The following is a 115,343-nucleotide window of genomic DNA, read 5'->3' as shown; positions in this document are numbered from 1 at the left end:
CCCTTATTCAAACGTAACTTATTAAATTTACTACGGCATATTTTATTAGGAATAAGGTTAAAATCCTAATAACTTTCTGAAATAACTAGAATACGATTGACTTACCGATACTTTTTCATCATTGTCCATTGCTAGTACAAATGTGGAATGTGTGTCGGGAAAAATTTCATTTATATGATGTACGTTGACAATAAAGGATCTATGACAGCGAATGAAAGATTCTCTTGGAAGTCGATACTCAAAGTCCTGCAAAGAAGTTGTGTGTGTTCCTGAAAAAGTAGTCGTAACAATATGTGTTTTACGATCCTTTGCTTCTAAATACAATATATCTGAAAAAGGAATTGGTTTCCAACCATCCTGTGTCTTAATCGTAATGACCGATTTACCATCCGTAAAAGCTGGGTATATTGCTAACACGCTACCTTCAAGTTCACCATTACGTTGAAAAGGAACAGCCATTCCGTGATAAGGAACTCCAAATATTTCTCGGTCAATAAATTCGGAAACTTTTTGCTTACTATGCAAAGCTTTATAAGCAATTGTTCCTTCCTTTACTGAATCACCGGGCGAAATTTTTAAATCAATTCGTTTACTCGGCCGATAATAAATGTATTTTTCGGTATCAGATATCGCAATAGATATTTCATCAGAAAACAATTCACCGATTACTTCCAATAACCCATCAATGGATAAATCCTTCATATTAATTATTCCTTTCTTTCAGCTTTATTCACAAACAAGTATCTCTCGTGTAAACTGCTGTTTTGTTGTAACACAACGATCTTTAATTTGAAGTCCTGCCTTCACGATTCTCTCATCCATCGATTCGATTGTAACAACTACTACTTTTTTTGCGATTCGACGGGCATGATTTATGATTATAAACTGTTCTTCCCATGATGCATGTGTATATAAATTATAAGGTAAGTCAATGATTGCCACATCATACGTTTCTGTAATTTCCTCAATTGGACCCATCTTCACTTCTCCAGTTAAGCCAAAATATGCAATATTTTCTCTTGAACCAGCGCAAACTAGTGGATTGATATCTCTTCCTACGATATTTATCCCCATGGAAAGAGCCTCTACTAGGACTGTTCCAATTCCACAACAAGGATCGATTGCTCTAACTCCTTCCGGATGTGGCACTGCTATGTTTGCTACTGCTCGGGCAACACGTGTACTTAATGCTGTCGAATACTCTCTAGGCTTCTTTATATGCTTAAACCATATCGGTTCACTTTTTGTACATTTACCGAAATACCAACGACCACCATATGGGACGACTGCATATATTTGATCTGGATTTCGTAAATCGAAATCTCCTATCAACTCATTGCCAATTGTCCTTTCTATACGAAGGCGATCATCGTTTTTAATTCGATTCTCTTCTGGGAGGTCATTAATTTTCAAAAACCTTACTTTATTTGTTTCATTTTCTGAGCCAACAGTAGATGCTTGTGCAACAATATCATCCACTGTTTCTCCATCTACTATAATTTCTACTCTCTCTTTTATAAATGGACTTCTGCTTGGGTCAATTTCCACTTCACTTTTTATGATTTTTAAAGCAGTATCTGTTCCAAAAAAAGAGCGCATCTCTAAATGGCATAGAGAGCGTTCATCCTCATTGTATGCAAATGTATAAATGAATGCCGGTTTTCGGCTAACGTTAGTCAATGTATTCCCTCCAATATATCCTGTACAATACTAGGCTATCTGTTCTAACGTAGAATTGCAAACTGAATAGATATTCAGTTCAAAAAGAAATATAATGAAATAAAATTGCTAATTTTCTTACTAATTAGGGGGTTGGAAAATGAATTTTGACGTAATAGTTGTAGGAGCTGGATTAGCTGGATTAGTTGCTACAGCAGAACTTGCAGATGCCGGAAAGAAAGTTTTATTGTTAGATCAAGAACCTGAAAACTCACTTGGAGGTCAGGCTTGGTGGTCGTTTGGTGGATTATTTCTTGTAGATTCGCCAGAACAGAGAAGGCTTGGTATCAAAGATTCGTACGAATTAGCATGGCAAGACTGGCTAGGAACTGCTGGCTTTGACAGAGAAGACGATGAAGATTACTGGGCGAAGAAATGGGCAGAAGCTTATGTGCGCTTTGCTGCAGAAGAAAAAAGACAATGGCTTCATGCACAAGGGATACGTTTTTTTCCTGTAGTTGGTTGGGCAGAAAGAGGTGGATATCTAGCAGAAGGCCACGGTAACTCTGTTCCAAGATTTCATATTGTTTGGGGAACCGGCCCCGGAATAGTAAGACCATTTGAAGAAAGTGTTCGTTCGGCAATAGCTAATGGACTTGTGGAATTCAAACCCCGCCATCAAGTAGATGAATTGTTATTAGAAAACGGGTGTGTCACTGGTGTTCACGGATCAATACTAGTTGCAAGCTCTGTAAATCGCGGAAAATCGACCTCACGGGAGGTTATAGGAACATTCGAATATACTGCTTCAGCAGTGCTCATTACAAGTGGTGGAATCGGTGGAAATCATGATTTAGTAAGAGAAAATTGGCCAAAGAGACTAGGATCCCCTCCCCAAAAGATGATCTCTGGTGTACCAGAGCATGTCGATGGCCGCATGCTTGCCATTACAGAAAAAGCTGGAGGTCGCCTTGTTAATAAAGACCGGATGTGGCATTACACAGAAGGCATTAAAAATTGGAGTCCTATCTGGCCAAAGCATGGAATTCGAATTCTTCCTGGTCCTTCATCTATTTGGCTTGATGCAACAGGACAACGATTTCCAACACCAAACTTCCCAGGTTTTGACACACTTGGAACACTCGAAGCCATTCGAAAAACAGGCTTTGACTACTCATGGTTCATATTAACAGAGAAAATTATTGAAAAAGAGTTTGCACTTTCCGGCTCCGAACAAAACCCTGATCTAACAGGGAAAAGTATAAAAGAAGTATTGAAACGAATACTTCCTGGCCCTACCGCTCCCGTAAAAGCATTTATGGAAAAAGGAGAGGATTTTGTCGTTGCCGATAATTTGACCGACTTAGTTATAGGGATGAATAAAATAACAGGTGATAATCTATTAAACTTAGAAAATATTGAAAGACAATTGAAAGCACGTGATCGTGAAATAGACAATAAATTTACAAAAGATCTACAAGTAACTGCATTAAGGGGTGCTCGAAGCTATATTGGAGATAAACTTATACGAGTTGCATCTCCGCACAAAATACTAGATTCAAAGAACGGTCCGCTTATTGCGGTTCGGTTGAATATAGTAACTCGCAAAACGCTCGGTGGATTACAAACAGATTTATATGGACGTGTACTAAATGCTTCTAGTAATCCTGTGCCTGGCTTGTATGCTGCCGGAGAAGTAACTGGCTTTGGTGGTGGCGGAGTTCATGGTTACCGTTCTCTCGAAGGAACATTTTTAGGTGGCTGTATTTTCACAGGAAGAGAAGTCGGACGCGCTATTGCTAAGGAACTGAAATAAAAGAAGGTGATTCGTATTTCGTTTTAAACGATTGCGAATCACCTTTTCTTTTCACCGCAGTTATTTTCAAACGAAAGCAAAATAATTGAAAAGGATTTACTCAAATCACACAATAACTTTAACGTTAAAATATTTAACATTAAAATATATTTAAGGAGGAAGAAAGATGGATAGATTAGAAGGTAAAGTTGCAATAATTACTGGTGCTGGTTCTGGTATGGGACGTGAAGAAGCACTTTTATTCGCTAAAGAAGGAGCTAAGGTTGTCGCTACTGATATTAACGAAGCAGCAGTAAAAGCCGTTGCTGAATAAGTTAAAGCAAATGGTGGAGAAGCCATCGCTGTAGCACAGAATGTTACTTCAGAAGAAGATTGGAAGAAAGTTTACGATGAAACAATTAATGCTTTTGGTAAGTTAGATGTTCTTGTAAACAACGCTGGTATTAGTCAACGTGGTTCAATGGAAGATCTTACAATGGAGCAATGGGAACTGATTATGGATATAAACGTAAAAAGCGTGTTTTTAGGAACAAAATTACCCTTACCATACTTCCGTTCTAACGGCGGAGGGTCTATCGTGAACATTTCATCTATTGCTGGTTTAAAAGGTAGCTCAGGTGCAGGTGCTTACACTTCTTCAAAAGGTGCAGTACGTTTACTTACAAAAGCCTCTGCTGTTGACTACGGAAAAGATAATATTCGTGTAAATTCAGTTCACCCAGGATTTATCATCACTCCAATGAGTAAAGCTTATATGGAAGACGAGAAAATGAGTCAATGGTTTTTAGCTCAAACTGCACTTCCTCGTGTAGGCCAAGCTGTGGAGGTTGCTGAAGCTGTATTATTTTTAGCATCAGATGCCTCTTCATACATTACTGGGATTGAGCTTCCAGTTGATGGCGGCGTAACAGCGAAATAAGAAAAAGTAAGAACCCCCGATTTCTAACAGTCAGAAATCAGGGGTTTTTTAGTGTTCTTATTTACAAAACAACTTCTTTATGAGATATATCGCCTTCTAATAGAATTTTATACTTTTTTCCGTGTGCTTCTACTATAGTAAGACTCGTATCGTGAATATAAGGAGGGTCCCATATTTTTTCAATAGATTGATTTTTTATAATGGATATAAAGCATTTTATAATTACTGAGTGAGTAACGATTAAAATATTGCCGGAATGATAATCTTCTTTTATTCGATTTAAAGCTTTTAAAGCTCTATCTCGTGTTTCTAGAAATGTTTCTCCTCCGACAGGGGTAAAATGCTGTGGAGCATTCCAGAAATGATGAAATTCTACTGGATGATTTTCTTTTATAGAAGATTGTGTTTCTCCTTCCCATACCCCCATGTTCATTTCTTTTAAATTTTCATCGATTATTATTGGAATATTCCTATCGGCACAAATTAGACTAGCCGTTTTTAGTGTCCTATTACTTGGACTTGAAAAAACAATATCAATTGGTGTGTCTTTAAGACTTTTTCCTAGATATACTGCATTGTTTATTCCACTTTCAGTCAACTCCGAATCTTGCCAGCCTTGCATCCTCTTCTGTGTATTCCACTCTGTTTCGCCATGTCTTGTTATGTATAGAGTTAACATGATTCACCCCTCTATTGTAAATAGTTATATATTTCTTCGCCTATTTCGGAAAGAATTCGCTTAGACATTAAATCATCTACTTCCTTTGATAGGACAGTTGCAATTAGCCTCCGTTGCCCAACATAAAAAATACCAACATCATGCCGAGTTCCGGGAATCCAACCTGTTTTATGTGCTAATTCCCAAGCAATCATTCCATTATTAAAATTAGAGTAAGGAGACGGTAGCTTCTCTGGTAAACAATCTTTTATTTGTTGTTTTTTCATAATACTAATCATCTGCTCACTCGCTTCTGAAGACACCAATTCTCCTGAAGCAATCAGCTTTAATAGTCTTGCAATATCAGATGCTGTCACTTGATTGAACCCTTTTGGATTAGGATTGTTCATCATTAACTTATTGTAAAAAGTACTCTTCTCCATACCAGCTTCGTTCATCGTCCTTACGATATTTTCCACCCCAACGAGGTCAATTAGTATATTCGTTGCAGTGTTATCACTTTGAATAATCATAAGCATAATTATGTCCTGAATAGGAAGGGACGTTCCGGGGGTAAAATGTTGAAGAACGCCAGAACCGCCAACAAAATCTTTTTCCTTTAGGAGGATTTGATCTGTTAACGTCAATTCTCCACGTTCAACTGCGGAAAAAATAGTGGCCATTACTGGTACTTTAATTACACTTGCTGCATAAAAAAGCTCTTCCCCATTCAATTCCCACTTCTCCCCTAAATCCAAATCCTCTAATACAATCCCCCATATGCCTTCTGACTGACCGATCAAGTCTTGAATTTTACTTATAAGTTTCTTCACCTTTTATCCCCCTTCACCTAATTTAATTATAATCTATTATAATCAAACAATAAGATATATTATGAATAATAGATTAATAAAAAAGGTGGCAATTTCTATTCAACAGTTATTTTTATTACAACAAGTAATTGATTATATAGACGAGCATATTAAAGAGGAGATTAACTCTGAAGAATTAGCTCGCATGGTCGGTTACTCTCCCTATCACTTTTATCGCATTTTTGATAAACATATAGGTTATACCGTTATGGATTACGTTCAGAAAAGAAAGCTTCAATTCGCTTTGTATGAATTAGTCCAAGGCAAAAAAATTATCCAAATAGCACTAGATTATGGATTTGAAACCCATTCTGGTTTTACAAAGGCTTTTAAAAAGTGTTTCGGAAGCCCTCCAAGCTTGTATAAACTTCATTGTCCAATCTCTTTACCACAAAAACCGGATTTATGGAGCCTTAGACAAAAACAGACTGGTGGCATTGTTATGCAACCAAAAATTGTGCAGAAAAAGGCTTTTGACATTGCAGGCAAAACATTCGAAAGCCATTTGGAGAAGATTATATATACAAGAGATGCACCCGCTTTTTGGGAGCAAAGAATTTCAGCTGATGAAGCAATCGAAAGAACTTTGTACAATCTATTGTCTCCTAAAAAGCATGGGGAATATTGTATTAATCTAAGTGGAACCGAATTGAAAGACAGCTTTACCTATTTATTTGCCGTAAACTATGACCAAGACACCCGGATTCCTGAAGGACTAACAAAGTTAGAAATTACAGAAGCAACATATGCAGTTTTTAGAACCCCACTTGTGGAAGTTGAACAATTTGTCCCTTCTATCAAAGGAACATGGCAATATATTTTGGAGGATTGGTTACCAAAATCTCTATATGAAGTCGATGAAAACGGCTACGATTTTGAATATTATGATGAACACTGTCATGATTGGGAGTATGAAAAAATCTATATGGAAATTTACTTACCTATTAAGGAAAAAGAAATAGATTGAAATCATTCAGGTAAATATTTCTAGTTTTATCTATTCTCTTCGTGGTAAATATATATAGAGAAACAGATTAATAATCTGAAAAGATCTCCCTTCGTTTTTCTCATATATATTTGAGCCTCACCCTTTGTCAGGTGAGGTTTTTTTATTTATTTGGCACTTTTAATCTATACTGTTGATTTCCGTTGCAGGCGGACGCTTTCCGCGGGCGGTCCGTGAACCTCCTTGTCGCAAGGCTAAGGGCACTGAAAAAGTGTTATTCTAATAAATTTTCTATCAAATAGTCTTTAAGAGAATTTATCGCTTTGGCATTCGCTTTCCGCGGGCGAGCGACGAGCCTCCTCCTTCGCTCTGCTTCGTGCGGGGTCTCGTCTGTCTCGCTTTCCCGCTGGAGTCGCCGCCTTTTACTACAATCAATTAAAATCAACAATAAAATTTAACATAGCCATGTTTGTTAAAGACGGTGAAAATTATACAATTTTTATAAAGGGAAAGTTATATAAATGGAGAATATAATTATTTATATAAATAAAAGGAGGCAATTGGATGAACGACAAATTATTAAGGATAGGTACTACTTACATCCCTGTAACTAATGTAGAAGATTCTTCAGAATGGTATGTAAACAAATTAGGTGCTGAGTTAAGCTACAAAGATAACGACAAAGCAATTCTAAACTTTGCAAACCAAAGTATTTTTCTTGTTAAATCTAAAGAAGATCAAAGCTCTAACTTCTATGATATACACGGTCAAAAGCGTTTCTCTATAACATTTGAAGTGGATGGATTAAATTCGCTAGAGGCTATTCATAAGGATTTTATTGATAAACAGATAAAAGTTGGAGAAATTGAAGACAGAGGACATACTGGAAAGAACTTTGTTTTTTATGACTTAGATGGCAATATATTTGATGTATGGAGTGAATTAAGTCCAAAATTCAAAGAAAAGTATCTTATCTCACAATAGAATAGGTTAATTTAGGAGTGTTTATGTATGAGTTCATTCAATACAACAGAACCCATTTTAGAAAAATTTGATAAAAATGATATTTCCAGATTAATCGATTTATCCAATTCAGTTGGATGGGACTATGACGAAAATGAAGTTACAACAGTAATGTCCTCTGGAAGAATTTATGGCCATAAAAATGAAGAAGGATTGATAGTCTCCAGTGCAGCTATCATTGATTACAGTTCAAAATTAGCATCCATTGGTATGGTTATTGTTAGAGAAGATTACAGGGGGATGGGTTTGGGAAGAAAAGCTACCGAGAAGTGCTTGGAATCTGTTCCAATAAATACACCTGTTATGTTAATTGCAACGGAAGAAGGAAAACCTATGTATGAGAAAATGGGTTTTACTTCTATAGATTCTGTTCATAAGTTCCTTTGTGATAACTATGAACAATCTATTACAAGCAGTACCAATAATTATAATATTGAGCCTTTAAGTGAGGAAGATTTGTACGGATTAATAAATTTAGATACAGAAGCATTCGGTGTTAATAGAGAAACCTTTCTTATGAATAGGATAAACCAGTCAAAAGATTCCTTAGTTGTTAAAAGTCCAGATGGAGCAGTTATTGGTTATGGTTTGTCAGTTAAAGGACCTGTGAATCTTATTTTAGGTCCCATTGTGGCTACAGATTCCCAAACAGCACTTTTAATAATCGATGAACTAGCGAAGAATCACATTGGGAAGTTAAGAATTGATGTTCCTTCAGGGAATGAGATTTTTATGTCTAAGCTTGAGAAATACGGTTTCATCAAAGTAAGCCAACCACCGATTATGATAAAAAATTCAAATGAATTACCATTACGGAATAATACGTTGTATGGCATTGCAGCACAGATTTTCGGATAATATGGCTACTCTATATAAAATAGATTGAAAAATGAAAGCATCAGTATCAAGACTGATGCTTCAGCTTGTTGACAAATGCATTAATCAAAATGTATTAAGAACATAGTGATTATTGTACTTTTCCTGTAGCAATCGCTCCAGGCGGACGCTTTCCGCACATTTTTTTCTTCAATAAACAGAAAGTGGACAATAAAAGCCTATTTACTTGATGAGATGGGATAATCAATTTGTTATTTTTATTAGATATTACTTTCAACTTATGAAAAATAGGTAGGGCCCGCCACGGAGACTCCTGTGGGAATAGCTTGAACTGAAGATCCCGCAGGAAAGACACTGGCCGAACTTTAATTGGCCAGTGTCTTTGCAGTGACGAGGAGGCTGAAGCCAAGCCCACGGAAAGCGAAGTGGCGGGCCCCGCTAATTCTCTTATACATCATCTCTATTCATTGTAAAACGAATTTGTCTACAGTCTGATTGATCAGTTCCAAGACTGATGCTCTTTTAAATAATTTCTACTTTTTATTAGTTTTTTTCAAAATAATATTATATAAAAATAAAACTGGAGTTAACAAAATGGCGCTAACAATAATTGCTGTTTTTATCGTAAAATTTGTTGCAATATAACCAATTACAGGACCTCCACCAATTTGACCGATTGCATCCACTTGGCCTTTTACGGAAAAAAATGTTGCACGAGTAGAAGATTCTGGAATAATTTTATTCAGCCAAATATCCTCTAGTGGGTACATAACTTTCCTTGTTACTTGGATAATTATATAAAATACTAACAAACCTATTGCATACGTCGACAATGCAAAGCCGATTAATGAAGTAATAATAAATAAGCTACATATAAAAAGGGCGACATAAATATGTTTAAGGTTCTGATGTATAGAGCTTCTATTCATTAAATGGAGTGCTACAAAAGAAATTAGCACAACAATAAATTGAATACCCCCAGTTAATAAAACCAATTTTTCATCAGTTAGAGCTACTAAATTAGATATATCAAAAAAATGTGACATCCATAAACGATCGAATCCTTCACTATAAAATCCAACGAATAAAGCAATAAGGAAAAGCATTCTGATGATAAAGCTAGTTCTAGAATGAAAAATAATTTTCCCCATATTTCCCTTCATATTTTCCCACGTAGACATTCTCTCCGTTTTATCCAACGGTTTAAAGTTTTCTTCTTTCATAAATATGATTAAATATACCGCCAACCCAATCATACAAAGTCCGCCAATAATGATTGGTAGATTAATCATATAAAGGCCCGTTAATATACTTAAAGGTATCGCTATGACTTGCCCAAGATTACCAGCCTTTGCTCCTCTTATAAATGCTAATGAAGCACGCTCTTCCCCTACTTCATCTGCAATCCATGCTTGCTGAGAACCGCTAGTAAATGTGTAACCAATACCCCATGCAACTTGTGCTAAAAGTACAGTCATAAAATAAGGGAATAACCCCTCGATTAAAAAACCAATACCTATTAAAAAGTACCCAATTATTATAGAGAGCTTCCGGCTTTTTACATCTGAAATTACTCCAGTTGGAATTTCAAATAGAAAAACGGATAGTTCCAAAACAGTTCCTACTAAAACAAGTTGGAGTGGATCAAGCATTACAATTTTCACATGATATAACAAATTTACGGTGAAAATAAATGTAAAAAATAATTGTGATAAAAAACAAGTATAAATATAAACTTGATACGGATTTTTTGTCTTCAATATAGTCATCTTTCTTCCCCCTCATATTGATTATAGAAAGGGACATTGCCATTTTCTTGTCCAAATTTGCGATTATCTATAAAATATATGCATATTTTTTATAGTGAAAGAATATTTAAGTCTTTTATTGTTGCATTCATAGAACTGTTTGTCGGACTTGACAGTCATTATGCTGGTTAAGGTGTATTGTATCTTTTATATAAAGTTTGAATATAATACTTTGACTTCTTCAACTAACCTGCCCCACTAGTTCAATAAGAAAATTCATTCCTATGTAAACAAGAGCAATATGTTTCAGAAAAATTTGTTTGTGGAAAAATAAAGCTACAGGGAATGTAATACTAGTTTTAACGCATACTTATTATATCGTTTCAACTAGGCCTGAAATTTTAGTGAAAGAGAGGAGTTCAAAAATGAGTTTAACTCCTAAGCAAAGAATTGAGTTACATGGGTTTAATAATCTTACAAAGACCTTAAGTTTTAACATGTACGATATTTGCTACACAAGAACGAAAGAAGAACGAGAGGCTTATATTGACTATATCGACGAACAATATAATGCGGAACGTTTGACAAAAATATTAACCAAAGTGTCGGATATTATTGAGGCAAATATTTTAAATATTGCTCAACAAGATTATGAACCACAGGGAGCAAGTGTAACCATTTTGGTTTCGGAAGGACCTGTTGATGATTCTCCAGTGGATTCATTTAAAGAATCACCAGGCCCACTACCCGAAACAGTAGTTGGCCATCTAGATAAAAGTCATATAACCGTTCATACTTATCCTGAGTATCACCCGGATGAAGGGATTAGTACATTCCGTGCGGATATTGATATTTCCACCTGTGGAGAAATTTCTCCTTTGAAAGCGTTGAATTATTTGATTCATTCATTTGAGACAGATGTTATGGTGATGGATTATCGTGTACGTGGCTTTACTAGAGACGTAACTGGCCATAAATTATTTATCGATCATGACATTAATTCCATTCAAAACTATATTCCTGTTGGCTTACAAGAGTATTATCAAATGATTGATGTAAATGTGTACCAGGAGAATATTTTTCATACAAAATGTAAACTCAAGAAATTTGATTTAAATAACTACCTATTCAGCTACACAGAAAACGAGTTAACCGATGAAGAAAAAATATCCATTACAAAGAAGTTAAAAACAGAAATGGATGAGATTTTCTACGCTAAAAACATGGCAAGAGAAGAAGAAAAGTATTAGGACCAAATTTTTGGTCCTTTTTTATATCTCTATTATTAACCATTGCTTAACTAATAGAATTCGTCATTTCCGATATTAATAAAAAAAGTACAGCAAATTCTTAGATATAGGTTATCAACATTTTTGGGATTCTCTTCTATTTCCATAAGTTGTTGCATTTGTTCCTTTTAAAGATATCCGTTTAATTCGATATAGGGTTTGTAAGCAGTTAGTCCTCGTAATGTCCTGTAATTCTTTAGTAGCTCCAATTTCATTGCCCCTTAACTTGAAGAAGAAAAAGCGTTCCTTCGTTATCAAAGTATCGATATCCGTTTTTTTAGTAGGAAGCTTTGCAATCTTCTTTGGTCTATAAAACAATCAATCCCTTAAAAAAAGCCTCTAGTAGTCTTCGTTAAGTGTATAAAAAGCTATTAGACGTACTCCAGAAAAATTTACGAGAATTTTTCAAATAGATAATTAGGATGTTATAAATAAACTGACCGCAATTAGAAAAGAGTTAAAAGACTATCTTATAAAGGATAAAATAGCTCAATACAAACAATACTAACTTTATATAGATGTTTGGGAGGTGAAATAAAATGACCGTCCTAACGATGAAGGAATTGGCATTTATTGAGGATGAAATCCGTGCAGAGGAGATAATCGCAAAAACAATGAACTGGTGTGCAACACAATGTAAAGACCAGGAGCTAAGAAAAATACTTGAGGAGATGGCAGAAAAACATCAGTTAAAAATTGCAAAACTCTCTCAATACTTCAACCGAACAAATAACAACATTCAATAACTGCAAAAGGATGGTTCATATGCCAAACAATATCGCAGGTCGCGGCTTAACAGATCGTGAAATGCTCCAGCTTTGTCTTGAGCTGGAGAAGGGACGCTGCCGAAGTATCAACAACACCATGTTAGAGACCACACATCAGCAGCTACGGGAAATTTATGGGCAATGTTTTGAAAATGCGAGCTCAAACCATTATAAACTTTTTGAGATAATGAGCAATAAAGGCTGGTATAAGACTGAGCTTGCATCTAAGGAGCAGATTGGCAAAGTACAGAAACTTATGCAAAATAACCTGCATCCAGATGACAAATTTTAAAAAATATCTAAAAGCGTACAATTTAACGTACGCTATACTTTTGACTAAAGAGGGGCTAGTTGCTGGCCTCCATTTAATATCCCTCATTTATATTGTATTTTATTTCCATAAAAACATTTTATGAATTCTAACACCTTCTACAAGTTTGATAAGACGCGGTAATATAATGACAGATTATGAAAAGATATGCTTCAACTGACCGGAAAGGTTAGCCAACTTGTATTTATCCAATTTGATCAATTAATTATTAGAAAATAATGGGTTATTTTAAAAAGCGTGTTCAGTCAATTAACGACTTACACGCTTTTCGTTCTACGAATTATAGGTCTTGATAATCCCTTTGATATTTCCCACCATCTTTTACTTCTGAATGATAAAGCGCTTTTAAAGCGAAACTTTTTTCTAAATCATGCTCTTTCATTACCTCTTTCAAACGTTTGGAAAGATCAGCACTATGTTTCACTAACTGCTCCATCTTTGGTTTAGAATATTGCATTTACGGTTACCTCCTCAATTTCAAATTCACATTTGCTACTAACACATTAAATTTGTCTATTCAGTATAACACTATAGTAAAAGAACTTGTAAAATCTCTTCTTTCATATTGTAAGTAAATCATTTTACTCATAATCACCTTTTTAAAAAAACTTACATAAAATATTTTGACAAATCACTTATTAAATGTTAACCTAACGAAAGAATGTTTCCTAAAGGAAAATCAATCGATCGGCTAAATAGGGTAAAATTTTTTACCCCAAAAGTTTCCTAAAGGAAAGAAAATAGAGTTAGGGAAAGAGGAGTTGTTTACATTGAAAAAGATTTTATTTTTATTCGTTACTGCTGTCTTATTAGTTGGATGTAGCAGCAATAATGCTAGTGAAAACTTAGGGGAAGATGAAAAGCCATTAGTCATAACGACAACAGGGCAAATTGCAGACGCGGTCAAAGAAATTGCAGGAGACCATGTGGAAGTAAAATCGTTAATGGGACCTGGAGTAGATCCTCATCTTTATAAAGCTACGCAAGGTGACTTACAAACATTAGAAAAGGGAGACATCATTTTTTATAACGGCCTAGAACTGGAAGGAAAAATGAGCGATATTTTTGAGAAAATGAAAAAAGAGAAGACTGTTATTGCAATTGGGGAAGCAATTCCAAAAGATCAAATATTAAGTAATGAATTACATCCTAACCTGTCGGATCCGCATATTTGGTTTGATATAAACGTATGGAAATTAGCAACTAAAGAAATAACCAAAACTCTTTCTAAAGAGATGCCGGACTATAAAGAGGAATTTACAAAAAACGAAGAAGCATATTTTACAAAATTATCCGAGTTATCGGATTGGGCAGATAAACGAATTAGTGAGATCCCAGAAAAACAACGAGTTCTTGTAACAGCTCATGACGCATTTAACTACTTTGGGAATAGTCATGGCATGGAAGTACGTGGTTTACAAGGCTTGAGTACAGATTCTGAGTATGGTTTAAAAGATATTCAAAATATCGTCGATTTTCTAGTAAAGAAAAATATTAAAGCTGTATTTGTCGAATCCAGTGTTTCAGATAAAGCGATGAAGGCTGTTATAGAAGGTGCAAAAGAAAAAGGCCACACAATCCAAATTGGTGGGCAGCTTTACTCAGATGCTATGGGTGCTGAAGGTACAGAAGAAGGCACTTATATTGGAATGTACAAACATAACATCAACACAATTGTCGATTCACTTAAATAGGAGGTGAGCAACATGAACGCGTTACAAGTAAAAAATTTATCGGTTGCTTATGAAGAAAAAGTCGTATTAAAAAATGTGAATTTAGCCATTCCGGTAGGTCGTTTAACAGGAATTATCGGTCCAAATGGAGCAGGGAAATCTACATTAATCAAAGCGATACTTAACCAATTACCAAACAAATCAGGGGCTGTTCATATTTTAGAACGCCCGCTTAACTCAAAGGATCATACAGTTGGCTACGTGCCACAGCGAAATGCAGTCGATTGGGACTTTCCTACAAATGCTTTAGATGTTGTCCTTATGGGACGTTACGGACATATAGGTATGATCAAAAAACCTTCGACAAAAGATAAACAAATTGCAATGGATTGCTTAAAAAACGTTGGAATGGAAACTTTTGCTGATCGATCAATTGGTCAATTATCAGGGGGACAGCAACAGCGAGTATTTTTGGCACGTGCACTAGCACAAGAAGCTGAAGTATATTTTATGGATGAACCATTTGTTGGTGTTGATGCTGCAACAGAGCGTACAATTATTGCTATTTTAAAAGATTTGAAAGCGAAAGGTAAATCAGTTTTTGTTGTCCATCACGATTTACAAACTGCATCTGACTACTTTGATTGGATGATTTTGTTGAATCAAACGATTACCGCATCTGGCCCAACAGAACTAACATTCACAGAAGATAATCTACAAGAAGCATATGGTGGAAAACTATTTTTTATGGATCAAGCGAAATCGAACAAAACGTTCAATTGAGAGAGGTGAGAAAATAATGCTAACTGGAAACTTGCTTTGGGTCCTTGTTGGGGCTATTTTGCTAGGGATAGCTGCAGGTTTAAATGGAACCTTTGCCTTTCTTCAAAAGCAAAGCCTAGTAGGAGATGCGGCAGCGCATGCTGCACTCCCTGGAATTGCAATCGCGTATTTAATTTTTCAGCAAAAGGATTTACCGATCCTTATGTTAGGCGCTGCGATTACTTCTGCGCTAGCTGTATATATGATTCAATGGATTGTCGGTCATTCTAAGCTAAAAGCAGACGCAGCAATTGGGTTTGTTTTATCTGTATTTTTTGGTATCGGAATAGTTCTCCTCACTATTGTCAATCAAACCGGAGCAGGAAATCAAAGTGGATTGAATGATTTTATATTCGGGAAAGCTGCTACAATGGCGAAAAGCGACCTAGTTTGGCTATCAAGTAGTGCCTTGTTAATCATATTAATGTGTTTATTATTTTTTAAAGAATGGAAACTAATGATTTTTGATCCTGTATTTGCAAAAGGTATCGGATTACCGGTCGAACGATTACGTGTTTTGTTGACAGCTCTTACTGTCCTAACGATTGTAACAGGAATACAAGCTGTTGGTATTATATTAATGTCAGCTATGCTCATTATACCTGCTGCAGCTGCTAGATTTTGGTCCAATCACCTTGGAATTATTCTTGTTACGAGTGCTTTCTTTGGGGCTCTTTCGGGAGCGTTAGGTACCATTGTAAGCTCTTTTCGTACAGGACTATCAACAGGACCAATTATAGTATTATGTGCTGCTAGTCTCTTTTTAATATCGTATTTTTTCGCACCAACAAGGGGGCTCATCTCCAAATCACTAAAGAAAAAAGCATTTAAGCAAAGAAACGTAGCAAAGGAAGCGACGAACCATGAATGAATTCTGGGTACTCTTAACTGGATCCTTAGTTGGTATAACTTGCGGATTAACCGGTGTATTTTTAATCTTACGCAAAACAGCTATGATAGCAGATGCTATTAGTCACACGGTGTTATTTGGAATTGTTGTAGCATTTATGATTACTCAATCATTAAGTGGATATTGGATGCTAATTGGAGCTGCAATCGCTGGATTACTTACTACTTTTCTTGTGCAAGTGCTCCAATCAGGTGGCTTACAAGAAGATGCTGCCATTGGGGTTGTTTTCACTTCCTTATTTGCATTAGGTGTTTTATTTATTACTTTATTTGCGGGAAATGTCCACTTAGATGTAGAACATGTGCTGATGGGTGAAATTGCGTTTGTTCCATGGGATACATGGGATGTTTTCGGTTTTTCCATGCCAAAGGCAGTTTGGATGCTATTGTTTGTTCTATTGCTAAATGTATTGTTCTTAGTGTTCTTTTACAAAGAGATAAAGCTCTCTACTTTCGATCCAGTTTTCGCGCTATCTATTGGATTGCCTATTTTAGCTATGCACTATTCTTATATGACGCTCGTTTCTTTAACAACAGTTGCAGCTTTTGATAGCGTAGGTGCAGTTCTTGTTGTTGCAATGCTTATTGGACCCGCTGCTACTGCTTACCTTATGAGTAAGAGCGTCTCAGGAATGATTGTATGGAGCATGACATTCGGCGTTACCGCAGCAATTACAGGGTACTACTTAGCAAAACTATGGAACACTTCCATTGCAGGAATGATGGCAGCAATGATAGGCGTAATATTTATGCTTGTGTTTTTATTCAAGCCACATGACGGGTGGATATGGAAAACGTTCAAACGTATGAAACTGCAAAAGACAAACATCCAAGCGAACTCCTAATAGTATAAAACACTCTTTCCCATTCGTTAGGGATGGGGTTGTCCAACAATCCAATAAATAAGAAAATCGTTGAAACGGCTCCCTTTCCGCGGGCATTGCGGCAGGAGTGTCGCCTTCTTCAACGATTTTCTAGAAATAAAAAGTAAAGTGATGAATAGTTGTGAAGTTCCTACTCTACTTTTTAATTTTAGACAATACCATCGGGAACTGAAAACTCGAATTAGTATTTTTGTATAGGAACTATTTGCTTTATTTCATTTAAGAGAATTGAACGCGACGCATGAGACTCCCGCGGAAAGCGAATGGCAAAGTGATAAATTCTCTGAGCGACTATCTGATAGAAAATTTATTAAAATGAAAAAGAACAAGTACAGGAATAAGGCACTTTAAATGCACTTTGGCATTCAAAGTGTCCTATTTTTTTATAAAAAGGATATTAACTTCGAAAAATTGACAGTTTTTCAGTACCTTCCTTACTCCCCTAAATCATTTCTGGCTTTTTGCTATAATATAAGCATCAGCTAGAAATGAACAGGGGTGACGAATTGTATAAAACCATTGGTATACTAGCACATGTTGATGCTGGAAAAACTACTTTTTCAGAACAGCTACTTTATCATACAAAGACTATTCGACAAAGAGGTCGTGTCGATCATCAAGACTCTTTCCTCGACAGTCATTCGATAGAAAAAAATAGAGGAATTACGATTTTTGCAGACCAAGGAATCTTCACGTATAACGATTCCACTTATTATGTCATCGATACTCCTGGTCACGTCGATTTTTCTCCAGAAATGGAACGGGCTATCCAAGTGATGGATTACGCAATTATCATTATTAGTGCGGTAGATGGTGTAGAAGGACATACAGAAACGGTATGGCAGCTACTACGAAAACATCAGGTGCCCACTTTTTTCTTTATTAATAAAACGGATTATGAAGGAACCGATGCGGCCAAAGTATTAGATGAGATTCGCACTAACTTATCTGAAGACGTATGCGATATAACCAACTCTTTCAACGAAGATCTAATCGAATTTATAGCAGAACGCGATGAAGACCTTCTCGAAAAGTACATGGATACTGGTTATGACGAGGATTTGTGGATACAAACATGCACGCGCATGATTCAAGAAAATAAAATCTTTGCATGTGCGAGCGGCTCTGCTCTAAAGGACATCGGTATTATCGAATTTTTAGATAAACTTGATTTATTAACAGAGTCCTCTTATAAACAAGAAGAAAAATTCTCTGCACAGGTGTACAAAATTCGTCATGATGAAAGTGGAAATAGAGTGACATTCCTCAAATTATTAAGCGGCAAGCTAAAAGTACGAGACGAAGTACATTACGGAGAGTTAGCAGAAAAGATTACACAACTCCGAGTATATAGCGGAAATAAGTTTAAAACTAGTGAACAAGCAGTCGCGGGTGAGCTAGTTGCAGTAACTGGGCTAACAAATGCCTCTATTGGCGATGGAATTGGTGCCATCAATGACAAGACAACCTTCGATATGATTCCTACTTTAAAATCAAAAGTTATTTTTGACGCTTCTATTCACGCCAAAGAAGTGTTGCGTTGTTTCAAGTTGCTAGATGCAGAAGACCCTTCTTTACGAGTTTATTGGGATGAGCATTTTCAAGAAATACATGTGCATGTGATGGGTGTTATTCAGCTTGAAGTTCTTGAACAAATTGTCTTGGAACGTTTCCAATTCAACGTATCTTTTGGTAAACCTAAAATTTTATATAAAGAAACAGTCGACACAACAGTAAAAGGGTACGGTCACTTTGAGCCTTTAAAACATTATGCAGAAGTGCACTTATTAATAGAACCCGCTGAAAGAAATAGTGGGATTTCGTTTGACAATGTATGTCATGCAAATGATTTATCGATTGGGAATCAAAACTTAGTACGGCATCATTTATTCGAACGTGAGCATCACGGATTACTTACAGGTTCTGCTCTTACCGATGTCAAAGTAACACTACTCACAGGTCGAGGTCATAACGAGCATACCCATGGAGGAGATTTTCGAGAGGCAACATACAGAGCTTTAAGACAAGGTTTAGAGAAAGCTGAAAATGTGCTCCTTGAACCTTTCTACTTCTTTAAAATTAAAGTAGATATGGACCTCATAGGCAGAGTTTTATCTGATATTCAACAAGCTCACGGAAGCTTTGATTCCCCTGAAAATGTTGGTGATAAAGTAATTGTAAAAGGACGAGTACCCGTCGCAACCTTTATGAACTACAGTACAACGTTTGCATCTTTCACACATGGAAAAGGTACACTTAGCCTACTATTTGGTGGGTACGATCGTTGTCACAATAAAGATGAAGTTATTGAACAAATTGGCTACAATAAAGATGCAGATTCCGAGTACACATCCACTTCTATTTTCTGCGCAAGAGGGAAAGGCTATAAAGTTCCTTGGGATGAAGCGGAAGAAGTAATGCACTGCCTATAATTCATACTTAAGGAGGAATTCTTATGATCGCAACTATACAAAAAGTGAATGATGATTTTACGGCACGTTACGAACGACATCTTCATCATCCAGTTGAAGCTGTTTGGTCTATGCTTACTGATAATGAGAAATTACAGCAATGGTTCTCAGAACTTAAAGTTGTTGATTTACGTAAAGGTGGCTTAATCAAGTTTGATATGCAAGATGGAACTTTCATTGACATGCAAATTTTAGATTATGAACCTTTGAAGATTTTAGCTTTTGAATGGGATAAGGACATCGCTAAATTTGAATTATCTCCTGTTTCTGATGGATGTCAATTAACCTTCATCGAAACTATCTCTTCCTTCACAGAGCAAACAATAAAAGATCTTGCAGGATGGCATGTATGCCTAGATGTGATCGGAGCCATTTTAGATGGTCGAACAATATCTAGAAAAGATGAGTGGCAAGCTTGGTATGTGGAATACGAGGAACTACTTAAAGAAGTAAAAAAATAATAACTATAAAAGCACTCTACAATCATCATTACAAGGGTACTGAAAAATGTTATTCTAATAAGTTTTCTATCAAATAGTCGTTAAGAGAATTTATCGCTTTGGCATTCGCTTTCCGCGGGCGAGCGACGAGCCTCCTCGGGCCAACACGATGTTGGTCATGAAGGCGATGCCTCAGGAAGAGGCGCCCTTAGCCTTCCTTCCTCTCTTCTGCTTCGTGCGGGGTCTCGTCTGTCTCGCTTTCCCGCAGGAGTCTCATGCGTCGCGGTAAATTCTCTTAATTCAATACAGCAAATAGTTCCTAAAAAAATACTAATTCGAGTTTTTCGTGCCCTCCATCTTTACGTTGCATGGTGCTTTCATTTATTCATACCTAAAAATCAAAAATCGCTCATTGCTATTTTGATCGTATAGCACTGGTACTTTTACTTCTCTTAGTAGCTCAAATGCAGTATTTTGTTCAAGAAATTGAATGTACTCAGAAGTAGGGTAGTATAAAATAACATCAACCGAACGTGGATGATTTTCAACAGATAGAAGAATATTTCGAATAACCTTTTGAAATATTTGAATAGAAAATGGATTAAAGAAGTAAAAGCGATTTTCGATAGGTTCTACTTCATATTCCTCTGCAAGAGCATTTTCAAAACTAATAGACGCTCTCGTACGTTTTGACCTCTCTGTATATCTCGCTAAATTTTCCATTGCTTCCTGATAAAGCTGACCATTCATCTCTACTCCTGTCACGGAAATATGAAGATGATGGTGAATGTAAAATGGGAATCGGCCTTTACCACAACCGAAATCTACGAACTTATCAAAAGTCGTACACGTATATTCATCAAAAAGTGCCTCGAGTGCCATATAAGGAGTCGCTTCGTATCGATTATAATGAGACGTCTGATGTTGCCATTCACGAATACCCTCGGTTTTTATTCTTAGCAATCGATCATGATCCTGTTCCTTCATGGAGTCCTCCTTTTTTTCATAACCAATTCTTTAGACATTTAAATGAAACATTAATACAAGTAAATAGCCTAAACCTGATAACAGAATAGAGCCTATGAGTCCCGCAGCAAAAGTCTTTAAACCTAACTTTTTAAAAGACTGAATATCAATATTAAGCCCAAGTCCAGCCATTGCCATTGCTAGTAGAAGATAAGCGATACTAACAATAAAATTTGCTATCGTTTCAGAAAAAATACCAAGTGTATTTAAGCCACTCATTGCTAGGAACCCTAAAATAAACCAAGGAATAGTAGATAAGGAGAATTTGCTTTTCTCCTCTGATTTGTTGCCTTTTTGTACAATAAATCCAATTACTAAAGCAATGGGAACTAATAATGCCACACGTGTTAACTTTACAATTACAGCTAGATCTACTGCTGAATCCCCTCCTGGTGATGCCCCCGCAATAACGTGCGCAATTTCATGTAAGGTACCCCCAGCAAATACACCATAGCCCTTCGCTGTTAAATCCAAAATAGGATATAGTAGAGTATAAACTAAAGTGAACAATGTTCCTAATATGGCAATTGTAGCAACAGCAACTCCTGTTTCTTCATCTTTTGCTTTTACTTGAGGAGCAATCGCTACAATTGCAGCAGCACCACATATAGCTGTACCACAAGCAGTTAGAATACCCAACTTTTTATCAATACCAAATAAAAGTGTAAGTCCATAAACGACTGCTAACGCAAATGCTACATTAATAATTGAAATCAAAAATACGTTTAAGCCAGCGTGATATATATCGACTAAATTCAAACGCATTCCTAACAAAATAATGCCAATACGTAACAGTTTTTTACTTGAAAAAGTGACTCCTTTTTGAAGTTTTGTCGGTACACCAATTGTAGTACTCCAAATCATTCCCAATAATATCGCTATTACTAATTGTCCTATAATCGATAAATATGGAATTCCAACTAATACTTTTGCAATAATGGCAATGATAAATGTGATTCCTATCCCTGCACTAAATGACTGAAGGTTTTTTCGTTCTAGAAAATTTCCTATTGTTTGGCTCATTTCTCACGCCCTCCTCTTACCCCAAACTTTACCGAAGAGTGAGTTATTAGTAAAATACATATAACTCATAGAAACTATTAAATTTTTTAATAATAAGGAGAGATGTATTTGTACTATGATGCATTAAAAACCTTTACAACTCTAGCGGAGGTCAAAAATTTTACAAAAACAGCTGAGATCCTGCACATTTCCCAACCTAGTGTCAGTTTGCATATAAAAAATTTAGAGAAGGAATTTAACACAGAGTTATTTATCCGATCACCAAAATTTTTAAAGATCACAGAAACTGGTGAAATTTTGTATGAACGCGCGAAGCAAATACTTTCGATGTACGAGCAAGCTCAAATAGATATTTCTGAGCATCATGATGAAATGAAAGGAAAACTTATTATTGGTGCAAGCTTTACAATTGGAGAATATATCTTACCTTCTTTAGTTGTAGAGCTTCACACCAAATATCCGGACCTTGAACTTGAAGTTTTTATCGGGAATACGGAGGAAATTGTACAATCTGTTCGATTACTCGAAGTTGATATCGGATTAGTAGAAGGTCCAACATACGACAAAAATTTATTAGTAGAGCCTTTCATGGAAGATGAATTATTCATTGTTGGATCCAAACAACATAAATTAGCTAAAAAGCAATCGGTAGCTTTAAATGACCTCCAAAATCAACTATGGTTTATGAGAGAAGAAGGCTCTGGAACAAGAGAATATTTAAAACATGTTATTCGCTCCAATGGATTAAAAATAAAATCTATTATTACTATTAGTAGTAACCAAGGGATTAAAGAAATGATTATGAGCAGCAACATCGGTTTATCCCTATTATCCACTCATGTTATCGAAAGGGATATTCAAGAAGAGAATCTTTTCATCCTTCCACTTAATCATGTATCTTTTAAGCGACTTTTCTTCTGCGTACGTTCGAATATTATAGAAGATAAAAAATCAGTGAGTGCATTTAAAAAGATACTGCAACAAAAAAGAAATATAGTCGATTAATGGTTCACCTATAATACAAAAGCCGCTATCCTTTACTCAAAGGAACTTAAAAAGAGTTGAAATTAAGAGCATTAATCGCGTTTTTTCATTTCTAGAAAATCGTTGAAAAGGCGACACTCCTGCGGGAATAGTGTTAGTGAAGACCCCACAGCGAAGCGAGGAGGCTGAGGTAACGCCCGCGGAAAGGGAGGTCACTGAAAAAGTCACTTTTTTTCAAAAAATAAAAACGAAATCCCATAATTCCTTCACTTTTTAGGGTGTTTATGGGGACGTCATGCCAATTTTGATACAAATATACTTCTCAAGTGGTGACTTTATTTTCTGAATTTTGGTTTTTCAGTGGCCTCCGGAAAGGGAGCCGTTTCAACGATTTTCATATTAATTAAACTTTTGGACACCCTATCTGGCAAAGTGGAATTATAGAGACCTTTTCAGTGCCCTGCTTTCCCTCACCTTTACTGGCGGGGAGCTAGAAAACACCACTTGTAGTTGTTCATTCACCAAATACATGTTGCTGTACCCACTTATCCGTCTTGCCGATTTGTTTTTCCACATTTACAAGCAGATTAACTGTAAATGGCTCTCCTTTCACAACAGCTGTCGAAACGAAAGAAGGATTCTCTATGCTCAACACTTCTTTACCATTAATGCTTTTCTTTAAGATCTCTAATTTTCCTATTCCACCGACATCCGTATTCTCCATTTTTTGTGCGGAAAAGAAATTCCCTAACGAATAAAAAACGTGTGCTTGATGACCACTACTCGTTGTAATCACCTCATAAGGCTGAATAACATGTGGATGATGGCCAAAGATAATATCTGCACCTGCATCTGCAATCATCTTCGCTAGTTGTTTCTGATTGTCGTTTGGTTTAATCTCGTATTCCGTCCCCCAATGCATACTCACAACAACAATATCTACTTTTTGTTTCAACGCACGAATATCTTCTGCGATTTGTTTGGAATTTATTAGGTTTACTAAATAATCTTTCCCTTCCGGTGTTTCGTGGCTATTTGTCCCGTACGTATAGCTAAGAAATCCAAAATCAATATTATCTACTTGAATAATTCGATCTGTTTTTCGATCTTCTAACGATTCGTATGCTCCAACATAGGGCATATTGTATGATTTCATATGATTAATAGCTGACAAAACGCCAGCTTCTTTTTGATCGAGTGTATGATTATTCGCCATCGATATCAAATCTACACCAACTTCCTTCAAATCCCCAACAATATGAGAAGGGCTGGCGAAGTTCGGATATCCTGACAATCCAAATTCGGCACCAGCAGGGATCGACTCCTGATTGGCTATTAAAATATCTAATGACTCCAGTTCTTCTCTTACTGGTCCAAAAGAGTCTAGAAAACTTGTGTAATTGTACAATGGAAGATGCAATAATATATCTCCTATCATGCCAATCTCTATTCTCTCTTCTTCATAATCGATATGAAATGTCGAAAATTGTTTCCCGTGGAACTTTTCATTAAACGGTGTTGTAATTTGAGAATTAAAATAGAATAAGACCGAAATAAGTGATATTAAAAATGAAAATAGAACTTTTACAGTAAATCCCCCTTCATAATGATAATAAAATTTAAATGCATACGTAGAATATTTTAAAGGCTACATTTTTGTTCTAATACTTCTTTTAAAACAACTGCTTGGTTATATTTTTCATCTTTTGCTCCATAAACAAGTGTCACATCTTGTGTATTTTCTGTAATGAGTATTACTAATTCTTTCAATTGTTCTTCCCCTAGTTCTGCTTTGTATTGACTTGCAAATTCATCAAATTTAGCAGGTTCATTATTAAACCATTTACATAATTCCTTAGAAGGTGTTACTTCCTTCATCCAAAAATGGAGGTTTAATTTTTCTTTCGATACACCTCTTGGCCACATTCGATCAACTAGCACTCGAATCCCATCTTCACTAGAAGGTTCTTCATATGCTCGCTTTAATTTTATTACCATAAAACTATCTCCCTTACATATTATTCCCTACCAATATAAGTTTACCCATTCTCAAAAATTAATAGTATGAATATTTTTTCTAATTACTATTGTACTTTAAGGAAATATACATATAATAAAAGTGAGTGATTACTCACTTTTATTTTCAAAAGGAGGTTTATAAATGACTTCAACTATTGTATTAGATCAAATAAGTAAAAGTTTTGGAAAAAAAACGGTCTTAAATAACATAAGTATTACAGTAAATTCTGGGCAAATATTTGGCCTAATCGGTCCTTCTGGTTCGGGTAAAACAACTCTAGTAAAAATCATTGTTGGTATGGACCAACCTTCCAATGGCCAAGTACAAGTATTAAATACAAAAGTTCCGAATTTAAATTTGCTACAGGAAATTGGCTATATGGCGCAGGCAGATGCATTATACAATGACTTAACTGGCCAAGAAAATCTCGCTTTTTTTGCTAAGCTATATAAATTAAACAAACATGTGCAAAATGAGCGAATTGCATACGCAGCGGATTTAGTTAATCTAACTCCTCATCTAACAAAAAAAGTTCAAAATTATTCAGGTGGTATGAAACGAAGACTATCGCTAGCAGTTGCATTAATACACGATCCGCAAATTTTAATATTAGACGAGCCGACTGTTGGGATTGATCCAGAACTTCGAAAATCTATTTGGGCGGAGATTACTCGTCTAAAAAATGATGGAAAAACAATATTAATCACAACCCATGTAATGGACGAAGCTGAAAAATGCGATCAACTTGCTATGGTGAGAGACGGCGAAATTATATCGAGTGGATCTCCTTTAGATTTGAAAAATCATTATGAAATCAATAGCTTGGAAGAAGTATTTTTAAAAGCTGGAGGTGAAAAAGATGAGAACAATCGCATTAGTTAAACGAATTTGTATCCAAATGATACGAGATAAACGTACGCTCGCTTTAATGATGATTGCACCACTCGTCATTCTTACTCTTTTGCACTATTTACTTTCAGATGAAACAACCTCTCCTAGACTAGGTGTAAGTGGTGTAGAAGAAGGTCTTATAGAGCAATTAAAAGAAAAAGAAATTGTAGTTATCCAATATGAACAATTAAAAAATACAAATCAAATTATAATGGATGATAGTTTAGACGGTATGCTTCAAATGGAAGGAGAAAAGGTTGCTTTAACACTCACGAATGATCAACCTTCTTCATCGAAAGTTCTACAAACAAAAATAATGCAGGCTATTTCCATTGAATCTGCAAAAGAACAAGCAAATAATGTATCCAAATTTGTTCAAGATATTCAATACAAACTTCCAAATGTACCAGTTAATCTGAACAAAGCAAAAACGCCAGAGATAAATACTTCTTATATATACGGCAGTAATGATACTACTTTTTTTGATCAATTAAGTCCTATTTTAGTCGGTTTCTTTGTATTCTTTTTCGTTTTTCTCATTTCTGGAATTGGATTATTGCGAGAACGAACAACTGGCACGCTAGACCGACTAATGGCAACACCCATCCAAAGAAGGGATATTGTTTTTGGGTATTTAGTCGGCTATGGACTATTTGCTATTATCCAAACGCTTTTCGTTGTTTTTTATGCTGTCAAAGTATTAGATATTATGCTTGTAGGTTCTCTTTGGAACGTTATTCTGATAAATTTTTCTCTCGCCCTTGTTGCACTACTGTTAGGTATACTATTATCAGCTTTTGCAAATTCCGAGTTCCAAATGATGCAGTTTATACCAATAGCTATTGTTCCACAAGTATTCTTCGCAGGTATTCTCCCGATTGAGGGAATGCCAGAATGGATGCAAATTATTGCTAAATTCATGCCAATGTACTATGGTGGAAATGCGTTAGTAGACGTTATGTATAAAGGCTTAGGAATCGATAGTATTAAATACGACCTTCTTGTATTAGTAGGATTTGCATTCGTGTTTATTGTTTTAAATATTTTTGCTTTAAAGAAGTATCGAAAAATATAAAGATAAGATGTGGCGTTAGAAAGGAGCAGGCGATGTCCGAAGAAGAAATATTATTACAACAACTATTTGAAGAAGAAAAATTAACCGAAAAGCAAAAAAAAATTATCGTTGCTGCCATTGAATCCTTTTCTGAAAAGGGCTATGCTGCTACTTCTACTAATGAAATCGCCAAAAAAGCTGGGGTAGCAGAAGGTACCATTTTTCGGCATTATAAAACAAAAAAAGAATTGCTCGTTTCCATCGTTGCTCCGCTTATGACAAAACTAATAGGCCCTGTCATTGTGAATGATTTTCATAAAGTACTAGATCGTCCGTATGAACATGCCGAAGATTTTTTAAGAGCAGCGATTGAAAAACGAAGAGAAATTATAAAAAAAATGCTTCCTGTTATAAAAATTATGATTCAGGAAATTCCTTTTCAACCGGAACTAAGGGAGCAATTTCTTGAACAAATAGCTAGAAAAACATTTGATCGTATTTTGATAGTGATTAAAAGTTATCAAGATAAAGGTCAGCTAATAGAAATGCCAACTTTAAGTGCTGCAAGATTAGTTATTTCAACTATATTTGGTTACTTAATTTCTCGTTATATCTTTTTCCCAGAAAGTGAATGGGATGATGAGCTTGAAACTGAACGTACTATTCAATTTATCATGCATGGATTAGGTAAAAAATAATAGATCTATTCAAATACATTGCAAAAAAAGAAAAGCGCACAAATGGACGCTTTAGACTGTAGACAAATTCGTTTTACAATGAATAGAGATGCATGTATAAAGAGAATTAGCAGGGCCCACCCTTCGCTTTCAGCGGGCTTGGCTTCAGCCTCCTCGTCACAGCCAAAAACATGTGCTCCTGCGGGGTCTGAAGATAAAAATGTGCGGAAGGCGGCGACTCCTGCGGGACAGCGAGACAGTTCAAGACCCCGCAGGCAAAGCCGAGGAGGCTTGGCGCGAGCCCGCGGAAAGCGACCGCCTGGAGCGATTGCTACAGGAAAAGCACAGTAATCATTATGTTCTTAATACATTTGATTCATAAAAATGTATTTGTCGACAAGCAGAAGCGCACAAATGGATTCTTTTCTTTTTTTGTCAAATTCTCAGCGTTTTCTATTACGCATATAGACATATAAAAAGCCTCCAGCACCTAAAAAACGCAAGGAAGAGCTAATATACATCGCTGTTTCCATACCTAATTGATCTAAAAGCCAAATACCAACTTGTGGTGCAACAAATGCAACAAAAGCAAGCAGTACATTATACGTTGTAATGCAATACGTACGAGACTTTTCAGGCGATTGCTCTAATAGTAAATTAAATAAAATCAAAACTGTCCCTGACAAGAAGAATCCTGAAGTCGTTTGAATAAGTGTCAGGTAATACAAATTCGTAGATAATACCGTTAAAAATGGAGTTGTCGCCATTCCGATTGCAGCCCATATAAATACACGCATATTAGAATATTTGTCGGCCCACTTTTTCCATAAAGGAAACGTTAAAATTTGCATAAGCATACTACCAACAGAGAACATACTAATCCAAAAAATCGTTGCACCAGCTACTCGTACATTATATATATTGAATAAACCCCAAGCCATTTGCCAAGCAAAGTTAAAAAAGAGAGCGGCAGCTAAAAACCAAACATAATTGGAATGTTTAAAAATACCCCAATCCATAGACTTCTTTTTTACTTGATCATTCTCAACTCGCACGACTTCTTCTTCGTGTCTTAATAAGAAAAACACTTCTAATAAACCAAAACCGAAAGCGATTGAAAATAGGATTTGATAAGCAACAATACTTTCCGAAGCATCTTTCATTAAAATACCGATAAGCAACGTAGACACAAGTCCTACCATTGTCAGTAGACGATTTCGATCACTGAAAAATTGTCCTCTTCTAGATTCATTAATCATTCCACTAATGAGAGTTTGCCAACCTACATTGGCTACAGTATTCGGCACACTGATGAAAGCAATAACCCCTAAAAATGCCCATGCTTGTATCGAAGTAGACGGCAAGTAAACAACTAAAACGATAAATAAAAACATCAATCGAGCGAGTAATACAGACATTGCCACTAGCTTCTTTTGAGCGTTAGCTCGATTCAATAAAATAGCTGCTGGAATAGTCATTAATAACGCAATTAATGGAGGCAAAGAACTAATTAGACCAACCTGATAATTCGTTGCTCCTAATATTGTAATCGCGAATATTGGAAAAAAGTTATTCGAAAAGTTAAGTGCAATAGTTGAAGCCATTCCATGATAAATACTAATCTTTTCATTATGCGGTCGTTTCATACTGTCAGCCCATTCTATAATTAATATAGGATATGCTAGAATTATATACTTGCCGTATAAGAAAACAAGTACTTCGAGACACAAAATTTATTAAGTTTGAGTAAACCGTTTTTTGGCATACACATATGTAACAGCAAGTGCTGAAACTAATACCCCACCTTTAATAATATCGAATGCGTAATAGGGCAAGTTCAGGATCGTTAATCCATTTAGCAAAATACCAATTACCGCCGCCCCGAAGAATGTTCCAATAGCATTTGGTTTCCCAGCCCCGAGAACAGAGTATCCAACAAAGACTGCTGCTACTGCTTCCATTAACAATGGTGCACCAGCATCAATTTGCCCCGAACCAACCCGTGCAGTAAATAATATACCTGCCATGGAAGCAAAAACTCCAGAAATTACATAGGAAGCACATTTTACTTTTCGGATATTTACACCTGATAATGTTGCAGCTTCTGCATTTCCACCTGTCATATATAAAACGCGTCCCCAACGGGTATGGTGGAGTACTACATAAGCCAGCAACACCATCACAAGCATGATCCATACGGGGACAGGTAAACCTAACATTCTTCCTTGACCAATCCAAAGAAATGCTTCGGATAATTGTCCAGGAGCATTTCCACCGGAAGTTAATGGCATATTGTTATAAATGGAGTAACCTTCCGTATATGTACGATGAAAGCCAGCAACAATGTACATCATGCTTAACGTAGCAAGTAAGTCAGGAATACCAATTACAACAATAAGAAAGCTATTAAGTAAACCTACTAGTACGCCAATTAGAATCGGTAGTATTAGAACAAGCCAAAGTGGCATTTCATACCATACCATTAGTGAAGCCGTTACTACGGTTGATAATGACATCGTGGAACCAACGGATAGATCAAAGCCGCCTACGACTAGCGTAAATGTCACTCCTATAGCTAAAAGCGTAACAATGGAAATGGAACGCAATATATCCGTAAAGTTACCGTATGTAAAAAAAGCTTCGCTAATTGAACTAAAATATAAAATAATGACAAGTAATAAGGCAATAGCTCCGTATTTATATAAAAATTGTATTCCACTCTCTTTCACCTTATTCTTCTTTTCCACCGCTTGCATACAACAAAATCCTTTCCTGGGTCGCATCTTCACGTGAAAATTCCTTCACGATTTGACCGTTATATATGACTAAAATACGATCGGAAATACCAATCGCTTCGTGAATTTCACTCGAAAAATAAAGGCAGCCTTTTCCGCTTTCTGCTAACTCACGAATCAGCTTAAAAATGTCTGCTTTAGCGCCAATATCAACACCTTTTGTCGGTTCATCAAATAAATAGAGTTTCGAATCAAGGGACATCCATTTTCCAATGACTACTTTTTGCTGATTTCCTCCACTTAAATGGACAAGTGGTGTATCTGTGTCATTCGTTTTAATTTGCAACCGATGAATGATATCCTTTGCGAAACTTTTTTCCGCTCTTTTATTCATGAATAGTAAACGCGAAAACTTTTTTAAGTTGGGAAAAGAAGCATTTGTTTGTAACGATTCATGCACAAAAAGGCCTTCTTTTCTACGTTCCTCTGGTATAAGTGCTATACCAGCATTTATTGCTTCTACTGGATGCCTCACATTTATAGATCTACCAGAAAGCTCAACCATCCCCTTTCTCAAAGGTTCTATACCAAACAACGCTTTTGCTAACTCCGTTTTTCCCGCACCTACGAGTCCAACAATGCCAACAATTTCACCTTCTGAGACGGTAAAAGAAAGGTTTTTCAATTTATGGTTATCTGATAAGCCCTCCACTTGGAATAATATTTCTCCTAAAGTATTATTTCGTTTCTTCTGTTCCTCACTAAAAGATGCGCCCAGCATAGATTCTATAATCGTTTCTTGTTCAGCATCAGCAGTGTTATATGTTTGAACAAGTTTTCCATCCCGCATAACGGTGATTCGATCACTAATTTCAAACACTTCTGGAAGACGGTGTGAAATGAATACACAACCAACTCCTCTATCCTTCAGTTTATGTATTACTGAAAATAGCTTATTAGACTCATGGATTGATAGTGGTGCAGTTGGTTCATCAAATATAATTATTTTTGCAGAGCTTACAAGTGCTCGTGCAATTAGCACTAATTGCTTTTCAGCTAGCGAAAGCTTAAAAGCCGCCTGCTGTAAAGAGATGGTTTCCACCTGCAATTCCTTCAGTGCATTTCGTGCTTCCTCGTAAAGTTTTGGCATAGAGACAAACAAATTTTTACCAGTAGCAATTGTATCGAGCATAATATTTTCCGCGACAGATAATTCTGGAATAATTGCCGTATCTACTTCTTGATATACACAATAAATACCGTGTTCTTTTGCTATTTTCGGCGATCGTAACCGAATTCTCTTTCCCTCCAGCACGATATCGCCTTTGTCCTGTTCATACACACCCGATAAAATTTTCATAAGCGTACTTTTCCCGGCGCCGTTCACCCCTAGCAATGCATGCACTTCACCTTTTGCTAAATGGAACTCTGCATCTTCCAATGCGTTCACGTTGCCAAATTTTTTGTGTATTGCATTCATCGAGAGAAAAGGTTTCATTGTAAATATGCTCCTCTCTTAGAAAAGCACAAGCGCCTATTTCAGCTCCGACAAGGTAAATGCTAGTTTCTGAAGAGGCAGTTTCACACCTAATAGAAGAAACTGTATTTAACCTTGAGGGGCTGAGCGCTAGAGCTTCATCCTTTATGTTATAGTTACTGACGTTCCAATTCTCTCAATGCATCTGTATAACCTTGTTCACTTGCTCCCCAACCTTCAATAAACTCGTGCAAACTATTTGTTGTCACTGTTTCCTTTGGAAGTTTAGATGCATCCACAAACACAGGCTCTAAAACGATTTTTTCCTCTGGATTTTCTCCATTAATTTTTTGGTACAAATAGCGCACTTGGATACGACCAATATCCATTGGATCTACAGCTGCTGACGCTGCCCATGGGCTATTTTCTTTTTGAATCATTTGCAAATCTTCATCACTCATATCAATGCTGTAAACTTTAATATCAGTTCTTCCTGCCTGCTCAATAGCACGTACTGCGCCTTTTGCAAATTCATCCCATGCTGCCCATACAGCCGTAATTTCCCCTTCATTTGGATATTGCTTTAATACTGCCTCCATTTGAGATTGTGTATCTAAAGCAGTATTAGCCGTCGCTGCTCCGAATGTAGCAATTTCTTTTATTCCTGGATTTTCTGTTAGAAATTTCTCGTAAGCGACTTGACGTCTTTCCATCGGTGCAAAACCTGCAACCCAAATTTTCACGATATTCGCTTCACCGTTTGCGTCCTCTGCTAACTTATTCAAAGTCATTTCTGCCATTTGCTGGTCGCCTTGCTCTAATACAGTTATCCCTTCTACTTCAACTCCTGCATCAAATGCTACAACTGAAATTCCTTTGTCTACAGCTTTTTGTACACCTTGGTTAAGCGCCTCTTTTGTACCGTGGTCAATTAATATTCCATCTACCCCTTGGTTTACAGCAGCATCCAGATTAGATGCCATTTTTGCTAAATCACCTTCCGAGTTAAATACAGTTACTGTTCCACCGAACTTTTTCACCTGTTCTTTGACGCCTTCAATGTATTGCGCAGAGAAAGTGCCGAGATTTTGTTGAAGAATTAATGCAATTTTCTTTCCTGCTAGTGGATTTTCGGAAGATTCCGCTGAAGTTGAAGAAAGAGATTCTTCCTTTGCATCTCCCTTTGGCTGACATCCCGTTAGTATTAATCCAATTATTAATAATGCTGTTAGTACCCAACTTGTTTTAATTTTCATGATTATCTCCTTTTTCTAATGACAATATTGCAGAAATATTTTCGTTGTATTCTGGATAAATGATTCCCTTTTCTGTAATAATCGCTGATATTAAGCTAGATGGCGTCACGTCAAATGCTGGATTGTATACCTTCGTGTCGTTTGGAGCCACCTGCTTACCAGCAATATGTGTTATTTCCTCTGAAGGACGTTCTTCTATTGGTATTTTTTCACCACTTTCAATTGTTAAATCAAAAGTAGAGGAAGGAGCTGCCACATAAAATGGAATTTGAAAAGCTGCAGCTAGTAATGCCAAGTTAAACGTTCCAATTTTATTGGCAGTATCGCCGTTTGCAACGATTCGGTCTGCTCCAACGATAATTGCTTCAATTCCTTTTGCTCCAATTGTATGTGCGGCCATACTATCTGTAATTAATGTGACATCTACTCCAGATTGTTGAAGCTCCCAAACAGTAAGTCTTGAACCCTGAAACACTGGTCTAGTTTCACAAGCAAATACTTGAAACTGTTTTCCTCGTTCACTACCGAGATGGAAGGGTGCTAGTGCTGTGCCGTATTTTGCTGTAGCAATTGTGCCTGCGTTACAAATAGTCATAACCTTTGTAACATCTCCTAGTAAGGATAAAGCAAATTCACCAATTGTTCGGCACGATGCTTCATCTTCCTTGTGTATAATCTCTGCTTCTTCTAATAGCCGTTCCTTCGCTTCTTGAACAGTCGCAGCATTTTGAACAGCGTTACGTAGACGTTCTAAAGCCCAAACTAAATTGACTGCTGTTGGCCTTGATTCAGCTAAATACGTAGCATCTTTACATAAAAGTTGATGAAATTGTTCCAATGAATTTGTTTCGTAACGTTGTGCCGTAGCAGCTAATCCATGCGAAGCCGTAATACCAATAGCAGGAGCACCTCGTACTTTTAACGTTATGATTGCATCGTACACATCTTCAAGTGTTTCGAGTGTTAGATAGTCCACTTCGAGCGGAAGTTTTTGCTGATCTAAAATCTTAAGTCTCTTATTGTTCCATTCGATCGATAACGGAATACTCATTTATACAACTCCTCAAGCAACCAAACCACTGCTTTAATAGACTTAATTTCTTTGCGCTTCAAGATAAGTGCTTCACCTATTTGTAAAGCTTGCTTCTTGGTCAGAATTCTTTTTTCATCGTCTGCAATTCCATCCAGGTCATTTACATGTGCTAAACCGATAGTACGTCGAATTAATTCACATCCAGCAAAACCAAGTGCATCTGTGAAAATTTTGTCTAAAACGTATTCTTCAAAACCCTTTGTATCTTTATAGGATTCGATAGCTTTATTTTTCCAAAGTTCCGAAAACTCAGAAGAAAATACTTCCCATGTTTGTTCAATGTGATGCAGTATAACGAGTTGCTGTTCCCCATCTCTAGAAATCGTTTGAACGATCAAATTAGCTAGAAATAATCCTATATCGAAACCAATTGGTCCATAAAAAGCAAACTCTGGGTCGATTACTTTCGTTTCTGTTTCACTCGCAAAAATACTACCTGTATGTAAATCTCCATGAAGTAACGCTTCTGCTTCTGTTAAAAAACTCTTCTTCAATTTTGCAACTTCTAGTTTTAAAGATTCGTTGCTCCAAATAGCTTCTACATTAGCTCGGATGGAAGGCTCGAAATCATTTGTTTCATGATCAAAAAATGGATCTGTAAAAATAAGATCTTCGGTAATTTTACATAACTCAGGATTGGAAAACTCTGAAACTAGTCTCTTCTTTTCAAATGGATGTAATGCAAAATCAGATGTATGAAATAGAGTTTTTGCAAGATATACCCCTATGTCCGACGCTAACTTCGGATATGATTCTAGTTGAATTAATCCTTTTCGAACAATTGTCAAATGTGACAGATCTTCCATTACGGTAATCGCTAGTTCCTCATCTGTTGCATATACTTTAGGTACTAATCCTGCCGCAAATTCCCCATGTTTTTTAAGCGCGTTTGCTTCAATTGCTGCGCGCTTTAAAGTTAGCGGCCAGCTTTCACCAACTACTTTTGCATACGGTAATGCTTGTTTTATGATGATCCCCTTTCCACTTTTGGAATCCGTAATGTGAAAAACATAATTTAAATTACCGTCACCAATTTCGCGACATGCCAACTTCGCATCCTCTGAAAAGAAGTTCAATCCTTCTGCGTATAAAATTGCACGCTGTTCTGTTAATGATTCATATTGTTTTTTTGTAGCTATGGTCATTCTTCTCTACCTTTCTTTTACAAAATAAAAAGCCTCTTTCAAAGAAAGAGGCGTAGAATAAGAGACTTCTCGCCTCTTATCTTTCAGAAAGTTTACCTTTCTGATGGAATTAGCACCGTGCCTTACGAGATGTTCATCTCGGCGCGTAAAGCGCCCCGTCTCACAACGGTATTACGGTCGGTTGCTGGGCTTCATCGGGCCATTACCCTCTGCCTGCTCTTGATAAGAGTGCTATTAGTTACAACTTTATGCTGTTTGAAATGAATCCTAGCATATCCAAAAATGAATTGTCAATGTTTTTTTAATTTGATAAACATTCGAAAAACTATGTTGACAATTTTTATTTTGCATGAAATAATCATTATGAATTTGACAATACATAATAATCCCAATTGAATAACTTTTTCTTATTTAGAGCAGGTGGAGGGACAAGCCCTATGATACCCGGCAACCGATTCAATGATGAACACGGTGCTAATTCTTGCAGTCATTTGACTGAGAAATAAGAAGTCGTTAAACCTTTAACCTCTTCTTATTTGAAGAGGTTTTTTATTTTTAATAAAAGCACAGCAACTTAGATTTAAATGTAAAAATAAAGGAATGTGATAAATAATGAGTAGTGTAACCTCTCTCTATCAACTATATGGAAAGCTTGGTTCTTTTGAAAAAAAGGCGGAAGATATCGCACTTGGTTTAACTATTGGATCCTGGACCGATTTACCATTGCTTGAACAGGAGCAATTAAAAAAGCATAAAGGAAATGTAGTTTCTATAACCGAATACGAAAACACTCGACATCCACTGAAACCAGAGCAAATCAGAGCAGAAATTAAAATTACTTATCCTAGTTTAAACTTCTCTTCTGATTTGCCTGCGATTTTAACAACTGTTTTTGGAAAACTTTCACTCGATGGTGAAGTGAAACTTTTAGACTTAGAATTTTCTCCAGAATTATTAGCTAAGTTTCCTGGTCCAAGGTTTGGTATAGATAATATTCGAAACTCGCTAAATGTGTACGACCGCCCACTCCTCATGAGTATATTCAAAGGGGTAATTGGTAGAGATATCGATTATTTAGCTGAACAGCTTCGACAACAAGCCCTTGGAGGAGTGGATCTTGTAAAAGATGATGAAATCCTTTTTGAAAATCCGCTTACTCCTTTTGAAAAAAGAATTACAACTGCACAAGAAGTATTACGTCAAGTGTATGAAGAAACTGGACATCGAACCCTTTATGCCGTGAATTTATCTGGGCGAACGTCCGAATTGAGGGATAAGGCGAAGAAAGCAAAAGAACTAGGTGCTGATGCACTATTATTCAATGTCCATACTTACGGTCTAGATGTCCTTCAAGAGCTTGTAGAAGACAATGATATACAGTTGCCATTTATGGCCCATCCAGCATATAGTGGTTCGTTTACGTCTTCCCCATCTTATGGGGTTGCATCACCACTTTTACTTGGCAAGTTAACTCGCTATGCAGGGGCAGATTTTTCATTGTTTCCTTCCCCTTACGGTAGTGTTGCACTTGAAAAAAAAGTTGCTCTTTCCCTTGGCGAAGAATTAACGAAAGTAAGTGCAGTAAAAAGAGCTTTTCCAGTCCCTTCTGCAGGTATTCATCCTAGTCTAGTTCCTCTATTAATCGAGGATTATGGGATTGATAGCATCATTAATGCTGGTGGAGGAGTACATGGTCACCCTGCTGGCGCTATCGGAGGAGGACTCGCTTTCAGACAAGCTGTAACAGCTGTCCTAAATGGAATACCTCTTGTAGAAGCGGCAGATCAGCACCATGAATTAAAAACAGCAATAGAACTATGGGGGTAAGCAAAATGAGTAAACTAGTCATCTATTGTGATTTTGATGGCACTATTACAAATCAAGATAATATTATCTCTATCATGAAAAAATTCGCTCCTCCGGAATACTTACCGATTAAAGAGAATATTTTAGGACAAAAGCAGTCCATCCGGGAAGGTGTAGCGGCGATGTTTGCTCTACTACCTGTCTCATTAAAGGACCAAATCATTTCTTATTTGCTAGAACAAGCACAAATTCGAGAAGGATTTGCAGAATTTGTTTCTTATACGCGAAAAAACAATATACCACTATATATCGTTAGTGGTGGGATCGATTTCTTCGTAACTCCAATTCTTGAACAGTTCGGTCCATTTTCCGGACTTTATTGTAATGAATCCGATTTTTCGGGAGATACAATACAAATTAAGTTCCCACATGGTTGTGATGCGCTATGTTCAAGTCAAGGTTGTGGATGCTGTAAGCCGTCTATTATCCGTCAACTTCAAGGTACAGATGCGTTAAGCGTTGTAATTGGAGACTCCATTACTGATTTAGAAGCCGCTAAGTTAGCAGACATCGTCATAGCTAGGGATTTTCTAATCGAAAAATGTGAGCAATTGAATATTCCTTATGAGCCATTCGAGAATTTTCAAGATGTTATTAGCATTATTGAAACCAAGCTAGGTGTAGAAATATGACGACACTCCAAAGTAAATGGGAAGAGTTAGCGGACATAAAAGATGAACTTGCTGCCCGTGACTGGTTTATGGGGACTAGTGGAAATTTAGCTATAAAAGTGAGCAATGAACCACTACAATTTTTAGTCACAGCTAGCGGAAAAGATAAGAAAAAGAGAACTCCAGAAGACTTTTTACTTGTAAATGCTAGTGGAGACCTCGTGGAAGAGTCCAATTTAAAACCTTCTGCTGAAACATTACTACATTGTGCTATATATGAAAAAACATCTTCCGGCTGTAGCCTCCATGTTCATACAGTCGCAAATAATGTTATTTCCGAATTATATGGGGACAAAGGGAAAATAGATTTTCAAGGTCAAGAACTTATAAAAGCTTTTGGCTTGTGGGAGGAAGACGATATACTCTCGATTCCTATCATCCCTAACTACGCTCATATTCCGCATCTTGCAGAAGCATTTAAGTCCCATATACTTGCAGATAAAGGTGCTGTATTAATTCGAAACCATGGCATTACTGTTTGGGGCAAAGATGGTTTTGAAGCAAAAAAACTACTAGAAGCTTGCGAGTTTTTATTTCAGTATCAATTAGCATTACATCAAATAAAATAAGAGAGGAAGTTTGGAATGGCTATCATTAAAATTCAAGAAACGAACGAAATAATTGAAGTACAAAACGAGGTTGCAGCATTTTTAGAGAAACAAGAAGTTATTTATGAGCATTGGGATATAGAAAAGTTACCAGTACATCTTCGTGAAAAATTCGATCTAAGCGATGAAGAAAAAGACGAAATTTTACAAGCATTCAAAGAGGAAATTGATAATATTTCAAACCGTCGTGGATATAAGGCATCCGATGTAATTTCTTTATCGGACTCTAATCCGAACTTAGATGAACTACTGAAAAACTTTGAGCGTAAACATCTTCACACGGACGATGAAGTCCGCTATATCGTTAGTGGTCATGGAGTATTTATTATCCAAGGTAAAGACGAGCGTTTTTTCGAAGTTCATCTTACACCTGGAGACTTGATTTCCGTTCCTGAAAATATTACGCATTACTTTACACTTGCAGAAGACCGTAAAGTAGTAGCAGTTCGAATATTTGTAACAGCTGAAGGATGGGTACCTGTTTACCAAGATGAAGTTGTTCAAAAATAATTAACAAAACTCCTGATTGCCGATAAAAGCAAATCAGGAGTTTTGTTATTATAATACATTTTCTTAATTTGTACATATTTTTTTTAATAAGTGAGTGCTTTTATTTACAAATTCTATTGGAAGAGTATAATGTTTAGATGATACAAAACAACATTCCTTCTTAAAAAGTACTTAATACTAAAGATTAGGACTTACTTTGTTTGCTATACGAAGATCATTATTTTTAGCAAAGCATTTCACTGTATTTGGGAAAATGGGGTGGTAAAAACACATGACACAAGAACCTGAATTGACGCTTGTCGAACATCTAACTGAACTGCGGAAAAGGCTAATTATTGTAGCTGTAACGTTTGTTCTCTCTCTTGCCTTCGGATTTTGGATGGCGCCAAAAACATTAACTTTTCTTAAACAACAACCTACAGCCGCACATGTTGAATGGAACGTATTTGGCTATACAGATGGTTTAATGATTTATGTTAAATGCGCTTTAATCTTAGCTATCTTAATTACTTTGCCTGTTGCAATGTACCAAATCTGGTTATTTGTTAAACCAGGGTTGCTTGATAAAGAAGCAAAAGGAACTATTTATTTTATTCCTATTTCTTTCTTTTTATTTTTAGCAGGGATTAGTTTTAGTTATTTTATTTTATTTCCTCTAATGTTGAATTTTATGTCTAACATTAATGATTCGATTGGTGCTTTAGAGACGTATGGTATGCAACAATATTTTACGTTTATGTTTAATTTAATCATTCCAGTAGGTATCGTTTTTGAATTACCTGTTATCATACTATTTTTAACGAAATTAGGAATAATAACTCCGGATCGATTACGAAAAATGAGAAAAGTCTCCTACTTCATACTTGTAATAGTTGGAGTTTCTATAACACCACCTGACTTTATTTCTGACTTCATTATTGTTGTTCCGCTATTACTTCTGTTTGAAATTAGCATTCTCGTATCGAGCTGGTCCTATAAAAAACAGCTCGCTAAAAAAGCACTTTTAGATGAAAGTTTAGAGGAATAGAAGAATATATCTTCTTAAACGTGTTATACTAACTAGAGCAAGTTAACTAATTATGCACATTCGCCACTTGACCAATATATTAAACAACTAAGAGGAGGTACGCACCATGCCAAACATCGGTGTACCAGGTTTAATTATCATTCTAGTTATTGCTTTAATCGTCTTTGGACCATCTAAACTACCTCAGTTAGGTAAAGCTGTTGGACAAACGTTAAGAGAATTTAAAAACTCCACAAAAGATATCGTGGATGAGGTAGCAGAAGAATTCAAATTAGATGATAAAGAAGCAAAAAAGAAAAATTAATACATTCATCGCCAGCTATTCTGTAGAGTAGCTGGCTTTTTTTATTTTATAAGCATCTAAATTGACTCTACATGGAGCTCTGGATTATAATTACCTTGAATTCGAGATTCTTTATCTAAAAGTAAGCGAGAATTTAACTATAAATATTGGAGGAATATTCATGTTAAAAATCGGTATTATTCAAGGTAGTGTTCGTCAAGGTCGTAATGGTGATGCTGTTGCTAAATGGATGTATGACTTCGCAGCAAAGCGCAATGACGCAGAGTATGAGTTAGTGGATCTTGCAAACTACAAATTACCTTTCTTAGGTGCAGAACTTCCTGCATCAGAACAAGATGCAGCTAATGCAGCAATCAAAGCGTGGTCAGAAAAAATGGCTTCTTTTGATGCTTACATTTTCATAACACCTGAATATAACCACGCAGTTGGCGGAGCACTTAAAAATGCTACTGACTTCTTGAAGCCAGAAGTAGCTAACAAAGCTGCCGGTTTTGTTGGTTATGGTAGTTTAGGTGGCACACGTGCACATGAAAATATGCGTTTAATTTTAGGTGAATTATCAGTAGCTGACGTACGTACAGCTGTTACATTCTCACTTATGACGGACTTTGAAAACATGAGCGTGTTCAAACCTGCTGAATATCATTCAGCAAATGCAAATGCAATGCTTGATGAACTTATTGCATGGGGCGGCGCATTAAAAACAATCCGTTAATAGATTCTTAATAAGAAAAGCGCAAGCGCCTTGATTAGAGGAATACAGTCTAAGTTCGCGACATCGTGTCGCACCGACTGTATGACCTGCATCGTGCAGGCCTGCGACGAGCAAATGTTCTTCCCAAAAGAAGTCGTTCTTTGACTTCATTGGGGAAGGTTATTTGACCTCGAGGGGCTAGGCGCTGGAGATCGATCGATACTGATCAAAAAAATTTATACTTTCTTATTTATATAAAAATACGGCTCAAAAGTATGCTACAACAATACTTTTGAGCCGTTTCTATTAATATTCCTTCCCAAATTAAAATCCCCCTCTTCACTGCTACTACATGTAAAGAAGGGATTTTTTTATTTATTCCTGCATCCATAAAGGTACTATAAGTTTTTAAAGAAAACCCTAATAACATCTGCTCCGCCTATAAATGTTCCAATAGATCCCACTAAGTTAGTTAGTACGACAACAAGTAAAATTCGGGTAACTTTATTACGCCAAAAGCCTTTTACAGTAAAAACATCTTCTGAGAGTGTTTCAAAATCACCTACATTTGGTCGACGGAAAAATGCTTGTACAATTCCTGAAACCCATCCAGAAGCTATTAAAGGGTGCAGGGTAGTGATCGGAGCAGCAATAAAAGCAGATAATATAGCTAGTGGATGACCGAAAGCGATAGCAGCACCAATAGCAGCGAAACTTCCTGTCCATAGTATCCAACTTAACGCTTGATCGAACCCTGCAGTCGGATTGGATATAAAGGTATAGGATACAATAGCAATAAGAAGTGCTGGTATTGCCCATCCAAGAATTTTAGGCACTATGGATTTAGGAGGAATTTGAGCCAATGCTTCTAAATCATGTTCTTTTTGAATTTCTTTTGTAATACCTGGAACATGTGCAGCACCTAATACAGCTACTACTTTATCTCCTGGTGCATCTTTAATTTTCTGCGCTAAATATTGGTCTCGTTCATCGATTAAAGGAGTCTTTAGTTTCGGAAAGGATTCCGTAAATTCCGCAAGGACAGCGTTCAGCGTATCCTGTGATTTCATTTTTTCGAGTTCCTCTTCTGTAATTGTTTCTTTACTGAAAATACTAAAGAAAACAGAAGTAAGAAGTTGTGCCTTACCAGACCATCCAAGATTATGCCAAATACGTGAAAATGTTATTTGGATATTCCTATCAGCTAATACGAGATCTGCTCCAATTTCATTTGCCGACTCAATCCCCTGAATCATTTCCTGTCCTGGCTTTATATCAAATTGCTTTGCTAAACGATTTTGAAAAGAAGATATTGCCAAATTCATTAAAAGCAATGTAGCTTTCTTTTCTTTAATTACTTTAAAAATATCCATCTCTTTCCACTTATTACTATCCATAACAGATTGATATCTTTGTTCATCTAACTCAATACAAACAGAGTCTGGTCTTTCTGCTTCAATAACTTCTTTCACTTGTTCTGCACTTTGTCTCGATACATGTGCCGTTCCGATTAATATCAATTCTTTACCATCTAAATTTATACGAGTGATATTTTCTTCTCTCACAGGTTTCTTCCTTCGTAGAACATATTTCTTTTACGTAAGTTCTATTTATAGCTCACGAAAAGACTGTCTATTATTAATAATGAATTAGATTAGGGTAAATTTCAATTATGTTTTACACTTTTACCGAAGAAAATCTCTAGGAAATCCATGTATCTAGAAGAGAATCGATAATTTTTTCTAGACAAATTTCTAAAAAAAGTATATATTAATATAGTTACCTAGGATAACCATTACCTTGAGTAACTATTTATGAGGGGGGTTTTTCGAATCAAATCATATAGTGAATTTTTTCATCAGTTTTTGCTTTTATACCGTCCATTCGAGAACCATTTGAATATCCAGCTTGCGAAACATGATTTATATAGAGCCCAATGGTCAATTTTGTTTTATTTATACCGTAATGATTCCGCCACACTTGTCGAACTGTCTAATTATCAAAGTGTAGAAAAGCCGACTGTTACAAGAACTATTACTCGTTTAGAGGAACTGGGATATGTAGAGCAAATGCCGAGCAAAGATAGACGCGAAAAGAAAATGCAGCTTACTTTACTTGGAAAAAAGGTCTATGAAGATGTACGAGTGACGATAGATGCGTTTGAACAAAGTATTTTACAGGGAATTTCCGAAGAGGATCAGCTAAAAGCAATTCGAATGATGGGAGAAATCCGGAGTAATATTCTAGAACAAGGAGACAAATAAATTGGATATAACAAAACCTAAACTATGGACAAAGGATTTTATCGTTGTATCCTCTGTCAATTTTTTATTAACGTTAATTTTTTATTTATTAATGGTAACAATTGCTGTTTATACAGTGGACGAATTCAATGCTTCCACAAGTGAAGCTGGTTTAGTCACCGGCATTTTTATCATCGGAACTTTAATTGGTCGTCTTTTTATAGGCCGTGTCATCGATTTAATCGGTCGTAAAAAAACTTTGTTTATAGGGTTAGCCCTATTTACGTTAACGACAGCTCTATATTTTGTAAACCTCGGCTTGCCTTTTCTACTAGTTAACCGATTTCTTCACGGTTTAACGTTAGGTATAGCAAGTACAGCTTCCGGTACGATTGTCGCACAAATTATCCCTCTGACAAGAAAAGGAGAAGGAATTGGTTACTATAGCATGAGCGCAACGCTTGCTACTGCAATCGGTCCATTTATTGGTCTGTATATGAGTCATCATACAAGTTTCCATATGATTTTTACATTCTGCCTTGCTTTAGGAATTGTCAGTTTTATCACTGCAATCTTTCTTCATGTTCCGCCAAGCATAATACCAACAAAAACAACCGAAACAAAAGGATTCAAGCTTTCCAACTTTGTAGAACCGAGAGCATTACCCATTGCTTTCATAACATTAGTTGTTGCTTTTTGTTACGCAAGTGCCCTCTCTTTTATCAACTTCTATGCTATTGAAATTAATCTAGTAGAGACAGCTAGCTTCTTCTTTATCGTATATGCAGTTGCAGTATTAGTATCACGACCGTTTACTGGCCGTATAATGGATACAAAAGGTGCAAACTATATTATGTACCCTGCCTTTTTAATCTTTGGTGCAGGAATGCTGCTACTAAGCACAGCTAGCAATAGCTTCATGTTATTACTAGCTGGTATTCTAATTGGTCTTGGGTTCGGTAATATGCAGTCGACAACTCAAGCTATTGCGGTAAAATTAACACCACCGCATCGGATGGGGCTTGCAACATCTACTTTCTTTATCTTCCTAGATGCGGGACTAGGCTTCGGCCCATATGTACTTGGATTTATTATTCCATTAACAGGTTATAGCATTCTATATGTAATTTTAGGAGTATTAGCTATCATTACAATCATCCCTTATTTCTTCTTACATGGAAGAAAAGAAAAAGCTGGTTTAATAACAGAATAACAAACTAAAAACCTATCCCAGATGGATAGACTCTGACTGTAGACACACTCGATACTATGAGGTTTCCTACAGTCTTTTTACTTATAAAATAGAATAAAGATTAATGGAGTCCGGAAAAATGCACTCGCTTTCCGCGGACAAATCGTCATGCCTCCTCCTCTCTACGGCTGAAGGCACTAAAAAAACTCCCTACAATTTGACGTTGCCGGATGAGGTTGTCCAATATTCCAATAAATAAGAAAATCGTTGACGGCCCCCTTTCCGTGGGCGTTGCCTCAGCCTCTTCGCTTCAAGGGCACTGAAAAAGTGTTATTCTAATAAATTTTCTATCAAATAGTCCTAGGAGAATTTTGCGCTTTGGCATTCGCTTTCCGCGGGCGAGCGACGAGCCTCCTCCTTCTTCGCTCTGCTTCGTGCGGGGTCTCGTCTGTCTCGCTTTCCCGCAGGAGTCTCATGCGTCGCGCTAAATTCTCTTAATTAAATACAGCAAATTGTTCCTACAAAAATACTAATTCGATTTTTTCAGTGCCCTCCTCGCTTCGCTGTGGGGTCTTCGACTAACGCTATTCCCGCAGGAGTGTCGCCTTTTTCAACGATTTTCTAGAAATGAAAAAGTAGTATCTATTCATAACGAAGCAAAAGTGCGCCCGAAATTGTATCTTCGGGCGCTGCTTTAGCTAGTGGGAAGTATTTTTCTTTCATTAGCCAAACCAAAGGCAGTCTGTCTCCGAACATTCCTACCCTCCCAAAAAATAACCTCCGGTAATGACCTAGCAAACGTTTAATACTAAGCCCTCAGGGAATATTAAAGACAAGGTGCATTTAAAGGTTGCTTGCACTTTTCTTATTTCTAACATTTCATACTGCATGAGCTTTCAAACTTCAAAGTCTTATTTCATACTTTTCTCACAAAGGCTAGGTATAATAGGTTAAGTATTTTTATTTAGGAGGAATAGTTATGAAAAAAATAATTTTAATTGCATTTGTTTTTATGCTTTCATTTGCAAATAGTGCTTTTGCACATACAGGATTAGAGAGTTCTTCACCTGCAAATGGAGAAGTAATTAAGGAAGAATTAAGCGAAATTACTTTAACTTTTGAAGGAAAAATAGAACAAAGTAGCACGTTTGAATTAAAAAATTCGAATGGTGAATCAATTCCTGTAGAAAATATTTCTATTAATGAAGGTCAAATGGTAGGTGCATTATCAAATCCTTTGGAAAATGGAAATTACGAAGTAGTTTGGAGCATTATTGGAGCAGATGGGCATCCAATCGAAGGTAATATTCCTTTTACAGTAGAGGTTGCTGCAGCTGAAACACCGGTAGAAGATAAAGTAGTAGAGGAAGAAAACACTGTAGAAACTCCTGTAACTGAACAAGCTAAGCAGGCAGAAGAAGTACAATCATCTACTAATATAGTTCCTATCATTGTTATTGCATTAATTGCCATCATTGTTGGTGTTTTCTTCTGGTTACGTAGAAAGAAATAATAAATGACGATGCTTATTATTAGTGAGATACTTTTATATCTTTGTTTTTCCATTTTAATTGGTAGTTTTTTTATAGCACTAGTGCCGAGTTCTTTAAAACCAGAGATAAGTATACAAAGATGGATACAAGTTACTGCTACTTTAGGGATTGCTATCTTTTCATTTGTTCCTATTTTGCTGCTAATATTGCAATTGGATAAAGGAAATGATCTTGTAGGAACATCTCAAATGGTACTTCGTACATTTGAAGTAGGGAAAGCATGGATTTCCACTTTTCTAGTAGCGAATGTACTGTTTATTTTTCTTCTCTGGTTTGAGAACCAATCGAATAGAACATATTCGATTGGAGGACTTGTATTAACGTTTCTATTAATTTTAGGATTAGGTTGGGCAAGTCACGCTACCTCCATTAGTCATGTAAAAGGTTTCGTAACACATACAAGTCATTTTGCAGCAGTTACGATTTGGATAGGTGTTTTACTAGTAGTTAGCTGGTTTTCTAAAGGGATTTCAAACTGGTTGAACTTTTTAAAGTGGTTTACACCAGTTGCAATTATTTGCTTTAGTGTAACGGCTATTTCTGGAATTGTTTTAATGACATATGTGGTTGATTTTAACAAGTATACAGATGCTTGGATGCTCCCTTATGGACAACTTTTGTTAATAAAGCATTTATTAATCATACCGTTGCTTGTATACGCAGCTATTAATAGCCTATTTGTGAAAAAGAAACTACAAAATGATTTGTCCTTTAATCCGAAGCCTTGGGCTAAGGTAGAAAGCTTAGTAGTATTACTCATTTTTTCAGTAACGGCAGCACTAAGTCATCAATCACCACCTACTGAAAGTACATTTAAGAATGAAGGCCCTTCTAAGCTTTACAGCTATTTTTATCAAGGGCAAAATCTTCAAGTGATGAACGTAGAGCTTGCAGCTAATGTTAAGGGAATATCACTATTGATCTTATCAATTCTTTTAATTGGTTTAACAATTTATGCTTTTCTTAAAAAAGCTCCTGCATTCCTCACATTTCTGTTAAGTATTCTAATCGTGTTTTCTAGCTATTTAGCACTAATTCTAAGTATAAAGTAAGAGATAAGAAACTATCCATTTAGTAGCCTATATTTAAGACAAAAAAGGTTTCGGGAATGCCCAACATTCCCGAAACCTTTTGATCTTTTATCCATATACGTAAAGGAAAAAGCTGCGAGACTCCTGCTCCAAGACCCCGTACGAGCGTAGCGGGCGCACTAAAAAACAGTCTATTTATAAATATAAATACTTTTTCATTTCTAGAAAATCGTTGAAAAAGGCGACACTCCTGCGGGAATAGCGTTAGTCGAAGACCCCGCAGCGAAGCGAGGAGGCTGAGGCAACGCCCGCGGAAAGGGAGCCGTTTCAACGATTTTCTTATGTATTGGAATATAGGACAACCTCATCTGGTAACGTCAAATTATAGGGACTTTTTCAGTGCCCTCAGCACAGCGAGGAGGAGACTTGGCGATTCGTCCGCGGAAAGCGAGTGGCTTTTCCGAACTCCATTAATCTTAATTCTATTTTTATTTGAACAAAGACTTAATCATCACTAGCTGATCACGTTCATTTTGTATGTTTAAGGACATCAACGTTTAACCACTTCTTGATTCAATACGTAGAGGAAAAAAGCTGCGAGACTCCTGCGGAAAAACGGAGCGTCCAAGACCCCGCACGAGCTTAGCGAGGGCACTGAAAAACAGTCTATTTTTTAATATATATACTTTTTCATTTCTAGAAAATCGTTGAAAAAGGCGACACTCCTGCGGGAATAGCGTTAGTCGAAGACCCCGCAGCGAAGCGAGGAGGCTGAGGCAACGCCCGCGGAAAGGGAGCCGTTTCAACGATTTTCTTATGTATTGGAATATAGGACAACCTCATCTGGTAACGTCAAATTATAGGGACTTTTTCAGTGCCCTCAGCATAGCGAGGAGGAGACTTGGCGATTCGTCCGCGGAAAGCGAGTGGCTTTTCCGAACTCCATTAATCTTAATTCTTTTTATAAGTAAAAAGACTATAGGCAAACTCGATATTATCCAGTTTTCCTATAGTCTGAAAGAAGCTGCAATAGCAGCTCCTCTTTATATGATACATCTATTTTATCGTACGCTTTAAAAACTCTTTTGTACGTTCTTGTCTAGGATTATTGAAAATTTGCTCTGGACTTCCTTCTTCCGCAATTACTCCTTTGTCCATAAACACAATACGGTCAGAAACTTCTTTAGCAAACTCCATTTCATGCGTAACAATTAACATTGTAAGACCTGACTCCGCTAGTTCTTTCATAACTTTTAGAACTTCCCCTACCATTTCTGGATCGAGAGCAGAAGTTGGCTCATCAAATAACATTACATCTGGTTCCATTGATAAAGCTCGAGCGATCGCAACACGTTGTTTTTGACCACCAGATAATTGTTTAGCTTTTGCATTAACATATTGATCCATTCCAACGACTTTTAAATATTTCATTGCTATTTTCTCTGCTTCTTCTTTTGAACGCTTTAATACTTTTACCTGTCCAACACCACAATTGCTTAGGACATTGTGGTTGTTAAATAAATTAAATTGTTGGAAAACCATTCCTAGCTTTGTACGATACTTGTGGATATCATGTTTATCATCTAAAATATTTTCTCCATTATAAATAATTTGTCCACCACTTGGTTTTTCTAATAGATTTATACAACGGAGAAGTGTGGATTTTCCAGACCCAGAAGAACCAATAATGCATACAACTTCTCCTTTATTCACGGAAAAGTCAATGTCTTTTAATACTTCATGAGCTCCAAAGGATTTGCTTAAGTGCTGAATATCAATTACTTTTTCCATAAATGCTCCTCCTTCGTTTTAATGAGCTTCTGTTTCTCTTGTTTTTGTAACTTGTGCTGGTTGACCAATCATGCTGTAATTTTCTGGACCGTCTAATTTTCTTTCAAAATAACGTAAAATTAACGTTACTGCATACGTCATAACAAAATATAAAACACATGCTACGAAAAACGATTCAAAGTAACGGAAATTGTTACCTGCGATTGATTTCGTTTGGAAAAATAATTCTGATACACTAATTACGTTTAATACAGAAGTATCCTTAATATTAATAATAAACTGGTTTCCTGTAGCAGGTAAAATATTACGAATTACTTGTGGCAATACGACATGTAGCATTGTTTGAATATGATTCATACCAATTGCTTGTGCAGCTTCAAATTGCCCTTTATCGATTGAAATTACTCCACCACGTACAATTTCAGCCATATAGGCTCCAGTATTAATAGATACGATAAATACAGCTGCCATTATTGGGTTCATATCGATATTAAAAGCTAACATAGACCCATAATAAATAACCATTGCCTGTACAATCATTGGTGTTCCACGGAAAAACTCAATATAAATTGAAAGAATAATATTTACTACTTTTAATATTATTCGTTTTACTGTCCTTTCAGGCGCAGGAATTGTACGTATAACCCCTGCCAATAATCCAATAACTGAGCCAATAATCGTACCAATTATTGATATTAATAGAGTTATACCTGCTCCACGAAGGAACATCGGCCAGTTATCCGAAACGATTGATACTATCCACTCAAAACTCATCGTATTCCTCCTTTAGATTTAAAAACCGACTGCATAAATGTTGCAGCCGGTAATACTAAATCATTATTCTGCAGCTGGTTGATTTTTTATAGCATTATCCATAATTTCTTGACGTTCTTCTTCTGAAATTTTCGCTAAAATTTCATTGATTTTATCTGTTAGTTCACTATCTTTTGTAAGTCCAACTGCAACTGCTGTTTCTTCTTCAGATGCAACAAATCCATCTGTAAATTCTACCATTACAAAGTTTTCATTTGCTGAAGAAGCACTAATTCCTTCTGGACGTTCTGAAACGTATCCATCTATCTTTCCTGATTCTAATGCAACTCGCATTGCTGGGAAGTTATCCATAGCAGTTTGTTTCTTTACACCTTTAATTTGATCGATTACTCCGTAATGGGAAGTATTTAACTGTCCAGTTACTTTTGCACCACTGAAGTCTTGGATTGAAGTTGCTCCTTCATAAGGACCGCCCTTTTTTACAACCATTACAAAATTAGAAGTGTAGTAGTTATCGGAGAAGTCAATTGTCTTTTTACGCTCTTCAGTTGGAGACATTCCCGCCATGATTGCATCGATTTTACCTGATGTTAGTGCTGGTACAAGACCATCCCATTCTGTTTTAACAATGACTAATTCTTTTCCTAACCCTTCTGCAACTTTTTTGGCGATTTCTACATCGTATCCACCTGCATACTCTGCACTGCCTTTAAGTTTCACTCCACCGTTAGTGTCATCCATTTGTGTCCAGTTAAACGGAGGATAACCAGCTTCTAAACCAATCGTAAACGTTTCTTTTTCTTTGGAAGATGATCCTGTTTTTTCTCCATTACTTGTTCCACATGCAGCCAATAATAAAATTAACGAAAGGAACATGGTTAATAAAATAAATGATTTGTTTTTCATGATATCTCTCTCCTTTTATATAAGTTTATGTTTTTAAAGTCTAAAAAAGGACAAGCTATAAAAAAAAGACCTGAGATGAACTCAGGTCGCAATATGTATAGTTGCCCTAAATCCTCTTCTTTACCCAAATGAGATAGCTCACCACTATAAACCGGGACGTTTATAGTGACAGTCCTGCAGTTCTTAACTGCAGACCCAGCATGTAATACCGAGAATTATTACAAACTTCGGCGACATTTCCTTCTCCTTAGAATCATTGTTTCTCAAACTCCACTAAGGACTGTTAAATATCGCGCCTCTACCCCACCTGTTCAAGTGAGGTCGTATTCAATTATGCTTCATAGTCTACAACAACATATTATATGTGTCAACTAGTCTATTATATATACGGTTCTGAAAAAAATAAATATAAGCAAAATATTTGTAGGTCATTATATACTTTCCAAATTATTTAAATCTATTATTTTCTAGATCTTAAGTAGCGCTAAATATCCTATAAGTACTCGATTCGTGTCACCCTATACCCACCCTTCTTTCAAATGGAGACAAAAAAAGAAAACGGTGTTTTATAGTTTACTGATCAAAAGATTGGTTTTGCGTGGTAAGAATCTTCTATAAGTTTACTCCTCACCTAACCTAATCCCTTTAATCTAAAAAAGTGTAGCATTCTCTCAATGGATAAAAGAGAATATGCTACACTTTTTATGATACTTTGTTTTCTTAAACCAGATCTCTTACCTTCTAATATATCTATCAATGTCCTGGGAAAAAGACCATTTGAAGAACAAAAATAACTCCAAAGATATAAATAATTGGATGCACTTCTTTTCCTTTACCGTTCGCAAGTTTAATTAATGGATAAGTAATGAATCCTAGTGCAATTCCTGTCGCAATACTAGAAGTTAAAGGCATCGTAAGAATAACTACAAAGGCAGGAAAAGCTTCATCAAACTTCTTCCAATTTATTTTTGCTAACCCTTCCATCATATAGCAACCAACAATAATTAGGGCTGGAGCTGTAATTGCTGGAAGTGATGAAATAGCCGATACTAATGGAGAAAAGAATAAAGCACCTAAGAATAGAATCGCTACTACGAACGCAGTTAATCCTGAACGACCACCAGCTGCTACTCCAGCTGTCGATTCGATGTATGCACTAGATGGGCTCGTACCTAAAGCCGCACCAACTGTTGTCGCCACAGCATCCGCTGTAAGAGCTGATTTTGCTTTTGGTAGTTTGCCATCTTTCATGAGACCAGCCTGCTCCGTTACTCCAATCATTGTACCTGTCGTATCAAAAATAGTAACAAGTAAAAATGAAAACACAACTGTATATAAAGAATTTGAAAAAACTCCCGCAATATCTAAATCAAAAAATACAATTTCCGGCGGAGTCGAAACAATACCTTCAAATTGCAACATCCCCGTAAAATAACCGATTATAGCAGTTACAAACATTCCTATAAATAAGGCTCCCTTAACTTTACGAGCAATTAAAACACATGTAATTAATATGCCTGCTATAGACAGCATAGCAACTGGGTCACGTAAATTGCCAAGCGTTACTAATGCATCATTATTACCTACTACAATCTTTGACATTTTTAAACCAACAAAAGCAATAAAAAGCCCAATACCCGAAGTAATTCCATACTTTAAGGAAGCTGGGATAGATTCGATAAGTAGTTCACGGAACTTAGTAAACGTTAATAAAAGAAATAATAAACCAGCTATCAAAACTGCTCCAAAAACTACTTGATAACTAACCCCTTGTGTCGCAACAACACTAGTAAAATAAGCATTCATCCCCATTCCAGGTGCAATAGCAATAGGATAATTTGCAAACAAAGCCACTATTAACGTTCCAATTACTGCTGAAACGATTGTCGCAATAAAAACTTGATCAAATGGGACACCTGCTGCCGATAGAATTGCCGGATTAACAAAAATAATATATGCCATTGTTAAAAATGTTGTAAAGCCTGCTAGTATCTCCGTTTTCACATTTGTGCCCAGTTCACTTAATTTAAATAAACGTTCCATATTTCCTCCTTAAAATAAAAAATTCCTAACTAAAAATGGGAAGACGAATCTCCCCATTCGTAGTTAAGAATTTTCGGTTCTTAATAGAAACTCTCAGACCTTATCACTGAGAATATACGAATGAAGTGTTTTTAGTTGTTCATTTAATAATTACTACGGACATTATATTAAACGAACATTACAAACATGTCAATGATTATCGTTCGTATTTTTAGGTATATTTAACCTCTAAAATTTTTAATTTTGGATTAAATAATTAAAAATGCGAATATACATTTACAATTTTTTGTTCATTCTCATAACCCTTTTTGGTAGAGCTTATAAAAACCAAAAGGACTTATTCATGAAAAAATCCATATATATAGTAAGTACAATTCTTTTTTATATTTGCTATACGAGGGAGAGCTGAGTTGAAAAAAATATGGCTATTAGGGTTTGGATTTTTTAGCATTAGTTTAGGATGGTCCTTATACAATGGATTTGTCCCGTTCTTCCTTGATAATTATCTTACTAGTACTGCATTGATAGGTTTTCTAATGACAATTGATAATTATTTTGCTCTTTTTTTGCAGCCTTATATAGGAAATCGTAGTGATCGAACAAATACACGCTACGGTCGGCGTATGCCTTACTTACTTATCGGTATTCCGATTGCAGCTTTGTTCTTCGGTCTTATTCCTTTCCATACTAGTTTGCTTACTTTAATCATTTTTATGGTATGTATGAATTTATCTATGGCGATTTTTCGCTCACCTACCATTGCCCTAATGCCAGATATTACTCCTGAAACTGAACGTACAAAAGCTAACGGAATAATAAATTTTATGGGGGGTTGCGGTGGTATATTAGCATTTAGTGCCGGTTCACTTTTATTTGATATAGAAGAATCATTACCATTCCTAGCAGTTTCGGCAATGTTCTTAATAGCTTTATTAATTGTTTTTAATAAAATTAAAGAAAACAGAGATGCTATACCTTATACAATTTTGACTACACCAAAAATTAATTACAAAGTGGAACTAAATGCACCAACAATATTCCTATTAGCAGCTATCTTTTTTTGGTTTATGGCAATTCAAGGTATGGAGGCATTGTTTACGTTATATGGGATAAATGAGCTTAGCTTATCAAAAAGTGCTTCCGCTTTTTCTTTAGCCTTCTTTTCATTAAGCTTTGTACTTTCCGCTATACCGAGTGGGCTATTAGGAGCTAAATATGGGAAGAAAAAAATGATTTTAATCGGAATCATTGGTTTATTTTTTGTTTTTTTTCTATTAAATTGGGTGGAAACTGTCTTTTTCTTACGCACACTTCTATTACTTGGAGGGATGTTTTGGGCTAGTATAAATATTAATTCATATCCCTATATCGTTTCTTTTGGGAGTGAACATAGTTTTGGAACACGAACAGGCTTGTATTATTTAGTTTCTTCATTAGCTGCAATTATTTCACCTCCAATTTTAGGTTTATTAATTGATTTATTTGGTTTTGGAATTTTATTTAACGCTACTGCTGGAAGCATGCTCTTTGCTTTAGCCTGTATGCTTAAAGTTAAAACGCCTTCAAATACACAAAATCGAAAATACAATAATAAAACCGGCCTCTAAATGGACAGCCGGTTTGTTGTTTTTTATGCTGGTTCATTAAGAGAGGCATAATACTCCTCTTTTTTATCCGTGTCGAATCGATGTTCCCATTTAGACATAACAACTGTAGCCAATGCATTACCTACTACATTTACTACTGTACGAGCCATATCTAGAAGTCTGTCAATTCCAGCAATGAACGCAAGACCTTCTACTGGAATACCTACAGTTCCTAAAGTTGCTAGTAATACAACGAAAGACACTCCCGGTACACCCGCGATTCCTTTAGACGTAACCATTAATACTAATACTAATGTAATTTGTTCCGTAATACTTAGATCGATACCATACATTTGCGCAATAAAAATTGCTGCAATTGCTTGATATAATGTAGAACCATCTAAGTTAAACGAATAACCGGTTGGAATAACAAAAGATACAACATCTTTTGGACATCCGAATTTCTCCATTTTCTCCATTACTTTTGGCAATACTGTTTCTGAGCTAGATGTAGAATATGCTAAAAGAAGCTCATCTTTCAACACTTTAATTAGGTGGAATATATTAATTCCTACTAGCTTCGCAATACCACCAAGTACAACAATGATGAAGAAGATCATTGTTGCATAAACAAGTATCATTAATTTTCCAAGTGGTACTAAAGATTCTAAACCGAATTTTGAAACCGTCACACCAATTAGAGCAAATACGCCAAATGGAGCAAACTTCATAATGAAATTTGTTACCCAAAACATTGCATCTGCTGTACCTTGGAAAAATGCAAGTACTGGTTTTCCTCTATCACCAATGGCTGCAATTCCTAAGCCAAATACTACAGAAAAGAAAATAATAGCAAGCATATCACCCTCTGCCATTGAATGGACAATATTACTTGGAACAATATTTACAAGGATATCTCCAAAACCATGGCTTTGTACTTCTTCCGTAGTTTGAACATATTGATCGATATTCCCTTTAGAAAGAGTGGACATATCCACACCTTCACCTGGTTGGAAAATATTTGCCGAAAGAAGACCAACGATAATAGCAATCGTTGTAACAACTTCAAAGTAAATTAATGTTTTCCCACCAAGTTTACCTAATTGCTTTATATCTCCAGTCCCTGCAACACCTAAGATTAAAGTAGAAACAATGATTGGTACAACAATCATTTTAATCATATTAATGAAGATGGTACCAATTGGTTGCAAAATTTTCTCTACTGCAGGATTTCCAAAGAAAATAGCTCCGACAATAACCCCTAGTATTAATCCGGTTAAAATCTGATATGCCAAAGTAAATTTAAACTTTTTCTTCATAAAATAAATCACCTCTTTAATATTGAAAACGCTTTCTCACTTAAAAGTAGCCTTTAGAATATTTTACAGGTGACTTATAAAATCCGACAAAATCCGACATTTAAAAATTTATTGTTTTCATTATTGCTTTTTGTATTTATCCAAAGTTTCTAAATATAACACTTGAAGAAACTTCTTACTATTGATTTTTACTTTCAGTGAATCAAATTTACTATCTTGAATATGGAGCATTTGATGTCTAATTTCTTGGAAGTCAAAATAACGTGGTGCGTAGTATTCAAACTCTGGATTCGTATTATCAATTGAGCCTAATGAAGCTAAATTATTTATAGCTGCTAGAATTGTTCTACGAATCCGCTGTTCGATCGCTTTACTTTCCTTTTTTATATCAACTTTAGGCGAGTCTAGCTTTGCAGCAACTGCTTCATATAAATCTTTTAATGGGGGTAATTGTGTCCTTCTTTCACTTTCATTCATAAGTACTTCCATAGCTTTAACAATATCATCACTTCCTACTTCACCGATAATCCCCATATCATTCAAAATCGACAAAACTATCTCCTTTACGCTTTGTTTTCTTTGCATTGTTTTACCAGGATTAATATTCTCTAATGATTCCCGTATTGCTAGAAGCGAATCTTTTAATCTAAATTGCTCTGCTGTTTTTCTTAAAATACTCTGCACTTCCACACGATTAATTGGTTTATGTATAAAGAACTCTACTCCATTTTCATAAGCTTCCCCTACCATTTCTTTGTTAACAATTTGAGAAATCATTATAAATTGTCCTTGAAAGTCTTCTTTTCGTAACTTCATAATTGTTTCAATGCCGTCCAGTTCTGGCATTAACAAATCAATTAGGACAACGTCAGGTTGCATATCTAGAATGGATGTAATAGAAGCAACTCCACTTTCCGCCTCGCCTATGACAACTCCTAGTTCACCTTCCATAATAATTTTCTTCAGCATTGTTCTACTTGCTGTATCATCATCTACAATAAAATAACGCAGTTTTATTCCACTCGCTTTCGTATGTTTTCAGTTGGGATTTCAATCCGAAAAACGGTACCTATTTTCGGTGTTTCAATTTGAATCTTCCCTTTTAGCGTATGAATAATCTCTTTCACATGAGATAATCCAATTCCTGTCGCTGCAACCCCTTGATCATTAAACTTTGTCGTATAACCCGGTTCAAAAATCACAGATACATCCTCTTCTAAAATTCCTGCACCTGTATCTTTTATAACAAAACAAGTTCGAGTTGATTCCTCAAAAATTTCAATCATAATTTCACCTTTATGGGAAATAGCTTCAACAGCATTTGCTGTTAGATTATTAAGAAGTGCTAGAAGCGGAATTTGCTGATCCGTTTCATAATCGATTGTCGCCATTAAATGGAAGGTTACATTTTTCTTTAATAGCTCACTATATTTTTCATTTGCACTAACGACGAAGTTAAGTACATCCGAAAGAAAAAGAGGGTTATCTACTTTACTTACAGTTATTTTAGAAAGCCCTGACAAAATACGTTGGGAATCTTTTTTCACTTCATGAATTTCTTGTGCAATATGCAACGCTTGAATACTTAACTCATGTAACTCTTTCTTTTTTAATTGTCGATATAAATCATGGCTAGAAGCAGTAACTTGTTCAATATGATTCATTAATTTTTGCAAATAAAGTGTTTCTGCATATAATTCAGAGCCTACTCCAAGCGTTTCTTCCAAACGCTTCTTTTGTTCCGAAATAGTAAAGGAACTATACAATCCTACTACGAAATAGCTTCGAAACAAAGCAACGCCTAGTAATAATGCCCACTCTTTCAAACTTAATAATGTATGATGTAATAGTAATTGCCGGGTAAGCTGCTCCATACCGTTTCCTAGAAATTCAAAAAGAGTAGCCCATGCACCTAATAGAAGTGGAAATGTTTTATACCGATTAACCTTTATTATGTGTAAACCCAATGCAAATAAAAAGTAAAATAAAAAAGCCGGAAGATGATTTTTTAGGCTTAATGTCACTTGGATATCGTTTAGAACAACATCCCCAAATATTCTCAAACATACAACTGTCAGCCCCGTAACAAATCCAGTCCGAATCAGAGATGCGGGTGACCAAATAAGGATAAGTAGAAAAAAAGTGATGCTTCCTAATCCGAACCTAAATGATTCTTCATCGAATGGAATAACTTTGACTTCACTAATAATCGATGTCACCAAGGCTATCAAAAGCATTAACATAAAACCTGATCTATAAAATTCTTTCTTAAAAAATCGATGTGTAAAAAACATAATATTCTCCCATTTCCAACATACATTTATACTTTAATGACTTTTTCCTTTACGCCCCATTATAGTTTACCAACAATCAACCTATCAAAATTATTTCAACTGGAGAAAGGAAAAAACAAATAGGTAGCGAAATTATTCTATATGAGGAAACTTGCTATATACTTCAACTCTAATAACTACATCAGATGCACAGCAGCTTTCCCAGCCTTGTCCCTTCTTTAACCCACTACTAACAAGCTTCATTCCTCCTAGATAACAGAAATGTACGATTTAACCGGAAAACTGAAGAAAAAAATGAAAGGAGTGTACATAAAGGAATCACAGCACCAAAAACAGCTTTAATTTATACTACTAGGCTGTTCTAGTAGATAAATAACATTTGAATTATAAAGGAGATGACCGTTTTGGAACCAAAAATTATTAAGAAAAAATCGTTTCAAGTAATTGGATATACATTTGAAGCGAATCTTCAGGAAATAGAGGCAGGAAACTTATGCAAAAAAGCATTAACTAGATTACAGGAAACTTCAGATAAGATTTTGAATAAAGTAGGAGATCATATTTACTTAATTCAAATTTATCCAATGAAAGAGGATTTTAACGCATTTAAAGATAAATTTACACAAATTATTGCTTTTGAAGTATCACATTCAACTGATGTCCCAGAGGGAGCGATCCATCATACCATTCCGGAGAACCTTTATGCAGCCTATACACATAAAGGACCTGAAGCAGATCTACACAAAACATACGAATACTTATATGGAAAATGGATGAATGAAAATGGCTATAAACCAATTGGGTATGACATGGAACTATGGGATGACCGATATGAACCGGAAAATTCAACTAATGAAATTGATCTGTTTATTCCCATTGAAAGCTAGTAAGGGATTAGATATTTCTACTCTTTACTTTTAGTAAAAGGCTTGGTTGACTATAAACCAAGCCTTTCTCTTAAGATTTCAACATGTCGAAGTACAAATTATTCTTGAGAACGAACTTTTAAAAGAAACTAGCGGCTCATTGAAGCCTTCGGAAAAATTCCTAAAGGCTTTTTACATATCCTTTGTTAACAGGAAAAAAAATCACTTTTTATACTACGCTATACATCTGCAGGTCACTATTATATATTTAAACAAGGTGATGATATGAAGACAAACATATACTTAAACAATGAGAAATTCATAGCAGGAATGACGATTAAAGATTCAGCCGAATTTGAAAGCAACAACATGGCTCTTCATGCATGTGAAAACCCAAATAGTATATTGGAAAATCGTAAGAAATTAGCTGCTTCCTTGCATTGCGAGCTAGGGAACTTCGTTTGTGCCAATCAAACGCATAGTTCAAATTTCCATCGGGTAACCCTTGAGGATAAAGGGAGAGGCGCTGATCGAGTGGATACGGCAATTGCGGATACAGATGCCTTATATACGTACGAGCCAAATTTGTTATTATGCAGTTTTACTGCCGATTGCGTCCCAGTGATCTTTTACAATGAAAATAACGGCCTTATTGGTGTAATCCATTCTGGATGGCAAGGTACAGTCAAAGAAATTTCCTTGAACTTTTTTGAATACTTAAAGCAAGTGGAACATTGTAATATGAGCGATGTATATGTTCAGATTGGTGCAGCGTTGAGCCAGGAAAAATTTGAAGTTGATGAAGATGTGTATGTAAAGTTCAAAGATCTTGGATATGCGGATGATTTTATGTATTACAACGGGCAAACCAACAAGTATCACATCGACAATCAGCAAACCGTAAAAAAGCAATGTGAGCTGGCTGGTATACCAGCTGAACAAATTACGATTGATCCGACGTGTACGTTTTTAAACCCGGATGCTTTCTCCTATCGTCAAGATAAACAATGTGGTAGACACCTTAGTTTTATAATGAAAAAAGGTGTCTAACCTTAGAATAACAAAAAAGCACATCAATTTTAGACATTGATGTGCTTTCACATTTTCTTTACAGAATCACTCTGCAATAAAAGTATCTTCATATTTCTTCGAAGTTCTTACTTCTATCGTCAAAGATCCATTGTCATAAATTGCTTTTATTAAAAAAGGTGCCCCACTTGTATTTTGGAATCTGAAATCTAATGTACCATATGAAACAGTTGCATCTCTTCCTTTTGGTACGTATCCTATGTCTAATGAATGATGATGTCTTTCCACATATTTTACTGGTAGTTGATCGACTACATTAAAAAGTGTAGAGGAAGTTTGGCAAACACCTCCACCGATACCCATGACGAGTTTCTTATTTATTATTTCCGGTGCGGGTTTGTAGCCATTTTCTTCAACTCTTGGTCCTGTCATAATATTAAACGAGAAAATATCCCCACTTCCAACGACTACATTATTAATAGCATTTGCTGAAAGTTCAATATTTTTGTTTCTGTCTACATCCGAGGGATTAAAATAAGTTGTATACGAAGCAATTAATACGTCCTCTAAAAGAGGAATATCTTCCACATAATAATTACTTTCTGTCACATACAAGGGAATTTTAACGTCGTTACCTGTAATTGATGCCTCTAAAACCCTATCTACCAATTCACTTTCTTTTAAAATAATCCTTGGGCTTCCTTTAATAATCTGACCATCTTCGTCCACTTTATCAAGAACCATTTTCTTATCATAACCAGCTTCTGTTTCTGTACCTCTTGCCAATTCATAAGCTAATTGTTCAATTTCCTTTTTATATGTTTCGATATCTTCTTCATACCCTAAATCTTGTGGTGACAACGTTTTAATTATTTCTAACGTATTTGGATCAATGATATTTACAACTAAAGGCTCTTTTGTCTTTTCAGTTTCTTTGTTATAAGTTACGGGTGTTTTTTGCTCCTCCATCGGTTGTTTCTGTTCATCATCATTTGCTACTAACTCTTCATTTACTGATTTTTCTAGACAACCAGCCAGTCCTATGGAACATAAAATTACTACTGCAACAAACCATCTTTTCACACTATCGTACTCCTAGCTATAAGGTATTTCCATTAGACATCTTATTCAAGTAGTAATGATAGTGTGTTTAATTTAGATGATTTTAAGCACTGGCTGGAAATTTATCACCAAGTACCCTTGTAAAAACGCTCTTATTTTTGAATAAACATTTGTGTCCAGTAATTGCCGTCCTTCACATATCCTACTCCAATATGCGTAAAGTTTTTACTAAGGATATTCGCTCTATGACCATCGCTGTTCATCCATGCTTTCACTACTTCAGCTGCAGTCTTTTGACCTTTTGCAATATTTTCTCCAGCTGATTTATATGTAATTCCATAGTTTTTCATCATTGTAAACGGTGAACCGTATGTTGGACTTGTGTGATCGAAATATTTTTTGTCATGCATATCTTGAGACTTGTACTCTGCCACTCTAGCAAGCTCCCAATCATCTTTCAAAGCTGGAAGTCCAGCATTTGCTCGTTCAATATTAATGAGTTTGATTACTTCTTGTTCTACACTAGCTTGTTCTTTTGTAGGAACATTAATCTTTTGCCCTGGGTAGATAAGATTAGGATTAGCAAGCTGTGGATTTGCATCGATTAATTCCTGTACTCCAGTTTTTGTTTTCATTGCAATTTTCCAAAGAGTATCTCCTGTAACTACTGAATATGAACTATCTGCCATAGCGCTTGTTGGTAATAGTAAAGATATAGATACAACTGAAGCAATAGCAACCTTACTTACTTTTTTAAACATCAAATCAATCCTTCCAGTACTTTATTTATTTATTTATGGTAAATAGTTTCGTATAGTAATTCACCACTAAATATATGGAAGGATTTTTACAATTTCATTACACGTGAAATAAACAATTTTAAATTACTTGAGATACAACGTTTCCCTATAAAAAGTTTGGTAATATGTTTGAAATATAACTATAACAGGGAAATATTACTATGAAAATTCGACTATATATATTACTTTCACTAAGTATTCCCTATAGTATTCACTTAGGAGCTTTGTGGATGCCTCCCGCGAGAAACTAGGTACAATAACCCAATAGAGAAGAAATCGTTGAAATGAAAAAATATTTACCTTAGAAAATAGACAGTTCTTCAGTACCTTCGCTACGCTCCTGAATTCAGATGAGGTTGTTTAATATTCCAATCAAAAAGAAAATCGTTGAAACGGCTCCCTTTCCGGAGGCCACTGAAAAACCAAAATTCAGAAAATAAAGTCACCACTTGAGAAGTATATTTGTATCAAAATTGGCATGACGTCCCCATAAACACCCTAAAAAGTGAAGGAATTATGGGATTTCGTTTTTATTTTTTGAAAAAAAGTGACTTTTTCAGTGCCCTCCCTTTCCGCGGGCGTTTCCTCAGCCTCCTCGCTTCGCTGCGGGGACTTCGACTAACGCTATTCCCGCTGGAGTGTCGCCTTTTTCAACGATTTTCTAGAAATGAGTAAGTAATTATCTTTTAAAAAAAAAGCATCGATTTTATTGAGAAATGCACTGTTGTATTATAACGGCGACACTTCGTTCAAAATCGAAATATTTTCTTCTTTTTTATCCCCAAACTTCTTTCAATGTGTATCTAAATAAATCATCTAGTTTTTTAGTTGGATCATCAATTTCAACAGTGAGTGTTTTAATGTACTCTTCAAGCCGAATCATTTCGCTTTCTAAAAAATCATTAATTACATTGATTCTCGGCTCAATATCTAATTCATCGCCTATTATCTTTCGTTTTAAAAGATGTTCAACCTCATTTTTCAATTTACCTTCTGGAATCATGTTTTTAAGTAATTCATGAAAATCAATAGGTGGCACATTTTTGTATTCCTCAATCCATTTACAAGCCAATACAGGTCGAAGTACATAAAAATATTTCTTGATTTTCACTTCTGATCCTTGCAAATACTCTCGATAATTATTTTTTGCCATATTTAAATAGTGATACAAACTAGCGTTTGGATAAAAAACTTCTGATTCTAACGATCGCAACTTATCGATAAATGAGTAACTTTGAAAATAAATAATATCGCTTCTCAGCCATTCCAAAAGAGGTGGATTGCTTTTTCTAAAAAGTTGCAAAGCTTTCGTAATTTCCCAACCACTAATATCTAGTAAATCATTGATTGGCACTTCAATTACATCTCTCTTAGTACCAATTCCCTGGGGATCTATAGAAAGATACCACTCTGGTTGATGAATATAAATAAATCGAATATCATAATCACTGTCTTTTGAAGGAAACCCCCAAGCTCGGCTACCAGATTCTACAGCATACAAAACCTTTACTTGAAACTTCTCTTCTATTTCTATTAATTTTTTTCTAATGATTTCATTCATTTCTATTCACTTCTCTCATTTAGACCTTCAAATTAATCAATATGTAAGTATTATTCCGTTTAACATATTTTTTAACGATACCTTAACCAAAAATCTTTGGGTAGTACTTATTAGCAATAATATAAATTTGCATTCTTATAAAAAAGGGCCATTCCCAGTTGTTAAAACAACTCGAATAGCCCTTTTTTATCTGTATTAGAATGCCGGTATTGCTGTTTCATCATAATTTTCTTCTATAAACTTGCGTACTTCTGAACTCGTCATAGCTTCAGCTAGCTTTTGGATTGCCTCTGAGTCAGCATTATCTTTGCGTGCTACTAGCGTAATCGCAAAGTCATTTTCAATGCCTTCCGTAAGGATAGCATCACTTTTTGGTGTCAATCCAAGTGGAGCAGCGTAAGCAGGGTACAGGAATACTGCATCTGCATCATCATACATTCTCGCTAACATTAACAAATCTACTTCTTCAAACTTATAGTTTTTTGGGTTGTCAACAATATCAGCTATCGTGTAATATGGACCTGTTTTTTCTTTTAGAGTGATAACATTGTGTTGAGCTAACAATGCCAATGATCGATCTATATTGGAAATATCATTCGCAATAGCGATGACTGCACCCTCCGGTAATTCGTCCATCGAATTGTATTGTTTAGAATATACACCATAATTCGCAAAATAGATCGGTGCAACTGGAACTAACTCTGCATCATTGTTCCTATTGAATTGCTCCATATACGGAACATGTTGGAAGAAGTTCGCATCTACTTCTTTTGCCGCAAGCGCGCTGTTAGGCTGAACATTATCACTTAATACAACAATTTCAAGATTAATCCCTTCCTCTGCTAGTTTTGGTTTAACAAGTTCTAGCATTTCCGTCATTGGGGGAATTAAAGAAGCTACTTTCAATGTCACTTCTTCCTGATCATTATCTTTCACTTTTCCCTTATCATTCGCCTCATTCTTTTGACTACAACCAGCTAATATTAATATAAACATTGTAATTAGAAAGAGTATTTTCTTCATTTTCTTTCCTCCTATTATTTATCTTTTATCAATCATTCTTGATACAGTTGTTCCAGTAAATTGGATGAGCTGTACCAATATGACCATAATAATAATCATATAAATCATTAATTCTGTTTTAAATTGTTGATATCCGTACCGAATGGCAAAGTCTCCTATACCACCGCCTCCGACTACTCCCATAATCGTCGAATAGGAAATAAAACTAATAATTGATGTTGTTAATCCGAGAACTAGTCCAGAACGAGCCTCCACATAAAGAAATTTAAAAATAATCTCCTTAACAGATGCACCCATTGAAATGGCCGCTTCCATTACACCTTTTGGAACGTCCAATAAAGATTGTTCGACTAATCTCGAATAATGCGCAATGGCTATTATCGATAGTGGAACTGTTGCAGCCGCTGTGCCAATGGCAGTCCCAATGATTAATCTTGTAAATGGGATTAAAAAAACAACTAATAATAAAAACGGAAAAGAACGGATAATATTTACCAATAGATTTAATATGGAAAAAACTATCCGGTTCTCAAGCTTTTGACCCTTCCTGCAAAGGAAAAGTAAAGTCCCAACTGGGAGTCCTAATAGAATCGCAGCTAATATAGAAACACCAACCATTACAAAGGTTTTTCCAATAGACGCCCAAATCTCAGCTTCATATTGAACTAATATGTCAGGCATGGTCTAGATCACCATCCTTTGTTAATTGTTCTATAAAATATCTTGGGCTATTATCTAGATTTTGAATCCCTTTTGGTTCAATTAATGCAGTGTCATAGATTTCTCCAGCTGCCATTACAGTTACTCGATTACATATACTTTTAATCACTTCCATCTCATGACTGACGATGACAATTGTAACACCAAAGCTTTTATTTATATTGTCTAATACCCCTAATATTTCAGCAGTTGTATTAGGATCAAGAGAAGAGGTCGGTTCATCACACAACAAAACTTCCGGATTATTCGCTAATGCCCTTGCAATTGCAACGCGCTGCTTTTGTCCGCCACTTAATTGTGCGGGATATTTTTCCACGAAACTCTCCAATCCGACAAATTGAAGACACTCCAGTACTCGGCTCCGGCGTTCTTTCTTTGGAAAGTTTGCCAATTCTAAAGACACAGCTACATTTTCGTAAACCGTTTTATTCGCCACTAGATTAAAATGTTGAAAAATCATCCCTATCGATTTCCGTGCTTGTCGAAGTTCTTTGCTGCTCAAATTTGTTAACTTTTGACCATTCACTTCAACTTCACCTTCATCTGGGACTTCCAACAAATTCATTAGCCGCAGCAAGGTCGATTTACCTGCTCCACTAGCTCCAATAATTCCATGAATCTCTCCTTTATTTATCGTTAAAAGTATAGATTTAATGGCCTGGAACCGTGAAAAACTTTTACTGACATTATGTAATTTAATCATAAAAAAACCCCTTTCTAGTAGTTGAAGGGTGATTACAATGTTTCTAATTATAGCCTAATATACTGGGACTGTCATTTGGCAGATAATTTCGTAAACAAAAGTACAAGCCTTGCAAACGACAGGTTCTGACCACCAGTAAGTTAGAACTTTAGGACACTGATGGACAGAGATTATCTTTGATTTTGAAAAACCACCTATAGTTTTGAGGGCACTGAAAAGGTGGTATTCTAATAAATTTTCTATTAATTTTTCTATTAAATTGAAGCTAAGAGAATTAGCGCTTTGGCATTCGCTTTCCGCGGGCGAGCGACGAGCCTCCTCCTTCGCTACGCTTTGTGCGGGGTCTCGTCTGTCTCGCTTTCCCGCAGGAGTCTCATGCGTCGCGCTAGGTCTATTTTGTTGTGTTAATTATCCTATTTAAAATCTTGAACGCTTGATTTCATGATGCAACATATAATCTTTGCGCTTTTTGTATAAACTGACCCCTAAGTTTTTTGCTAAATTGATACTTTTAAAAAGACCAATCCTTTGCTAAGGTAAATCAGTAAATGTGAAAACTAATTTAAAAAGTAAGGATTTCATGGGAAACAGCAACCTTGCGCTGTTATTCCTGGATGCCTATTTAAGAAAGATAAGGAAGGTTTATAACTATGCAAAAAACAACAAGCTATTCAAACGCACGTACTTTCGATTTAATTTTATCATCAATGTTAATTGCACTTGTATTCGTTGCTACGCTCTTGTTAAATATCAAACTACCTATCGCCGCAAACGGTGGGTTAGTGCATCTTGGAACAGCTATGCTCTTTATAGCTTCCATCTTATTTGGTCCTAAAAAAGGAGCACTCGCTGGTGCTATAGGTATGGGTTTATTTGACTTAGTATCTGGTTGGACATTATGGGCACCCTTCACCATTGTGGCACGTGGCTTGCAAGGATATATAGTCGGAAAAATTGCTTGGTCAATCGGCCGCAAAGGAAACAGTATTGCTTTCAATCTACTAGCTACCATCATTTCAATTCCAGTTATGCTAGGTGTTTATTACATTTGTGAACGGGTTCTATATGGTAGTTGGATTATACCAGTGGCTTCTATTCCTGGAAACATAGTTCAAAATGTTGTAGGGATTCTTATTGCCATTCCAGTTTGTGTTGTACTGAAAAAAATTCCATTATTTAAATAGTTATTAAAAAGAGATATGAAAAAAGCTCCCTACAATAAGTTGTAGGGAGCTTTCACTTTCATTACTTTCGAGGGATTTCCACAATAGCTGTAGTCTCTAATTCATTTGTTGAATCGATTAAGATTTTTCCATTATACTTACTCACTATTTCCTTCACAATAAATAATCCTTGCCCTCTTATTTTTCCTTTTTCTATTTTTTTTGTTGAATAGCCTTGTTTAAAAATATGTTCATTTTCCATAATCTTAGGCCCTGTATTTGTAATCTTAAATACATAATGCGTATCATCTGCTTCACAGCCAATCGTAATTTTACGTTCATCCTCAGGTAATTCTATTGTTGCATCAATGGCATTATCTATTAAATTCGATAGTATTTTGATTAAATCTGTTGTTTTTATTTTATTGAATGCATCATGAGAAATTGTAAAATCCATATCAATATTATAATTTTGTGCAGCCAGTTTCTTTGTTTGCAATAATATAGAAAGACCAAGGTGATCTATATTAAATTTTAGAGATTCAATAGCCTGAACTTCTTTAGACAATGATTCTACGTATTGTTGTGCCTGAGCAGATTCCCCTAATTGAAGAAGTCCGTGTAAAACTTGAATATGATTGGTGAAATCATGTCTTAAAGAGGAGACAGAGGTGATTAATGTTTTAATTTCTGTTTGGTACGTATCTTCTGTATACCCTATCTCCTTTGTCACTTCTTTTTGATACCATCTTTGTAAAAATAAAAAAGATCCTACTACGATCAAAATAAAAACACCATTAAAGACGAAGAGGAGGATATTATTTTTCAGTACTTTCCCTTTGATATCATTGAGTGTATCTGCACTAATATCAATTCCTAGGTATCCTATCACCTTTCCTGCTTCATCCTTTATCGGTACTCCAACTGAAAGATAAGAGCCATAACTAGAATCCTCAATTACACCTGTTACATATGTTTTTTCTTCATAGGCTCTTTTGACCTGCTCTTCGGGTACTGTGCAAGCCTCTCCAATTATAAAGCCCTCTTCTATTTCCTTCGGTACTCCGGCTATCATTGCTTTCGATACTTTAGGATTATCTACTTCCAATGTATACACATATAAAGCACCCAGTTTTTCTCTTGCATCATTTAAATAGCTTCTCAATTCCCAATAATATTCATTTCTCACGGGGTCATTCAAAAATTGCTGATATGTATCTGTATCTATTGCTGCCGCAATGGTTTTTGCTGCTTCAAGACTTTGGTTTCCGATTGATTCTTCAACCGTCCTTTTCATCTTCACATAAGAGGTAAAGACATTTAAGCTTGTAAACAATAATAATAAAACAGTAGATAACACTAAAATTAGTTTTATTTTACGATTTTTCATAAAAACAGGTACTTCCTTCTTTATTAATTGAAACACATAGATTATCTGGATTTCATATCCTTATGGTAACGATAATCTTCCAATAATGAAATAGAAATAGATACAAAAAGGAGTATAGCGTCAAAAATCGTCATGCCATTCTCCTTGTTAATTAAGTTAACTTTTAATTTTGCCTTTATTTATACCATTCGTCCGAGGGGGACCATTTTCAATAGGAATGCATAACATACATTGGTATATGTTTAAATAGCGATGGAGGTTTGAGTATGGTAAATTTTCAAGCGTTTCATGGTACCGTTACCATGATTAGTGATTTTATGATAGGGGTTAATGGTGAAGGGGAAGGTTGTTATACATTAATGTCTGTAGATAACGGAAACGGGTCTTTAGTAAATTTCGTAGTGTCACCCACTACTTATTTTGTAGACCATGTAATGGTAACAGTAGGAGATAGGGTAACTGGATACTATGATGGAAATGCCCCTGTTCCTCTTATTTACCCACCGCAATATCGGGCACTGGTTGTAGTAAAAGATAGTATTAATCAAAATGTAAAAGTAGATTACTTTAATAGTCAATTGGTGAGTAGTGATGGGCAATTAAAATTAAATATTTCACCATATACTCCAATATTATTGACAAATGGGCAAGCTTTTACAAAAAATCCTGCAAACCGAAATCTAATTGTTATCTATGGTCCTACTACAAGAAGTATTCCCGCCCAAACCACACCCTATAAAATTATAGTTTGGTGTTAGAAGTTATGGAAAAACATTGTATTAGTTCAGATTAAAAAATTTATAGGGTTTTTATTTATCCCAAATTTTTGAGAGTAATACTTGATCCATTTCGCAGACACTAACTGAAGAGATTCTAGCTGAGATATACATAAATAATTATAAGAAATTTGTATATTTCAGCTTTTTTAAGAATCCCGTAAGTGATGCTACAAAAACATCTAACAAAATACTTTTGATACGGTTCACTGCACCTTCAATGGATGTTATTTTCAAAATGTTAATTTTCTAATTCTAATGTTAGGTACATGTAATCACCTTTTGACGTAATCTCACCATTTTTAACCTTTAAATCTTGTTTAAAAAGTGGCCCACTTATAACTGTAGTATGGAACTCTCCTGCTTCGCCACAAGGGTCGATACCCCTTTCTTCTAACTCTTTCATATATTCTAAAGTAAGTACACGTCCAAGATCTTCTTCTTTCATTCCTTTTTTCAAATTAACTGTCACTACCTTTGTTACAAAGCCTAAATGTATAAACTCCTCTACTACATCTTTATGGCCCTTTTGCCAAAGTGGCATACCAAGTTCAAGCCCTACACTGCTTGTAACTCTTTCATGCCAACAATCTTGTTCTGGTACATCAATATCACCTGTTACAAGCACCTCTGCTCCTATTTCTTTCGCTTCTTTTAGTAGCTTTACAAAAACTCCTTCATAACCCTCCCATGTCGCAGCCCCTGTGTAAAGCGGAAGTCCTATAGATTCTGCTTGTGCTTTAAGCACCGATGGAATAAGACTATGTGATCTTGACCTTTCTCCAGTTGCCTCCATCATTACAATAATTCCTATGGCTGTTCCTTCTTGCATAGTTTTATATAATGCTAAAGTACTGTCTTTCCCTCCACTATATGATGCTACGAACTTTTTATTTTTTGCACCATCAATCCATTTGTTCATTTTTCTATCGCTACTACTCAAGATATATACAAAAAATAACTTTGAATACCTATTTATCAATATTTTATGAATTCTTTGTACTCTGACTATTTATTTTTGATATTTTATCTAGTAGCTTCTCCTTTCCTTTTTATAGTTTTATTAAGACAAAAATTATAACATCGCATACATTTTATACATCTATCCTCAAATATAATTTTATTATTTTTCTCTATTATTAACTATCTAAAAAAACTATAATTTTTTTATTTACTAGACTTAGATTATCTTGATTTGATTTATCCCCCACATTACCAAAATAGTCCTAAATATTTTTATGAATAATTGTACAAATCTACTCCTATTTCATAAGCAAAGAACCGTATCACTTATTTGTGATACGGTTCTCCGCAACTAATGTAAGTGCGGTTTTTATACTGCACTCAAATATAAATCTAATGAAGCTTCAACTTCCTTCGCAACTAGTTCAACAAAGTCCGTATAATCCTCTGTCGTATGTGCTTTATCTAAAGCATTATAGTACGCTAAACGATTCTCTACCCGAATAATAATTGGAGGATAGCCAGATTTCATTAACTCTAAGTTTAATAACAATCTTGATGTACGACCGTTCCCATCAATAAACGGGTGAATGCCTACAAAAATGGCATGCAGCATTGCACCTCGAACGATTGGATGTAAATTCTGTGCTTCCCCGTCATACCAACTCATTAAAGCGTCCATTTGCTCCTGAATTTTAAACGGTGGTGGCGGTGTATGGATAGCACCTGATATAAACACTTGCTGATCACGGTACACGCCCGCATAACCATCATCAATTCCCTTTAACACTAAACGATGTAAATTTTTAATTTGCCACTCTGAAAACGGCTCTTCTTTTCGTACAATATCTTCAACATATGAAATCGCATCTCGATGGTTAATGACTTCTAAATGCTCTCGCATCGTTTTGCCACCGACAGTAATCCCTTCAAGGACTACTTTCGTTTCATTGATTGTTAATGTATTTCCTTCGATTGCGTTTGAGTTGTATGTCCATTCTAAAAATAGCTTTTCACGCAGACTTTGGACTGTATATTTAGAAAGTGGTCGTTTTGCATCCAGCTGATGCTTTTTTAAATCGATTTGTTCGAACATTTTTTCAGCTCCTCTCAAAGCCTTAGCTTTCATATTTTTAATATACTTATTATATACTATGTCTTAATATAAATTAAAAACTCTTGCTATAATTCAACGTTAAGCACTTAAAGACTGTAGGCAGTTATTTTATAGGAGCTAACCACAATGATTATACACGTACAAATAACAGAGCAACCACTAGCTGGCAAATATCCTGAACAAATTTTCGATGCGCCTATTTCCGTTGAAGATTGGACATGGGTAAAATTTGAAGACGAAAATTACAACGAGTTTTATGGACAATTTCGTGGGGCACCATATAGTGTTGCTGTTTCTTCAAAGTACGCAACTTGCTATGTGTTAACGGGTAATTATTTATACGAAATTGACTGTAATAATCCTACTGACTATATAGCACATGACTTTTGGGATTTAGGGCATACATTAAGGAATTTTACTGTTACACCTAATGGAGACCCTATTTTTTCAGACGATTATACAATTTTTACAATCGAAGGAACGCTTTCACAGCAACAAGAAATAAATCCACCAATCGATTTAGATATGATTCAGTTTAAACATTGGGATAATCAGCTACTTCATATAAGTGCTGAAGAATTTATTATTGGCAAACCTGTTGCATTAATTTTGGATGCTAATACAATGAAGATACGCTTTAAGTAAGATGACGAGTAAATCGATTGATGTCTATTAAATAAAAAGAAACCACCTAAAACGCATGATTATTACGTTTTGGTGGTTCTTTTCATAAACCGCACTTACTTATGATACGGTTCACCCTTCATAATTCTAAAACTCCGATAGATCTGCTCCACTAACACTAACTTCATTAGCTGATGGGGTAATGTCATTTTCCCGAATGATAGCTTTTCGTCTGCTCGTTTCAACACTTCGTCGTGTAAACCAAGTGAACCACCAATAACGAATGCTACTTTACTTCTTCCGTAGGTCATTAGGGATTCTAATCCACTTGCTAGTTCTTCAGAAGATTTCATTTTGCCGTCAATTGCTAGGGCAATGACGTATGTATCCGCACCTATTTTTGCTAAAATACGATCTCCTTCCTTTTTCTTCACGATTTCCATATCGGCAGGACTTAGTTGCTCCGGAGCTTTTTCGTCAGGGACTTCTACTAGATCGATTTTTGCATAGCTATTTAATCGTTTTGTATATTCCTCTATCCCCATTTTTAAGTATTTCTCTTTTAGTTTCCCAACAGAGATAATTTGTATATTCACAAGTTATCCACCTTTACAATTCATTTACAAACAAATTATGCACATTAATTATCCACATATCCACAAACTTATCTACATATTGTAATTTATTTTTCGTTTGCCACAATATATACTGCAGAGTTATCACAGTATGTGCATTTTGTGGATAACTTTTCGTCATCTTTTAATTCTTCTAGCATTGGAAAAGTTTTTTGTTCTGCAACGAACATGTCTAACGCTTGATTTATATGGGTTTCGCAACTGAATATTCTCAATTTTTCGCTTCCTTTCTATTTACAAATAATTCGCTAAGTTATACACATATTGTACGTTCTTATCCACAACCTATTTTACCAAACAAAAAGTGAGTAGGAAAGACAAGCGTTTCTTTCCCTACTCACAGTGTAAATCTTTTATTTACAATTGTATGTTATCCACATGTTTACAAGGTGTCTGTCTCCACTAATTTTAGTGTTAGTTCAACTAGTTTTCCTTGTCGATATACTTTTACTTTTAATTGGTCACCTATTTCTTTTTCGTTGTATAAGTGTTTTCTTAAATCAATTGTATTTTCTATTTTCTTCCCGTCCATTTCCACGATGACATCATAGGATTTCATTCCAGCTGTTTCTGCTGGTGAATTCGGAACAACTTCATCGATTACTACGCCTGTAGTTACTTCTTCAGGTAATTTTAATGTATCTCTTTGATGGAATGCTGGTACATTTGTTAAGTCTATTAATGTTACACCCATAGAAGGACGATTTACTTTTCCGTTTTGCTCCAGATCTTCAATAATCGGAATTGCAGAGTTTACTGGAATTGCAAGACCCATTCCTTCTACTGTCGATTCAGAAATTTTCATGGAGTTAATACCTACTAGTTGACCAGCTAAGTTGATTAAAGCACCACCACTGTTACCAGGGTTAATCGCTGCATCAGTTTGTAAAGCTTCTGCCTGCCAGTCTTCCACACCGTCTTCATTTAAATCTACAGGAATTGCACGATCCTTACCTGATACAACACCAGTTGTTACAGACCCATAAAACTCAAGTCCAAGTGGATTACCAATAGCAATTACTGTTTCTCCTTGTTTTAATGCATCGGAATCTCCGAATTCAATTACGGATTCTACTCCTGCATCATCAATTTCAAGCACTGCTAAATCGCTCCAAATATCACTACCTACCAGATTTGCTTCTACTTTTGTTCCGTCGGCTAATGTTACTTCTAATTTTTTCGCACCTTCAACAACATGGTAATTTGTAATGACGTATGCCTTTCCACCTTCTTTTTTATAAATAACTCCTGAACCTGTTCCAGCTTCTTTTGTAGATTGTGATTGACTCCAAAAATCAGTAACCGATTGAATATTTGTAACACCGACTACCGCTCCTGAAGCTTTTTCAACTGCTCCCGTAACATCCGTTGTCACATCAACAGATAACTGTTTTGTTTCCATAGGTGTTTTAGCAGTTTTTGTTATTGGTAAGTTCGTTACAACCGAAGGTATTAAAAACCAAACGAGTAAAGCCCCTACCATCACTCCTGCTAAAGCACTGAAAAAGTAACCTGCCAATCCTTTTTTCTTTTCTTTTTTTGGTTCTTCTATTGGTTCATATGGATTATAATTGTCCATTTTCATCTCCCTTTCTTATACATATATGTTTGTATTCTTAATTTACCCAATCCACATTAAAATTAGATGAAAATCAATTAAAAATTAAATAAAACGTAGATGAAATTTGGATGTAGCAAATGCGCAAGCGCCTATCGTGCTCCGACAAGCAAATGGGGAATAGTGAGGAGGCAGCTCTCTAGCCACCGAAGCTATTTCACATTTGACCTCGAGGGGCAAGGCGCTGGAGTCTGGAGGTAGAAACACTTGTAGGAAGTTATCTTTATGTACAAAATTTTATTGTTTCGTAAAGCAAAAAAAATCCCAAAAGCAAAAATGCTTTTGGGACTCTTATTAGACAACAACTAACTCAGTAGGTTTATCTGCATCTGTATCATGGAGGTGTACATACTCTCCAGCAATAATGCCGCAGGATTGTAGTGTTTGTGACACACTCATACGCGCAAGATCTTTCATATTGTTATCTTTACTTAAATGAGATAAATAAATATGTGTATTTTTTGTATCTACTACTTCACTCATTGCGACAGCTGCATCTTCGTTAGACACATGCCCTACATCACTTAATATTCTTCTTTTAATAGACCAAGGGTAACGTCCCATTTGAAGCATACTAACATCATGATTACTTTCAAAGACAAATGAATCTGCTCCCTTAATATGACCTTTCATCCGATCACTAACATACCCAGTATCCGTAATTAAAACGAGTTTACGACCATTTTCATGAAATATATAAAACATTGGGTCCGCAGCATCATGTGACACTGCAAAAGACTGGATATCTATTGTTCCAAATGTTTTAACCGTTTCCATATCAAATTGGAAGCGTTGGTCTGCCGGCACATTGCCAATAAGGGGATCCATTGCTTTCCACGTTTTTTCATTTGCAAAAATAGGAACACCGTATTTTCTTGCGACAACACCCAATCCTTTTATATGGTCGCTATGTTCATGCGTAACGAAAATGCCAGAAAGTTTTTTCATATCTCGATTAATCCCACTAAAAAGTTGTTCCATTTTCTTACCGCTTAAGCCTACATCTACTAAAAAGGAATGCTCATCATTTTCCACATAAATAGCATTTCCACTGCTGCCACTTGCTAGTACACTAAAATTCATTGTTAAAACTCCTTACTCTACTTCTAATTGCTCCGTCTCTTTTGGAATTTCAATAATTCTTCCCTCGACAGCATTAACAAAATACTCCTCCGATGTTTTATCTGAAAGCTCTACTAATACATGCCAAGTTGGTGCAAATACTTGAGTTTCTGTTACTTGGGCTAATGTGGAATACCCTAGTTTAATTTCTTTTACCGTAGAGTCGGGCTTTAATAACCCACGGGAATATAAAACTTTAATCGCTTGCATGTACGGTAATAGATTTTTCGATTCATTATAATCCTCTAGATTATCCAATATTGTTTGGTTATACTGAATAATTTCTTTTTCATCATTCCAATGAACGATTAACATCGCATTAGGATTGTAATAAACTAATCGACTATTTACTTTTTGAAATAGAATCGCTGAGTTATTCTCTTCATCGATTTTCCACAACCCATATGAATCTCCTTTTAGAACATTGTCATGGACTAATTTTTCTAAAGAGTTCTCTTCTGTAATGGGAAGTGGCTTATTAAATATACTTACTAATTCACTCCCGTTTTTCATTTCTATTGTCTGATTCGATAATTTATTTAGTTCTTCCTCACTGAATAGATGAACATTTCCAGAAACATACGATGCTTCCTGCACGAGTGATTCCAATTTTGGAAATTTAATATTGTCCAATAGTAACCTTTCTTCTATCGGAGTATCACTTGGCACTTGTACCTTTGATGCATCATTATATCTATTCAAATATAAGGAAAATAAAAATACATTTAAAATAGAAAATACAATAATGAATATCGTCTTTGTTTTATTCCAATCCAAGCTTACCACCTCCCAGTATTTCTGGGGAAACTCGCGTCCATGTCCCATTTATTAAATAATACCAAGAAGGATCTAGCTTCACTAAATCCTGGTGATCATCCCGAGACAAATAATAACATATGATAATATCTTCTATTAACGATGCATCTGGTATTTTGGAAATCAAATCATATGTAGATTGTCCAGATGGTAATTGCACATGACTTGTTTTTATAGAAGAAGAACCATTTAACATGTAGTATGGTCTAATGTATCGATAGACTCGATTCAATCCCCAATACTGTGTAATTTCTGTCCAAGTATCACTACTTAATACTTGCAATCCAGAAAAGTAAAGCTGATAGCTAACTTGTTGGTTAAGTGGATTAATACGATTATATCGATAATCATCGGTCCAGCCGTCATGCTCATTTATGAAATTTAAGCTATTTTGAATGAGTTCATCTGGTTTGGCCGGATTTTCAGATTCTGCAGCCGGATTGACATAACTTAATCTTTTATATAAAAAGTCCACATTCATTAGTGCACTGTCATCCGTATACTGTTGTCCACTTGACCCACCTGAATTACTTCGTACAAGACCAGGACTAGAAAATAAAGCATTCTTAAACTTTTCCGGAGCAATTTCTTCTAAGATATACGTATAACTCATCATATCTTCTGGATTGTTCGTAACATAGAGCGAAAGCTTACCTGGTCTCTCAATTTCATTATACTCCGGCAAATTACTTGCTTGCTTAATGATGATATCTGTAAATCCTTTTTTATCAACTTTATCCGCTCGAGAAGTATACACTTTCTGTTTTAAAGTGTTTATAAAATATAGTTTCATTTCATCATCTTCTTTGCCATTCCATTCAATTACTAAACGATTAAAAGATGCATCCGGTAAATTAGGATCAGCAAAAGAGAGTATAGTACTAAATGTCTTTAAGGGAACCTCAGCAGGATAAAATAATGTTATTCGATTAGGTGTTTTAATATAATCATTAATTTGTTGAAAACTTGCCTTATTGTTCAAAAGTTCTACAGTTTGTATTTCCCATTTTTTCAACGAACTTAATACTTTTTCAATATTAGGCGAAGTAATAGAACCATTTAGCGTTTCTTCTTGACTGTACAATATTCGATATGGCTTCACTACATCTTCCATTTTCTTTTTTTCTGCAATGGAAATATTCACGATAGGCGTCTCAATCGTGTCATAGGAAGGAGAGTATGTCCATATCGTAAAAGTCAGTGTTAGGCTTAGCAGGATAAGTAGGAGTAAAATAACGGATTTTACTTGTTCAATATACTTCAATCCCACTCACCTTCCTCGTCCATTTCAATTTCAAGTGTAAAAAATATAGTCGTGCCTTGGCCTTCTTCACTTTCCGCCCAAATAGAACCTCCATGTGCTTCTATCATTTCCCGGGCAATAGCTAAACCGAGACCAGTTCCGCCCATAGACCTTGCTCTAGCACGATCTACTCGGTAAAATCGGTCAAAAATTCGATCGACATTTTCGGATGGAATACCCATCCCATCATCTGAAATCATAACCTTCAATACATTATCCTTTACAGCTATTCCAAATCGGATATTTCCACCGTCAGGTGAATATTTTAACGCATTGGAAATAATATTATCGATTACTTGGGTTAATTTATCTGTGTCTATATCTACATAATAAGGTGTATCGGATAACATTCGATGAAACGTAACATTTTGAGATTTAGACAACTCAAACCGATCGATTATTCGATTGAAAAATTGATTGAAGTTCACAATTTCACGATTTAAATCATAATCTCTACTGTCCATTTTAGATAGTTGCAGTAAGTCATTTACTAGTCGAATCATTCGTTGCGTTTCCGTTTGTGTAACTTGTAAAAACGATGGAGCAATCTCTTCGTCTTTCCATGCACCATCAGCCAATGCCTCTAAATAACTACTCATCGTTGTAAGTGGAGTACGAAGCTCATGGGAAACATTAGCTACAAATTCTCTTCGTTCCATATCAATCTTTTCTTGCTCTGTATTATCATGAAGAACTGCTATTAAACCATTTACAAATCCAGTTTCTTTTTGAATAACCGAGAAATTTACTCGTAATATGAAAGGGCGTTCATTTGTACTAAAGTCAAGTGTCACAGATTCCTGTGTATGAATCAAATCTTCAAATGTTTGATCCATTTCAATTCCTAATACAGAAATAATAGGGCGATTTAACACCATTTCTCTAGGAATTCGCAATAATCTTAACGCTGGATCGTTGATTAAAATAACTCTTCCTTTGCGATCCGTAGCAATTACTCCATCTGTCATATTTGTAAGTACAGATGCAAGTTTTCTTCGTTCCGCTTCTGTCGTAGATTGAGCTTCTTGTAATCGATTGGTTAAATGGTTGAATGCTATTGCAAGCTGACCAATTTCATCATTCCCATACACTCGTACTTTTCTTGAAAAGTTACCTTTTGCCATTGCTTGTGCTTGTCTTCTCATGTCTGATATTGGTCGTGTAATTGTTTGCGCGATTAATATTCCAAGTATTATCGTAATAACTAATGCAACAGCTGTACCACCTGCTAAAATTCGATTAATTTCATTCATTTGACCGAATACATTTTCGATATTTGATTCGATATACAATGTTCCTATTACTTCTCCCTTAGAAGTAATGGGAGTTGCTAAAATCCAAATTCGTTTTCTTGTTTCCGAGTCAAGTGAGATATTATCAAAAGGAATTTCTGCAGTTATGGATTTTTTTACTAGCTCATCCATTGATCTTTGTCCTACAATTGATTGGTTATTAATATCGGATGTTCCGAGAATTTGATATCTTGCGTCTATCACTCGAACTTCTTTAATATCAGAGGAATTCAATCCAGACAAAATAGAACGCAAGCTTTGTTCTAAAGTTGCGTCTCCTTCGTTTCTTACTTTTAGCATTTCTTCTCTCACGCTATATTCAATAAGACCTACTCGATCATAAATAGAACTTTGAAAGTTATCTCTTAACGTTTGCTCGAGTCCTTTTACAAAGTATAGACCAATAATTTGCATCGCAATAATTATTAGTAATATATAAATGAACACAATTTTCACATGAATCGATTTTAAATAACCAACCTTTTGCATTCTTTCTACTCCTGTTCAGGATTTCGTAGGTAGTAACCAACGCCTCTTCTTGTTACAATCCAAGTTGGGTGACTAGGATTATCTTCTATCTTCTCTCTTAAACGGCGAATTGTTACATCTACCGTACGGACATCTCCAAAATAATCATATCCCCATACCGTTTGAAGTAAATGTTCCCTTGTCATAACTTGTCCAATATGCTTAGCTAAATAATGTAATAATTCAAACTCCCGATGTGTTAATTCAATTGTTTCATCTCTTTTTAACACTAGATAAGCATCTGGTTGAATCGTCAAAGGTCCAATCGTTATGTCATTCGTTATGACCTCTACACCCTCTTGTAATGTTTGATGTCTTCGCATGTTCGCTTTCACACGTGCTATTAACTCTCGTGTACTAAATGGTTTAGTTACATAGTCATCTGCACCTAGTTCTAATCCAAGCACTTTATCAATCTCCGAATCTTTAGCCGTCAGCATTATAATTGGGAAATCATACTTTTTACGAATTTCTCTACAAACTTCCATTCCATCTCGGTTTGGGAGCATAATATCAAGTAACATTAAATCAGGATGAATTTCTTCTACTTTTAATAGTGCTTCATCTCCATCATACGCACAATATACTTGATAGCCTTCCTTTTTCAAATTAAATTGAAGTATATCTGCAATTGGTTTTTCATCATCGACTACTAATATTTTTTTACTCATTGATTGAACCCCTTTTCGTGATTTGTTCTATTTATTAATATATGAAAGTGTATTTTTATTTACATTTATTCTTTTACTCTAACATGCTTTTAATGTATTCGCATCCTTTATGAAAAGTAGCAAAGTTTTACACAGGCCTACAAATTTCCTAATTTATAGAATCATAAAGTCGATGATTGTCGAATTATTTCCCAGGAAATTTAGTAACTATGTAAAAATGTCTATTTGTCTTTTCAAGTAAAAAAGAGACAGCCAAACAAGTGACCGTCTCCTACATATTATTATTTTAACACAGATACCGGATTGATCGTAACTCCATTTTTCTCTACTTCAAAATGTAAGTGGGTACCTGTTGAACGCCCTGTACTTCCCATTACACCTAATTTAGATCCTTGAGGTACAACGTCCCCGACATTGACACTTATTGATGAAAGATGGGCATAAGTTGTTTTGTAACCATTCTTATGGTCGACAATAATTCGTTGACCGTATGTACCATCCCATCCCGCTGCTACGACAACACCATTATCTGCTGCTTTAATCGTAAAACCACTAGGACGTGCAATATCAATACCTTCATGCTTTCTACCCCAACGATAACCCATTTGACTAGAAATATATCCACCTTCAGCGGGCCAAGCAAAAATTCCTGATCCTCGAGAAGGAATCACCTTTGTTCCTTTTAATACGATATGTTCTTTTGGTTCTACAAGAATTGTCTCTTCTTTAACTGATTGACCTACTTGAGTTCCATTTACATTACGAACTAGGTAAGTTGCTATCTTTTTACCATCTGAGCCTTCTTGTTTTACTTTTGTATCGCCTTTAAACATTTCATCTATTTCTACTACTTTTTTAGTATGCTTAATCGGTTCAACTGCTTTTTTCTCATATTGTACTTCTACATTAATAAGTGGTTTTAAGACAGTTACATTTAACTCTTGACCTATTTGTAAAACTGTAGATTCTGTAACGCCTGGATTTATGTTTAGTAACTCAGCAGTTGTTAAATTATGCTTGCTTGCAATTGTTCCTAAAACATCGCCTTCTGTTACTTTATACGTTTCTTTTTCAAGAGTACCGTCTAATAGAAGTTTAACAGCTTCATCTGCAGATACTAATTTTTCAGGACTCACGTCTACTGTAACTCCAGAAACTTTTTCTTTTAAAAGAATGTCAATCATTCTAGTTTCATTTTCTTTTAATTCGGGTAAAGGTTCATTAGAACTCTTTCTTGCTTCCAGTGCTTTAAGGTCTTCTTCACTAACAAAATGCAATTTAAGCTTACGAATAACTTCATGGTAAGCTTCTAAATCTTTGACGTAGACGGCCATCTCGTCATTGATAGATAAAGCAAATGCCGTTGTTTCTACTCCGATTAATTTGTCTAACTTTTTAAGAGTAGCTTCATCGTTTGTAGAAGGTGTAAAAACTTGTTCAGCAATCACTGATATATTGGAACCTGCTTTTAAAGTAAGATCTTTGTACTGGGAGCTTGAAGCTTTTATTTTTTGATCAAAGATTGTTTGCATCTCTGTTTTGTCTGACAATGCTCCAACGTATTGCCCGTTTGAATATATATGATAAATTTCTTTTAATGCACTACCTTCACCTTCATTTGCAAAAGCCATATTAAAAGATATACCTGAAATAAGCAATACGGTTATGGCTGCTTTTTTCATCATATTTGACTTTCTGTTTGAATGAACAACTAGATAACTATCTTTTTGCTCATCATTCTTTCTTTTCAAAAACATGATAAAGCCCCTTCCAATTTCATAAAAAGTTAATACTTCTTATTTTCATGCTCTTTTAATTTAACACAAATGACATAGTTTAGTGTAGTAATAGTTCCGATTGTAAAGAAACTGTATAATTAGAACCATATTTTTGAAATATGTTCCATGTTATTCTATTTTTCATATCATTTTGTAAAGTTTTCGACTATTATAGTTAAACTTTCACCAAAATAACCAAATTTTATACATCTACTTCTTTTATTCTTTGTTATATTTGTCATAATAGAAGATTATCATATGTTCTCTCAATTTGTTTCGACAAAAAGAAGTAACTTCGTATATCCAATTAGTATGCTCTTTATAATCTTTATATTAAAAAAACCGTCAAGAAGTTATACTTCTTGACGGTTTTTCAATTAACGCCAAACACTTGAAATAATATTCGTTTGTGTACGATCCGGTCCTACCGAGAAGATAGAAATTTGTACACCAGTTAGTTGTGAAATACGCTCTAGATAGTGACGAGCTGTTTCAGGAAGCTCATCGAGTGTTTTGCAGCTAGTAATATCTTCGCTCCAGCCTGGTAGTTCTTCATAAACTGGCTCACATTCAGCAAGTATGCGAAGATTTGCTGGGTACTCAGTTATTAGCTCACCTTTGTATCTATATGCGGTACAAATCTTTACAGTTTTTAGGCCGGTTAACACGTCAATAGAGTTAACAGTTAAGTCCGTTAAGCCACTAACACGTCTAGCATGTCTTACTACTACTGTGTCAAACCAGCCAATACGACGTGGTCTACCTGTAGTTGTCCCATACTCTTTTCCGACTTCACGAATTTGGTTTCCAACTTCATCAAAAAGTTCAGTTGGGAATGGACCATCTCCTACACGAGATGTATATGCTTTACATACTCCAACCACGTGGGAAATTTTTGTTGGACCTACACCTGCACCAATAGTAACTCCTCCAGCCACAGGGTTAGAAGAAGTAACGAATGGATACGTACCTTGGTCGATATCAAGCATTACTCCTTGTGCACCTTCAAATAGCACGCGACGCCCGTCATCCAATGCGTCGTTTAATACTTTTGAAGTATCTGTTACGTATTTCTCAATTTCTTTACCATAACCATAAAATTCTTCTAAAATTTCTTCAACAGTAAAGCCTTCTGTTTCATAAAACTTCTCAAACATTCTATTTTTTTCAGCTAAATTATGCTCTAATTTTTCTTTAAATACTTCGTAATCAAGAAGATCGGCCATACGGATACCGACACGAGCTGCTTTATCCATATATGCTGGACCAATACCCTTACCTGTAGTTCCAATCTTATTTGCACCTCTTCGTGCTTCTTCTACTTCATCCTGCTTAATATGATATGGAAGAATAACGTGTGCACGATTAGAAATACGTAAGTTTTCTGTAGTAACTCCACGATCATGTAATCCTTTTAGTTCTTTTACAAGTGCTCTTGGATCTACAACCATACCATTCCCAATTACAGAGATTTTATCTTTGTAAAAAATACCTGATGGAATAAGGTGAAGCTTGTATGTTTCTCCCCCAAAAATAATTGTATGTCCCGCGTTATTTCCACCCTGGTATCGTGCAATTACTTCTGAATTCTCGGATAGAAAGTCTGTAATCTTTCCTTTTCCTTCGTCTCCCCATTGTGTACCTACTACTACTACTGATGGCATTGCCAACACCTCCGTCAGACATTTTATATGTCCTGATTTAAATCAGTTGTAATTGTACCAATCAACAAGTCTCTCGTCAATTGATTTCATTCAAAAACACGAACGTATAAATGCTAGTTACATTTATCGTTCGTGTTTAAATTATGCCGGAGGTGCTTGATGCTGACTCCAGTCAATATTGACGAATTTGTTAAATTCCTTCACGAAAGCTAATGTTACCGTTCCAGTAGGACCATTACGCTGTTTGGCTATAATTATTTCAATCATATTTTGGTTCTCGGTTTCTTTATCATAATAGTCTTCACGATATAGAAACGAAACAATATCCGCATCTTGCTCAATCGAACCAGATTCACGTAAATCGGACATCATCGGTCGCTTATCTTGTCGCTGTTCTACACCACGGGAGAGCTGTGAGAGTGCTATCACAGGAACTTTAAGTTCACGTGCTAAACCTTTAAGAGATCGAGAAATCTCAGAAACCTCTTGTTGACGATTTGCTTGTCCACTCCCGCCACTTCCCTGAATAAGCTGTAAGTAATCAATTAATATCATTCCTAAGCCAGACTCTTGTTTTAATCGACGGCATTTAGCACGTATTTCGTTAACACGAATACCTGGTGTGTCGTCAATGTATATTCCAGCATTTGACAAGCTCCCCATTGCCATAGTGAGCTTCCGCCAATCTTCTGTTGTGAGAGAACCAGTACGTAATACTTGAGCATCGATATTTCCTTCGGCACAAATCATACGCATTACTAATTGCTCTGCACCCATCTCTAAACTAAAGATTGCTACATTTTCGTCCGTTTTTGTTGCTACGTTTTGTGCAACGTTTAATGCAAATGCCGTTTTCCCTACAGATGGACGTGCAGCTACAATGATTAAATCATTTCGTTGAAATCCAGCTGTAATACGATCTAAATCACGGAATCCTGTTGGAATACCAGTTACATCGCCTTTTCTTGTATGAAGTTTTTCGATGTTATCATATGTTTCCACTAAAACGTCTTTTATATGCTTAAAATCGCCAGCATTTTTTCTGCTGGCAACTTCCATCATTTTTCGTTCAGCTTCAGATAATAAGGCTTCTACTTCATCTTCTCTTGTAAAACCGTCCTCTACAATGGTTGTAGCTACACGGATTAATCTACGTAAGACAGATTTTTCTTCCACAATTTTAGCGTAATGTCCGATATTGGCCGCAGTAGGTACTGCGTTTGCTATCTCACTTATGTAAGAAATGCCACCTACATCTTCTAATTCTTTTTTTGCAGAAAGTTCCTCTGTTATCGTAACAACATCAATTGCTTTTCCTTGATCACTTAACCTTAGCATCGTTTGGAATATTTTTTGATGTGCTACTCGATAAAAGTCTTCCGGCATAATAATTTCTGCTGCAGTTATTAATGCTTGGGGTTCTAAAAATATTGCTCCAATGACAGATTGTTCAGCTTCTTGGTTATGTGGTGGCACACGGTCCAATAATGGATCGCTCATTGACCTCTCTCCTTATGCTTCTTCTGCTACATGTACTTTTAACGTCGCTACTACTTCATGATGTAGTTTTACAGGAACATTTGTAAATCCTAATGCACGTATTGCATCATTTAATTCCATTTTACGTTTATCTAGTTTAATACCATGTGATTTTTCTAATTGTGCTGCAATTTGTTTAGTTGTTACTGAACCAAATAAGCGACCGTCACTGCCTGATTTTGCTTTCAGCTCCACTGTTAGTTGTTCTAATACTTCTTTTAATTTTTTTGCTTCAGCTAATTCTTCTGCAGCTTCTTTTTCAGATTTTTTCTTTTGTCCTTCTAACGCACTAATAGCAGCTGCATTTGCTTCGACTGCTAGATTGTTTTTTAGTAAGAAATTATGTGCATACCCATCTGCAACGTTTTTAATTTCTCCTTTTTTACCTTTTCCTTTTACATCTTTTAAGAATACTACTTTCATTCTGTTGTTCCTCCTTCAATTGTCTCTTCAATTGCTTTTTTTAGAAGTTCAATTGCTTCTTCAATTGTTGAGTTCTCTAATTGGCAAGCTGCATTTGTTAAATGCCCTCCGCCATTAAGCTTTTCCATTACTAATTGGACATTCACATCTCCAAGTGATCTAGCGCTTATACCTATCGTTGCGTCACTTCTACGTCCGATAACAAAAGATGCTGTAATATTATTCATCGTTAATAAAATATCAGCAGTTTGAGCTAGTAGTACTTGGCTATAAGATAAATCTTCTTCCCCATGTGCAATTGCAATTCCCTCTTTAAAAAATTCCACATTCTGAACAATTTTAGAACGTTCAATATACGTATCAATGTCTTCTTTCAAAAGACTCTGTACTAACACCGTATCTGCACCATGCGTACGAAGATAGGAAGCCGCTTCAAACGTCCTTGCTCCCGTACGAAGTGTAAAGCTTTTAGTATCGACTATTATTCCTGCAAGCATCGATGTTGCTTCCAGCATCGTTATTTTTTCATTTTTCGGTTGGTACTCTATTAACTCAGTCACAAGCTCTGAAGTGGAAGATGCGTATGGTTCCATATAAACGAGCATTGTGTTGGATATAAACTCTTCTCCTCTTCGATGATGGTCTATTACAACTATTTTTTCTGCTTTGTTTAGTAATTTTTCATCAATAACTAGACTGGGTTTATGTGTATCCACTACTACTAATAACGTTTTATATGTCATTTTACTCATTGCTTCTTCAGGACTAATAAAACGCTCATATAGTTCCGGCTTTTCTTTTATTTCATCCATTAACCGAAGCACACTTTTGTCTAACTCATTAAAATCGATAACAACATAGCCTTCTATTTTATTCATCTCAGCCATTTTTCTTACTCCGACTGCCGATCCAATCGCGTCCATATCCGGCATTCGATGTCCCATAACAAATACTTTATCACTATCTTGTATTAAATCACGAAGTGCATGTGAAATAACCCTTGCTCTGACACGTGTTCTCTTTTCTACCGGATTTGTCTTCCCTCCGTAGAACTTCACTTTTCCATTTGGGTCTTTTATAGCTACTTGGTCTCCACCTCGTCCTAAAACTAAGTCAAGACTCGACTGTGCTAATTCTCCTAGCTCCACAAGTGAAGTGGACCCTGCACCAACACCAACGCTTAAAGTTAGAGAAAATCCAAATTTAGAAGTGGCACCTCTAATATCATCTAAAATAGAGAATTTATTTTTTTCTAGTTCTACCAAAATAGATTCATTAAATACAGCTAGAAATCGATCCGAGGAGATTCTTTTCACGTAAATGCCATATTGAGCACCCCAATTATTTACACAAGATGTAACAATACTATTTAACTGGCCTCTCGTTTGGTCATCCATACCTTGAGCAATTTCATCATAATTATCGATAAATAAAACACCAATAACCGTTCGATCCCCGTAATACAAAGATTCTATTTCTACTTGTTCTGTAATATCAAAGAAATAAAGCAACTTTTCTTCTGCCTTATATAAAACTTTATAATTGTTATTATCAAAGGATATTATCAATTCTTTTGAGTCTTCTTGTTTTATAAGCTGTTGAAAATCGCTTGATATGGAAAGAAGCTCCTCACCAATAATCGTATCGAATGGAAGCTTTTGTGTCATATAAGGATTTGCCCATTCAATGGTATATTGATCATTTATCAATATAATTCCAATCGGCATTTCTAACAGTGCTTCTTCTCCAACTTTTTTCATTCGGTAAGAAAGCGTTTCGATATGTTTTTCTGTTTCCTCATATACTCGCTGTTCTAAAATCCAAGCATATATAGATACCCCAACAACTAATAAAGCAAATAATAGCCCGACTAAAATATTGTTAGACAGGAGTAAATAAGATGCAACCCCACCGAGAAGCATAAACAAAACGAGTGGATATCGAATTGGTCGTTTTCTAAAAAAAGACGCCACTTGATCAGCTCCTTATTTTTTGTGCCTGCCTTTTATAAACCCTCGTAAATTAAACCCTAAGTCAAATACACCTAATATAATTGTAAACGTAAACAGTGGTACGGCAAGAAATGATGCTAGTACCGCCGCCCATTTCGGATAGCCAGCAACATGAAAATAATAATGTATGAAAGACACCCCTTGTATAAACAAAAGAGCTCTTAAAATAAGCAGAGCGTTGGCACTAGCCATATAGCCAAACGATCCAATTTCGTAAGAAATAAATAGTGATAAAATGGATACAATTAAATAATACCATAACACTACTTTTGGAAGCCTAAAATCCATGAGCTTTGAAAATTTTGGAACGTCTAGTTTCAACTTTTTCAATAATGGCAAATTTATTGCCAAATAAATAAAGGCACTGATAAATATAGTCCCAATAAAATAGGTAGGCATAATGGTTTCAATACGTAATAAGATTTGCGAAACATACTCATCATATCCTTCTGGTAACTTCCCAGCAGAAGACATAATTTTTCCCACTTGCTCGTAGTATATTTCAGCAAGCTCTAAAAATTGCTTAAATAAATTTATATTCAACATATAAATAGTTACTATGTATTGTGCAATAGTCATAAGTAATAAAAATATGCCTGAAGCCATCAGCATATAAACCTTAGACCTATTATTTCGAATAGAATCCCCTATTATAAAGCCTATTGGTGCAGTAAGTAATGCAAATACAATACCTGCTATTCCACCAATAATAAAGGAAATTACAATGCTGATCATCGTAATAAACAGAGCATGTTTTCGTTCGAATTTAGCACTAAACCAAGCAATTGGCAGTGGCACAATAAATGAAACAATAACACCAACTAACGGAACATACACGACCATTGCTAAAAGCACAGTGAATAGTGCAATCATCATAGCTCCATAAGTTAAATAGCTTGTCTGATTTTTTTGCATAAAGGACCTTCCTTTGTTGTAATCATTTATCCATTGTAACAGATTTCTTACAACAACTAAAATTCCTTTTATTTCTGTTTGCTATTTTATGTAAAATAATTTACAAAAAAAAGACCGGTTTCCCGGTCTTTTCAATTTATTAACTTATCTCTCATCAGAAGAGAATGGAAGTAAAGCCATGATACGAGATACTTTGATAGCTCGTGTTAGCTTACGTTGGTACTTCGCGCTAGTTCCTGTCACACGACGTGGAAGAATTTTCCCACGTTCTGACACGAATTTTTTCAACAAATCTACATCTTTGTAATCGATGTTAGTGATGTTGTTAGCTGTGAAGTAACACACTTTACGGCGTCTTTTGCCTCCGCGACGTGGTGCCATAATTGGTTGCCTCCTTTTCGATTAAAGTAAAACGTGTGAAGTCATTTAGAACGGTAGATCGTCATCCGATACTTCGATTGGCCCGCTACTGTTCGCAAATGGATCTTCATCTACACGTGTATAGTTTTGCTGATTCATTGGTTGGTTTTGCTGATATGTTGGATATGGATTTTGCTGTTGACCGCCACCATATGGTTGCCCACTTTGTCCACGGTCACCCGAGCCGTTACGTGGTTCTAAGAATTGAACGCTGTCTGCGACAACATCCGTCGTATAAACACGCTTTCCATCTTGTCCTTCATAACTACCCGTTTGAATACGCCCTTCAACACCTGCTAAGCTTCCTTTTTTCAAGAAATTAGCAGTGTTTTCCGCTTGTTTTCTCCAAACGACACAGTTGATAAAATCAGCTTCTCTTTCACCTGATTGGTTGGAGAATGTTCGATTGACAGCTAGTGTAAATCTTGCCATTGCAACACCACTTGGTGTATAGCGAAGTTCCGGATCTTTAGTTAGTCTTCCAACTAATACGACACGGTTAATCATCAGTGTACAACCTCCCTCATCCAGCTTTTTTAGTCGATTTTATTATTTATCGTCGATACGAACAGCAATGTGACGGATAATGTCTTCATTGATGTTTGCTAAACGAATGTATTCATCGATTGCTTTAGAATCAGAGTTTACTTTAACGATTTGGTAGTAACCTTCACGTAAGTCATTGATTTCGTAAGCTAAGCGGCGTTTACCCCACTCTTTTGCTTCGATGATTTCCGCACCATTTGAAGTTAAGATTTCGTTGAAACGCTCAACTAAAGCTTTCTTCGCATCTTCTTCGATTGCTGGTTGGATAATGTACATTAATTCGTACTTTCTCATCTATTTACACCTCCCTATGGTCTTTGGCCGACTGTTGACAGTCGACAAGGAGCAAGTAATGTTATTACTCACATCAATGTATTGTAACATGAAGCATAATTTATATCAAGAATCACTTTCCCTTTTTTTCACAATTCATGTATATTTAATTTATATGGAGGAGATGTTCATGGAAATAAAAGAAGATGTTCTGTCCATTATTGAAATCGATTTAAAAAAAGTTGCATGGTCTAGTTTAATAATGACAGTTGTTACATCCATTTTTGGTTTACTTTTTTATGTACTCTTGTATAATGGCTTTGAAATAACGTTTTCAATCCTAGACTTCCTATTATTTCTTATTGGATACGTACTACTAATTGTTTTACATGAATCTTTTCATTTAATCGGATTCTGGTTTTTTGGAAGAGTTCCTTGGAGTAGCATGGATTACGGTGTCAATCTCAAACTGGGTATTGCATATGCAACTACTTCCATTCCTTTGCCAAACCATGCTATGAAAAAAGCGTTACTGCTTCCTTTTTGGATGACCGGTGTCGCTCCCATGTTTATAGGATACATCATACAATCACCTATGTTTGTTCTTTTAGGCGCTTGGTTAATCGCCGGTGCAGCTGGAGATTTTGCGATGTATAAAGAGTTAAGAAAATATCCTGCAGATGTATTAATTAAAGATGATCCGGAAAAACCGAAACTATATATACTGAGAAAAGAATAGGGCACTCTTTAAGTGCAACTTGACTTCATTGGGTTCCAGCGTGCACGTCGACCATATTATTACCAGGTAAGTTTTAAGAGGGATGTGAAGTGGCAAGCCACTTCACATCCCTCTTTTTCGATAATAATATGGGTATCGTTTGTCCATCGCCCTCTTGAAATGCTTGGAGTCAAGTTATTTTTTCTTTAGGTTAAAGAAAGAATAGATACTCTCTCTCTGGAGAGCTGCACCCGAAGATACAATTTCGGGTGCTATTCACTTCTTAATTTAGAGATGCTACTACAATTTTTCTAAAAGCCACCGTCCGAAATAATTTCAATAGACTGATTCATTTATTCATACTTTTCGAGAGGGATAGGACAAAATGGCGGCACATAATCAGTTGTTTGGAGAAGCTTCCGCTCGACTCCTACGGGAATAGCGGAGTAATTTAGACCCCGCAAGAGCCTGCGGAGGCCACTGAAAAACTCAAAATTATTATTTTTATAGGAACTATTTGCTGTATATCATTTAAAGAATTTAGCGCGACGCATGAGACTCCTGCGGGAAAGCGAGACAGACGAGACCCCACACGAAGCGAAGCGTAGGAGGAGGCTCGTCGCTCGCCCGCGGAAAGCGAATGCCAAAGCGCTAAATTCTCTTAGGACTATTTGATAGATAATTTATATGAATGACACTTTTTCAGTGCCCTCAGCCTGCGACGAGGAGGCTAAATTCTTCGCGATGGAAAGCGAGCGGTAAGCTTCGGAAAGCAAAACTTTTCTTTTAAAAAAGGATTAGCGAAAAATCGCTAATCCTAAATTTTTATTAAACGTTAAAACGGAATAACATAACGTCCCCGTCTTGTACAATATATTCTTTTCCTTCTAATCGAACTTTACCTGCTTCTTTTGCCGCTGTCATAGAACCAGTAGCAACCAAATCATCGTAAGCTACTGTTTCAGCTCGGATAAATCCTTTTTCAAAATCAGAGTGAATAACACCCGCGCATTGTGGAGCCTTCATTCCTTTTCGGAACGTCCATGCTCTTACTTCTTGTACACCTGCAGTAAAGTATGTAGCTAGCCCAAGTAAAGAGTATGATGCTTTAATTAACTGGTCTAATCCTGACTCTTCAATTCCTAACTCTTCTAAGAACATTAACTTTTCATCATCTTCTAGTGCGGCCATTTCTTCTTCAATTTTCGCACATACAACTATTACTTGTGCACCTTCTGCATCTGCAAATGCACGTACTTTTTGTACATATTCATTTTCTTCAGATGCCATAATATCATCTTCTGATACATTCGCAACGTATAACATAGGTTTCACTGTTAATAAATGAAGTCCTTTTACTACTCGAAGCTCTTCTTCTGTAAATTCAACAGATCTACCTGACTTTCCTGCTTCAAAAGCTTCTTTTAAGCGAGCTAGTATAGGTTCTTCTACCATTGCATCTTTGTCTTTTTGTTTCGCCATTTTGGAAACGCGAGCTAGACGCTTATCTACGCTTTCTAAATCTGCTAAAATCAATTCTAAATTAATCACTTCGATATCTGCAACTGGGTCTACTTTTCCAGAAACGTGCGTGATGTTCTCATCATGAAAGCATCGTACTACTTGACAAATAGCGTCTACTTCACGAATATGAGCTAAGAACTTATTTCCAAGTCCTTCTCCTTTACTAGCACCTTCCACAATTCCTGCAATATCAGTAAATTCAAATGCTGTTGGAACGGTTTTCTTTGGAACAACAAGTTCTGTTAATTTATCTAAGCGTGAATCTGGAACTTCAACAATTCCTACATTCGGATCTATTGTTGCAAACGGATAATTAGCCGCAAGTGCTCCAGCTTTTGTAATTGCATTAAACAATGTGGATTTCCCTACATTTGGTAACCCTACGATTCCTGCTGTTAATGCCATATATTTCACAACCCTTCTATTTTTAAACAATTCGATTTTATATAACCTGTTAATTATATTGATTTCAAAGATAAAAGTCTATCCTTACTCTGTATCTGCCTGTACTAAACGTTTCTTCATCTTTTTTTCAAATTCTTTTCGAGGGATAAGCACACTGTGCTGGCACCCTTCACATTTTATACGAATATCCGCTCCCATTCGTATTATTTTCCAAGCATTGGTCCCACAAGGATGCTGCTTCTTCATTTCTACAATATCATTTAACTGAAATTGTTTCTTTTCCATTTCATTCACCTACTTATATTTTACTTTGAAATAAACCATTTGCGGTTATGAAATTTTAATACCTTTTTGTTCTAGGAATTCCTTTAAATCTCTACGTACTTTTCTGGCAACTCCCATTTGTTTCGTTGGAATAGTTTCAGCAGTTATGCGTACGACTATTTGAGTTGCATCAAAGCTTTGTACTCCTAAAAAACTTGGTGGTTTAACAAGTTCTTCATATTTAATCGGTAATTCTTTGAGAAATTCTTGTATATTTTCTTCTAATGTTGGAATATCTGTTTCAGATGCAACACTTATATCTATTAATGCTAATGAGTTATAAATGGAGTAATTTATAACGACTAAAATACTTCCATTCGGAATAATATGAAGTTCCCCTGTGTAACTTTTCACTTTTGTTGTACGTAATCCTATCTCTTGTACGATTCCATTAGCTGTGCCTATCTGTACTTGATCACCTACTGCAAATTGATCTTCAAATACAATGAAAAACCCTGTAATGACATCCTTCACTAAGCTTTGTGCACCAAAACCAACTGCAAGCCCGAGGATTCCTGCTCCTGCCAGTAGCCCAGTCACTTTTATATCAAAAGTGCTTAATATAGCGATAATGGCAGAGAAATAAACAACATAGGATAAAATATTTTGAAGTAGCTTCATTAACGTGGTCTGTCTACGTTCTGAATATGCTAAAGGACTTTTTTGTCTGACCAAAAATATTTTTTGGATAATATGTTTACCGACTCTCACTGCAATTGCAGTTAATAATAAGATTACTATTACTTTTAAAAATATTAAACCGAATTGCTCCCAAGTCTCTTGTTTAAATAAATACTCTTTTACCTTCTGTAATGTTGCGTCCATAAAGCTTGTTTGCCACCTCACTGAATAAATAGTTTGTTAATTACATATACTGTATTAAAAAGAAAGCGAGTCTATATATGAATTCTCAAGCTGCAACGGTTAAAAATTCATCTACTATTTATTACAAAGAAACAGGTGTTGTGTGGCGATTAAGTAACTATTTCTTAGAACAAATCCCTTTCGATCATCCGAATTTAGTATTTTGCTGTATCGGAACTGATCGATCTACTGGTGATGCGCTTGGTCCAATGACTGGCTCATTTTTAACACAGCTCTCTTCTTTTCCTTTTCAAATTGTCGGAACACTTGATAATCCGTTACATGCTCTAAATATAGAAGATATTACAAATGAATTAATTAACTCTCCTACAAAACCTTATATCATTGCTATTGATGCGTGCTTAGGAAATGCAGGTAATATTGGTCAAATTATTGTTCATCCTGGTCCTCTTTACCCAGGAAAAGCAGTAAAAAAAGAATTACCACCGATTGGTGAAATTTCAATAAAAGCAATCGTAAATATAGGTGGCTTTATGGAATATAATGTTCTACAAAGCACCCGACTAAACATTACGTACGAAATGGGCAAAGTTATTTCTCGTGCACTTCTTCTAGCATGGCATAGATATAATTTAAAAATTATAAATAAAAGTAACAGCAATCGCAACTATAACTAAGCTTGGGAGAAGATTTGCCACTCTTATTTTTGTTAAACCAAGTAGATTTAACCCTATCGCTATGATCATAATTCCTCCAGTGGCTGTCATCTCTTGAAGAAATAAATCAAGAGCAGCTTCTGGAATTATTTTTGTAATTTGAGTAGCAAATAATGCGATAGCACCTTGATAGATTGCTACAGGTATCGCTGATAATAGAACTCCAATACCTAATGTTGCTGCAAGGATGATGGAAGTAAATCCATCTATTATTCCTTTACTAATTAATAATTCATGATCATTTTGTAGACCGCTATTTAACGCACCTAATACTCCCATTGCACCGATTACGAATATTAATGTACCTGTAACAAATCCTTGCGCGATACTGCCGCCTTGTGCTGCTTTAGAACCGAATTTTTTCTCTACATAATTACCTAGTCTATTTAACCATTTGTCTAGGTCAATCCATTCACCTAGAACTCCTCCTAACACTATACAAATGATGACTATTACAAAGTTATTACTTTTAAATCCCATTTGTATACCTAAGACGGCAATTGCAATACCTATTGCATTCATAACTGTCTGCTTCATATTTTCAGGAATATCTTTTAGAAATCTACCGATAATCGAGCCAACAATAATTAGTATCGCATTAACAATTGTACCTAGTAAAACCATCCCTATTCCTCATTCCCTTATTTAGAAATAGAAGAGCAATTGATATTCTTAAACGTAAAGCAAATCATTTCTAAAACGAAAATTTTATACTAACTTTTTAGAAAAGCGCCCTTTAAATGCATTTTGTTCTTCACTGTTGTTTTCCGAAGCATGAACTCGCTTTCCGCTGACTAATCGCCAAGCCTCCTCGTTCGTACCTCGAGGGTACTGAAAAACTCGAATTAGTATTTTTGTAGGAACTATTTGCTGTATTTATTTTAGAGAATTTAGCGCGACGCATGAGACTCCTGCGGGAAAGCGAGACAGACGAGACCCCGCACGAAGCAGAGCGAAGGAGGAGGCTCGTCGCTCGCCCGCGGAAAGCGAATGCCAAAGCGATAAATTCTCTTAGGACTATTTGATAAAAATTTATTAGAATATAGAAGTAAGTACTCCGTAAAAATACTAGATTAGAAAGAGCATGAATACATTTTTCTATACAACAAGGATGTAGAGAAAAGCGGCGACTCCTGCGGGATAAGCGTTAGTCGAAGACCCGCCAGCTGTGCGAGCAGGCCACTGAAAAAATCGAATTAGTATTTTTGTATGATCTTTTGCTGGATTATTTAAGAGAATTTAGCGCGACACATGAGACTCCTGCGGGAAAGCGAGACAGACGAGACCCCGCACGAAGCAGAGCGAAGGAGGAGGCTCGTCGCTCGCCCGCGGAAAGCAAATGCCAAAGCGATAAATTCTCTTAACGCCTATTTGATAGAAAATTTATTAGAATAACACTTTTTCAGTGGCCTCGAAGCGAGGAGGCTGTGGCAACGCCCGCGGAAAGCGTCCGCTTGGAACTGAATCCATTCTATAAACTTATATACTTTCATATTCTTTAAAAAGATAACCTATTTCTAGGTACAACTAGAAATAGGTCACTTTTAATTTTCTAATAGTTGTAATATTCTTTCTAAATCGTCATCTGAATAAAATTCTATTTCTATTTTCCCTTTATTTTTATTTTTAGTAATAGAAACACCCGTACCAAATAATTCTCTTAATTCAGATTCTTTTTCTACTGTAAATATATCTTTTTTCTCTGTTTTAGTTGTTTCACGTGGAACATTATCATTTAAACGCTGTACTAATGCTTCTAATTGACGAACATTTAGTTTTTCTTTAATTGTTTTTACCATTATAAGAGGTATATTCTTTTTCTTTTTTAATCCTAATAATGCCTTACCATGTCCCATAGTTAACTCACCACTAGAAATTGAATTTCTAACTTCCTCTGGAAGTGTTAGTAATCTTATATGGTTTGCAATGTGCGGACGGCTTTTTCCTAATCGAAATGCAAGTTGTTCTTGTGTTAAACTTAAGTTTTCCATTAAATTTTGATAGGCTTCTGCTTCCTCGATAGGAGTCAAATCTTCTCTTTGAAGATTTTCTAAAATAGCAATTTCCATCATTTGTTGATCATTTAATTCTCTTATAACAGCAGGGATTTCATCTAAACCAGCTAATTCAGATGCTCTAAATCTTCTTTCTCCTACTACTATTTCATATTTAGAACCTTTTTTTCGAAGTATAATTGGCTGTAGAACTCCATGTTCTTTTATGGATTCAGAAAGATCCTTCATAGCCTCTTCATCGAATATTTTTCTTGGTTGGAAAGGGTTTGGTTTAATTTTTTCAAGAGCTATCTGCTCAACTTTCTCAGTTTCATTTAGATCTTCCCCTGGAAATAATGCGTTAATTCCTTTACCTAATCCTTTAGCCATTGCGAATCACTTCCTTTGCTAAATCTAAGTATACTTCTGCTCCTCTTGACTTTGGATCATAAATAATAATTGGTTCACCGTGGCTAGGTGCTTCACTTAGACGAACATTTCTAGGAATAATAGTTTTATATACTTTTTCTTGGAAATATTTTTTCACTTCTTCAATTACTTGAATTCCCAAATTTGTACGAGCATCAAACATAGTAAGCAAGACTCCATCTATCTCCAAACTCTTATTTAAATGCTTCTGTACAAGTCTAATTGTACTTAATAACTGACTTAAACCTTCTAATGCATAGAATTCACATTGTACAGGAATTATAATCGCATCGGATGCCGTTAAAGAGTTAATCGTCAACAATCCCAATGATGGTGGACAATCTATAATGATGTAATCGTACTTATCTTTCACTTCTTGAAGCGCTTTTTTGAGTCTTACTTCTCTTGAAATAGTAGAAACTAGTTCTAACTCTGCACCTGCTAATGAGATTGTTGCAGGAACTATATGTAAGTTTTCCACTTTTGTCTCTAGAATTGTTTCTAACACATTTACATCATCTATTAAGACATCGTATATACAATGAGTGACATCACCTTTATTAACTCCTACACCACTCGAAGCATTTCCTTGTGGATCAATATCTACAAGTAATACTTTCTTTCCTAAATATGCAAGGCAGGCACTTAAGTTCACCGATGTAGTTGTCTTCCCTACCCCACCTTTTTGATTCGCTATTGCAATAATTCTTCCCACTCTTGCACCTACTTCCACGTCATTTATACTTACTATATTTCATTCTATCAAACTTTCAAAGAATTTTGGATGTTATTCTTGTTACAATAAAAAAACTCTCACAGTTATTTGTGAGAGTTTCAATAAAATATATATATGTTATGATTTCTTTTTAGGTATTCTTACTGTGATTTGATAAAATTCTTCTGTATCTTCTTCTTCTGTTTTTATGTTTATTCCACTTTTAGTTACCATCGATAAAGAATGTTTGATTGTATTTAATGCAATTCGAACATCTTTACTTACTGCTTTTCTTTTTGATTTTGGAGATTTTTTTTCTTCCTTACTAGGAGGATTTTGGAGTTCCTCTACTTTCTCTTCTAGCTGTTTTACGTTCCAATGTTGTTCTATTGCCAAATTCATTAATTGAATTTGAATTTCTTTTTCTTTTATAGACATTAAAGCTCGAGCGTGTCTTTCAGAAAGCTCTTTTTTCAGTATAGATTCTTGAACCTCTTCTGGTAACTTTAATAATCTTAGTTTATTTGCAACAGTAGATTGTCCTTTTCCAAGACGTTGAGCTAATGCTTCTTGTGTTAATTCGTGAAGCTTCAATAATTTTTGGTAAGCGACTGCCTCTTCTATTGCAGTTAACTCTTCTCTTTGTAAGTTTTCAATTAAAGCAATAGAAGCAGTTTCTTTGTCGCTTAGATTACGAATGATTGCTGGTACTTCTGCCCATTGTAGTTTTGTCATTGCTCTAAATCGACGTTCACCAGCAATAATTTCATATTTTTCATCATCCATTTTACGGATTACGATAGGTTGAATGACACCATGAGTATGAATAGTTCTAGCCAATTCTTCAATTTTATCATCATCAAAAACTGTTCTAGGCTGATATCTATTCGGCACTATTTTTTCAATTGCCACATTCACTACTTCTTCTAAATGATTTTGTGTAGTCGCCACAATTTCATCCTGTCCTTGCTTTTCGGAACCTCCAAAAAAACGTGAAAAAGGACTTTTCATCTAACAAGCACCACCTTTTAGAAACTCTGTACACTAAATATTCACGATAAAAATTACAATACTATAAATGTTTCACGTGGAACGTTCCTCATTAAGTAATAGGTGTTTTGTTTGGAATACCTGGTTTTCGAGGGTATCTTTTCGGTGTGCTCTTTGTTTTAGAAAAGACATATAACGTTCTTTCACTATCTTCCATCGGTAAAAGAAAGGAATACTCAGCACTTTTTTCAGATCCTAAAACCTCAATTGCTTTTTTGGCATCTTTTAATTCATCTGACGCACTCGATGCTTTCATAGCTATGAATTTACCACCTACTTTAACAAGCGGTACACATAGTTCTGCCAGAACAGAAAGTCTTGCAACAGCCCTTGCTGTAACAATATCATATTTTTCTCTATATTCAACATTTTGTCCGAACTCTTCTGCTCGTGCATGTACAAAATTTACGTCCGATAATTGTAATTCCTTACTTAAATGAGTTAAAAATTGAATTCTTTTATTCAATGAGTCAACTATAGTGACCTTCAAATTAGGGAAACAAATTTTTAAAGGAATACTTGGAAAACCAGCCCCTGCCCCAACATCGCAAACAGAGAAAGAGCCATCAAAATTTTCGTAAAAAGATGCACTTATAGAATCAAAAAAATGCTTTAAATAAACAGATGGTTTATCAGTAATTGCCGTTAAATTCATTTTTTCGTTCCATTCAACAAGTAGTTCAAAATACTTTCTGAATTGCTGTACTTGTTTCGAAGTTAGTTCAATTCCTTTTTCATGCAGGGATTGAATAAATTGTTCCTCGTTCATGTAGCTCTCCTTATCAATTTAGACTATCCAGTTATTTTTGCAATTTTTCCTTGTTCAATATAAATAAGTAGAATTGAAATATCCGCTGGATTTACTCCTGAAATTCTAGATGCCTGTGCAATAGACAATGGGCGTACTTGTTTTAATTTTTGTTTAGCTTCCGTTGCTATTCCTGAAATTGCATTATAATCAATTTGGTCAGGTATTTTTTTGTCTTCCATTTTTTTAAGTTTTTCTACTTGCTGAAGAGATTTTTCAATATACCCTTCATATTTCACTTGAATTTCTACTTGTTCTTTCTCTTCTAAAGTTAACTCAATTTCAGAAGGTACTAATTGACCAACTAAATCGTAGTTCATTTCTGTACGTTTTAGTAAATCTGCTGCACGAATACCATCTTTTAATTCGCTTCCTTCTACACTACGAATTAGTGCTTGAGTTGTTTCATTTGGTTTAATCATTAAGTTACGTAAACGACTTAATTCATCTTCAATTCGTTGTTTTTTACCTAAAAACTTTTCATAACGTTCTTGTGGTACAAGACCAATTTGGAAACCTATTTCAAGAAGTCGTAAATCAGCATTATCGTGACGTAGTAATAATCGGTATTCCGCGCGTGATGTTAATAGACGATAAGGTTCATTTGTTCCTTTTGTAACTAAGTCATCTATTAATACACCGATATACGCGTCTGATCTACTCAATACTATTTCGTCTTTTTTCAAAACACGAAGTGCTGCATTAATTCCGGCCATTAATCCTTGACCTGCTGCTTCTTCATAACCAGAAGTACCATTGATCTGACCAGCAGTATAAAGATTTTTAATCTTCTTTGTCTCTAAAGTAGGCCATAGTTGAGTTGGGACAATTGCATCATACTCAATTGCATAACCTGCACGCATCATTTCTGCATTCTCAAGTCCTGGAACAGAAGCAATCAAACGACGTTGTACATGCTCCGGAAGACTTGTAGATAATCCTTGGACATATACTTCGCGTGTATTTCTTCCTTCTGGTTCTAAGAAAATTTGGTGTCTTGGCTTATCATTAAATCGAACTACTTTATCTTCAATGGAAGGACAATATCTAGGTCCAGTACCTTTAATCATACCAGAATACATAGGAGATAAATGTAAATTTTCATTAATTATCTGATGAGTCGTTTCACTTGTATATGTTAACCAACAAGGCAATTGATCCATGATAAATTCAGTTGTTTCATAACTGAATGCTCTTGGAACATCATCTCCTGGTTGAATTTCTGTTTTACTATAATCTACTGTTTTACTATTTACTCGCGGTGGCGTACCTGTTTTAAAACGGACTAATTCAAAACCTAATTCTCGAATGCTATCCGCCAATTTAATAGATGGCTGCTGGTTGTTTGGCCCACTTGAATATTTCAAGTCTCCAATTATTATTTCACCACGTAAAAATGTACCTGTCGTAATAATAACTGTTTCCGCGCGGTAAATAGCCCCAACTTGTGTTACTAATCCAATAACTTTTTCATCTTCTACTAATAGTTCTTCGACTACTGCTTGATGAATTGTTAAGTTCTCTTGTTCTTCAAGAAGTCGTTTCATTTCATTTTGATATAACACTTTATCCGCTTGTGCTCGTAGTGCTCGAACAGCAGGTCCTTTCCCTGTGTTCAACATTCTCATTTGAATATGTGTTTTATCTATTACTTTCCCCATGGCCCCGCCTAATGCGTCAATTTCACGCACAACAATTCCTTTCGCCGGCCCTCCGATGGATGGATTACATGGCATAAATGCAATCATATCAAGATTTATTGTTAAAACAAGCGTTTTTGCACCCATTTTAGCAGCTGCTAGTGCTGCTTCCACACCTGCATGTCCTGCTCCAACAACAATCACATCGAACTTGCCTGCTTCAAAGTTTGGCATGTTCGTTTCTTCCTTTCATAATTTATTTTCCTAAACAAAATTGTGCAAACAACTGATCTATTAGGCTTTCTTCTACTGTATCTCCTATAATTTCACCTAATATTTCCCAAGTTCTTGTCACATCTATTTGAATCATATCAACTGGCACATCACTTTGTGCTGCTTCAATTGCATCCGTAATGGTTGATTTCGATAAATGCAATAATGAGATATGTCGTGCATTTGACACATATGTTAAATCCGATGCTTCAATTGTACCCTCGAAGAATAAAGAAGCAATTGCTTCTTCTAGTTCATCGACTCCTTCTTCTTTTAGTAAAGAAGTTGTAACAACTCGCTTATTTCCTGCTAATTGTTTCACTTCGTCGACGTCAATTTCGGTTGGTAAGTCTGTTTTATTAATAATAATGATGCTATCCATATCTTCAATTGTTTTAAACAGCCTTCTATCTTCTTCTGTAAGTTGCTCGGCATTATTTAAAACTAATAAAATTAGATCTGCTTCATTTAGTACTTGTCTTGACTTTTCTACCCCAATTCGTTCCACTATATCTTCTGTTTCACGAATTCCGGCAGTATCTACTAATTTTAATGGAACTCCACGTACATTTACATACTCTTCTATAATGTCTCTCGTTGTTCCTGCTATATCCGTAACAATTGCTTTATTTTCTTGAATCAAACTATTTAAAAGAGATGACTTCCCTACATTTGGTCTTCCAATTATCGCAGTTGAAAGTCCTTCTCTAAGTATTTTTCCTTGTGATGAAGTTAGTAATAGCTTATCTATTTCATCTCGAACCCATGTTGATTTTTCAATCATTAATGGAAGAGTCATCTCTTCTACATCATCATATTCTGGATAATCAATATTCACTTCTACTTGTGCCAATGTCTCTAGTAATGCTTGCCTCAATGATTTAATAAGTCTAGATAATCGCCCGTCCATTTGACCTAATGCTACATTCATCGCCTTATCTGTTTTTGCTCTTATTAAATCCATGACAGCTTCAGCCTGTGATAGATCGATTCTTCCATTTAAAAATGCCCGTTTCGTAAACTCTCCAGGTTCTGCCAAACGTGCACCATTTATTAAAATAAGTTGTAAAACGCGATTAACCGTTACAAGTCCTCCGTGACAGTTAATCTCTACAACATCTTCTCTTGTAAAAGTTTTTGGACCCTTCATCAGCGATAACATTACTTCTTCTACTACTTCATCCTTCTTAGGATCTACTAAATGACCGTAGTGAATCGTATGGGATGCTTGGGTAAATAAATCTTTTCCGTTTGGTGAACGGAAAACTTTATTTGCTATGGATATTGCATTAGTTCCGCTTAGTCTTACTATTGCAATAGCCCCTTCTCCAAGTGGAGTAGAGATAGCTGCTATTGTATCGAATTCCACAAGTGTCCACCTCCTAAAATTTTTACTTATCCACATGTGAATAAGTAAAAACGAACATGACTATCTAACATATAACAATAACATAAATTCTTTAAAATCAGAAGCATAGTTACTTTACTTTATGTGAACAAATAGTTACCATTAAGCAAATAATTTACTAAAAAAGTAAGAAAAACGGATTTCAGCCTATTGTCAGCTAAAATCCGTTCTTTATTATTTTATTGGTTCGATAACTAAATATCGATTTGGGTCTGTTCCGACCGAGTAAGTTTCAATATCCACTCGAACGGATAATGCATTATGAATAATTTTTCTTTCAAAAGAGGACATTGGCTCAAATTCTACTTTATTCCCAGTTCTTACTGCTTTATCTGCCATTCGTTCTGCTAATTGTTCTAACGATTCTTGTCTACGCTCACGGTAGTTTCCAACGTCCAATTTAATAATGATGAATGAATTGGAAAACTTATTGGCAACTAACTGAGATAAACTTTCAAGAGCATTTAGTGTTTGTCCTCTTTTTCCGATTAATAGAGCAGCTTTTTTACTATTTAAGTGAAGGTGTACAAATTTCCCTTCTCTTTTTTGATCAACTGTTAAATCATCGATATTCATTTCTTTAGCAATTTCCATTACGTATTGAATTGTTTCTTCAATTGCTTGATCGTTTGTGCCTTCTATATGTTCCACCTCACCAAAAGTGGTAGTGGATATATTTTTTTCTTCTTTTATTACTTCTTCTACTTGTTGTGGAACTTCTTCTACTATTTTTTCTTCATTTTTAAGAACAGTTACTTGTACAACTGCAGGCTTAACTCCAAATCCTAGAAAACCCTTTTTACCTTCATTTAACACTGTAATTGTTACTTCTTGTTTTGTTACCCCAAGTTTTTCTAATGCAACAGTTATAGCTTCTTCTTTTGTAGGTGCAGTTTGCGTAATCTGATTCATTTTTTTGCCCCTCCCGATTTGACTGATTCAGCCTTTGGTTTGTTCCAAGGTTTATAAATGAATAAATTTTGAATAATAGAGATTATATTTCCGACAACCCAATATAGCGTTAATGCTGCGGGTAATACAATACCAAACCCCATAATCATAAACGGCATAATATACATCATTATTTTCATTTGAGGATTATCCATTGCAGGACCTGTGCGCAGAACGATGAATTGCATCACTCCTGCAAGAATTGCAAGGATAATACTTGGATCTGCTAATGCAAAGCCTAAAAAACTACCTAAATTAATTTCTGGTGTGTTATTCATCCGACTAATTGCATGGTAGAAACCGATAAGAATTGGCATTTGAATGAAAACTGGTAAACATCCAGCAGCTGGATTGATTCCTCTTTCTTTAAAAAGAGCCATCATTTCTTGTTGATACTTTTGTTGTGTTACAGCATCTTTAGAACTGTACTTCTCTTTTAACTTCTTTAATTCTGGTTGAACTTCCTGCATATTTTTGGAGCTTTTTGTTTGTTTGATCATTAAAGGTAGAATTACTAAACGTATAATAATAGTTACCGTGATGATACCTAAACCATACGTGCCTAGTAAATCTTTAAAAAATGTAATCGCAGAAACTAAAGGCCAAACAATATACTGATTCCAAAAACCTTCTGAATCTGCATAAATTGGTTGGTCAAATTCCGAACAACCGGCAAGTAATCCAGTTGCTACTATTAGTAAAAACACTAATGATAATCTTTTTTTCAACCTTCTTCCCCCTATTTAATACAAAAATATATATTCATTCTATATTACCATTTATCAGAAAGTCTTAACTAGCTTTTCTTTTTCATTGCTTTTGCTATTTTCATCACATGTTCAAGACTTTTCTTTGTTTCATGAAAATCTAATTTGGCCGCCGGATTTCTGGCGATAATAATATAGTCCATATTCGGATATATTTGATCTGTCAATTCTAAGAAGGTTTGTCTTATATATCTTTTTATACGATTTCGAACGACTGCATTACCTACTTTTTTACTTACAGATAAACCAACACGAAAATACGCTTGTTCATTTTCCAGGCAATAAACAACAAATTGCCTATTAGCAAATGATTTTCCGTTTTTAAAAATTGCCTGAAATTCCTCATTCTTTTTTACTCGTTGACTCTTGTTCATCGATTCACCTGCTTCAACTAATCGTTATAAAAGAAAAAAAGACCACTGAAATGGTCAGTGGACTTATGCTGATAATACTTTTCTTCCTTTTGCACGACGGGCTGCAAGTACGCGGCGACCGTTTTTAGTACTCATACGTGCACGGAATCCGTGGTTTTTGCTACGTTTACGGCTATTTGGTTGGAATGTACGTTTCATCTATGTGACACCTCCTGAGTGATCATCTATAAATCTTCTTTAGACAGTCTCCGATATTATATATAAAATGTATAGCTTTTGTCAATTGTTATTATTTTACCTCCCCAAAATAAAAAGAACATGTTATCCACAACTCGAATAACATCCCCTTAAAGTGCTGTGAATAAAAAATAAACGCAAAAAAATTATCCACATAGCTTATAAACATGTTTTGAACATACCAATAGCTTGTGGACAACTTGTATTGTTAATATTTTTTCTTTTGTGGATAAGTCCGAAATAGCTTGTAATCTCTTTGTTTTTTTGATACGATATTTGTGTTTTACTTTTCTAGCAAAATTTCACTGAAAAACATTATCCACAATTGTTGATAATATGTGGACAAGTTTTTTACCATACGTTTATAATGTTTATCCACAGCTGGTGGATTTGTGTATATCTTATTTATTTATACATATTTATTATCCTAATGAGAAGGAGATTAGATTATTGGAACATTTAGAAGAACTATGGGCTAAGGTTCTCTCTGAAGTAGAAAAAAAGACATCTAAACCTAGTTTTGAAACTTGGTTAAAGTCAACAAAACTACTTTCATATAAAGGAGAAACAGTAACGATCGCTGCCCCTAATTCCTTTGCTAGGGATTGGCTTGAAAATCACTACGTTCATCTAATTGCTGGTATATTAACTGAGTTAACAGGCAATGAACTACTTATTTCTTTTGTTGTACCGAAGAATCAAGATTTTGATGATTTTGAAATACCAAAACCGAAAATCCCTGCAAATCAAGATGATCAACCTGATTTTTCACCTGGAATGTTAAATTCCAAATATACTTTCGATACATTTGTAATAGGATCTGGAAACCGCTTTGCTCACGCTGCATCTTTAGCGGTAGCAGAGGCACCTGCAAAAGCATATAATCCTCTATTTATCTATGGAGGAGTAGGATTAGGTAAAACCCACTTAATGCATGCGATTGGTCATTATGTCCAAGAACACAATCCAAATGCAAAAGTGGTTTATTTATCTTCTGAAAAATTCACGAATGAATTCATAAACTCTATTCGAGATAACAAAACAATTGAGTTTCGCAATAAATACCGAAATATAGATGTGTTATTAATAGATGATATTCAGTTCCTTGCCGGAAAAGAATCAACCCAAGAAGAATTTTTTCATACTTTTAATGCATTACATGAAGAATCGAAGCAAATTGTCATTTCAAGTGACCGACCTCCAAAAGAGATTCCAACACTAGAAGATCGATTACGCTCACGTTTTGAATGGGGATTAATAACAGATATTGCTCCGCCAGATTTAGAAACGAGAATTGCTATTTTACGCAAAAAAGCTAGAGCAGATGGACTAGATATTTCTGATGAAGTAATGGCTTATATTGCAAATCAAATCGATTCCAATATTCGAGAATTAGAAGGAGCATTAATACGAGTAGTTGCGTATTCATCCCTCATAAATAAAGATATAAATTCCGATCTAGCAGCTGAAGCACTAAAAGATATTATGCCAAATGCTAGGCCAAGAATAATTACAATACTCGATATTCAAAAGGTAGTTGGAGAACATTTTCATATAAAATTAGAAGATTTCACTGCCAAAAAACGTACAAAATCAATTGCGTTTCCTCGCCAAGTAGCAATGTATCTGTCTCGCGAGTTAACGGATTTTTCTTTGCCTAAAATAGGAGAAGAATTTGGAGGACGTGATCATACAACCGTAATCCATGCACATGAAAAAATTTCAAAAATGTTAAAAGATGATGGTGGCCTACAAGATGATGTAAAACAAATAAAATCTATTTTAGGGAGATAAATTAGATTGTGGATAAGTTGATGACTTTCCATCCTCTTTAACCACAACTTGTACACATGTGGATAGTTTGTCGTGAGTAAGAAAAAATAGACTTATCAACAAATCCACAGGCCCTATTACTATAACTATTAATCTTTTAAATAAATAATAATTATATAAGTGAGGTATAAAAATGAAATTCGAAGTAATGAGAGATAGTTTGTTGGAAGGATTAAATGATGTAATGAAAGCAGTTAGTTCGAAAACAACTATTCCAATATTAACTGGTCTCAAATTAGAAGTTACAAAGAAAGGACTTTATATTACAGGAAGTGATTCTGATATCACTATTCAAACGTTTATTCCGATTGAAAAAGATGGAGAACAAATAATTCAAATTACTGAAACTGGTTCAATTGTTTTACAAGCTAGAGTATTTAACGAAATTGTACGTAAATTACCTACAAATGATGTAGAAATCGAAGTAACAAATCAATTTCAAACACATATTCGCTCTGGTAAATCTGAATTTAGTTTAATTGGATTAGATGCATCTGAATATCCATTACTTCCACAAATTGAAGAAGACCGTCAATTTTTCATGCCTTCAGACTTATTAAAATCGATTATTAAAGAAACTGTATTTGCAGTATCTACTTCTGAAAGTCGCCCAGTACTCACAGGTGTAAACTGGCAAGTGAAAGATGGCGAATTACACTGTGTAGCAACAGATAGTCATCGATTAGCAAAAAGAAAAACTGCAATTAAAGACTTACCAGAAGAAGAATATAGTGTTGTTATTCCAGGTAAAAGCCTAAATGAATTAAATAAAATTTTAGAAGAAACGTCTTCTGAAGTTGCAATTGTAATGACACAACAGCAAATTTTATTTAAAACAGGAGATGTATTATTTTATTCAAGATTACTTGAAGGAAATTACCCAGATACATCTCGATTAATTCCAAACGAATATAAAACAACTATATTAGTAAATGGAAAATCCTTACTACAAGCAATTGATCGTGCTTCTTTACTTGCAAGAGAAGAAAGAAATAATGTTGTTCGTTTTTCCACAATGGGACAAGGTTTTGTAGAAGTATCTTCTAATTCACCTGAAATAGGAAATGTAGAAGAACAAATTCAAGCGGGGTCTATCGAAGGAGAAGAATTAAAAATTTCGTTCAGTGCAAAATATATGATGGATGCTCTTAAAGCAATTGATGGACAAGATGTGAAAATATTATTTACAGGTGCGATGAGACCATTTGTATTGAAGTCCGTTCATGATGACTCTATTTTGCAACTGATTTTACCTGTAAGAACGTATTAATTTTAACGTAATAATTAATTTATAAAGATAGATAGTCACTGTTGTGACTATCTTTTTTACTTATTCGGCTATTTAGAGTAAAATGAAGGGATAATGAAAATGAGAAGAGGTTGAAATACTTTTGGAAGAGATTCGATTTGACTCAGAATTTATCACACTTGGTCAATTATTGAAAATGACAGATGCAATAGATTCGGGTGGGATGGCCAAATGGTTCTTAAGCGAACATATCGTTTATGTAAATGGTGAAGTAGATCAACGAAGAGGTCGAAAACTTCGAAATAAAGACATTGTGAATATACCTGGAGTAGGAAGATTTCAAATGGTTGGACCAGAGAACGGGGATTGATATGTATATCGAAAGATTAGAATTAAAAGATTACCGTAATTATGATTCAATTCAATTGGATTTTTCCTCTAAAATTAATGTCCTTATTGGAGAAAATGCACAAGGGAAAACGAACTTAATGGAGTCACTCTATGTATTATCGATGGCAAAGTCACATAGGACTGCAAATGATAAAGAATTAATACGTTGGGAAGCAGACTATGGTAAAATAAAAGGTGGTATCCAAAAAAAATACGGACACATACCTTTAGAGTTGACATTGTCTAAAAAAGGTAAAAAAGCAAAAGTAAACCATTTAGAGCAAACTAAACTGAGTAATTATATAGGACAGCTGAACGTCGTAATGTTTGCTCCAGAGGATTTATATTTAGTAAAAGGAAGCCCACAAGTTAGAAGAAGATTTCTTGATATGGAGATCGGTCAAATTTCCCCTGTGTATTTACATGATTTACTTCATTTCCAAAAGGTATTAAAACAACGAAATCATATTTTAAAACAGCATCAAGGGAAATCATTATTAAATGATGTCATGTTTGATGTTTATACAGAACAATATATAGATTCGGCAGTAAAAGTTATTCAAAAAAGGTTTCAATTTATGGATTTATTACAAAAATGGGCAGAACCAATTCATTTTGGTATATCTAGAGGATTAGAAAAATTGACCGTTTCGTATAATTCAGCATCAGGTATTAAAGCAAATTGGTCAGAGATAGAAATGAAAGACCATCTTGAAAAAAAGCTATTTGAAAATCTTAAACGAGAGCTTGATCGTGGGGTAACTTTAACAGGTCCTCATCGAGATGATCTTCAATTTTTTGTAAATGACTATGATGTACAAACATATGGGTCACAAGGGCAACAGCGAACAACTGCCTTGTCTTTAAAGTTGGCAGAGATTGAACTTATAAAACAGGAGGTAGGAGAAGCTCCTGTTTTATTGCTAGATGATGTTTTGTCTGAACTGGATGATTATAGACAGTCACATTTGTTAAACACTATACAAGGGGATGTCCAAACGTTTGTCACAACGACAAGCGTAGATGGTCTAGCACATGAAACAATCCAACGTGCTCAAATGTTTCATGTGGAACAAGGAGCAGTTGTAGTTAGATAAAATTATTACATTTTAACGTTTTTCTTTATCCTTACAAAATAGATAAAATATTATAAATTCAAGTCATTGTTTATAAGGCTGTCATTCAAAATATTTCAGTTTAAAAAATTTTAGTAATTTAAGAATAGTTAGATTCACCATTATTGAAGTGATGAAAGAGTGGGTGAGCAAGTTGGCAATGGAAGAAAAAGAACTAGAAACATCTTATGATGCGGATCAGATACAAGTACTAGAAGGTCTAGAAGCAGTTAGAAAACGTCCAGGAATGTATATCGGTACTACCAGTTCAAAAGGACTTCACCATCTTGTATGGGAAATTGTAGATAACAGTATCGATGAAGCACTTGCTGGGTATTGTGATCATATTATTGTAACGATAGAAAAAGACAATTGGATCCGCGTTGAAGATAACGGACGTGGTATCCCTGTAAGTACGCAAGAAAAGATGGGGAAACCTGCTGTTGAAGTCATTATGACCGTTCTTCACGCTGGAGGTAAGTTCGGCGGTGGCGGCTATAAAGTTTCAGGTGGTCTTCATGGTGTTGGTGCTTCTGTTGTAAATGCACTTTCTGAGTTTACAGAAGTATATGTCAAACGTGATGGAAAAATTCATAGCATTAAATTTGAAAGAGGAGATGTTATATCTCCTTTAGAGATTATTGGCGATTCAGAAGAAAATGGAACAACGACAAGATTTAAAGCAGATGCAGAGATTTTTACTGAAACAACTATTTATGAGTATGAAGTTTTGGCACATCGTGTCCGTGAATTAGCTTATTTAAATCGTGGCTTATCTATTACTATTGCGGACGAACGAGAAGGTCAAGAGAAATCCGTTAAATATTATTATGAAGGCGGAATTAAATCATACGTTGAAGATTTAAATAAATCCAAAGAACCGATTACGGAAGAAGCAATTTTCGTAGAAGGAGAGAAGGATGGAATTTCCGTAGAAATTGCAATGCAATATAACTCGGGATATTCATCTAATATATTATCATTTGCAAATAATATTAATACGTACGAAGGCGGGACACATGAATCGGGGTTCAAAACTGCTCTAACTCGTGTAATTAATGACTATGCTAGAAAAAATGGTTTGTTAAAAGAGGCAGATACCAATTTAACTGGAGATGATGTGCGAGAAGGCTTGACAGCCATTGTTTCAGTTAAGCATCCAGACCCTCAATTTGAAGGACAGACTAAGACGAAACTTGGGAACTCTGAAGTTAGTACGATTACAAATAGTTTGTTTTCAGAGGGCTTCGATCGATTCTTGTTAGAAAACCCACAGGTTGCTCGAAAAGTTATTGAAAAGGGTTTGATGGCAGCTAGAGCGCGCGTTGCTGCGAAAAAGGCACGTGAGTTTACACGTAGAAAATCAGCATTAGAAGTTTCTAGTCTTCCAGGGAAACTTGCAGATTGTTCTTCTCGAGTTCCTGCAGAAAGTGAACTATATATCGTAGAAGGTGATTCTGCTGGAGGATCAGCAAAATCAGGTAGAGATCGTCATTTCCAAGCAATCCTACCGTTACGTGGGAAAATCTTGAACGTAGAAAAAGCTCGTTTAGATAGAATTTTAGGAAATGCTGAAATTCGTGCAATGATTACAGCACTTGGTACTGGAATTGGAGAAGAGTTTACTTTAGAAAAAGCTCGTTACCATAAAATTATTATTATGACTGATGCAGATGTCGATGGTGCACATATTCGAACTTTATTGCTCACTTTTTTCTTCCGTTTTATGAGACCGTTAATCGAAGCTGGGTATGTGTATGCAGCTCAACCACCTTTATATCAAGTGAAACAAGGAAAGCATATTGAATATTGCTATAATGATGAACAACTAAAAGAGATTTTAGACCGTTTGCCGAAAACTTCAAAACCAAATATTCAACGATATAAAGGACTAGGAGAAATGGATGCAGATCAGCTATGGGAAACAACAATGGATCCAGAAGTGCGTACATTACTCCAAGTGAATTTAGATAATGCGATGGAAGCCGATTCTGTCTTTGAACAACTTATGGGTGAAGAGGTAGAACCACGACGTCTATTTATCGAAGAAAATGCTGTATACGTGAAAAATTTAGATATATAAGAATGTGTGTGACTGGAGGTCTTTAGGATGTCAGAACAACCGAATAAAGGTGTCAAGGGGATCAATATTAGTCAAGAAATGAAAACATCGTTTCTTGACTATGCGATGAGTGTAATTGTATCCCGCGCATTACCAGACGTTCGTGACGGGCTAAAACCTGTACATAGACGTATTTTATACGGAATGCAAGAATTGGGAAATACTCCGGATAAACCTCATAAAAAATCTGCTCGTATAGTGGGAGATGTAATGGGGAAATACCATCCACATGGTGACTCTTCTATTTATGAAGCAATGGTACGTATGGCGCAAAATTTTAGCTATCGTTATATGTTAGTAGATGGACATGGTAACTTTGGATCGGTTGATGGTGACGGAGCAGCAGCGATGCGTTATACGGAATCGCGCATGTCTAAAATTGCTTTGGAGTTATTGCGCGATATTAACAAGAATACAATTGATTATAAAGATAACTATGATGGACAAGAAAAAGAACCTGTTGTTTTACCAAGTCGATATCCGAACTTACTAGTAAATGGTGCTTCTGGAATTGCGGTAGGGATGGCTACGAATATTCCTTCACACAATTTAGGTGAAGTTATCGATGGAGTGTTAGCATTATCCGAAAATCCCGCAATTACAATAGACGAACTGATGGGAATTATTCCAGGTCCAGATTTCCCTACTGGAGGGATTATTTTAGGTCGAAGTGGTATTCGTCGTGCATATGAGACAGGAAGAGGATCTGTATTAATTCGTGCTAAAGTCGAAATTGAGCAAAAACCTAGTGGCAAAGAAGTAATTATCGTTACGGAGTTACCTTACCAAGTAAACAAAGCTCGTTTAATAGAAAAAATTGCAGAATTAGTTCGTGATAAAAAAATTGACGGTATTACGCATTTAGCTGATGAATCTGACCGTAATGGGATGAGAATTGTCATCGAAGTGCGAAAAGATGCAAATTCACATGTTCTATTAAATAATTTATATAAACAAACCGCTTTGCAATCAAGTTTTGGTGTTAATATGCTCGCACTTGTAGACAACCAACCAAAAGTGTTGAACATAAAAGAAATGATTTATCATTACTTAGAACATCAAAAAGTAGTTATTCGCCGCCGTACTCAATATGAATTAAATAAGGCAGAAGATAGAGCTCATATTTTAGAGGGATTACGAATTGCTTTAGACCATATTGATGAAATCATTGCGTTAATTAGAGCTTCCCAAACTGGAGAAGAAGCAAAACACGGCTTAATGGAAAAATTCAATTTGTCCGATCGTCAGGCGCAAGCAATCTTAGATATGCGTTTGCAACGTTTAACTGGATTAGAACGAGATAAAATTGAAGATGAGTATAATGCATTAATTAAATTAATCGAAGATCTAAAATTCATTTTAGCGAATGAATATCGCGTACTTGAAATTATTAGAGAAGAGATCACTGAAATTAAAGATCGCTTTGCAGATAAACGTAGAACAGAAATTGTTGCTGGAGGAGCAGAAGTTTTAGAGGATGAAGACTTAATCCCAATAGAAAATTCTGTGCTAACACTAACAAATAAAGGATATATCAAACGATTACCTGCCAATACGTATAAGAGTCAAAAACGTGGAGGTCGCGGTGTTCAAGGAATGGGTACAAATGATGATGATTTTGTAGAGCATCTATTGTATACATCGACACACGATACGATTTTATTCTTTACAAATAAAGGGAAAGTTTATCGTGCTAGAGGATTTGAAGTTCCTGAGTATGGACGTACAGCAAAAGGATTACCGCTTATCAATTTGCTCGGTATTGAAAAAGATGAGCAAGTTACAGCAATGATCCCAATGGCATCGTTTGAAGAAGATAATTATTTCATCTTCACTACCAAACAAGGTGTAACTAAACGTTCTCCTGTATCTGGTTTTGCCCATATCCGAGCAAATGGTCTGATCGCCATTTCCTTACGCGAGGAGGATGAGCTGATTGCTGTACGTTTAACAGACGGAAGCAAGCAAATCATTATTGGTACTCGTCAAGGTAAATTATTACGATTCGAAGAAACAGATATTCGTTCAATGGGAAGAACTGCTAGTGGAGTAAGAGGCATTCGACTAAAAGATGATGATTATGTTGTAGGTATGGAAATTATCGAACCTGATCAGGAAATCTTAGTAGTTACGGAAAACGGATATGGAAAACGTACTCCTGAAACTGAGTACCGTTTACAAAGTCGTGGTGGAATGGGTGTAAAAACTTGTCAAATCACTGATAAAAATGGTCCTTTATCAGCAGTAAAAGCAGTAGACGGATCAGAAGATTTAATGTTAATAACGATAAATGGTATGCTCATCCGAATGGATGTAAAAGATATATCTGTAACTGGTAGAAGTACACAAGGTGTTCGTTTAATGAGATTGTCTGAAGACGAGTTGATCGCAACAGTTGCAAAAGTAGAAAAAGAAGAAGACGAAGAAGATGAAATAAACCCAGAAGTTACTTCTGAAGAAACCAATTCATCATCAACTGAAGAAGTAAGTGAGTAAATTAAAACACTCTTAAACAAATTTGTTTAAGAGTGTTTTTACATATACATAAATAAAGAATATTTAGTATAATTAAGGAAAATTATAAGAAAAAGGAGGGAATTCAATGGATCATACTTTAGAAAATTTGGAAGAATTAAGGTTAGGAAGTGTTATTGCAGAAGATATTTTAGTAAATACAAAAACTCCTATCATTCGAAAAGATACAAAAGTTACAAGAGACCATATTCAAGTATTACGTGCATTTAATATAAATAAGGTTCCCATTGCATTGGATAATGTATTTAATAGAACCGAGGAAGAATTAAATAAATTAAACGATGAAAAAATGGACAAAAGAATTGAAGAAGTTTTACCACTAAATAATGGCAATTTTGAAAAGCAATATAATGAGGCAGTTAACAACTACCACAAGGAATTTATCTCATGGGAACTTGGTACAAAAGTAGATGTAGCAAAGTTAAGAAATATTATTATGCCTTTAGTTGAAAGAGTAACAACTGAACGACAAGTAATTTTCCATTTGAACGATTATTCTTCTATAGAAAAATATAGTGCCCATCATTCTATAGCTGTTGGAATTATATCAGGAGCACTAGCTAAAAAAATGGGGTATCCAACTGGACAAATTATTCAAATTGCAACCGCTGGTTTAATGGCCGATGTTGGAATGGCAAAAGTAGAGAGTAAAATTAGAGAAAAGAAGACATACTTAACTGAATCAGACTTCTCCGAAATTAAGAAACACACAATTCACAGTTTCCAAATGGTTAAAGATAGTCCATTATTAAAACCAGAAATGAAGCTTGCTATTTTTCAACATCATGAAAGATTAGATGGCAGTGGCTATCCAAAGGGAGATAAAATGGATAGCATTTCGATATACTCTCAAATAATTGCAGTTGCAGATGTATATCATGCAATGACATCTGAACGAATATATCGTGCAAAAAGTTCTTCTTTTAAAGTATTAGAAATGATAAGAGAAGAAGAGTTTGGTAAATATAATATTGAGGTTGTAAATGCATTGATATCATTAGCAGGTGCTTTACCTATTTCTACACGTGTTCGTTTATCAAATGGAGAAGTAGGAGAGGTAGTATTTTTACATAGAGACTCACCTATGCGACCAATGATCCGACTAATTGAAACGGGACAAATTGTTGATTTAGCTGCAAAACGATCATTATATATAGAAAATGTCTTATCTTAATCTAGTTCTAACTCTTTCCTATTCTACAAAAAAGGAAAGAGTTTTATATATTTTATAATATTGTGTTGACATGTATACCAAACCTTGATAATATAGAGAAGTCGTCAAAACAAGACGGCAACATGAACATTGAAAACTGAACATGCAAAACGTTAAGACATATAGCTTGATAGACTAACTTCGGTTAGTCCGATAGCAAACAATTTTGACATCATTTAATGATGATGCCAGCAAAACAAAATGAGCTTTTTAAGTTCTCTATTATGGAGAGTTTGATCCTGGCTCAGGACGAACGCTGGCGGCGTGCCTAATACATGCNTTCTGATTTAGCGGCGGACGGGTGAGTAACACGTGGGCAACCTGCCCTGTAGATTGGGATAACTCCGGGAAACCGGGGCTAATACCGAATAATCCATTTCCTCACATGTGGAAATGTTAAAAGACGGTTTCGGCTGTCACTACAGGATGGGCCCGCGGCGCATTAGCTAGTTGGTGAGGTAACGGCTCACCAAGGCGACGATGCGTAGCCGACCTGAGAGGGTGATCGGCCACACTGGG

107 protein-coding genes, 1 rRNA gene, 1 pseudogene and 4 riboswitches (1 of these 113 running past the window's edge) are annotated in these 115,343 nt (G+C 35.5%); of the genes and pseudogenes, 45 read left to right on the top strand and 64 right to left on the bottom strand.

The window, feature by feature from the left end; all coding sequences use genetic code 11:
* Positions 1-57 precede the first annotated feature (57 nt).
* A complete protein-coding gene (locus tag FG384_RS09460; RefSeq protein WP_142642354.1) occupies positions 58-702 on the bottom strand; it encodes a LytTR family DNA-binding domain-containing protein in 645 nt (214 codons plus the stop codon).
* Positions 703-726: 24 nt separating this feature from the next.
* Positions 727-1,680: a TRM11 family SAM-dependent methyltransferase gene (locus FG384_RS09455; protein ID WP_240793386.1), complete on the bottom strand. Its 954-nt coding sequence runs from the start codon at positions 1,678-1,680 to the stop codon at positions 727-729.
* Positions 1,681-1,819: 139 nt separating this feature from the next.
* Between FG384_RS09455 and FG384_RS09450 the strand changes: the two genes are divergently transcribed.
* Both FG384_RS09450 and FG384_RS09445 read left to right on the top strand, forming a co-directional pair.
* Complete coding sequence (locus tag FG384_RS09450) at positions 1,820-3,475, top strand: FAD-binding dehydrogenase (RefSeq protein ID WP_142642353.1); 1,656 nt, start codon at positions 1,820-1,822, stop codon at positions 3,473-3,475.
* A 166-nt stretch (positions 3,476-3,641) separates the two neighbouring features.
* Positions 3,642-4,394 (top strand): annotated as a pseudogene (locus FG384_RS09445) (SDR family NAD(P)-dependent oxidoreductase).
* A gap of 61 nt (positions 4,395-4,455) precedes the next feature.
* On the opposite strand, the gene FG384_RS09440 reads toward FG384_RS09445, so the two are convergent.
* Positions 4,456-5,073, bottom strand: a complete 618-nt coding sequence (locus FG384_RS09440; protein ID WP_142642352.1) for a histidine phosphatase family protein — start codon at positions 5,071-5,073, stop codon at positions 4,456-4,458.
* Between the two features lie 11 nt (positions 5,074-5,084).
* On the bottom strand, positions 5,085-5,885 hold the full coding sequence (locus tag FG384_RS09435) for a serine hydrolase (RefSeq protein ID WP_142642351.1): 801 nt from the start codon (positions 5,883-5,885) through the stop codon (positions 5,085-5,087).
* A gap of 61 nt (positions 5,886-5,946) precedes the next feature.
* Here FG384_RS09435 and FG384_RS09430 point away from each other — a divergent pair, with 61 nt between their 5' ends.
* The 3 genes from FG384_RS09430 (at position 5,947) to FG384_RS09420 (ending at position 8,751) form a co-directional block, all read left to right on the top strand.
* Positions 5,947-6,891, top strand: coding sequence for an AraC family transcriptional regulator (locus FG384_RS09430; protein WP_142642350.1), 945 nt, complete (start codon positions 5,947-5,949; stop codon positions 6,889-6,891).
* Positions 6,892-7,434: 543 nt separating this feature from the next.
* Complete coding sequence (locus FG384_RS09425; RefSeq protein WP_142642349.1) at positions 7,435-7,854, top strand: VOC family protein; 420 nt, start codon at positions 7,435-7,437, stop codon at positions 7,852-7,854.
* 27 nt (positions 7,855-7,881) lie between these two features.
* Positions 7,882-8,751, top strand: a complete 870-nt coding sequence (locus FG384_RS09420; RefSeq protein ID WP_142642348.1) for a GNAT family N-acetyltransferase — start codon at positions 7,882-7,884, stop codon at positions 8,749-8,751.
* A gap of 512 nt (positions 8,752-9,263) precedes the next feature.
* On the opposite strand, the gene FG384_RS09415 is transcribed toward FG384_RS09420, so the two are convergent.
* Positions 9,264-10,499 (bottom strand): MFS transporter, encoded by a 1,236-nt coding sequence (locus tag FG384_RS09415; protein ID WP_142642347.1) that lies wholly within the window; start codon positions 10,497-10,499, stop codon positions 9,264-9,266.
* A gap of 404 nt (positions 10,500-10,903) precedes the next feature.
* Between FG384_RS09415 and speD the strand changes: the two genes are divergently transcribed.
* From speD to FG384_RS09400, 3 genes are all read left to right on the top strand, one after another.
* Positions 10,904-11,728: an adenosylmethionine decarboxylase gene (gene speD, locus FG384_RS09410; RefSeq protein ID WP_142642346.1), complete on the top strand. Its 825-nt coding sequence runs from the start codon at positions 10,904-10,906 to the stop codon at positions 11,726-11,728.
* Between the two features lie 578 nt (positions 11,729-12,306).
* Positions 12,307-12,513 carry a hypothetical protein gene (locus FG384_RS09405; protein ID WP_142642345.1) on the top strand — a complete coding sequence of 69 codons (207 nt, stop codon included), beginning with the start codon at positions 12,307-12,309 and terminating at the stop codon, positions 12,511-12,513.
* 19 nt (positions 12,514-12,532) lie between these two features.
* Complete coding sequence (locus FG384_RS09400) at positions 12,533-12,826, top strand: spore coat protein (protein ID WP_166462419.1); 294 nt, start codon at positions 12,533-12,535, stop codon at positions 12,824-12,826.
* A 319-nt stretch (positions 12,827-13,145) separates the two neighbouring features.
* Here the strand turns inward: FG384_RS09400 and FG384_RS19790 are convergent, their stop codons facing one another.
* Complete coding sequence (locus FG384_RS19790) at positions 13,146-13,322, bottom strand: hypothetical protein (RefSeq protein WP_166462418.1); 177 nt, start codon at positions 13,320-13,322, stop codon at positions 13,146-13,148.
* Positions 13,323-13,635: 313 nt separating this feature from the next.
* Between FG384_RS19790 and FG384_RS09395 the strand changes: the two genes are divergently transcribed.
* The 6 genes from FG384_RS09395 to FG384_RS09370 all read left to right on the top strand — a co-directional run bounded on the left by FG384_RS09395 (position 13,636) and on the right by FG384_RS09370 (position 20,085).
* On the top strand, positions 13,636-14,559 hold the full coding sequence (locus tag FG384_RS09395) for a metal ABC transporter solute-binding protein, Zn/Mn family (protein WP_142642343.1): 924 nt from the start codon (positions 13,636-13,638) through the stop codon (positions 14,557-14,559).
* A gap of 12 nt (positions 14,560-14,571) precedes the next feature.
* Positions 14,572-15,321 (top strand): metal ABC transporter ATP-binding protein, encoded by a 750-nt coding sequence (locus FG384_RS09390; RefSeq protein ID WP_142642342.1) that lies wholly within the window; start codon positions 14,572-14,574, stop codon positions 15,319-15,321.
* Between the two features lie 16 nt (positions 15,322-15,337).
* Positions 15,338-16,231, top strand: a complete 894-nt coding sequence (locus FG384_RS09385) for a metal ABC transporter permease (protein WP_142642341.1) — start codon at positions 15,338-15,340, stop codon at positions 16,229-16,231.
* A complete protein-coding gene (locus FG384_RS09380) occupies positions 16,224-17,114 on the top strand; it encodes a metal ABC transporter permease (protein ID WP_142642340.1) in 891 nt (296 codons plus the stop codon). Before FG384_RS09385 ends, FG384_RS09380 begins: the two co-directional genes overlap by 8 nt.
* Positions 17,115-17,659: 545 nt before the next feature.
* The gene (locus tag FG384_RS09375) at positions 17,660-19,585 is read left to right on the top strand and encodes a GTP-binding protein (protein ID WP_205961773.1); all 1,926 of its coding nucleotides are present in this window, start codon (positions 17,660-17,662) and stop codon (positions 19,583-19,585) included.
* Between the two features lie 23 nt (positions 19,586-19,608).
* Positions 19,609-20,085 carry an SRPBCC family protein gene (locus FG384_RS09370; RefSeq protein WP_142642338.1) on the top strand — a complete coding sequence of 159 codons (477 nt, stop codon included), beginning with the start codon at positions 19,609-19,611 and terminating at the stop codon, positions 20,083-20,085.
* Between the two features lie 360 nt (positions 20,086-20,445).
* Here the strand turns inward: FG384_RS09370 and FG384_RS09365 are convergent, their stop codons facing one another.
* The gene (locus tag FG384_RS09365) at positions 20,446-21,051 is read right to left on the bottom strand and encodes a class I SAM-dependent methyltransferase (protein ID WP_142642337.1); all 606 of its coding nucleotides are present in this window, start codon (positions 21,049-21,051) and stop codon (positions 20,446-20,448) included.
* Positions 21,052-21,081: 30 nt separating this feature from the next.
* Positions 21,082-22,113, bottom strand: a complete 1,032-nt coding sequence (locus FG384_RS09360) for a YeiH family protein (RefSeq protein ID WP_142642336.1) — start codon at positions 22,111-22,113, stop codon at positions 21,082-21,084.
* A 108-nt stretch (positions 22,114-22,221) separates the two neighbouring features.
* Here FG384_RS09360 and FG384_RS09355 point away from each other — a divergent pair, with 108 nt between their 5' ends.
* Positions 22,222-23,118: a LysR family transcriptional regulator gene (locus tag FG384_RS09355; RefSeq protein ID WP_142642335.1), complete on the top strand. Its 897-nt coding sequence runs from the start codon at positions 22,222-22,224 to the stop codon at positions 23,116-23,118.
* 493 nt (positions 23,119-23,611) lie between these two features.
* On the opposite strand, the gene FG384_RS09350 is transcribed toward FG384_RS09355, so the two are convergent.
* Both FG384_RS09350 and FG384_RS09345 read right to left on the bottom strand, forming a co-directional pair.
* Entirely contained in the window at positions 23,612-24,535 is a 924-nt protein-coding gene (locus FG384_RS09350) for a CapA family protein (protein WP_142642334.1), read from the bottom strand.
* A 203-nt stretch (positions 24,536-24,738) separates the two neighbouring features.
* Entirely contained in the window at positions 24,739-25,095 is a 357-nt protein-coding gene (locus FG384_RS09345; protein WP_142642333.1) for a DUF488 domain-containing protein, read from the bottom strand.
* 163 nt (positions 25,096-25,258) lie between these two features.
* Between FG384_RS09345 and FG384_RS09340 the strand changes: the two genes are divergently transcribed.
* The 3 genes from FG384_RS09340 to FG384_RS09330 are packed head-to-tail and all read left to right on the top strand — an operon-like array spanning position 25,259 to position 27,760.
* Positions 25,259-25,999, top strand: a complete 741-nt coding sequence (locus FG384_RS09340) for an ABC transporter ATP-binding protein (protein WP_142642332.1) — start codon at positions 25,259-25,261, stop codon at positions 25,997-25,999.
* Complete coding sequence (locus FG384_RS09335; RefSeq protein WP_142642331.1) at positions 25,977-27,083, top strand: ABC transporter permease; 1,107 nt, start codon at positions 25,977-25,979, stop codon at positions 27,081-27,083. The genes FG384_RS09340 and FG384_RS09335 overlap by 23 nt, the downstream gene beginning before the upstream one ends.
* Positions 27,084-27,115: 32 nt before the next feature.
* Entirely contained in the window at positions 27,116-27,760 is a 645-nt protein-coding gene (locus FG384_RS09330) for a TetR/AcrR family transcriptional regulator (protein ID WP_142642330.1), read from the top strand.
* Positions 27,761-28,182: 422 nt separating this feature from the next.
* On the opposite strand, the gene FG384_RS09325 is transcribed toward FG384_RS09330, so the two are convergent.
* The 6 genes from FG384_RS09325 to mtnK all read right to left on the bottom strand — a co-directional run bounded on the left by FG384_RS09325 (position 28,183) and on the right by mtnK (position 35,445).
* A complete protein-coding gene (locus FG384_RS09325) occupies positions 28,183-29,385 on the bottom strand; it encodes an MFS transporter (RefSeq protein WP_142642329.1) in 1,203 nt (400 codons plus the stop codon).
* Between the two features lie 90 nt (positions 29,386-29,475).
* The gene (locus tag FG384_RS09320; protein WP_142642328.1) at positions 29,476-30,495 is read right to left on the bottom strand and encodes an ABC transporter permease; all 1,020 of its coding nucleotides are present in this window, start codon (positions 30,493-30,495) and stop codon (positions 29,476-29,478) included.
* The gene (locus FG384_RS09315) at positions 30,470-31,972 is read right to left on the bottom strand and encodes a sugar ABC transporter ATP-binding protein (protein WP_142642327.1); all 1,503 of its coding nucleotides are present in this window, start codon (positions 31,970-31,972) and stop codon (positions 30,470-30,472) included. The genes FG384_RS09320 and FG384_RS09315 overlap by 26 nt, the downstream gene beginning before the upstream one ends.
* A 155-nt stretch (positions 31,973-32,127) precedes the next feature.
* Entirely contained in the window at positions 32,128-33,207 is a 1,080-nt protein-coding gene (locus FG384_RS09310; RefSeq protein ID WP_142642326.1) for a sugar ABC transporter substrate-binding protein, read from the bottom strand.
* Positions 33,197-34,258, bottom strand: coding sequence for an S-methyl-5-thioribose-1-phosphate isomerase (mtnA, locus tag FG384_RS09305; RefSeq protein WP_142642325.1), 1,062 nt, complete (start codon positions 34,256-34,258; stop codon positions 33,197-33,199). Before mtnA ends, FG384_RS09310 begins: the two co-directional genes overlap by 11 nt.
* A complete protein-coding gene (gene mtnK, locus FG384_RS09300; protein WP_142642324.1) occupies positions 34,255-35,445 on the bottom strand; it encodes an S-methyl-5-thioribose kinase in 1,191 nt (396 codons plus the stop codon). The genes mtnA and mtnK overlap by 4 nt, the downstream gene beginning before the upstream one ends.
* Before the next feature lie 73 nt (positions 35,446-35,518).
* Positions 35,519-35,674, bottom strand: a riboswitch (SAM riboswitch).
* A 175-nt stretch (positions 35,675-35,849) separates the two neighbouring features.
* Positions 35,850-35,954: riboswitch (SAM riboswitch) on the top strand.
* 103 nt (positions 35,955-36,057) lie between these two features.
* On the opposite strand from mtnK, the gene FG384_RS09295 reads away from it, so the two are divergent.
* From FG384_RS09295 to FG384_RS09265, 7 genes are all read left to right on the top strand, one after another.
* Complete coding sequence (locus FG384_RS09295; RefSeq protein WP_142642323.1) at positions 36,058-37,272, top strand: 2,3-diketo-5-methylthiopentyl-1-phosphate enolase; 1,215 nt, start codon at positions 36,058-36,060, stop codon at positions 37,270-37,272.
* Positions 37,273-37,277: 5 nt separating this feature from the next.
* Positions 37,278-37,943 (top strand): 2-hydroxy-3-keto-5-methylthiopentenyl-1-phosphate phosphatase, encoded by a 666-nt coding sequence (locus tag FG384_RS09290; protein WP_142642322.1) that lies wholly within the window; start codon positions 37,278-37,280, stop codon positions 37,941-37,943.
* Complete coding sequence (locus tag FG384_RS09285; RefSeq protein ID WP_142642321.1) at positions 37,940-38,551, top strand: methylthioribulose 1-phosphate dehydratase; 612 nt, start codon at positions 37,940-37,942, stop codon at positions 38,549-38,551. Before FG384_RS09290 ends, FG384_RS09285 begins: the two co-directional genes overlap by 4 nt.
* A gap of 15 nt (positions 38,552-38,566) precedes the next feature.
* On the top strand, positions 38,567-39,100 hold the full coding sequence (locus tag FG384_RS09280) for a 1,2-dihydroxy-3-keto-5-methylthiopentene dioxygenase (protein ID WP_142642320.1): 534 nt from the start codon (positions 38,567-38,569) through the stop codon (positions 39,098-39,100).
* A 271-nt stretch (positions 39,101-39,371) separates the two neighbouring features.
* Positions 39,372-40,127, top strand: a complete 756-nt coding sequence (gene tatC / locus FG384_RS09275; protein ID WP_142642319.1) for a twin-arginine translocase subunit TatC — start codon at positions 39,372-39,374, stop codon at positions 40,125-40,127.
* 106 nt (positions 40,128-40,233) lie between these two features.
* Complete coding sequence (tatA, locus tag FG384_RS09270; protein ID WP_142642318.1) at positions 40,234-40,431, top strand: twin-arginine translocase TatA/TatE family subunit; 198 nt, start codon at positions 40,234-40,236, stop codon at positions 40,429-40,431.
* Positions 40,432-40,591: 160 nt separating this feature from the next.
* Positions 40,592-41,146 (top strand): NADPH-dependent FMN reductase, encoded by a 555-nt coding sequence (locus FG384_RS09265; protein WP_142642317.1) that lies wholly within the window; start codon positions 40,592-40,594, stop codon positions 41,144-41,146.
* Positions 41,147-41,523: 377 nt separating this feature from the next.
* On the opposite strand, the gene FG384_RS09260 is transcribed toward FG384_RS09265, so the two are convergent.
* On the bottom strand, positions 41,524-42,690 hold the full coding sequence (locus FG384_RS09260; RefSeq protein ID WP_142642316.1) for a TraB/GumN family protein: 1,167 nt from the start codon (positions 42,688-42,690) through the stop codon (positions 41,524-41,526).
* A 249-nt stretch (positions 42,691-42,939) separates the two neighbouring features.
* Here FG384_RS09260 and FG384_RS09255 point away from each other — a divergent pair, with 249 nt between their 5' ends.
* From FG384_RS09255 to FG384_RS09240, 4 genes are all read left to right on the top strand, one after another.
* Positions 42,940-43,389, top strand: coding sequence for a MarR family winged helix-turn-helix transcriptional regulator (locus FG384_RS09255; RefSeq protein ID WP_205961772.1), 450 nt, complete (start codon positions 42,940-42,942; stop codon positions 43,387-43,389).
* Between the two features lies 1 nt (position 43,390).
* Entirely contained in the window at positions 43,391-44,581 is a 1,191-nt protein-coding gene (locus FG384_RS09250; protein ID WP_142642315.1) for an MFS transporter, read from the top strand.
* 958 nt (positions 44,582-45,539) lie between these two features.
* Positions 45,540-46,073, top strand: coding sequence for a copper resistance CopC family protein (locus FG384_RS09245; RefSeq protein ID WP_142642314.1), 534 nt, complete (start codon positions 45,540-45,542; stop codon positions 46,071-46,073).
* A 3-nt stretch (positions 46,074-46,076) separates the two neighbouring features.
* Positions 46,077-47,165: a copper resistance D family protein gene (locus tag FG384_RS09240; RefSeq protein WP_142642313.1), complete on the top strand. Its 1,089-nt coding sequence runs from the start codon at positions 46,077-46,079 to the stop codon at positions 47,163-47,165.
* A 1,035-nt stretch (positions 47,166-48,200) separates the two neighbouring features.
* On the opposite strand, the gene FG384_RS09235 is transcribed toward FG384_RS09240, so the two are convergent.
* The 4 genes from FG384_RS09235 to FG384_RS09220 all read right to left on the bottom strand — a co-directional run bounded on the left by FG384_RS09235 (position 48,201) and on the right by FG384_RS09220 (position 52,658).
* A complete protein-coding gene (locus FG384_RS09235; RefSeq protein ID WP_142642312.1) occupies positions 48,201-48,935 on the bottom strand; it encodes an amino acid ABC transporter ATP-binding protein in 735 nt (244 codons plus the stop codon).
* Positions 48,936-48,953: 18 nt separating this feature from the next.
* On the bottom strand, positions 48,954-49,709 hold the full coding sequence (locus FG384_RS09230; RefSeq protein ID WP_142642311.1) for an amino acid ABC transporter permease: 756 nt from the start codon (positions 49,707-49,709) through the stop codon (positions 48,954-48,956).
* Between the two features lie 63 nt (positions 49,710-49,772).
* Complete coding sequence (locus FG384_RS09225) at positions 49,773-50,615, bottom strand: transporter substrate-binding domain-containing protein (protein ID WP_142642310.1); 843 nt, start codon at positions 50,613-50,615, stop codon at positions 49,773-49,775.
* Positions 50,616-50,741: 126 nt separating this feature from the next.
* Positions 50,742-50,924, bottom strand: a riboswitch (Lysine riboswitch).
* A 444-nt stretch (positions 50,925-51,368) separates the two neighbouring features.
* Complete coding sequence (locus tag FG384_RS09220) at positions 51,369-52,658, bottom strand: NCS2 family permease (protein ID WP_142642309.1); 1,290 nt, start codon at positions 52,656-52,658, stop codon at positions 51,369-51,371.
* A 40-nt stretch (positions 52,659-52,698) separates the two neighbouring features.
* Positions 52,699-52,798: riboswitch (purine riboswitch) on the bottom strand.
* A 270-nt stretch (positions 52,799-53,068) separates the two neighbouring features.
* On the opposite strand from FG384_RS09220, the gene FG384_RS09215 reads away from it, so the two are divergent.
* A complete protein-coding gene (locus FG384_RS09215; RefSeq protein ID WP_142642308.1) occupies positions 53,069-54,265 on the top strand; it encodes an SLC45 family MFS transporter in 1,197 nt (398 codons plus the stop codon).
* 23 nt (positions 54,266-54,288) lie between these two features.
* Here FG384_RS09215 and FG384_RS09210 read toward each other — a convergent pair whose 3' ends face one another.
* The 3 genes from FG384_RS09210 to FG384_RS09200 all read right to left on the bottom strand — a co-directional run bounded on the left by FG384_RS09210 (position 54,289) and on the right by FG384_RS09200 (position 57,857).
* Positions 54,289-55,563: a cation:dicarboxylate symporter family transporter gene (locus tag FG384_RS09210; protein WP_142642307.1), complete on the bottom strand. Its 1,275-nt coding sequence runs from the start codon at positions 55,561-55,563 to the stop codon at positions 54,289-54,291.
* A 120-nt stretch (positions 55,564-55,683) separates the two neighbouring features.
* On the bottom strand, positions 55,684-56,574 hold the full coding sequence (locus FG384_RS09205; RefSeq protein WP_142642306.1) for a response regulator: 891 nt from the start codon (positions 56,572-56,574) through the stop codon (positions 55,684-55,686).
* 2 nt (positions 56,575-56,576) lie between these two features.
* Positions 56,577-57,857: an ATP-binding protein gene (locus tag FG384_RS09200; protein WP_142642305.1), complete on the bottom strand. Its 1,281-nt coding sequence runs from the start codon at positions 57,855-57,857 to the stop codon at positions 56,577-56,579.
* A 404-nt stretch (positions 57,858-58,261) separates the two neighbouring features.
* On the opposite strand from FG384_RS09200, the gene FG384_RS09195 reads away from it, so the two are divergent.
* Together FG384_RS09195 and pgeF are read left to right on the top strand one after the other, a co-directional pair.
* A complete protein-coding gene (locus tag FG384_RS09195) occupies positions 58,262-58,744 on the top strand; it encodes a GyrI-like domain-containing protein (RefSeq protein ID WP_240793385.1) in 483 nt (160 codons plus the stop codon).
* Between the two features lie 264 nt (positions 58,745-59,008).
* Positions 59,009-59,773, top strand: coding sequence for a peptidoglycan editing factor PgeF (pgeF, locus tag FG384_RS09190; RefSeq protein ID WP_142642303.1), 765 nt, complete (start codon positions 59,009-59,011; stop codon positions 59,771-59,773).
* 66 nt (positions 59,774-59,839) lie between these two features.
* Here pgeF and FG384_RS09185 read toward each other — a convergent pair whose 3' ends face one another.
* From FG384_RS09185 to FG384_RS09160, 6 genes are all read right to left on the bottom strand, one after another.
* Positions 59,840-60,835 carry a VanW family protein gene (locus tag FG384_RS09185; protein WP_240793384.1) on the bottom strand — a complete coding sequence of 332 codons (996 nt, stop codon included), beginning with the start codon at positions 60,833-60,835 and terminating at the stop codon, positions 59,840-59,842.
* Between the two features lie 131 nt (positions 60,836-60,966).
* Complete coding sequence (gene safA / locus FG384_RS09180; RefSeq protein WP_142642302.1) at positions 60,967-61,575, bottom strand: SafA/ExsA family spore coat assembly protein; 609 nt, start codon at positions 61,573-61,575, stop codon at positions 60,967-60,969.
* Between the two features lie 814 nt (positions 61,576-62,389).
* Entirely contained in the window at positions 62,390-63,175 is a 786-nt protein-coding gene (locus FG384_RS09175; protein ID WP_142642301.1) for a nucleotidyltransferase domain-containing protein, read from the bottom strand.
* Positions 63,176-63,370: 195 nt separating this feature from the next.
* Positions 63,371-64,198 carry a MetQ/NlpA family ABC transporter substrate-binding protein gene (locus FG384_RS09170; RefSeq protein WP_142642300.1) on the bottom strand — a complete coding sequence of 276 codons (828 nt, stop codon included), beginning with the start codon at positions 64,196-64,198 and terminating at the stop codon, positions 63,371-63,373.
* An 18-nt stretch (positions 64,199-64,216) separates the two neighbouring features.
* Positions 64,217-64,879, bottom strand: a complete 663-nt coding sequence (locus tag FG384_RS09165; protein ID WP_142642299.1) for a methionine ABC transporter permease — start codon at positions 64,877-64,879, stop codon at positions 64,217-64,219.
* Positions 64,872-65,621: a methionine ABC transporter ATP-binding protein gene (locus FG384_RS09160; RefSeq protein WP_142642298.1), complete on the bottom strand. Its 750-nt coding sequence runs from the start codon at positions 65,619-65,621 to the stop codon at positions 64,872-64,874. The genes FG384_RS09165 and FG384_RS09160 overlap by 8 nt, the downstream gene beginning before the upstream one ends.
* Before the next feature lie 650 nt (positions 65,622-66,271).
* Between FG384_RS09160 and FG384_RS09155 the strand changes: the two genes are divergently transcribed.
* Entirely contained in the window at positions 66,272-66,805 is a 534-nt protein-coding gene (locus FG384_RS09155; protein ID WP_205961771.1) for an ECF transporter S component, read from the top strand.
* A 61-nt stretch (positions 66,806-66,866) separates the two neighbouring features.
* Here the strand turns inward: FG384_RS09155 and FG384_RS09150 are convergent, their stop codons facing one another.
* Positions 66,867-68,174 carry a GHKL domain-containing protein gene (locus FG384_RS09150; protein ID WP_142642296.1) on the bottom strand — a complete coding sequence of 436 codons (1,308 nt, stop codon included), beginning with the start codon at positions 68,172-68,174 and terminating at the stop codon, positions 66,867-66,869.
* 266 nt (positions 68,175-68,440) lie between these two features.
* Between FG384_RS09150 and FG384_RS09145 the strand changes: the two genes are divergently transcribed.
* Positions 68,441-68,932 (top strand): hypothetical protein, encoded by a 492-nt coding sequence (locus FG384_RS09145; RefSeq protein WP_142642295.1) that lies wholly within the window; start codon positions 68,441-68,443, stop codon positions 68,930-68,932.
* 259 nt (positions 68,933-69,191) lie between these two features.
* Here the strand turns inward: FG384_RS09145 and FG384_RS09140 are convergent, their stop codons facing one another.
* Both FG384_RS09140 and FG384_RS09135 read right to left on the bottom strand, forming a co-directional pair.
* The gene (locus FG384_RS09140; protein WP_142642294.1) at positions 69,192-69,872 is read right to left on the bottom strand and encodes a Dph6-related ATP pyrophosphatase; all 681 of its coding nucleotides are present in this window, start codon (positions 69,870-69,872) and stop codon (positions 69,192-69,194) included.
* Between the two features lie 411 nt (positions 69,873-70,283).
* Positions 70,284-71,009 carry a Fic family protein gene (locus FG384_RS09135; protein WP_142642293.1) on the bottom strand — a complete coding sequence of 242 codons (726 nt, stop codon included), beginning with the start codon at positions 71,007-71,009 and terminating at the stop codon, positions 70,284-70,286.
* A 147-nt stretch (positions 71,010-71,156) separates the two neighbouring features.
* On the opposite strand from FG384_RS09135, the gene FG384_RS09130 reads away from it, so the two are divergent.
* Positions 71,157-71,675, top strand: a complete 519-nt coding sequence (locus FG384_RS09130) for a hypothetical protein (RefSeq protein WP_142642292.1) — start codon at positions 71,157-71,159, stop codon at positions 71,673-71,675.
* 95 nt (positions 71,676-71,770) lie between these two features.
* On the opposite strand, the gene rlmH is transcribed toward FG384_RS09130, so the two are convergent.
* The 17 genes from rlmH to rpsF all read right to left on the bottom strand — a co-directional run bounded on the left by rlmH (position 71,771) and on the right by rpsF (position 89,230).
* A complete protein-coding gene (gene rlmH / locus FG384_RS09125; RefSeq protein WP_142642291.1) occupies positions 71,771-72,250 on the bottom strand; it encodes a 23S rRNA (pseudouridine(1915)-N(3))-methyltransferase RlmH in 480 nt (159 codons plus the stop codon).
* Positions 72,251-72,336: 86 nt separating this feature from the next.
* The gene (locus FG384_RS09120) at positions 72,337-72,504 is read right to left on the bottom strand and encodes a CxxH/CxxC protein (RefSeq protein WP_142642290.1); all 168 of its coding nucleotides are present in this window, start codon (positions 72,502-72,504) and stop codon (positions 72,337-72,339) included.
* A gap of 167 nt (positions 72,505-72,671) precedes the next feature.
* On the bottom strand, positions 72,672-73,868 hold the full coding sequence (locus FG384_RS09115) for a S1C family serine protease (protein ID WP_142642289.1): 1,197 nt from the start codon (positions 73,866-73,868) through the stop codon (positions 72,672-72,674).
* 333 nt (positions 73,869-74,201) lie between these two features.
* Positions 74,202-74,990 carry an MBL fold metallo-hydrolase gene (locus tag FG384_RS09110; protein WP_142642288.1) on the bottom strand — a complete coding sequence of 263 codons (789 nt, stop codon included), beginning with the start codon at positions 74,988-74,990 and terminating at the stop codon, positions 74,202-74,204.
* Between the two features lie 12 nt (positions 74,991-75,002).
* A complete protein-coding gene (locus tag FG384_RS09105; RefSeq protein WP_240793383.1) occupies positions 75,003-75,815 on the bottom strand; it encodes a two-component system regulatory protein YycI in 813 nt (270 codons plus the stop codon).
* A complete protein-coding gene (locus FG384_RS09100; protein ID WP_166462416.1) occupies positions 75,793-77,109 on the bottom strand; it encodes a YycH family regulatory protein in 1,317 nt (438 codons plus the stop codon). The genes FG384_RS09105 and FG384_RS09100 overlap by 23 nt, the downstream gene beginning before the upstream one ends.
* Positions 77,106-78,929, bottom strand: coding sequence for a cell wall metabolism sensor histidine kinase WalK (walK, locus tag FG384_RS09095; RefSeq protein ID WP_142642285.1), 1,824 nt, complete (start codon positions 78,927-78,929; stop codon positions 77,106-77,108). Before walK ends, FG384_RS09100 begins: the two co-directional genes overlap by 4 nt.
* A gap of 5 nt (positions 78,930-78,934) precedes the next feature.
* A complete protein-coding gene (yycF, locus tag FG384_RS09090) occupies positions 78,935-79,639 on the bottom strand; it encodes a response regulator YycF (protein WP_142642284.1) in 705 nt (234 codons plus the stop codon).
* Positions 79,640-79,920: 281 nt separating this feature from the next.
* Positions 79,921-81,396: a peptidoglycan DD-metalloendopeptidase family protein gene (locus FG384_RS09085; RefSeq protein ID WP_142642283.1), complete on the bottom strand. Its 1,476-nt coding sequence runs from the start codon at positions 81,394-81,396 to the stop codon at positions 79,921-79,923.
* Between the two features lie 398 nt (positions 81,397-81,794).
* Positions 81,795-83,081, bottom strand: a complete 1,287-nt coding sequence (locus tag FG384_RS09080) for an adenylosuccinate synthase (RefSeq protein ID WP_142642282.1) — start codon at positions 83,079-83,081, stop codon at positions 81,795-81,797.
* Positions 83,082-83,222: 141 nt separating this feature from the next.
* Complete coding sequence (gene dnaB / locus FG384_RS09075; protein ID WP_142642281.1) at positions 83,223-84,581, bottom strand: replicative DNA helicase; 1,359 nt, start codon at positions 84,579-84,581, stop codon at positions 83,223-83,225.
* 12 nt (positions 84,582-84,593) lie between these two features.
* The gene (gene rplI / locus FG384_RS09070; protein WP_142642280.1) at positions 84,594-85,043 is read right to left on the bottom strand and encodes a 50S ribosomal protein L9; all 450 of its coding nucleotides are present in this window, start codon (positions 85,041-85,043) and stop codon (positions 84,594-84,596) included.
* Positions 85,040-87,016, bottom strand: a complete 1,977-nt coding sequence (locus FG384_RS09065; RefSeq protein ID WP_150136654.1) for a DHH family phosphoesterase — start codon at positions 87,014-87,016, stop codon at positions 85,040-85,042. Before FG384_RS09065 ends, rplI begins: the two co-directional genes overlap by 4 nt.
* Before the next feature lie 12 nt (positions 87,017-87,028).
* Positions 87,029-87,970 carry a YybS family protein gene (locus tag FG384_RS09060; RefSeq protein ID WP_142642279.1) on the bottom strand — a complete coding sequence of 314 codons (942 nt, stop codon included), beginning with the start codon at positions 87,968-87,970 and terminating at the stop codon, positions 87,029-87,031.
* A 144-nt stretch (positions 87,971-88,114) separates the two neighbouring features.
* Positions 88,115-88,351 (bottom strand): 30S ribosomal protein S18, encoded by a 237-nt coding sequence (gene rpsR / locus FG384_RS09055; RefSeq protein ID WP_142642278.1) that lies wholly within the window; start codon positions 88,349-88,351, stop codon positions 88,115-88,117.
* 45 nt (positions 88,352-88,396) lie between these two features.
* Complete coding sequence (gene ssb / locus FG384_RS09050; protein WP_142642277.1) at positions 88,397-88,897, bottom strand: single-stranded DNA-binding protein; 501 nt, start codon at positions 88,895-88,897, stop codon at positions 88,397-88,399.
* Positions 88,898-88,939: 42 nt separating this feature from the next.
* Positions 88,940-89,230 carry a 30S ribosomal protein S6 gene (gene rpsF, locus FG384_RS09045; RefSeq protein ID WP_142642276.1) on the bottom strand — a complete coding sequence of 97 codons (291 nt, stop codon included), beginning with the start codon at positions 89,228-89,230 and terminating at the stop codon, positions 88,940-88,942.
* 169 nt (positions 89,231-89,399) lie between these two features.
* Between rpsF and FG384_RS09040 the strand changes: the two genes are divergently transcribed.
* Positions 89,400-89,948: a DUF3267 domain-containing protein gene (locus tag FG384_RS09040; RefSeq protein ID WP_205961770.1), complete on the top strand. Its 549-nt coding sequence runs from the start codon at positions 89,400-89,402 to the stop codon at positions 89,946-89,948.
* An 807-nt stretch (positions 89,949-90,755) separates the two neighbouring features.
* Here FG384_RS09040 and ychF read toward each other — a convergent pair.
* The 3 genes from ychF to FG384_RS09025 all read right to left on the bottom strand — a co-directional run bounded on the left by ychF (position 90,756) and on the right by FG384_RS09025 (position 93,005).
* Positions 90,756-91,856 carry a redox-regulated ATPase YchF gene (ychF, locus tag FG384_RS09035; RefSeq protein WP_142642275.1) on the bottom strand — a complete coding sequence of 367 codons (1,101 nt, stop codon included), beginning with the start codon at positions 91,854-91,856 and terminating at the stop codon, positions 90,756-90,758.
* An 84-nt stretch (positions 91,857-91,940) separates the two neighbouring features.
* Positions 91,941-92,141 carry a DUF951 domain-containing protein gene (locus FG384_RS09030; RefSeq protein WP_142642274.1) on the bottom strand — a complete coding sequence of 67 codons (201 nt, stop codon included), beginning with the start codon at positions 92,139-92,141 and terminating at the stop codon, positions 91,941-91,943.
* Between the two features lie 45 nt (positions 92,142-92,186).
* Entirely contained in the window at positions 92,187-93,005 is an 819-nt protein-coding gene (locus tag FG384_RS09025) for a mechanosensitive ion channel family protein (RefSeq protein WP_142642273.1), read from the bottom strand.
* Positions 93,006-93,082: 77 nt separating this feature from the next.
* On the opposite strand from FG384_RS09025, the gene yyaC reads away from it, so the two are divergent.
* Entirely contained in the window at positions 93,083-93,682 is a 600-nt protein-coding gene (gene yyaC, locus FG384_RS09020) for a spore protease YyaC (RefSeq protein ID WP_142642272.1), read from the top strand.
* On the opposite strand, the gene FG384_RS09015 is transcribed toward yyaC, so the two are convergent.
* The 11 genes from FG384_RS09015 to rpmH form a co-directional block, all read right to left on the bottom strand.
* A complete protein-coding gene (locus FG384_RS09015) occupies positions 93,638-94,345 on the bottom strand; it encodes a DUF554 domain-containing protein (RefSeq protein WP_142642271.1) in 708 nt (235 codons plus the stop codon). The genes yyaC and FG384_RS09015 overlap by 45 nt on opposite strands.
* Positions 94,346-95,265: 920 nt before the next feature.
* The gene (locus FG384_RS09010; RefSeq protein WP_142642270.1) at positions 95,266-96,105 is read right to left on the bottom strand and encodes a ParB/RepB/Spo0J family partition protein; all 840 of its coding nucleotides are present in this window, start codon (positions 96,103-96,105) and stop codon (positions 95,266-95,268) included.
* On the bottom strand, positions 96,098-96,859 hold the full coding sequence (locus FG384_RS09005; RefSeq protein WP_142642269.1) for a ParA family protein: 762 nt from the start codon (positions 96,857-96,859) through the stop codon (positions 96,098-96,100). The genes FG384_RS09010 and FG384_RS09005 overlap by 8 nt, the downstream gene beginning before the upstream one ends.
* 138 nt (positions 96,860-96,997) lie before the next feature.
* Positions 96,998-97,870, bottom strand: a complete 873-nt coding sequence (noc, locus tag FG384_RS09000) for a nucleoid occlusion protein (RefSeq protein WP_142642268.1) — start codon at positions 97,868-97,870, stop codon at positions 96,998-97,000.
* Positions 97,871-97,961: 91 nt separating this feature from the next.
* Positions 97,962-98,678 (bottom strand): 16S rRNA (guanine(527)-N(7))-methyltransferase RsmG, encoded by a 717-nt coding sequence (gene rsmG / locus FG384_RS08995; RefSeq protein ID WP_142642267.1) that lies wholly within the window; start codon positions 98,676-98,678, stop codon positions 97,962-97,964.
* A gap of 23 nt (positions 98,679-98,701) precedes the next feature.
* Entirely contained in the window at positions 98,702-100,591 is a 1,890-nt protein-coding gene (mnmG, locus tag FG384_RS08990; protein ID WP_142642266.1) for a tRNA uridine-5-carboxymethylaminomethyl(34) synthesis enzyme MnmG, read from the bottom strand.
* Between the two features lie 22 nt (positions 100,592-100,613).
* The gene (mnmE, locus tag FG384_RS08985; RefSeq protein ID WP_142642265.1) at positions 100,614-101,999 is read right to left on the bottom strand and encodes a tRNA uridine-5-carboxymethylaminomethyl(34) synthesis GTPase MnmE; all 1,386 of its coding nucleotides are present in this window, start codon (positions 101,997-101,999) and stop codon (positions 100,614-100,616) included.
* A gap of 213 nt (positions 102,000-102,212) precedes the next feature.
* Positions 102,213-102,950, bottom strand: a complete 738-nt coding sequence (jag, locus tag FG384_RS08980; protein ID WP_142642264.1) for an RNA-binding cell elongation regulator Jag/EloR — start codon at positions 102,948-102,950, stop codon at positions 102,213-102,215.
* A complete protein-coding gene (gene yidC / locus FG384_RS08975; RefSeq protein ID WP_142642263.1) occupies positions 102,947-103,717 on the bottom strand; it encodes a membrane protein insertase YidC in 771 nt (256 codons plus the stop codon). Before yidC ends, jag begins: the two co-directional genes overlap by 4 nt.
* Before the next feature lie 68 nt (positions 103,718-103,785).
* Positions 103,786-104,130 carry a ribonuclease P protein component gene (gene rnpA / locus FG384_RS08970; protein ID WP_142642262.1) on the bottom strand — a complete coding sequence of 115 codons (345 nt, stop codon included), beginning with the start codon at positions 104,128-104,130 and terminating at the stop codon, positions 103,786-103,788.
* 63 nt (positions 104,131-104,193) lie between these two features.
* Entirely contained in the window at positions 104,194-104,328 is a 135-nt protein-coding gene (gene rpmH / locus FG384_RS08965; RefSeq protein WP_142540824.1) for a 50S ribosomal protein L34, read from the bottom strand.
* A gap of 489 nt (positions 104,329-104,817) precedes the next feature.
* Here rpmH and dnaA point away from each other — a divergent pair, with 489 nt between their 5' ends.
* The 8 genes from dnaA to FG384_RS20020 form a co-directional block, all read left to right on the top strand.
* On the top strand, positions 104,818-106,161 hold the full coding sequence (gene dnaA / locus FG384_RS08960) for a chromosomal replication initiator protein DnaA (protein ID WP_142642261.1): 1,344 nt from the start codon (positions 104,818-104,820) through the stop codon (positions 106,159-106,161).
* 172 nt (positions 106,162-106,333) lie between these two features.
* The gene (gene dnaN, locus FG384_RS08955; RefSeq protein WP_142642260.1) at positions 106,334-107,470 is read left to right on the top strand and encodes a DNA polymerase III subunit beta; all 1,137 of its coding nucleotides are present in this window, start codon (positions 106,334-106,336) and stop codon (positions 107,468-107,470) included.
* 121 nt (positions 107,471-107,591) lie between these two features.
* Positions 107,592-107,819, top strand: a complete 228-nt coding sequence (yaaA, locus tag FG384_RS08950) for a S4 domain-containing protein YaaA (protein WP_142642259.1) — start codon at positions 107,592-107,594, stop codon at positions 107,817-107,819.
* Between the two features lies 1 nt (position 107,820).
* The gene (gene recF / locus FG384_RS08945) at positions 107,821-108,936 is read left to right on the top strand and encodes a DNA replication/repair protein RecF (protein WP_142642258.1); all 1,116 of its coding nucleotides are present in this window, start codon (positions 107,821-107,823) and stop codon (positions 108,934-108,936) included.
* Between the two features lie 178 nt (positions 108,937-109,114).
* Positions 109,115-111,037 carry a DNA topoisomerase (ATP-hydrolyzing) subunit B gene (gene gyrB / locus FG384_RS08940; RefSeq protein WP_205961774.1) on the top strand — a complete coding sequence of 641 codons (1,923 nt, stop codon included), beginning with the start codon at positions 109,115-109,117 and terminating at the stop codon, positions 111,035-111,037.
* 27 nt (positions 111,038-111,064) lie between these two features.
* Positions 111,065-113,572: a DNA gyrase subunit A gene (gyrA, locus tag FG384_RS08935; protein WP_142642256.1), complete on the top strand. Its 2,508-nt coding sequence runs from the start codon at positions 111,065-111,067 to the stop codon at positions 113,570-113,572.
* A 106-nt stretch (positions 113,573-113,678) separates the two neighbouring features.
* Positions 113,679-114,785, top strand: a complete 1,107-nt coding sequence (locus tag FG384_RS08930; RefSeq protein WP_142642255.1) for an HD-GYP domain-containing protein — start codon at positions 113,679-113,681, stop codon at positions 114,783-114,785.
* A gap of 260 nt (positions 114,786-115,045) precedes the next feature.
* Positions 115,046-115,343 (top strand): 16S ribosomal RNA (locus FG384_RS20020); its annotated part runs 168 nt beyond the window's last position; the annotation flags it as partial.

The sequence above is a fragment of the Psychrobacillus vulpis genome, from assembly GCF_006861825.1.
Taxonomy (GTDB): Bacteria; Bacillota; Bacilli; order Bacillales_A; family Planococcaceae; genus Psychrobacillus; species Psychrobacillus vulpis.
The sequence above is the reverse complement of the archived record's forward strand: the minus strand, read 5'-3'. Positions and strand labels throughout refer to the sequence as shown.

Bases quoted from the DNA above. Each gene is read 5' to 3' on its own strand.
- FG384_RS09460 (WP_142642354.1), bottom strand. From the start codon at position 702: ATGAAGGATTTATCCATTGATGGGTTATTGGAAGTAATCGGTGAATTG.
- FG384_RS09450 (WP_142642353.1), top strand. From the start codon at position 1,820: ATGAATTTTGACGTAATAGTTGTAGGAGCTGGATTAGCTGGATTAGTT.
- FG384_RS09440 (WP_142642352.1), bottom strand. From the start codon at position 5,073: ATGTTAACTCTATACATAACAAGACATGGCGAAACAGAGTGGAATACA.
- FG384_RS09430 (WP_142642350.1), top strand. From the start codon at position 5,947: ATGAATAATAGATTAATAAAAAAGGTGGCAATTTCTATTCAACAGTTA.
- FG384_RS09425 (WP_142642349.1), top strand. From the start codon at position 7,435: ATGAACGACAAATTATTAAGGATAGGTACTACTTACATCCCTGTAACT.
- FG384_RS09420 (WP_142642348.1), top strand. From the start codon at position 7,882: ATGAGTTCATTCAATACAACAGAACCCATTTTAGAAAAATTTGATAAA.
- FG384_RS09415 (WP_142642347.1), bottom strand. From the start codon at position 10,499: ATGACTATATTGAAGACAAAAAATCCGTATCAAGTTTATATTTATACT.
- speD (WP_142642346.1), top strand. From the start codon at position 10,904: ATGAGTTTAACTCCTAAGCAAAGAATTGAGTTACATGGGTTTAATAAT.
- FG384_RS09405 (WP_142642345.1), top strand. From the start codon at position 12,307: ATGACCGTCCTAACGATGAAGGAATTGGCATTTATTGAGGATGAAATC.
- FG384_RS09400 (WP_166462419.1), top strand. From the start codon at position 12,533: ATGCCAAACAATATCGCAGGTCGCGGCTTAACAGATCGTGAAATGCTC.
- FG384_RS19790 (WP_166462418.1), bottom strand. From the start codon at position 13,322: ATGCAATATTCTAAACCAAAGATGGAGCAGTTAGTGAAACATAGTGCT.
- FG384_RS09390 (WP_142642342.1), top strand. From the start codon at position 14,572: ATGAACGCGTTACAAGTAAAAAATTTATCGGTTGCTTATGAAGAAAAA.
- FG384_RS09385 (WP_142642341.1), top strand. From the start codon at position 15,338: ATGCTAACTGGAAACTTGCTTTGGGTCCTTGTTGGGGCTATTTTGCTA.
- FG384_RS09380 (WP_142642340.1), top strand. From the start codon at position 16,224: ATGAATGAATTCTGGGTACTCTTAACTGGATCCTTAGTTGGTATAACT.
- FG384_RS09370 (WP_142642338.1), top strand. From the start codon at position 19,609: ATGATCGCAACTATACAAAAAGTGAATGATGATTTTACGGCACGTTAC.
- FG384_RS09365 (WP_142642337.1), bottom strand. From the start codon at position 21,051: ATGAAGGAACAGGATCATGATCGATTGCTAAGAATAAAAACCGAGGGT.
- FG384_RS09360 (WP_142642336.1), bottom strand. From the start codon at position 22,113: ATGAGCCAAACAATAGGAAATTTTCTAGAACGAAAAAACCTTCAGTCA.
- FG384_RS09350 (WP_142642334.1), bottom strand. From the start codon at position 24,535: ATGATAGGAGATATATTATTGCATCTTCCATTGTACAATTACACAAGT.
- FG384_RS09345 (WP_142642333.1), bottom strand. From the start codon at position 25,095: ATGGTAATAAAATTAAAGCGAGCATATGAAGAACCTTCTAGTGAAGAT.
- FG384_RS09340 (WP_142642332.1), top strand. From the start codon at position 25,259: ATGACTTCAACTATTGTATTAGATCAAATAAGTAAAAGTTTTGGAAAA.
- FG384_RS09335 (WP_142642331.1), top strand. From the start codon at position 25,977: ATGAGAACAATCGCATTAGTTAAACGAATTTGTATCCAAATGATACGA.
- FG384_RS09330 (WP_142642330.1), top strand. From the start codon at position 27,116: ATGTCCGAAGAAGAAATATTATTACAACAACTATTTGAAGAAGAAAAA.
- FG384_RS09325 (WP_142642329.1), bottom strand. From the start codon at position 29,385: ATGAAACGACCGCATAATGAAAAGATTAGTATTTATCATGGAATGGCT.
- FG384_RS09320 (WP_142642328.1), bottom strand. From the start codon at position 30,495: ATGCAAGCGGTGGAAAAGAAGAATAAGGTGAAAGAGAGTGGAATACAA.
- FG384_RS09315 (WP_142642327.1), bottom strand. From the start codon at position 31,972: ATGAAACCTTTTCTCTCGATGAATGCAATACACAAAAAATTTGGCAAC.
- FG384_RS09310 (WP_142642326.1), bottom strand. From the start codon at position 33,207: ATGAAAATTAAAACAAGTTGGGTACTAACAGCATTATTAATAATTGGA.
- mtnA (WP_142642325.1), bottom strand. From the start codon at position 34,258: ATGAGTATTCCGTTATCGATCGAATGGAACAATAAGAGACTTAAGATT.
- mtnK (WP_142642324.1), bottom strand. From the start codon at position 35,445: ATGACCATAGCTACAAAAAAACAATATGAATCATTAACAGAACAGCGT.
- FG384_RS09295 (WP_142642323.1), top strand. From the start codon at position 36,058: ATGAGTAGTGTAACCTCTCTCTATCAACTATATGGAAAGCTTGGTTCT.
- FG384_RS09290 (WP_142642322.1), top strand. From the start codon at position 37,278: ATGAGTAAACTAGTCATCTATTGTGATTTTGATGGCACTATTACAAAT.
- FG384_RS09285 (WP_142642321.1), top strand. From the start codon at position 37,940: ATGACGACACTCCAAAGTAAATGGGAAGAGTTAGCGGACATAAAAGAT.
- FG384_RS09280 (WP_142642320.1), top strand. From the start codon at position 38,567: ATGGCTATCATTAAAATTCAAGAAACGAACGAAATAATTGAAGTACAA.
- tatC (WP_142642319.1), top strand. From the start codon at position 39,372: ATGACACAAGAACCTGAATTGACGCTTGTCGAACATCTAACTGAACTG.
- tatA (WP_142642318.1), top strand. From the start codon at position 40,234: ATGCCAAACATCGGTGTACCAGGTTTAATTATCATTCTAGTTATTGCT.
- FG384_RS09265 (WP_142642317.1), top strand. From the start codon at position 40,592: ATGTTAAAAATCGGTATTATTCAAGGTAGTGTTCGTCAAGGTCGTAAT.
- FG384_RS09255 (WP_205961772.1), top strand. From the start codon at position 42,940: ATGAGGGGGGTTTTTCGAATCAAATCATATAGTGAATTTTTTCATCAG.
- FG384_RS09245 (WP_142642314.1), top strand. From the start codon at position 45,540: ATGAAAAAAATAATTTTAATTGCATTTGTTTTTATGCTTTCATTTGCA.
- FG384_RS09240 (WP_142642313.1), top strand. From the start codon at position 46,077: ATGACGATGCTTATTATTAGTGAGATACTTTTATATCTTTGTTTTTCC.
- FG384_RS09235 (WP_142642312.1), bottom strand. From the start codon at position 48,935: ATGGAAAAAGTAATTGATATTCAGCACTTAAGCAAATCCTTTGGAGCT.
- FG384_RS09230 (WP_142642311.1), bottom strand. From the start codon at position 49,709: ATGAGTTTTGAGTGGATAGTATCAATCGTTTCGGATAACTGGCCGATG.
- FG384_RS09225 (WP_142642310.1), bottom strand. From the start codon at position 50,615: ATGAAAAACAAATCATTTATTTTATTAACCATGTTCCTTTCGTTAATT.
- FG384_RS09220 (WP_142642309.1), bottom strand. From the start codon at position 52,658: ATGGAACGTTTATTTAAATTAAGTGAACTGGGCACAAATGTGAAAACG.
- FG384_RS09210 (WP_142642307.1), bottom strand. From the start codon at position 55,563: ATGAAGAAAAAGTTTAAATTTACTTTGGCATATCAGATTTTAACCGGA.
- FG384_RS09200 (WP_142642305.1), bottom strand. From the start codon at position 57,857: ATGTTTTTTACACATCGATTTTTTAAGAAAGAATTTTATAGATCAGGT.
- pgeF (WP_142642303.1), top strand. From the start codon at position 59,009: ATGAAGACAAACATATACTTAAACAATGAGAAATTCATAGCAGGAATG.
- safA (WP_142642302.1), bottom strand. From the start codon at position 61,575: ATGTTTAAAAAAGTAAGTAAGGTTGCTATTGCTTCAGTTGTATCTATA.
- FG384_RS09175 (WP_142642301.1), bottom strand. From the start codon at position 63,175: ATGAATGAAATCATTAGAAAAAAATTAATAGAAATAGAAGAGAAGTTT.
- FG384_RS09170 (WP_142642300.1), bottom strand. From the start codon at position 64,198: ATGAAGAAAATACTCTTTCTAATTACAATGTTTATATTAATATTAGCT.
- FG384_RS09165 (WP_142642299.1), bottom strand. From the start codon at position 64,879: ATGCCTGACATATTAGTTCAATATGAAGCTGAGATTTGGGCGTCTATT.
- FG384_RS09160 (WP_142642298.1), bottom strand. From the start codon at position 65,621: ATGATTAAATTACATAATGTCAGTAAAAGTTTTTCACGGTTCCAGGCC.
- FG384_RS09155 (WP_205961771.1), top strand. From the start codon at position 66,272: ATGCAAAAAACAACAAGCTATTCAAACGCACGTACTTTCGATTTAATT.
- FG384_RS09150 (WP_142642296.1), bottom strand. From the start codon at position 68,174: ATGAAAAATCGTAAAATAAAACTAATTTTAGTGTTATCTACTGTTTTA.
- FG384_RS09145 (WP_142642295.1), top strand. From the start codon at position 68,441: ATGGTAAATTTTCAAGCGTTTCATGGTACCGTTACCATGATTAGTGAT.
- FG384_RS09140 (WP_142642294.1), bottom strand. From the start codon at position 69,872: ATGAACAAATGGATTGATGGTGCAAAAAATAAAAAGTTCGTAGCATCA.
- FG384_RS09135 (WP_142642293.1), bottom strand. From the start codon at position 71,009: ATGTTCGAACAAATCGATTTAAAAAAGCATCAGCTGGATGCAAAACGA.
- FG384_RS09130 (WP_142642292.1), top strand. From the start codon at position 71,157: ATGATTATACACGTACAAATAACAGAGCAACCACTAGCTGGCAAATAT.
- FG384_RS09115 (WP_142642289.1), bottom strand. From the start codon at position 73,868: ATGGACAATTATAATCCATATGAACCAATAGAAGAACCAAAAAAAGAA.
- FG384_RS09110 (WP_142642288.1), bottom strand. From the start codon at position 74,990: ATGAATTTTAGTGTACTAGCAAGTGGCAGCAGTGGAAATGCTATTTAT.
- walK (WP_142642285.1), bottom strand. From the start codon at position 78,929: ATGCAAAAGGTTGGTTATTTAAAATCGATTCATGTGAAAATTGTGTTC.
- yycF (WP_142642284.1), bottom strand. From the start codon at position 79,639: ATGAGTAAAAAAATATTAGTAGTCGATGATGAAAAACCAATTGCAGAT.
- FG384_RS09085 (WP_142642283.1), bottom strand. From the start codon at position 81,396: ATGTTTTTGAAAAGAAAGAATGATGAGCAAAAAGATAGTTATCTAGTT.
- FG384_RS09080 (WP_142642282.1), bottom strand. From the start codon at position 83,081: ATGCCATCAGTAGTAGTAGTAGGTACACAATGGGGAGACGAAGGAAAA.
- dnaB (WP_142642281.1), bottom strand. From the start codon at position 84,581: ATGAGCGATCCATTATTGGACCGTGTGCCACCACATAACCAAGAAGCT.
- rplI (WP_142642280.1), bottom strand. From the start codon at position 85,043: ATGAAAGTAGTATTCTTAAAAGATGTAAAAGGAAAAGGTAAAAAAGGA.
- FG384_RS09060 (WP_142642279.1), bottom strand. From the start codon at position 87,970: ATGCAAAAAAATCAGACAAGCTATTTAACTTATGGAGCTATGATGATT.
- rpsR (WP_142642278.1), bottom strand. From the start codon at position 88,351: ATGGCACCACGTCGCGGAGGCAAAAGACGCCGTAAAGTGTGTTACTTC.
- ssb (WP_142642277.1), bottom strand. From the start codon at position 88,897: ATGATTAACCGTGTCGTATTAGTTGGAAGACTAACTAAAGATCCGGAA.
- rpsF (WP_142642276.1), bottom strand. From the start codon at position 89,230: ATGAGAAAGTACGAATTAATGTACATTATCCAACCAGCAATCGAAGAA.
- FG384_RS09040 (WP_205961770.1), top strand. From the start codon at position 89,400: ATGGAAATAAAAGAAGATGTTCTGTCCATTATTGAAATCGATTTAAAA.
- ychF (WP_142642275.1), bottom strand. From the start codon at position 91,856: ATGGCATTAACAGCAGGAATCGTAGGGTTACCAAATGTAGGGAAATCC.
- FG384_RS09030 (WP_142642274.1), bottom strand. From the start codon at position 92,141: ATGGAAAAGAAACAATTTCAGTTAAATGATATTGTAGAAATGAAGAAG.
- FG384_RS09025 (WP_142642273.1), bottom strand. From the start codon at position 93,005: ATGGACGCAACATTACAGAAGGTAAAAGAGTATTTATTTAAACAAGAG.
- yyaC (WP_142642272.1), top strand. From the start codon at position 93,083: ATGAATTCTCAAGCTGCAACGGTTAAAAATTCATCTACTATTTATTAC.
- FG384_RS09015 (WP_142642271.1), bottom strand. From the start codon at position 94,345: ATGGTTTTACTAGGTACAATTGTTAATGCGATACTAATTATTGTTGGC.
- FG384_RS09010 (WP_142642270.1), bottom strand. From the start codon at position 96,105: ATGGCTAAAGGATTAGGTAAAGGAATTAACGCATTATTTCCAGGGGAA.
- noc (WP_142642268.1), bottom strand. From the start codon at position 97,870: ATGAAAAGTCCTTTTTCACGTTTTTTTGGAGGTTCCGAAAAGCAAGGA.
- rsmG (WP_142642267.1), bottom strand. From the start codon at position 98,678: ATGAACGAGGAACAATTTATTCAATCCCTGCATGAAAAAGGAATTGAA.
- mnmG (WP_142642266.1), bottom strand. From the start codon at position 100,591: ATGCCAAACTTTGAAGCAGGCAAGTTCGATGTGATTGTTGTTGGAGCA.
- jag (WP_142642264.1), bottom strand. From the start codon at position 102,950: ATGAATCAGATTACGCAAACTGCACCTACAAAAGAAGAAGCTATAACT.
- rnpA (WP_142642262.1), bottom strand. From the start codon at position 104,130: ATGAACAAGAGTCAACGAGTAAAAAAGAATGAGGAATTTCAGGCAATT.
- rpmH (WP_142540824.1), bottom strand. From the start codon at position 104,328: ATGAAACGTACATTCCAACCAAATAGCCGTAAACGTAGCAAAAACCAC.
- dnaN (WP_142642260.1), top strand. From the start codon at position 106,334: ATGAAATTCGAAGTAATGAGAGATAGTTTGTTGGAAGGATTAAATGAT.
- recF (WP_142642258.1), top strand. From the start codon at position 107,821: ATGTATATCGAAAGATTAGAATTAAAAGATTACCGTAATTATGATTCA.
- gyrB (WP_205961774.1), top strand. From the start codon at position 109,115: ATGGAAGAAAAAGAACTAGAAACATCTTATGATGCGGATCAGATACAA.
- gyrA (WP_142642256.1), top strand. From the start codon at position 111,065: ATGTCAGAACAACCGAATAAAGGTGTCAAGGGGATCAATATTAGTCAA.
- FG384_RS08930 (WP_142642255.1), top strand. From the start codon at position 113,679: ATGGATCATACTTTAGAAAATTTGGAAGAATTAAGGTTAGGAAGTGTT.